Annotated in this window: 89 protein-coding genes and 1 tRNA gene (1 of these 90 only partly in view); 31 read left to right on the forward strand and 59 right to left on the reverse strand. The window is 65.9% G+C overall.

Annotated features, from left to right (window positions below; translation table 11 throughout):
* The 3 genes in view from BMW75_RS20680 to BMW75_RS20690 are tightly spaced (at most 2 nt apart) and all read left to right on the forward strand, a layout consistent with a single transcriptional unit that may run on beyond the window.
* A protein-coding gene (locus BMW75_RS20680) for a Re/Si-specific NAD(P)(+) transhydrogenase subunit alpha (RefSeq protein ID WP_092581664.1) crosses the window boundary here: on the forward strand, position 1 shows a 1-nt sliver of it. Its footprint begins 1,118 nt before the window's first position; a 1-nt sliver of its 1,119-nt coding sequence is all that appears in the window; its start codon lies beyond the left edge, outside the window; the stop codon is cut by the window's left edge — 1 of its three bases falls inside, at position 1.
* 2 nt (positions 2-3) lie between these two features.
* The gene (locus BMW75_RS20685) at positions 4-321 is read left to right on the forward strand and encodes an NAD(P) transhydrogenase subunit alpha part 2 (protein ID WP_006224972.1); all 318 of its coding nucleotides are present in this window, start codon (positions 4-6) and stop codon (positions 319-321) included.
* On the forward strand, positions 318-1,757 hold the full coding sequence (locus tag BMW75_RS20690) for an NAD(P)(+) transhydrogenase (Re/Si-specific) subunit beta (RefSeq protein ID WP_076519768.1): 1,440 nt from the start codon (positions 318-320) through the stop codon (positions 1,755-1,757). Before BMW75_RS20685 ends, BMW75_RS20690 begins: the two co-directional genes overlap by 4 nt.
* 25 nt (positions 1,758-1,782) lie before the next feature.
* On the opposite strand, the gene glcF is transcribed toward BMW75_RS20690, so the two are convergent.
* The 6 genes from glcF to tldD all read right to left on the reverse strand — a co-directional run bounded on the left by glcF (position 1,783) and on the right by tldD (position 10,137).
* On the reverse strand, positions 1,783-3,018 hold the full coding sequence (glcF, locus tag BMW75_RS20695; RefSeq protein ID WP_092581665.1) for a glycolate oxidase subunit GlcF: 1,236 nt from the start codon (positions 3,016-3,018) through the stop codon (positions 1,783-1,785).
* Between the two features lie 6 nt (positions 3,019-3,024).
* Positions 3,025-4,131, reverse strand: coding sequence for a glycolate oxidase subunit GlcE (gene glcE / locus BMW75_RS20700; protein ID WP_092581666.1), 1,107 nt, complete (start codon positions 4,129-4,131; stop codon positions 3,025-3,027).
* 12 nt (positions 4,132-4,143) lie between these two features.
* The gene (locus BMW75_RS20705) at positions 4,144-5,643 is read right to left on the reverse strand and encodes an FAD-linked oxidase C-terminal domain-containing protein (protein WP_076519765.1); all 1,500 of its coding nucleotides are present in this window, start codon (positions 5,641-5,643) and stop codon (positions 4,144-4,146) included.
* 180 nt (positions 5,644-5,823) lie between these two features.
* The gene (locus tag BMW75_RS20710; RefSeq protein ID WP_076519764.1) at positions 5,824-7,233 is read right to left on the reverse strand and encodes an FAD-binding oxidoreductase; all 1,410 of its coding nucleotides are present in this window, start codon (positions 7,231-7,233) and stop codon (positions 5,824-5,826) included.
* A 102-nt stretch (positions 7,234-7,335) separates the two neighbouring features.
* Positions 7,336-8,409, reverse strand: a complete 1,074-nt coding sequence (aroG, locus tag BMW75_RS20715; RefSeq protein ID WP_076519763.1) for a 3-deoxy-7-phosphoheptulonate synthase AroG — start codon at positions 8,407-8,409, stop codon at positions 7,336-7,338.
* 267 nt (positions 8,410-8,676) lie between these two features.
* The gene (tldD, locus tag BMW75_RS20720) at positions 8,677-10,137 is read right to left on the reverse strand and encodes a metalloprotease TldD (protein WP_076519762.1); all 1,461 of its coding nucleotides are present in this window, start codon (positions 10,135-10,137) and stop codon (positions 8,677-8,679) included.
* An 832-nt stretch (positions 10,138-10,969) separates the two neighbouring features.
* Here tldD and BMW75_RS20725 point away from each other — a divergent pair.
* A complete protein-coding gene (locus BMW75_RS20725) occupies positions 10,970-11,353 on the forward strand; it encodes an H-NS histone family protein (protein WP_076519761.1) in 384 nt (127 codons plus the stop codon).
* An 88-nt stretch (positions 11,354-11,441) separates the two neighbouring features.
* Here BMW75_RS20725 and BMW75_RS20730 read toward each other — a convergent pair whose 3' ends face one another.
* On the reverse strand, positions 11,442-12,077 hold the full coding sequence (locus BMW75_RS20730) for a DUF4136 domain-containing protein (RefSeq protein WP_092581667.1): 636 nt from the start codon (positions 12,075-12,077) through the stop codon (positions 11,442-11,444).
* 147 nt (positions 12,078-12,224) lie between these two features.
* Here BMW75_RS20730 and pepN point away from each other — a divergent pair, with 147 nt between their 5' ends.
* On the forward strand, positions 12,225-14,930 hold the full coding sequence (gene pepN, locus BMW75_RS20735) for an aminopeptidase N (protein ID WP_092581668.1): 2,706 nt from the start codon (positions 12,225-12,227) through the stop codon (positions 14,928-14,930).
* A gap of 10 nt (positions 14,931-14,940) precedes the next feature.
* Positions 14,941-15,972: a class 1 fructose-bisphosphatase gene (locus BMW75_RS20740; protein WP_076519758.1), complete on the forward strand. Its 1,032-nt coding sequence runs from the start codon at positions 14,941-14,943 to the stop codon at positions 15,970-15,972.
* 109 nt (positions 15,973-16,081) lie between these two features.
* Here the strand turns inward: BMW75_RS20740 and BMW75_RS20745 are convergent, their stop codons facing one another.
* The 4 genes from BMW75_RS20745 to alaC all read right to left on the reverse strand — a co-directional run bounded on the left by BMW75_RS20745 (position 16,082) and on the right by alaC (position 20,665).
* Positions 16,082-16,303 carry a YgdI/YgdR family lipoprotein gene (locus tag BMW75_RS20745; RefSeq protein WP_056567306.1) on the reverse strand — a complete coding sequence of 74 codons (222 nt, stop codon included), beginning with the start codon at positions 16,301-16,303 and terminating at the stop codon, positions 16,082-16,084.
* A 179-nt stretch (positions 16,304-16,482) separates the two neighbouring features.
* On the reverse strand, positions 16,483-17,892 hold the full coding sequence (gene thrC / locus BMW75_RS20750) for a threonine synthase (RefSeq protein WP_092581669.1): 1,410 nt from the start codon (positions 17,890-17,892) through the stop codon (positions 16,483-16,485).
* A gap of 111 nt (positions 17,893-18,003) precedes the next feature.
* Positions 18,004-19,308: a homoserine dehydrogenase gene (locus tag BMW75_RS20755; protein ID WP_076519756.1), complete on the reverse strand. Its 1,305-nt coding sequence runs from the start codon at positions 19,306-19,308 to the stop codon at positions 18,004-18,006.
* Positions 19,309-19,477: 169 nt separating this feature from the next.
* Positions 19,478-20,665 carry an alanine transaminase gene (alaC, locus tag BMW75_RS20760; RefSeq protein WP_175493234.1) on the reverse strand — a complete coding sequence of 396 codons (1,188 nt, stop codon included), beginning with the start codon at positions 20,663-20,665 and terminating at the stop codon, positions 19,478-19,480.
* 233 nt (positions 20,666-20,898) lie between these two features.
* Between alaC and BMW75_RS20765 the strand changes: the two genes are divergently transcribed.
* The 3 genes from BMW75_RS20765 to BMW75_RS20775 are packed head-to-tail and all read left to right on the forward strand — an operon-like array spanning position 20,899 to position 23,584.
* Positions 20,899-21,360 carry an Mth938-like domain-containing protein gene (locus BMW75_RS20765; RefSeq protein WP_076519754.1) on the forward strand — a complete coding sequence of 154 codons (462 nt, stop codon included), beginning with the start codon at positions 20,899-20,901 and terminating at the stop codon, positions 21,358-21,360.
* Positions 21,357-21,821: a peroxiredoxin gene (locus tag BMW75_RS20770; protein WP_076519753.1), complete on the forward strand. Its 465-nt coding sequence runs from the start codon at positions 21,357-21,359 to the stop codon at positions 21,819-21,821. Before BMW75_RS20765 ends, BMW75_RS20770 begins: the two co-directional genes overlap by 4 nt.
* Positions 21,822-21,877: 56 nt before the next feature.
* Entirely contained in the window at positions 21,878-23,584 is a 1,707-nt protein-coding gene (locus tag BMW75_RS20775; RefSeq protein WP_076519752.1) for a PhoH family protein, read from the forward strand.
* An 84-nt stretch (positions 23,585-23,668) separates the two neighbouring features.
* On the opposite strand, the gene BMW75_RS20780 is transcribed toward BMW75_RS20775, so the two are convergent.
* The 14 genes from BMW75_RS20780 to metE form a co-directional block, all read right to left on the reverse strand.
* A complete protein-coding gene (locus BMW75_RS20780; RefSeq protein WP_008164311.1) occupies positions 23,669-23,800 on the reverse strand; it encodes an entericidin A/B family lipoprotein in 132 nt (43 codons plus the stop codon).
* Positions 23,801-23,839: 39 nt separating this feature from the next.
* Entirely contained in the window at positions 23,840-24,535 is a 696-nt protein-coding gene (locus tag BMW75_RS20785; RefSeq protein WP_092581671.1) for a fumarylacetoacetate hydrolase family protein, read from the reverse strand.
* A gap of 284 nt (positions 24,536-24,819) precedes the next feature.
* Positions 24,820-25,350, reverse strand: a complete 531-nt coding sequence (gene ppa / locus BMW75_RS20790) for an inorganic diphosphatase (protein ID WP_076519750.1) — start codon at positions 25,348-25,350, stop codon at positions 24,820-24,822.
* 29 nt (positions 25,351-25,379) lie between these two features.
* On the reverse strand, positions 25,380-27,002 hold the full coding sequence (locus BMW75_RS20795; protein ID WP_092581672.1) for a heme biosynthesis HemY N-terminal domain-containing protein: 1,623 nt from the start codon (positions 27,000-27,002) through the stop codon (positions 25,380-25,382).
* A 5-nt stretch (positions 27,003-27,007) separates the two neighbouring features.
* The gene (locus tag BMW75_RS20800) at positions 27,008-28,198 is read right to left on the reverse strand and encodes a uroporphyrinogen-III C-methyltransferase (protein ID WP_076521984.1); all 1,191 of its coding nucleotides are present in this window, start codon (positions 28,196-28,198) and stop codon (positions 27,008-27,010) included.
* A gap of 37 nt (positions 28,199-28,235) precedes the next feature.
* Entirely contained in the window at positions 28,236-29,054 is an 819-nt protein-coding gene (locus BMW75_RS20805) for a uroporphyrinogen-III synthase (RefSeq protein ID WP_092581673.1), read from the reverse strand.
* A complete protein-coding gene (gene hemC / locus BMW75_RS20810; protein ID WP_076519747.1) occupies positions 29,054-29,998 on the reverse strand; it encodes a hydroxymethylbilane synthase in 945 nt (314 codons plus the stop codon). Before hemC ends, BMW75_RS20805 begins: the two co-directional genes overlap by 1 nt.
* Positions 29,999-30,007: 9 nt before the next feature.
* On the reverse strand, positions 30,008-30,130 hold the full coding sequence (locus tag BMW75_RS29880; RefSeq protein WP_042792647.1) for a hypothetical protein: 123 nt from the start codon (positions 30,128-30,130) through the stop codon (positions 30,008-30,010).
* Positions 30,117-30,836: a TerC family protein gene (locus BMW75_RS20815; protein WP_092581674.1), complete on the reverse strand. Its 720-nt coding sequence runs from the start codon at positions 30,834-30,836 to the stop codon at positions 30,117-30,119. Before BMW75_RS20815 ends, BMW75_RS29880 begins: the two co-directional genes overlap by 14 nt.
* Positions 30,837-30,949: 113 nt before the next feature.
* The gene (locus BMW75_RS20820) at positions 30,950-31,648 is read right to left on the reverse strand and encodes a TerC family protein (RefSeq protein ID WP_076519745.1); all 699 of its coding nucleotides are present in this window, start codon (positions 31,646-31,648) and stop codon (positions 30,950-30,952) included.
* Between the two features lie 264 nt (positions 31,649-31,912).
* Positions 31,913-32,794 (reverse strand): succinate--CoA ligase subunit alpha, encoded by an 882-nt coding sequence (gene sucD, locus BMW75_RS20825; protein ID WP_076519744.1) that lies wholly within the window; start codon positions 32,792-32,794, stop codon positions 31,913-31,915.
* Positions 32,795-32,815: 21 nt separating this feature from the next.
* On the reverse strand, positions 32,816-33,976 hold the full coding sequence (sucC, locus tag BMW75_RS20830; RefSeq protein ID WP_076519743.1) for an ADP-forming succinate--CoA ligase subunit beta: 1,161 nt from the start codon (positions 33,974-33,976) through the stop codon (positions 32,816-32,818).
* A 10-nt stretch (positions 33,977-33,986) separates the two neighbouring features.
* The gene (locus BMW75_RS20835) at positions 33,987-34,589 is read right to left on the reverse strand and encodes a DUF2889 domain-containing protein (RefSeq protein ID WP_076519742.1); all 603 of its coding nucleotides are present in this window, start codon (positions 34,587-34,589) and stop codon (positions 33,987-33,989) included.
* A gap of 254 nt (positions 34,590-34,843) precedes the next feature.
* Positions 34,844-37,141 carry a 5-methyltetrahydropteroyltriglutamate--homocysteine S-methyltransferase gene (gene metE / locus BMW75_RS20840; RefSeq protein WP_092581675.1) on the reverse strand — a complete coding sequence of 766 codons (2,298 nt, stop codon included), beginning with the start codon at positions 37,139-37,141 and terminating at the stop codon, positions 34,844-34,846.
* Between the two features lie 201 nt (positions 37,142-37,342).
* Between metE and BMW75_RS20845 the strand changes: the two genes are divergently transcribed.
* On the forward strand, positions 37,343-38,260 hold the full coding sequence (locus BMW75_RS20845; RefSeq protein ID WP_092581676.1) for a LysR family transcriptional regulator: 918 nt from the start codon (positions 37,343-37,345) through the stop codon (positions 38,258-38,260).
* A 47-nt stretch (positions 38,261-38,307) separates the two neighbouring features.
* Here the strand turns inward: BMW75_RS20845 and recX are convergent, their stop codons facing one another.
* A complete protein-coding gene (gene recX / locus BMW75_RS20850) occupies positions 38,308-39,027 on the reverse strand; it encodes a recombination regulator RecX (RefSeq protein ID WP_092581677.1) in 720 nt (239 codons plus the stop codon).
* Between the two features lie 134 nt (positions 39,028-39,161).
* Positions 39,162-40,223, reverse strand: a complete 1,062-nt coding sequence (gene recA, locus BMW75_RS20855) for a recombinase RecA (RefSeq protein ID WP_063952854.1) — start codon at positions 40,221-40,223, stop codon at positions 39,162-39,164.
* 323 nt (positions 40,224-40,546) lie between these two features.
* On the opposite strand from recA, the gene BMW75_RS20860 reads away from it, so the two are divergent.
* The 3 genes from BMW75_RS20860 (at position 40,547) to BMW75_RS20870 (ending at position 44,581) form a co-directional block, all read left to right on the forward strand.
* Positions 40,547-41,236: a response regulator transcription factor gene (locus BMW75_RS20860; protein ID WP_006225021.1), complete on the forward strand. Its 690-nt coding sequence runs from the start codon at positions 40,547-40,549 to the stop codon at positions 41,234-41,236.
* Between the two features lie 112 nt (positions 41,237-41,348).
* Complete coding sequence (locus BMW75_RS20865) at positions 41,349-42,725, forward strand: sensor histidine kinase (protein ID WP_092581714.1); 1,377 nt, start codon at positions 41,349-41,351, stop codon at positions 42,723-42,725.
* Positions 42,726-42,919: 194 nt separating this feature from the next.
* On the forward strand, positions 42,920-44,581 hold the full coding sequence (locus BMW75_RS20870) for an MFS transporter (protein WP_371467479.1): 1,662 nt from the start codon (positions 42,920-42,922) through the stop codon (positions 44,579-44,581).
* Positions 44,582-44,956: 375 nt separating this feature from the next.
* On the opposite strand, the gene BMW75_RS20875 is transcribed toward BMW75_RS20870, so the two are convergent.
* The gene (locus BMW75_RS20875; protein WP_008164281.1) at positions 44,957-45,166 is read right to left on the reverse strand and encodes a hypothetical protein; all 210 of its coding nucleotides are present in this window, start codon (positions 45,164-45,166) and stop codon (positions 44,957-44,959) included.
* Between the two features lie 150 nt (positions 45,167-45,316).
* Between BMW75_RS20875 and BMW75_RS20880 the strand changes: the two genes are divergently transcribed.
* The gene (locus BMW75_RS20880; RefSeq protein WP_076519736.1) at positions 45,317-46,216 is read left to right on the forward strand and encodes a recombination-associated protein RdgC; all 900 of its coding nucleotides are present in this window, start codon (positions 45,317-45,319) and stop codon (positions 46,214-46,216) included.
* A gap of 53 nt (positions 46,217-46,269) precedes the next feature.
* Here BMW75_RS20880 and BMW75_RS20885 read toward each other — a convergent pair whose 3' ends face one another.
* From BMW75_RS20885 to BMW75_RS20905, 5 genes are all read right to left on the reverse strand, one after another.
* Positions 46,270-47,703 (reverse strand): diguanylate cyclase, encoded by a 1,434-nt coding sequence (locus BMW75_RS20885; protein ID WP_092581679.1) that lies wholly within the window; start codon positions 47,701-47,703, stop codon positions 46,270-46,272.
* Positions 47,704-47,827: 124 nt separating this feature from the next.
* Positions 47,828-49,120: an aspartate carbamoyltransferase gene (locus BMW75_RS20890; RefSeq protein ID WP_076519734.1), complete on the reverse strand. Its 1,293-nt coding sequence runs from the start codon at positions 49,118-49,120 to the stop codon at positions 47,828-47,830.
* Between the two features lie 101 nt (positions 49,121-49,221).
* Positions 49,222-49,632: a hypothetical protein gene (locus BMW75_RS20895; RefSeq protein ID WP_092581680.1), complete on the reverse strand. Its 411-nt coding sequence runs from the start codon at positions 49,630-49,632 to the stop codon at positions 49,222-49,224.
* A 3-nt stretch (positions 49,633-49,635) separates the two neighbouring features.
* Positions 49,636-50,067, reverse strand: a complete 432-nt coding sequence (locus BMW75_RS20900) for a BPTD_2524 family lipoprotein (protein ID WP_076519732.1) — start codon at positions 50,065-50,067, stop codon at positions 49,636-49,638.
* 129 nt (positions 50,068-50,196) lie between these two features.
* Positions 50,197-50,331 carry an entericidin A/B family lipoprotein gene (locus BMW75_RS20905; protein ID WP_076521982.1) on the reverse strand — a complete coding sequence of 45 codons (135 nt, stop codon included), beginning with the start codon at positions 50,329-50,331 and terminating at the stop codon, positions 50,197-50,199.
* 277 nt (positions 50,332-50,608) lie between these two features.
* On the opposite strand from BMW75_RS20905, the gene BMW75_RS20910 reads away from it, so the two are divergent.
* On the forward strand, positions 50,609-50,881 hold the full coding sequence (locus tag BMW75_RS20910; RefSeq protein ID WP_254792087.1) for a hypothetical protein: 273 nt from the start codon (positions 50,609-50,611) through the stop codon (positions 50,879-50,881).
* A gap of 65 nt (positions 50,882-50,946) precedes the next feature.
* Positions 50,947-51,354, forward strand: coding sequence for a hypothetical protein (locus BMW75_RS20915; protein ID WP_092581681.1), 408 nt, complete (start codon positions 50,947-50,949; stop codon positions 51,352-51,354).
* A 63-nt stretch (positions 51,355-51,417) separates the two neighbouring features.
* On the opposite strand, the gene BMW75_RS20920 is transcribed toward BMW75_RS20915, so the two are convergent.
* From BMW75_RS20920 to BMW75_RS20935, 4 genes are all read right to left on the reverse strand, one after another.
* Positions 51,418-52,653: a TIGR03862 family flavoprotein gene (locus BMW75_RS20920; protein WP_092581682.1), complete on the reverse strand. Its 1,236-nt coding sequence runs from the start codon at positions 52,651-52,653 to the stop codon at positions 51,418-51,420.
* Between the two features lie 357 nt (positions 52,654-53,010).
* Positions 53,011-53,355, reverse strand: coding sequence for a hypothetical protein (locus BMW75_RS20925; RefSeq protein WP_076519728.1), 345 nt, complete (start codon positions 53,353-53,355; stop codon positions 53,011-53,013).
* A gap of 224 nt (positions 53,356-53,579) precedes the next feature.
* A tRNA-Met gene (locus tag BMW75_RS20930) sits at positions 53,580-53,656 on the reverse strand.
* A 20-nt stretch (positions 53,657-53,676) separates the two neighbouring features.
* Positions 53,677-54,063, reverse strand: coding sequence for a hypothetical protein (locus BMW75_RS20935; RefSeq protein WP_254792088.1), 387 nt, complete (start codon positions 54,061-54,063; stop codon positions 53,677-53,679).
* A gap of 163 nt (positions 54,064-54,226) precedes the next feature.
* Here BMW75_RS20935 and BMW75_RS20940 point away from each other — a divergent pair, with 163 nt between their 5' ends.
* Both BMW75_RS20940 and BMW75_RS20945 read left to right on the forward strand, forming a co-directional pair.
* Entirely contained in the window at positions 54,227-55,666 is a 1,440-nt protein-coding gene (locus BMW75_RS20940; RefSeq protein WP_092581683.1) for an aminotransferase-like domain-containing protein, read from the forward strand.
* Positions 55,663-56,226 (forward strand): DedA family protein, encoded by a 564-nt coding sequence (locus tag BMW75_RS20945; protein ID WP_092581684.1) that lies wholly within the window; start codon positions 55,663-55,665, stop codon positions 56,224-56,226. Before BMW75_RS20940 ends, BMW75_RS20945 begins: the two co-directional genes overlap by 4 nt.
* A 14-nt stretch (positions 56,227-56,240) precedes the next feature.
* Here BMW75_RS20945 and BMW75_RS20950 read toward each other — a convergent pair whose 3' ends face one another.
* Together BMW75_RS20950 and BMW75_RS20955 are read right to left on the reverse strand one after the other, a co-directional pair.
* Positions 56,241-56,474, reverse strand: coding sequence for a hypothetical protein (locus tag BMW75_RS20950; protein WP_092581685.1), 234 nt, complete (start codon positions 56,472-56,474; stop codon positions 56,241-56,243).
* Positions 56,475-56,739: 265 nt separating this feature from the next.
* Positions 56,740-56,985, reverse strand: coding sequence for a hypothetical protein (locus BMW75_RS20955; protein WP_076519722.1), 246 nt, complete (start codon positions 56,983-56,985; stop codon positions 56,740-56,742).
* Positions 56,986-57,189: 204 nt separating this feature from the next.
* Here BMW75_RS20955 and BMW75_RS20960 point away from each other — a divergent pair, with 204 nt between their 5' ends.
* The 5 genes from BMW75_RS20960 (at position 57,190) to BMW75_RS20980 (ending at position 60,888) form a co-directional block, all read left to right on the forward strand.
* Positions 57,190-57,795: a hypothetical protein gene (locus BMW75_RS20960; RefSeq protein ID WP_076519720.1), complete on the forward strand. Its 606-nt coding sequence runs from the start codon at positions 57,190-57,192 to the stop codon at positions 57,793-57,795.
* A 78-nt stretch (positions 57,796-57,873) separates the two neighbouring features.
* Positions 57,874-58,332: an Lrp/AsnC family transcriptional regulator gene (locus tag BMW75_RS20965; protein ID WP_076519719.1), complete on the forward strand. Its 459-nt coding sequence runs from the start codon at positions 57,874-57,876 to the stop codon at positions 58,330-58,332.
* Between the two features lie 84 nt (positions 58,333-58,416).
* Complete coding sequence (locus BMW75_RS20970; protein ID WP_083714273.1) at positions 58,417-58,725, forward strand: hypothetical protein; 309 nt, start codon at positions 58,417-58,419, stop codon at positions 58,723-58,725.
* A gap of 68 nt (positions 58,726-58,793) precedes the next feature.
* Positions 58,794-59,774, forward strand: a complete 981-nt coding sequence (pdxA, locus tag BMW75_RS20975) for a 4-hydroxythreonine-4-phosphate dehydrogenase PdxA (RefSeq protein ID WP_092581686.1) — start codon at positions 58,794-58,796, stop codon at positions 59,772-59,774.
* A 136-nt stretch (positions 59,775-59,910) separates the two neighbouring features.
* Positions 59,911-60,888 (forward strand): bile acid:sodium symporter family protein, encoded by a 978-nt coding sequence (locus tag BMW75_RS20980; protein WP_092581687.1) that lies wholly within the window; start codon positions 59,911-59,913, stop codon positions 60,886-60,888.
* Between the two features lie 73 nt (positions 60,889-60,961).
* Here the strand turns inward: BMW75_RS20980 and BMW75_RS20985 are convergent, their stop codons facing one another.
* The 12 genes from BMW75_RS20985 to BMW75_RS21040 form a co-directional block, all read right to left on the reverse strand.
* Entirely contained in the window at positions 60,962-62,344 is a 1,383-nt protein-coding gene (locus BMW75_RS20985; RefSeq protein WP_076519712.1) for a replicative DNA helicase, read from the reverse strand.
* Positions 62,341-63,180: an RIO1 family regulatory kinase/ATPase domain-containing protein gene (locus tag BMW75_RS20990; RefSeq protein WP_092581688.1), complete on the reverse strand. Its 840-nt coding sequence runs from the start codon at positions 63,178-63,180 to the stop codon at positions 62,341-62,343. The genes BMW75_RS20985 and BMW75_RS20990 overlap by 4 nt, the downstream gene beginning before the upstream one ends.
* Before the next feature lie 128 nt (positions 63,181-63,308).
* Positions 63,309-63,764 carry a 50S ribosomal protein L9 gene (gene rplI / locus BMW75_RS20995; protein WP_076519707.1) on the reverse strand — a complete coding sequence of 152 codons (456 nt, stop codon included), beginning with the start codon at positions 63,762-63,764 and terminating at the stop codon, positions 63,309-63,311.
* Positions 63,765-63,778: 14 nt separating this feature from the next.
* A complete protein-coding gene (gene rpsR / locus BMW75_RS21000; RefSeq protein ID WP_006218308.1) occupies positions 63,779-64,051 on the reverse strand; it encodes a 30S ribosomal protein S18 in 273 nt (90 codons plus the stop codon).
* A 120-nt stretch (positions 64,052-64,171) separates the two neighbouring features.
* Positions 64,172-64,495, reverse strand: coding sequence for a primosomal replication protein N (priB, locus tag BMW75_RS21005; protein ID WP_092581689.1), 324 nt, complete (start codon positions 64,493-64,495; stop codon positions 64,172-64,174).
* 51 nt (positions 64,496-64,546) lie between these two features.
* On the reverse strand, positions 64,547-64,921 hold the full coding sequence (gene rpsF, locus BMW75_RS21010) for a 30S ribosomal protein S6 (protein WP_076519704.1): 375 nt from the start codon (positions 64,919-64,921) through the stop codon (positions 64,547-64,549).
* A 194-nt stretch (positions 64,922-65,115) separates the two neighbouring features.
* Positions 65,116-66,039 carry a DUF817 domain-containing protein gene (locus BMW75_RS21015; RefSeq protein WP_092581690.1) on the reverse strand — a complete coding sequence of 308 codons (924 nt, stop codon included), beginning with the start codon at positions 66,037-66,039 and terminating at the stop codon, positions 65,116-65,118.
* A 6-nt stretch (positions 66,040-66,045) separates the two neighbouring features.
* Complete coding sequence (gene folE2 / locus BMW75_RS21020; protein ID WP_092581691.1) at positions 66,046-66,843, reverse strand: GTP cyclohydrolase FolE2; 798 nt, start codon at positions 66,841-66,843, stop codon at positions 66,046-66,048.
* A 196-nt stretch (positions 66,844-67,039) separates the two neighbouring features.
* Positions 67,040-68,902, reverse strand: a complete 1,863-nt coding sequence (gene dxs / locus BMW75_RS21025; RefSeq protein ID WP_092581692.1) for a 1-deoxy-D-xylulose-5-phosphate synthase — start codon at positions 68,900-68,902, stop codon at positions 67,040-67,042.
* 51 nt (positions 68,903-68,953) lie between these two features.
* Positions 68,954-69,865, reverse strand: coding sequence for a polyprenyl synthetase family protein (locus BMW75_RS21030; RefSeq protein WP_076519698.1), 912 nt, complete (start codon positions 69,863-69,865; stop codon positions 68,954-68,956).
* A gap of 7 nt (positions 69,866-69,872) precedes the next feature.
* Complete coding sequence (locus BMW75_RS21035; protein WP_076519697.1) at positions 69,873-70,139, reverse strand: exodeoxyribonuclease VII small subunit; 267 nt, start codon at positions 70,137-70,139, stop codon at positions 69,873-69,875.
* Between the two features lie 83 nt (positions 70,140-70,222).
* A complete protein-coding gene (locus BMW75_RS21040) occupies positions 70,223-71,077 on the reverse strand; it encodes an IclR family transcriptional regulator (protein WP_092581693.1) in 855 nt (284 codons plus the stop codon).
* 167 nt (positions 71,078-71,244) lie between these two features.
* Between BMW75_RS21040 and BMW75_RS21045 the strand changes: the two genes are divergently transcribed.
* The 3 genes from BMW75_RS21045 to BMW75_RS21055 all read left to right on the forward strand — a co-directional run bounded on the left by BMW75_RS21045 (position 71,245) and on the right by BMW75_RS21055 (position 74,884).
* Positions 71,245-72,213 carry a Bug family tripartite tricarboxylate transporter substrate binding protein gene (locus BMW75_RS21045; protein WP_092581694.1) on the forward strand — a complete coding sequence of 323 codons (969 nt, stop codon included), beginning with the start codon at positions 71,245-71,247 and terminating at the stop codon, positions 72,211-72,213.
* A 225-nt stretch (positions 72,214-72,438) separates the two neighbouring features.
* Positions 72,439-73,449, forward strand: coding sequence for an acyltransferase (locus BMW75_RS21050; protein ID WP_092581695.1), 1,011 nt, complete (start codon positions 72,439-72,441; stop codon positions 73,447-73,449).
* Positions 73,450-73,738: 289 nt separating this feature from the next.
* A complete protein-coding gene (locus BMW75_RS21055) occupies positions 73,739-74,884 on the forward strand; it encodes an aromatic ring-hydroxylating oxygenase subunit alpha (RefSeq protein WP_092581696.1) in 1,146 nt (381 codons plus the stop codon).
* Between the two features lie 108 nt (positions 74,885-74,992).
* Here the strand turns inward: BMW75_RS21055 and BMW75_RS21060 are convergent, their stop codons facing one another.
* The 5 genes from BMW75_RS21060 to BMW75_RS21080 all read right to left on the reverse strand — a co-directional run bounded on the left by BMW75_RS21060 (position 74,993) and on the right by BMW75_RS21080 (position 81,073).
* Positions 74,993-76,123: a TIGR03364 family FAD-dependent oxidoreductase gene (locus BMW75_RS21060; RefSeq protein ID WP_092581697.1), complete on the reverse strand. Its 1,131-nt coding sequence runs from the start codon at positions 76,121-76,123 to the stop codon at positions 74,993-74,995.
* 89 nt (positions 76,124-76,212) lie between these two features.
* A complete protein-coding gene (locus tag BMW75_RS21065; protein WP_076519687.1) occupies positions 76,213-77,235 on the reverse strand; it encodes a putative 2-aminoethylphosphonate ABC transporter substrate-binding protein in 1,023 nt (340 codons plus the stop codon).
* 117 nt (positions 77,236-77,352) lie between these two features.
* Positions 77,353-78,183, reverse strand: a complete 831-nt coding sequence (gene phnX, locus BMW75_RS21070; RefSeq protein ID WP_175493235.1) for a phosphonoacetaldehyde hydrolase — start codon at positions 78,181-78,183, stop codon at positions 77,353-77,355.
* Between the two features lie 18 nt (positions 78,184-78,201).
* The gene (locus BMW75_RS21075) at positions 78,202-80,022 is read right to left on the reverse strand and encodes a putative 2-aminoethylphosphonate ABC transporter permease subunit (RefSeq protein ID WP_175493236.1); all 1,821 of its coding nucleotides are present in this window, start codon (positions 80,020-80,022) and stop codon (positions 78,202-78,204) included.
* The gene (locus BMW75_RS21080) at positions 80,000-81,073 is read right to left on the reverse strand and encodes a putative 2-aminoethylphosphonate ABC transporter ATP-binding protein (protein WP_076519683.1); all 1,074 of its coding nucleotides are present in this window, start codon (positions 81,071-81,073) and stop codon (positions 80,000-80,002) included. Before BMW75_RS21080 ends, BMW75_RS21075 begins: the two co-directional genes overlap by 23 nt.
* Before the next feature lie 144 nt (positions 81,074-81,217).
* On the opposite strand from BMW75_RS21080, the gene BMW75_RS21085 reads away from it, so the two are divergent.
* Together BMW75_RS21085 and BMW75_RS21090 are read left to right on the forward strand one after the other, a co-directional pair.
* Positions 81,218-82,081 carry a LysR family transcriptional regulator gene (locus tag BMW75_RS21085; RefSeq protein ID WP_076519682.1) on the forward strand — a complete coding sequence of 288 codons (864 nt, stop codon included), beginning with the start codon at positions 81,218-81,220 and terminating at the stop codon, positions 82,079-82,081.
* Positions 82,082-82,134: 53 nt separating this feature from the next.
* Positions 82,135-82,704, forward strand: coding sequence for a phosphonate degradation HD-domain oxygenase (locus tag BMW75_RS21090; RefSeq protein WP_092581698.1), 570 nt, complete (start codon positions 82,135-82,137; stop codon positions 82,702-82,704).
* A 58-nt stretch (positions 82,705-82,762) separates the two neighbouring features.
* Here BMW75_RS21090 and BMW75_RS21095 read toward each other — a convergent pair whose 3' ends face one another.
* Together BMW75_RS21095 and BMW75_RS21100 are read right to left on the reverse strand one after the other, a co-directional pair.
* Positions 82,763-83,614, reverse strand: a complete 852-nt coding sequence (locus BMW75_RS21095) for a sulfurtransferase (RefSeq protein ID WP_092581699.1) — start codon at positions 83,612-83,614, stop codon at positions 82,763-82,765.
* Between the two features lie 40 nt (positions 83,615-83,654).
* On the reverse strand, positions 83,655-84,509 hold the full coding sequence (locus tag BMW75_RS21100; RefSeq protein WP_092581700.1) for a DMT family transporter: 855 nt from the start codon (positions 84,507-84,509) through the stop codon (positions 83,655-83,657).
* 154 nt (positions 84,510-84,663) lie between these two features.
* On the opposite strand from BMW75_RS21100, the gene htpX reads away from it, so the two are divergent.
* A complete protein-coding gene (gene htpX, locus BMW75_RS21105; RefSeq protein WP_092581701.1) occupies positions 84,664-85,545 on the forward strand; it encodes a protease HtpX in 882 nt (293 codons plus the stop codon).
* A gap of 73 nt (positions 85,546-85,618) precedes the next feature.
* Here htpX and BMW75_RS21110 read toward each other — a convergent pair whose 3' ends face one another.
* A complete protein-coding gene (locus BMW75_RS21110) occupies positions 85,619-87,010 on the reverse strand; it encodes an L-serine ammonia-lyase (RefSeq protein WP_092581702.1) in 1,392 nt (463 codons plus the stop codon).
* A gap of 173 nt (positions 87,011-87,183) precedes the next feature.
* Between BMW75_RS21110 and BMW75_RS21115 the strand changes: the two genes are divergently transcribed.
* Both BMW75_RS21115 and BMW75_RS29220 read left to right on the forward strand, forming a co-directional pair.
* Complete coding sequence (locus tag BMW75_RS21115) at positions 87,184-88,845, forward strand: Na/Pi cotransporter family protein (RefSeq protein ID WP_092581703.1); 1,662 nt, start codon at positions 87,184-87,186, stop codon at positions 88,843-88,845.
* Positions 88,846-88,957: 112 nt separating this feature from the next.
* Positions 88,958-89,205 (forward strand): helix-turn-helix domain-containing protein (locus BMW75_RS29220; RefSeq protein ID WP_371467475.1); only part of this gene is annotated, 248 nt, incomplete at its 3' end.

Consider the following 89,205-nt stretch of genomic DNA (forward strand, 5'->3'; position numbering starts at 1 on the left):
ACCATGGAAGCGATCAACCCCACCCTGATGAACCTCATCATCTTCGTGCTGGCCATCTATGTCGGCTATCACGTGGTCTGGAACGTCACGCCCGCGCTGCACACGCCGCTCATGGCGGTGACCAACGCCATTTCCGCGATCATCATCGTGGGCGCGATGCTGGCCGCCGCGCTGACCGAAGGCGGACTCGCGCGCGGCATGGGCGTCTTTGCCGTGGCCCTGGCCGCCGTCAACGTGTTCGGCGGCTTCCTCGTCACGCGGCGCATGCTCGAAATGTTCAAGAAAAAGGACCGCAAGCCGGGCAAGGAGGAAGCGAAATGATCTCGCTGAACCTCGTCACCCTGCTTTATCTCGTCGCTTCGGTCTGCTTCATCCAGGCGCTCAAGGGCCTGTCCCACCCCACCACCTCGCGCCTGGGCAATGCCTTCGGCATGGCTGGCATGGCGATCGCCGTGCTGACCACCGCCGCGCTCATCATCGGCCTGGCGCGCAGCGGCACGGCCACGATCGGGCTGGGCTGGGTGGTGCTGGGACTGCTGGTGGGCGGCTCGGTCGGCACGCTGATGGCCAAGCGCGTCGAAATGACCAAGATGCCGGAACTCGTCGCCTTCATGCACAGCATGATCGGCCTGGCGGCGGTCGCGATCGCGGTGGCCGTCGTGGCCGAACCCCACGCCTTCGGCATCGCGCCCGCCGGCATGGCCATCCCGACCGGCAACCGGTTCGAGCTCTTCATCGGCACCTTCGTGGGCGCCATCACGTTCTCGGGTTCGGTCATCGCCTTCGGCAAGCTGTCGGGCAAGTACAAGTTCCGGCTCTTCCAGGGCGCGCCCGTGGTGTTCACCGGCCAGCACCTGCTGAACCTGGCGCTGGCGCTGCTGATGCTGGGGTGCGGCTTCTGGTTCATGCTCACGCAGGAATGGACGCCCTTCATCATCATGACCCTCATCGCCTTCGTGCTGGGCGTGCTGATCATCATTCCGATCGGCGGCGCGGACATGCCGGTGGTGGTGTCGATGCTGAACAGCTACTCCGGCTGGGCGGCGGCGGGCATCGGCTTTTCGCTGAACAACCCCATGCTGATCATCGCCGGTTCGCTGGTGGGCTCGTCGGGCGCCATCCTGTCCTACATCATGTGCAAGGCCATGAACCGGTCATTCTTCAACGTGATCCTGGGCGGTTTCGGCGGGCAGTCGGGCGGCGGCGCCGCGGCGGGAGACGCCCAGCAGCGCAGCGTCAAGTCAGGCAGCCCCGACGATGCGGCGTTCCTCATGACCAACGCCGAAAGCGTGACCATCGTGCCGGGCTACGGCCTGGCCGTGGCCCGCGCGCAGCACGCCCTGAAGGAACTGGCCGAAAAGCTCACCGCCCGCGGCGTGACCGTCAAATACGCGATCCACCCGGTCGCCGGCCGCATGCCCGGCCACATGAACGTGCTGCTGGCCGAGGCCGAAGTGCCCTACGACCAGGTCTTCGAAATGGAAGACATCAACAGCGAGTTCGGACAGACCGACGTCGTGCTGGTGCTGGGCGCGAACGACGTGGTCAATCCCGCCGCCAAGAACGATCCCAAGTCGCCCATCGCCGGCATGCCCATCCTGGAAGCCTACAAGGCGCGCACGGTCATCGTGAACAAGCGTTCCATGGCCTCGGGCTATGCCGGGCTGGACAACGAACTGTTCTACATGGACCGCACGATGATGGTCTTCGGCGACGCCAAGAAGGTGCTGGAAGACATGGTGAAGGCCGTCGAATAGCCGGCAAGCCAGGCGCTGCGCGGCCCTAGGGCTGCGCAGCCTTGCGCAACTGTTCGTCCACCACCTCGACCCAATGGCGCACCGGCGTTTCGGTGCCGCTTTGCAGATGGCCGATGCATCCGATGTTGGCCGACAGGATCACATCCGGGCTTGCTGCCGCAATGGCGCCCAGCTTGCGGTCACGCAGTTCCATCGCGATGTCCGGGTTCAACACCGAATACGCGCCCGCCGATCCGCAGCACAAATGCTTGTCCGCGAACGGCTGCAGGTCGAATCCCAGGTCGGCCAGCAGTTGCTCCGACAGCGGCCTCAACCCCTGCCAGTGCTGCAGGGTGCAAGGCGGATGGAATGCTGCCCGGGTGCCAGCCGGCAGTCGCGCGCGCAGCAACCCGGCATGCGGCGCGACGATCTCGGCCACGTCCTTGACCAGCGCCACGATGTCGGCGGCTTTTTGCGCATAGGCCGGATCATGGCGCAGGTGGTGCGCATATTCCTTGACCATCGCGCCGCAGCCCGACGCATTCATGACGATGGCCTCGACTTTGGCGTCCTGCACCAGCGGCCACCACGCATCGACGTTGGCGCGCATCTGCGCCAGGGCCTCGTCCTGCGCATCCAGGTGGAAACTCACTGCGCCGCAGCAGCCCGCGCCCGGCGCCAGGCGCGCTCCGATACCGACGGCATCCAGCACGCGGATGGTGGCGGCGTCGATGGTGGGCATCATGGCTGGCTGCACGCATCCGGTCAGCATCAGCACCTGGCGCTCATGCCGCGCCACCTGCGGCAGCGGGCCGGCGTCGCGGCGTTCCGGCACCTTGCGCTTGAGCGCCTGCGGCAGCATGCCGCGCAGGCTCTGGCCCAGGCGCATGGCCGGCGCAAACAGGGGCGAGAGCATCGTCCGGCGCAGCAGCGTGCGTTTGGTCTTGTCCGCCCATGAACGCTCCACCCGCTCGTCCACGATCTTGCGCCCGATATCGACGAGGTGCCCGTATTCCACGCCCGAGGGGCAGGTGGTCTCGCAATTGCGGCAGGTGAGGCAGCGGTCCAGGTGCTGCTGCGTGGACTGCGTGGGCTCCTTGCCCTCCAGCACCTGCTTGATGAGATAGATGCGTCCGCGCGGACTGTCCAGCTCGTCGCCCAGGACCTGGTAGGTTGGACAGGTGGCGGTGCAGAAGCCGCAGTGCACGCAGCGGCGCAGGATGGCGTCCGCCTCTTCGCCCAGTTCGGTGCCGCTCGCCCAGGATGCCAGATTGGTTTGCATGATGCCCTATAGCTCCAGGACCAGGCGGCCAGGATTGAAAAGACCCGCGGGATCGAGCTCCTGCTTGAGCCGGCGGGTGATCGCGCCGACGCCCGGCGCGAGCGGATGAAACACGCCATCGGCGGGCGGCGTGGCGCCGGCGGGCCGGAACAGCGTCGCGTGGCCGCCGTGCCGGGCCGCGGTCGCGCGCAGCGCTGCCGCATCGTGCGGGCCGGACAGCCACCGCTGGCCGCCGCCCCACTCCAGCAGCGTCGGCCCCAACTCCAGGTCTGGGGTGGTGGGCGGCAGGGCGAGGCGCCACAAGGGGCGGTCCGGTGCGAAGAAGGCATCGGTCTGCTCGCGCAGCGACTGCCACCATGCCGCGGCGGCGTCGGGCGCCAGGACGTCGCCGCCGATCAGCGCCTGCGCGCTTGCCAGCGCCGGCGGCGCGCCCGACAGGCGCACCCTCGTCATCCCTTCACCGCCATCGCCCTCCCCGGTCCAGCTCGTGGCCGAGATGGGCAGCGGCTTGCCACGCCAGAAGGCAAAGTTGGCAAGCGCCTGCGGCTGCGTGGCGGGCAGCGCCAGCGTGATCTCTTCCATCGGCCTGGGCACGACCTTGAGCGACACCTCGAGGATGGCGCCGAAAATGCCATGCGACCCGGCCAGCAGGCGGGACACGTCGTAGCCGGCCACGTTCTTCATGACCTCGCCGCCGAACGACAGGATGCGGCCTTCCGAATCCAGCAGCTGCGCGCCCAGCACAAAGTCTTTCAAGGCGCCGGCGCTCATGCGGCGCGGCCCCGAAAGTCCGGCCGCCACACATCCGCCCACCGTCGCCGACGGCGCGAAATGCGGCGGTTCGAACGCCAGCATCTGACCGTGCTCGGCAAGCGCGGCCTCCAGTTCGGCCAGCGGCGTGCCGGCGCGCACGGTCACCACGAGTTCGGACGGGTGGTAGCTGACGATGCCGCGGTAAGGCGTCATGTCCAGCAGACAGTGGCCATCCTGCGGCCGCACCGGCCGGTAATTGCCATAGAAGCGCTTGCTGCCACCGCCCATCACGAACAGGGGTTTGTGTCCGGCACGCGCCGTCATGACCTGGTCGCACAATTCCGACAGGACAAAATCCATAAGGAAAGCGTCCTAGAAACGGGCGAGATCGGGGAAGCGCAGTTCTCCCGCATGGACGTGCATCTTGCCGTATTCGGCGCAACGGGCCAGCGTTGGGATGACTTTTTCAGGATTGAGCAGGCACGGCGGATCGAAGGCCCGCTTTACCGCCAGAAACGCGTCGAGTTCTTCGCGAGAGAATTGCACGCACATTTGATTTATCTTCTCCATTCCCACACCGTGCTCTCCAGTCACGGTTCCTCCCACCTGCACGCACAGCTCGAGAATGGCGGCGCCGAATTTCTCAGCGCGCTCCACCTCGTCCGGCTTATTCGAATCGAACAGAATCAGCGGATGCAGATTGCCGTCGCCGGCATGAAAGACGTTGGCGCATCGCAGGCCGAATTCGTCTTCCATTTGCTCGATGGCGCCCAGCACGCGCGCCAGATGGCGGCGCGGTATGGTGCCGTCCATGCAGTAGTAATCGGGCGAGACGCGCCCGGCGGCGGGAAACGCATTCTTGCGCCCCGCCCAGAATTTCAGGCGTTCGGCCTCGGAGGTGGACACCTGGCAACGCGTGGCGCCGGCGTCGCGGAATACCGCTTCCATGCGCGCGATTTCATGCGCCACCTCTTCAGGCGTGCCATCCGATTCGCACAGCAGGATGGCCTGCGCATCCATGTCGTAGCCCGCGCGCACGAAAGGTTCGACCATGTGCGTGGCGCGGCGGTCCATCATTTCCAGCCCGGCCGGGATCATGCCCGCCGCGATCACCTGCGTGACCGCGTTGCCGGCCGCCTCGACGCTGGAAAAGCTGGCCATGACGACCTGCGCGCAGGCGGGCTTGGGGATCAGCTTGACGGTGACTTCGGTCACCACGCCCAGCATGCCCTCGGATCCGACGAAGACCGACAGCAGATCCAGCCCCGGCGCATCGGGCGCCTCCGATCCCAGCTCGACCACGTCGCCGTCGATCGTGACCACGCGCACGCGCAGCACGTTGTGCACGGTAAGGCCATACTTGAGGCAATGCACACCGCCGGAGTTCTCAGCGACGTTGCCGCCGATGGAACATGCGATCTGGCTGGACGGGTCCGGCGCGTAGTACAGGCCGTAGGGCGACACGGCTTCCGAGATCGCAAGATTGCGCACGCCGGGCTGCACGATGGCGGTCGCGCTGGCCAGATCGATGTGTTTGATGCGATTGAACTTGGACAGCCCGAGCAGCACGCCCCGGGTGTGCGGCATGGCGCCGCCCGACAGACCCGTTCCGGCGCCCCGCGCAACGATGGGTGCGTTCAGCCGCTTGCAGATGCGCATGACGGCCTGCACCTGCTCTTCGGTTTCAGGCAAGGCCACGACGGCGGGAACCGCGCGGTAAAGGGATAGGCCATCGCACTCGTAAGGACGCGTGTCTTCTTCGCGATAGAGCACACAGTGCGCGGGCAACGCGGCCGACAACGCCTCGACGAGCTGCTGCAGCGAATAAGGCGCCTGCACTTGTGCCAGGCCAGTTTCGACCAGTGAATTCATGAGCGCAACAATAGCGCGTGTGCCCACGATAAACAGGCCGGGATTTACCCGCACCTTCCAGGCGCTAAAGGGCATCGCGGCCGACGCATACGTAACCAGCCGTAAACCCCGTAGCGGCCTGTCGCAGAAAAGCCGCAAGCCAGCGGCAATGCAAGCGGGACAAGCCGTCCCGCCCGCTTCCTACCAGGACACGATCTTGCCGGGATTCAGGATGTTGTTCGGGTCAAACGCGTGCTTGAGACTGCGCATCAGGTCGAGCGCATCTTCGCCGTGTTCTTCCGCCATGAACTGCATCTTGTGCAGGCCCACGCCGTGCTCGCCCGTGCAGGTGCCGTCGGCCGCGATGGCGCGGCGCACGAGGTTGTGGTTGATGGTTTCGGATTCCTGCCACTCTTGCGCGTTATCGGCATCCAGCAGCATCAGCACATGGAAATTGCCATCGCCGACGTGGCCCACGATCGTGTAGGGAAAGCTGGCGCGATCCAGTTCCTCGACCGTGTCACGCACGCAATCGGCCAGGCGCGAGATGGGCACGCAGACGTCGGTCGTGCTGGCGCGGCAGCCCGGGCGCAATTGCAGGCCCGCGAAATACGCGTTGTGGCGCGCGGTCCAGAGGCGGCTGCGGTCTTCGGGACGCTCGGCCCATTCGAAGTCCATGCCGCCATGCTCGGCCGTGATGGCCTGCACGGTTTCCGCTTGCTCTTGCACGCCTGCGGGGCTGCCGTGGAATTCAAACACCAGCAGCGGGGTTTCGCGCAGGCTCAGCTTGCTGTGCAGGTTCACCGCGCGCACGCTGGCCGCATCCATGAACTCGACGCGCGCGACGGGCACGCCCATCTGGATGATCTCGATCACGCTCTGGACCGCGGCGTCCAGCGTGGGGAAATTGCAGACCGCGGCGGACACGGCTTCAGGCTGCGGATACAAGCGCACGGTGACTTCGGTGATGATGCCGAGCGTGCCCTCGCTGCCCACGAAAATGCGCGTGAGGTCATAGCCCGCCGACGACTTGCGCGCGCGGCCCGCGGTGCGGATGATGCGGCCGTCCGCGGTGACGACGGTCAGCGACATGACGTTCTCGCGCATCGTGCCGTAGCGCACGGCGTTGGTGCCCGAGGCGCGGGTGGCGGCCATGCCGCCGAGGCTGGCGTCCGCGCCGGGATCGATCGGGAAGAAGAGGCCCGTGTTGCGGATTTCTTCGTTGAGCTGCTTGCGCAGCACGCCCGCCTGCACCGTGGCGGTGAGGTCTTCTGCGTTGATGGCCAGAACCTTGTTCATCTGCGACAGGTCCAGGCTGATGCCCCCCTGGATCGCCAGGATGTGGCCTTCCAGCGACGAGCCGGCACCGTAGGGAATCAAGGGAACGCGATGTTCATTGCACACCTTGGCGACGTACGCGACATCCTCCGTCGACTGCGCAAAGACCACGGCATCGGGCAGCATGGCGGGATAAGGCGATTCATCGCGGCCGTGGTGTTCGCGCACGGCGGCCGTTTCCGACAGGCGGTCGCCAAAGCGCGCGCGCAAGGCATCCAGACAGGCGGCGGGCACCGCGCGGCGCAACGTTTCGGCGTGCAAGGGAGCGTTCATGATCTAGGAGTTCCCGGGGTTCGATAATCCGAATATTCTACGCCGCCCCGCATGCTGCGCCGCACACCGCCCCAGGCAGGCGGTCCGCGGCGCGCATCCCCCTCATTTGCCGGAGGTCAGCGCCACCCGGCGGCGCTCACGCACGGCCTGCGCCAGGCGTTCGAGCACGGCCACCGATGCGTCCCAGTCGATGCAGCCGTCGGTGATGCTCTGGCCGTACACCAACGGCTGTCCCGGCACCATGTCCTGGCGGCCGCCCAGCAGGTGGCTTTCGACCATGACGCCGATCAGGCGGGCGTCGCCCGCTTCCATCTGCCGCGCGACGTCTTCGATGACCAGCGGCTGGTTCTCGGGCTTCTTGCTGCTGTTGGCGTGGCTGGCATCGACCATGATGCGCTGCGCGAGACCGGCCTTGGACACGTCCTGGCAAGCCGCATCGACGCTGGCTGCGTCATAGTTCGGCGTCTTGCCGCCACGCAGGATCACGTGGCAGTCCTCATTGCCGGCGGTGGACACGATGGCGGAATGCCCGCCCTTGGTCACCGACAGGAAATGATGCGGCTGCGAAGCCGCCTTGATCGCGTCGACCGCGATCTTCACATTGCCGTCCGTGCCGTTCTTGAACCCCACCGGACACGACAGGCCCGAAGCCAGCTCGCGGTGCACCTGGCTTTCCGTCGTGCGCGCCCCGATCGCCCCCCAGGAGACCAGATCCGCGATGTATTGCGGCGTAATCATGTCCAGGAACTCGCATCCCGCCGGCAAGCCCATGCTGTTGATGTCCAGCAGCAGCTCGCGGGCCACGCGCACACCCTTGTTGATGTCGAAGCTGCCGTCCAGATCGGGATCATTGATGAGGCCCTTCCAGCCGACGGTGGTGCGCGGCTTCTCGAAGTAGACGCGCATCACGATTTCCAGGTCGGCGCTCAGGCGGTCGCGCACCGGCTTGAGACGCTTGGCGTATTCGATCGCGGCGCGCGTGTCGTGGATGGAGCAAGGACCGATCACGACGATCATGCGGTCGTCCATGCCGTGCAGGATGCGGTGCATGCCCTGCCGGGCGGCGAACACGGTCTCGGACGCCTCTTTGGTGCAGGCGAACTCGCGCATGACGTGCGAGGGCGGGTTCAGTTCCTTGATTTCTCGAATGCGAAGATCGTCGGTGTTGTGTGACACGGTACTGCTCCTGGTTTGCCCGCCACGGCGGCACAAAAAAAGCCGCCAGTTTGCTGGCGGCTTTTTTGGGGGGATTCTTTCCAAACTTCAGATTGAGCGCGTCCCTTCCTCCGCCAGCGGCTTCAGAAAACCAAAAAAATAAAAATAAAAGGCGGGGGACGCGAATTTCATGGGAAAAGACTCTAGCACAATTTTTTGAGGGCGTCACGCTGGCAATTTTGCCGCGTGCCGCCCCCTATTTACCGCTTCAGGACACTTTGGACCGCGTCAGGCCGTGCCGCCGACCGTCAGTCCTTCCATGCGGACGGTGGGCATGCCCACGCCGACGGGCACGCTCTGGCCGTCCTTGCCGCAAGTGCCCACGCCGGAGTCGAGCTGCAGGTCATTGCCGATCATGGTGACGCGGTTCATGGCATCGGGGCCGTTGCCGATGAGGGTGGCGCCCTTGACCGGATAGGTCACCTTGCCATCTTCGATCATGTAAGCCTCGGAAGCCGAGAACACGAACTTGCCGTTGGTGATGTCGACCTGACCGCCGCCGAAGTTGACTGCATAAAGGCCACGCTTGACCGAGGCCACGATCTCATCGGCGGGCTTGTCGCCCGCCAGCATGTAGGTATTGGTCATGCGCGGCATGGGCAGATGCGCAAAGGATTCGCGGCGGCCGTTGCCGGTAGCGGCGGTCTTCATCAGGCGGGCGTTGAGCGTGTCCTGCATGTAGCCGCGCAGGATGCCGTCTTCGATGAGCACGTTGCGCTGGGTGGCATTTCCCTCGTCGTCGATATTGAGCGAACCGCGGCGATCAGGGATGGTGCCATCGTCGACCACCGTCACACCCTTGGATGCCACGCGTTCGCCGATGCGGCCGGAGAACACGCTGGAACCCTTGCGGTTGAAGTCGCCTTCGAGGCCATGACCGACGGCTTCGTGCAACAGGATGCCGGGCCAGCCCGAGCCCAGGACCACGGTCATTTCGCCGGCAGGCGCCGGACGCGCCTCAAGATTGACCAGCGCTTCGTGCACTGCCCGCTCGACATAACCCTGCAGCATGTCGTCGGTGAAGTACGCCAGGCCGAGCCGCCCGCCGCCGCCCGCGTGGCCCATTTCGCGACGGCCATTGCGCTCGGCGATCACGGTGAGCGACAGGCGCACCAAGGGGCGCACGTCGGCGGCCAGGCGGCCATCGCTGCCCGCGACGAGCACCACGTCATACTCCGCGCCCAACCCCGCCATCACCTGGATCACATGCGGATCGCGCGCTCGCGCCATGCGCTCGACGCGCTCCAGGAGCGCGACTTTCTCGGGCGCGCTCAGGCTGGCCACGGGATCGATGTCCGCATAAAGGCTGCGGCCGATCTCGGCCTCCACGTGGGCAGCCACCTTGACCTTGCCGGCGCCGCGACGGGCGATGCCGCGCACGGCGTGCGCCGAGGACAGCAGCGCCTCGGGCGACAGGGAATCCGAATAGGCGAACGCGGTTTTTTCTCCGCTGACGGCCCGCACGCCCACACCCTGGCTGATGGAAAAGCTGCCCGTCTTGACGATCCCTTCTTCCAGGCTCCAGCCTTCGCTGCGCGTGTATTGGAAGTACAGGTCGGCGTAATCGACCTTGTGGGTGAAGATTTCACCCAGTGCCCGCGCCATGTCCGCTTCGGTCAGGCCCCAGGGGTCGAGCAGAAGGGATTTGGCGGTGGCCAGGGATGCAATGGCGGGATCGATGATTTTCATAGGCTCAGTTCAGGAACGGCAGCGGGGCCGCGCATGCGCGCGATGGCGCTCAAGACCGTATCGTAACGCCGACCAGGCTCCGGCGTCCCGACAGGCGGCAAAAGTTACGGGCGCCCGCATCCGCCATGGCAGGACAAAATGGTCTCGCATCGGACGGGCATTGGCCGCGCATTATCTTTCCCATACACATGGGGACGGTACATTGGGTATCAAGTTAAGTATTTGAGGGGATGGCGGCAAACCGCGCCCACGTCGATTCCCGGTCGCTTTCCAGTCGTTTCCGGGTCTTTTCCAGGTCTTTTTCCAGGTCGTCACACGACCTGACAACAAAATGAAATGTCGGGGACGGAGCGCCGGCAAGTCGACCATATCATTCCCGGAGGATGAGAATGCCAAAATGCATGACGCACGTTTTTGCGTCGTGAATACAGGCATCTGCGCACCGTATAGGCCGCAATTCGGCGGCGTGGTGGTAATGGCTGGCATATAGACGGCATTGCGCCCAAATGGTTTCCCTGCGGTCGTTCGGCATGCGCGCAAGCCCCGCCAACATTGGGCGTCGGCCTCCCAGTTGTCAGACAATCGATCCCCATCCTGTCGACCTGTCAGCCCAAGCAAGCGCTTGTTTCAGTTTGTCCCAAATTTAAGATTTACCTTCCCATGTTATGAAGAGTGCGGCCACCCACCGGCCAAAAGGCTAACAACCCTTTTGATACAAAGTAATTAGTCTGAAAGTGACAAAGCCCGCGCGCAAATTCTGTATTATGCGAAGCACAACAAATAAACATAACTTCGCCGGCGATTAAAGCAGTTCCATAATCAGGAATAAACCATGGCCCGAGAAACCTACGCAGCTCTGCAAGCAAAGATCGAAAAGGAAATCAACAAGCTCCAAAAGAAGGCTGAAGTCCTCCAGACGAAGCGCCGCAAACCCGTGATCACTTCGATCATCACGTCGATGCGCGAGTACGACATCACCCCCGAAGAAATCATCGCAGCCTACGGCGCCGGCAAGCCCGCCCGCGCCGCCACGGGCGGCCGCCGCAAGGCCAGCGCCCCCGCCCGCGCAGGCGCCACCGCCAAGCGCGCCGTTGCGCCCAAGTACCGCCATCCGCAAACCGGCGAAACCTGGAGCGGCCGCGGCAAGGCGCCGCGCTGGCTCGCCGCCGAAGAGGCTGGCGGCGCCACCCGCGAGAGTTTTCTTATCAAAGAATAAAACCTATTCTGCAGTAAGAAATAAAAGCGGCGCACCATGATGGTGCGCCGCTTTTATATTAAGAATGCGCGCCGCGCGCGCCAAGGACTCAGCGCAGCGGGAATTGAATCTCGCGCTCCGCGCCATTATTGCCCGGGAAATTGTCGAATATGGCACGCACCAGATACGGCATCGTGCGGATCAAATCGTCACGCTCGCTCAATATGAAGGCGGTCGAACGGTATACCTCGGCGCCGCCCTGCTGAGTGTCGCGAATGAAAAGCGACAAGGAATTGCGCTGGACCACCATGGGCACGTCCACCCAGTCCGGCCCCCAGAATCCCGCGCCCATGCCCCAGGGCCCAGGCCCATAGAAACCGCCATAACCGCCGTAGAAGTACGGATCATAGGGACGGCGCACCATCACCTGGGTCTGCGAACTGCCATAGCGGAACGACACGTCGAAACGGCCTTTTGCGCCGGACCGGGCTTCGACCAGGCCCGTGGCGCCGATGCCGGCACGCACCATGTCCTGGAAGGACTGGTATTCCAGATTATTGATTTGCGAGGAGTCGGCCGGCACGAACTGATAGGTCTGGCCCTCGACGCCCGTTGGCCATTGCTGGAACGACGTCACCCTGGCCGATACGGTCGGCGCGGCGCAGCCCGTCAAGGTCAACGCGCCCAGCACGGCCAATATACCGGCCCACCGGCCGAGACTGCTGAACAACGACGTGCTGGACATTTGCGGCTCCTTTTGCGCGACGGCGCATGATACCGAGCTTTGACATACGCGCTTGCCAAAAGTTTAAGGCTAGCCCGTAAGCCCGGGGGTGTGGCCCGCGGCCAACCACTACAATAGGCGCATTGTTCATACAGGACTGCAAATCCCATGCGCACCGAAACACCCGTTACCGTATACCGCAAGGATTACCAGCCCTACCCCTACGAAATCCCCGAAGTCGCCCTGGCCTTCGACCTCGCGCCCGACGCGACCGAAGTGCGTTGCACGATGCACGTGCGGCGCAGGCCCGAAGCCGGACCCGACGCCGCCCTGATCCTGGACGGAGAAGAGCTGGAACTCGTGTCGGTAGGCGTGAATGGCGAGCCGCTGCCCGCCGCCCGCTACCAGTTGTCGGACCACACCCTCACGTTGCAGGGCCTGCCGGCCGATGCCACGGTCGAAATCGTCAGCCGCTGCAAGCCATCGGCCAACTCCACGCTGATGGGGCTGTACGTATCGGGCGGCAATTTCTTCACGCAATGTGAGGCCGAGGGCTTTCGGCGCATCACCTGGTTTGCCGACCGTCCCGACGTCATGTCGCGCTATCGCGTGACCTTGCGCGCCCGCCCGGAATACCCCGTGCTCCTGTCCAACGGCAATCTGATCGCCTCGCGCCAGTTGCCCGACGGCCGCAACGAGGTCGAATGGGAAGATCCCTTCCCCAAGCCTTGCTACCTGTTCGCGCTGGTGGCCGGCAACCTGACGCACCGTGAAACCAAGGTCCGCACCGCCAGCGGCCGCGAGGTGCTGCTGCAGGTCTACAGCGATCCGGGGTCCGAAACCAGGACCGAATGGGCGCTGGATTCCCTGGTGCGCGCGCTGCGCTGGGACGAAAGTCGCTTCGGGCTCGAGCTGGACCTGGACCGCTTCATGATCGTCGCCGTCCATGACTTCAATATGGGAGCCATGGAGAACAAAGGGCTGAACATCTTCAATGCCGCCTACGTGCTGGCCAACGCCGACACGGCCACCGACGCGAACTACGAAGGCATCGAATCCGTCATCGGTCATGAATACTTCCACAACTGGACGGGCAACCGGGTCACCTGCCGTGACTGGTTCCAGCTCAGCCTCAAGGAAGGCCTGACGGTCTTTCGCGACCAGGAGTTCAGCGCCGACATGATGGCGCACGGCATGGACGCGGACGCCGCGGCCAGCGCCCGGGCCGTCAAGCGCATCGACGACGTGGTGGCGTTGCGGGCGGCCCAGTTCCCCGAAGACGCCGGCCCCATGGCGCATCCGATCCGCCCGGAAAGCTACCAGGAGATCGGCAATTTCTACACGGCCACCGTGTACGAGAAAGGCGCCGAAGTCATCCGCATGCAGCACACGCTGCTGGGCGAGGAAGGCTTTCGCGCCGGCATGGACGAGTATTTCCGCCGCCATGATGGCCAGGCCGTGACGTGCGACGATTTTGTCGGCGCCATGGAATCGGTCTACCAGCGCCAGCATCCCGGCCGCGACCTGTCGGTGTTCCGCCGCTGGTATCGCCAGGCCGGCACGCCGCGCGTCTCGGTCAAGCTGGAACACGACGCCGCCGCCCGCCGCTGCACGGTGACGCTCACCCAGTCCTGCCCGCCGGTCGGCGTGGAAAAGAAGGCCGGCGCCGATTACGTAAAAGCGCCCTTCCACATTCCCTTTGCGATCGGCCTGCTCGACCACGAAGGCAATGCCCTGCCGCTGCGCCACGAAGGCGCCGTCGTCGACACCGCCCTGCTGGAACTGACGACGCAAAGCCAGCAATGGGTGTTCGACGATATCGCCGAGAGCCCCGTGCCGTCGCTGTTGCGCGATTTTTCCGCGCCCGTCATCGTGGACTACGACTGGTCGGACGAGGAATTGGCGCTGCTGTCCGCGCACGACGGCAACCCCTTCGCCCGCTGGGAAGCCGGCCAGGAACTGGCCACGCGCCAGATCCTGGCGCTGGCGCAAGCCCGCCAGGCCGGACGCACGCTGCACGCCGACGCCGCCTTCATCCAGGCGTGGCGCGCGCTGCTCACCGATCCCGCGCTCGACGCCGCCTACCGCGCACGCGCGCTGGCGCTGCCGTCGGAAAAGACCCTGGCCGAGCGCATGCAGCAGGTCGATCCGCCCGCGCTGGCCGTGGCGCGCGACTTCCTGCGCGCGGAGCTCGGCCGGCAACTGCAAGCCGAGTTGCGCCGCGCGTTCGACGACAACCAGACGCCGGGCGAATACAGCCCCGCTCCCGTGCCCGCGGGCAAGCGCGCGCTGAAGAATCTGGCGCTCAGCCACCTGATGGCGGCGGGCGAACCGCAGGCCCAGCAGCTGGCGCAACAGCAGTATGCCAACGCCGGCAACATGACGGACAGCATGGCCGCGCTGTCGGCGCTGATCAACTTTGGGCAGGGCGACTTCCCGCAGGACGCGCTGGCCGCCTTCTACGCGAAGTGGAGCGCCGATCCCCTGGTGGTGGACAAGTGGTTCGCGCTGCAGGCCGCGGCCCGCTCGACCACGGTGCAGACCGCGCGCGAGCTGATAAAGCATCCGGCGTTCACGCTGCGCAATCCCAATCGCGCCCGCGCGCTGATTTTCCAGTTCTGCCTGAACAACGCCCGCGGCATGCACCATCCGGACGGCTCGGGTTATGCCTTCTGGGCCGAACAGGTGCTGGCGCTGGATGCGTTGAATCCGGAGATCGCCGCGCGCCTGGCGCGCGCCCTGGACAACTGGTCGCGCTTCGTGCCTGCGCTGCGCGCGCCGATGCAGGCCGCGCTTGAGAAAGTGCGCCAGCACGACGGCCTGTCGCGCAACGTACAGGAAATCGTATCCAAGGCTTTAGAATTTGCTGCATAGGGAGACCCTTTTGAAACGTAAAACACTGACTCAATACCTGGTGGAGCAACAGCGCTCCGCCCAAGCCCTCGCGCCGGAAGTCCGGTTGCTCATCGAAGTCGTGGCGCGCGCCTGCAAGGCGATCAGCCATGCCGTCAGCAAGGGCGCGCTCGGCGGCGTCCTGGGCAGCCTCGACAGCGAGAACGTGCAGGGCGAAGTCCAGAAGAAGCTGGACGTGCTGTCCAACGAAATCCTGCTGGAAGCCAACGAATGGGGCGGCCACCTGGCCGCGATGGCCTCGGAAGAGATGGAGACCATCCACCTGATTCCGAACCGCTATCCCAAGGGCGAATACCTGCTGTTGTTCGATCCCCTGGACGGCTCGTCGAACATCGACGTGAACGTGTCCATCGGCACCATCTTCTCGGTGCTGCAGGCGCCGCACAATGTGTCGGGCGCGCCGGTCTGCGAAGCGGACTTCCTGCAGCCGGGCAACAAGCAGGTCGTGGCCGGCTACGCCGTCTACGGTCCGCAGACGATGCTGGTGCTGACCATCGGCAATGGCGTGGTGGGCTTCACGCTGGACCGGGAAATGGGCTCGTGGGTGCTCACGCACGAGAACATCCGCGTTCCGGAAGACACCAAGGAATTCGCCATCAACATGTCGAACCAGCGCCACTGGGCTGCCCCGGTCAAGCGCTACATCGACGACTGCCTGGCCGGCTCGACCGGCCCGCTGGGCAAGGACTACAACATGCGCTGGATCGCCTCGATGGTGGCGGACGTGCATCGCATCCTGACCCGCGGCGGCATCTTCATGTACCCGTGGGACGCCCGCGAACCGGGCAAGGCCGGCAAGCTGCGCCTGATGTACGAAGCCAACCCCATGAGCTTCCTGATCGAACAGGCGGGCGGCGCGGCCATCAATGGCGTGCAGCGCATCATGGACATCCAGCCCGAGAAGCTGCATCAGCGGGTGAGCGTCATCCTGGGCTCGAAGAACGAGGTCGAACGCGTGGGCCGCTATCACGCCGAAGACGCAGGCAGCAAGGCCGCGGGCTGATTACCAGCCTCGACGCAAAAGTAAAAAGCCCCGGCCAGTTCGAAACTGGCCGGGGCTTTTTACTGTCAGGCTGTTCAGGCTGTTCAGATTGATCAGGCTGCCGCGCGCCTTACTTGACCTCTTCGATGGACTTCACGTCGTCCTTGTTGATCTGAACCTTCTTGCCATTCTGCTCGTATTCGTACATTCCCGACTTCTTGTCGTATTCGGGCTCATCGGGCGCTACGGTCGAAGAGCCGTCGCGTTGGTTGATAACCGAGGGCGACGAGCATCCGGCCAGCACTCCAACTCCGGTCATCACCAGGGCCAACGTCATGGTCTTCAGGTTCATGGTCGTGTTCTCCGAGTGTTGAATAGGTGATTTCACTCTATCGGAATCCGGCCCCGAAATCGTGTCGGGTTGTCGGCAAAATGCTTAAGAACGTAATCGGCCCCGACCCCAATAACGAAAAACCCCTCGCAGGGCGGGCCTGGGAGGGGTTGCAACCGAATACATGCGGCAAGCGCGATTTACACCTTGGCGTTGGCCTCGATGAAACGACGCACGGACTCGATATTGCAGTCCATGATTTCGACGCGCTGCGGCAACGATTCCAGGTCGGCAAGATTGCCCGGGGGGGTGGCGGGACGGCCCAGCGCCTCTTCGATGGTCTCGGAGAACTTGGCCGGCAAGGCGGTTTCCAGCACGAGCATCGGCACGCCGGGTTCGACGAACTCGCGAGCGACCTTCACGCCGTCGGCGGTATGCGGATCGACCAGCACGCCGGTCGCGTCGTACACGGCGCGGATCGTGGCGAGGCGATCCGTGTGCGAGCTGGCGCCCGACACGAAGCCGTACCGCGATTCAAACTGGTCCTTGAGCTCGGACAGGTCGAAAGACCCGTCGCGCGCCAACGCCGTCCACAATTCCTTCACGCGTCCCGTGTCGCGGCCCACCAGGTCGAAAACGAAGCGCTCGAAATTGGAGGCGCGGGAAATGTCCATCGACGGGCTGGACGTGGCGTAGGTCTGTTCCGCCGGACGGGGGCGATACACGCCGGTGCGGAAGAATTCTTCCAGCACGTTGTTCTCGTTCGTGGCCAGCACGAGGCGGCGGATGGGCAGGCCCATGCTGCGCGCGATGTGCCCCGACAGGATGTTGCCGAAGTTGCCCGACGGCACGGCAAACGACACCTGCTGTCCGGCGCGTTCGGTGGCGCGCAGCCAGCCGTGGAAGTAGTACACGACCTGGGCGGCGATGCGCGCCCAGTTGATCGAGTTCACGGCGCCCAGGCGGTAGCGGGTCTTGAAGGCCAGGTCGCTGGCCAGCGCCTTGACGATGTCCTGCGCTTCGTCGAACACGCCGCGCACGGCGATGTTGTGGATGTTCTCGTCCTGCAGGGAGTACATCTGCGCGCGCTGGAAGGCGCTCATGCGGCCATGGGGCGACAGCATGAACACCGCCACGCCCTGCTTGCCGCGCAAGGCGTATTCCGCCGCCGAGCCGGTATCGCCGGACGTGGCGCCCACGATGTTGAGCGTGGTGCCGCGCTTGGCGAGCACGTACTCGAACACCTGGCCGAGGAACTGCATGGCCATGTCCTTGAAGGCCAGCGTCGGACCTTCCGACAGGCCCAGCAACGACAGTCCGCCATCCAGCGGACGCAGGGGGACGATGTCTTCGCTGTTGAAGATCTGCGGCGTGTAGGCGGCGCGGGTCAGGCGGCGCAGGTCTTGCGCGGGGATGTCCGTCGCGAACAGCGACAGCACCTCGAAGGCCAGGTCGGCGTACGACAGGCCGCGCCAGGATTCCAGCGTTTCAGCCGATACCTGCGGCAGCGTCTGCGGCACCGCCAGGCCGCCGTCGGGCGCCAGGCCTTCGAGCAGGATGTCGGAAAATTCCTGCGCGGCCATGCCGCCGCGCGTCGAGATGTATTTCATGTCAATTGCTCCACGATGCGCCAGCCTTGCCGGATCCGGTCCGCGCGCAGGCCCCCTTGAAGGGGGACCGCCCAGCGGAAAGCGCCAGAGGCGCTCCGGAGTCGGTCTTGCTCACGTCAGGTTCTCCACGCGCAGGCGCGTGACCTTGGACCGCACGAAGGGCAGCGATTCGATGCGCTCGATGGCCTGGTTGACGTTGCCTTCCACCGCCTCATGCGTGAGGAAGATGATGTCGGCGCCGCCGATGTGCGAGGGCTGCTGGATCATCGAACCGATGGAGATGGAACGGTCGGCCAGGAGGCGCGCAATGTCGGCCAGCACGCCAGGCTGGTCGTCCACGCGCAGGCGCAGGTAGTACGACGTGCTGACCTGTTCGATCGGCAGGATCGGCGTGTCCGACATGGCATCGGGCTGGAACGCCAGGTGCGGCACGCGGTTGCCGGGATCGGCGGTATGCAGGCGCGTCACGTCGACCAGGTCGGCCACGACCGCCGAGGCGGTGGGTTCTTCGCCCGCGCCTTGTCCGTAGTACAGCGTCGGGCCGACCGCGTCGCCCTTGACCAGCACGGCGTTCATCGCGCCTTCGACATTGGCCAGCAGGCGCTCGGCGGGCACCAGCGCCGGATGCACGCGCAATTCGATGCCGTCGGGGCGGCGCTTGGTGATGCCCAGGAGCTTGATGCGATAGCCCAGGCGTTCGGCATGCTCGATGTCCTCGGCGGCCAGTTGCGAGATGCCCTCGATGTAGGCGCGATCGAATTGCACCGGCACGCCAAAGGCCAGCGAGGCCAGCAGCGTCAGCTTGTGCGCGGCATCCACGCCTTCCACGTCGAAGGTCGGATCGGCTTCGGCGTAGCCCAGGCGCTGGGCTTCGGCCAGCACGTCGGCGAACGGCAGCCCGCGCGAACGCATCTCGGACAGGATGAAGTTCGTGGTGCCGTTGATGATGCCGGCAACCCACTGGATGCGATTGGCCGTCAGGCCTTCGCGGATCGCCTTGATGATGGGGATGCCGCCGGCGACGGCGGCTTCGAAGTTCACCATCACGCCGCGTTCGGAGGCGGCGGCGAATATCTCATTGCCGTGCTTGGCCAGGAGCGCCTTGTTGGCGGTGACCACATGCTTGCCGTTGGCGATGGCTTCGAGCACCAGATCGCGCGCCAGCGTATCGCCGCCGATGAGTTCCACGACGATGTCGATCTCGGGATCGCGCACCAGCGCATGCACGTCGGTATCGACCAGGATGGAGTCGCCCACGCGGGCACGCGCCTTCTCCACGTCGCGCACGGCGGCGCGGGTGACTTCAATGCGGCGGCCGGCGCGGCGGGCGATTTCCTCGGCGTTGCGCGACAGCACGGTCCACGTGCCGCCACCCACCACGCCAAGACCCAGCAGGCCCACTTTCATGGGGTTCATCGCGCCGCCCTCTGCGGGCGGGCGTTGAGGGGAATTCATTTCAGTTCTCCATAATGCTGTGCAAGGGACACCCTACTTGGCAGCACCCAGCGCGGCCGCGCGGAGCCGACTTCGCCGGTCCGCTGCGGCGCCCCTTGGGGGGAAGCGCGCAGCGCTGCGGGGGGTAGCCCTACTTTAGCAATCCGTCCTTGCGGAACATATCTTTGATGCCGCGCACCGCCTGGCGGGTGCGCTGCTCGTTTTCGATGAGCGCGAAGCGCACATAATCGTCGCCATACTCGCCGAAGCCGATCCCGGGGGAAACGGCCACTTTCGCATCCGACAGGACACGCTTGGCAAATTCCAAAGAGCCCATCGCCCGGTAGGGTTCGGGGATCTGCGCCCAGATGTACATGGACGCCTTGGGAATCTCCACATTCCAACCTGCTTCGTGCAGGCCGCGCGCGAGCACGTCGCGGCGGCTCTGGTACTGCGCCACGATTTCGTTCACGCAGTCCTGCGGACCGTCCAGCGCGGCGATGGAAGCCACCTGGATCGGCGTGAACGTGCCGTAGTCGTGATAACTCTTGATGCGCGCGAGCGCGTTGACGAGCTCGCGGTTGCCGACCATGTAGCCGATGCGCCAGCCCGCCATGTTGTAGCTCTTGCTCATCGTGAAGAACTCGACCGCGACATCGCGCGCGCCGGGAACCTGCATGATGGAGGGCGCCACGTAGCCGTCGAAGGTGATGTCGGCATAGGCCAGGTCATGCACGACGAGGATGTCGTGTTCCTTGGCCAGCGCCACCACGCGTTCGAAGAACGACAGGTCCACGCATTGCGCGGTGGGGTTGCTGGGAAAGCCCAGCACCATCATCTTGGGCTTCGGGATGGATTCGCGCACGGCGCGTTCCAGTTCCTCGAAGAAATCCACGCCCGGCGTCATGCGCACGGAGCGGATGTTGGCGCCCGCGATGACCGCGCCGTAGATGTGAATCGGGTAGCTGGGGTTGGGCACCAGCACGGTGTCGCCGCGGTCCAGCGTGGCCAGCATCAGGTGGGCCAGGCCCTCTTTCGAACCGATGGTGACGATGGCTTCGGAATCCGGATCGAACTCGACCGCGTAGCGGCGCTGGTACCAGTCACAGATCGCCTTGCGCAGGCGCGGAATGCCCTTGGATACGGAATAGCCATGCGTGGTGGGGCGGCAGGTCGCCTCCACCATCTTGTCCACGATGTGCTTGGGCGTTGCGCCGTCCGGATTGCCCATCGACATGTCGATGATATCTTCGCCGCGCCGACGCGCCGCCATCTTGAGCTCGCCGGTGATGTTGAAAACGTACGGGGGCAAACGCTCGATGCGAGAGAACTTCCTCATGATGGGAATCCTTAGGGGCGAAAAGGCAAAAAGACCAGGGCGCGGTCGCGCGAAGGGAAAGGGGCTCAAAGCCGCGCCGGCACACGTTTGCAGCGCAGCAAAACCCTGTAATCTAGCGCAACGACGCCCGGGCGGCAAATGAGGCAAAAAAAGCCACTTTCCCCTCGTGGATACGTTGCAACATGCGGCGTGTCCTATGCGCTATTATCAAGCACGTAAAGCCGGAGTTCTTATTGAAGCTGCATACCGATCCTGCGACGGCCGCTCTTAACACTGTCACCGCTTATGGCGATGGCTACATCGAGGTCAACCAGGTACGTTTTTCTTCGTCGGTCGCGTTTGGCCCCGAAGGCGAAGTTACCGTCTGGCCCGTTGAGTCGCCGGCCGACATCACCTCCTCCCTCTTGCTCCAGGCAGCCGGATTGTCCGAGCCCGCCCGCGACCCCATGGATTTCCTGGACGCCCCGGAATCCTCGCCCAGCCGCCCGGCCAATGCGCCCGAGGTCCTGCTGGTGGGCACCGGCGGCAAGCAACGGTTCCTGCGTCCCGAAGTATTACGTCCCCTATTGGCCGTGGGCATCGGCGTGGAAACGATGGATACCCACGCCGCCTCGCGCACCTACAACATCCTGATGGCTGAGGGCCGGCGCGTGGTCGTCGCCCTCATCCCTCCCAATGGAGCAACCAGTCAATGACGCCGAGCATAGGCAAACCCGCCCCGCTGTTCACCGCCGAAAGCACGATAGGCCCCATCAGCCTTGAGCAGTGCCAGGGGCGGGCGGTGATCCTGTATTTCTATCCCAAGGACAACACGCCCGGCTGCACCACCGAGAGCCAGGATTTCCGCGACCTGCACGCCGAGTTCCTGGCGGCCAGCGCGATCGTGATCGGCATCTCGCGCGACTCGCTGAAGTCGCACGAGAATTTCAAGGCCAAGTACGAGCTTCCCTTCCCTCTCATCTCCGACGCCGACGAAACCGTCTGCAATCTGTTCGGCGTCATCAAGCAAAAGAACATGTATGGAAAGCAGGTGCGCGGCATCGAACGCAGCACCTTCTTGATCGATGCCTATGGCGTGCTGGTGCAGGAGTGGCGCGGGGTGAAGGTCCCGGGCCACGCCAAGGAAGTCCTGCAAGCCGCCAAAAGCATCGGTTAGCCGCACAGGAATACCCGTCAGGCGCTATAGCCGGCCCAAACAGGAGAGTGACGCATATGCCGCTTCCGAAGTTGCCTACCCGCCCCGCAGCCATCCTGACCTTCCCCTCGGGCGACTCCGCCCGGGCGCAGGCCCGCACCACCAAGACTGCCGCTGCGCGGTCCAACACCCAGGCCGCCCTCGCCGAAGACGAGGACGAACTGCTGGTCCAGCCAGAACTTGATGGCATGGCCGCGCCGGCGCGCAAGGCCCACACGCCATCCCCCGCTCGCGAGGTGCCGCCGCCCGCGCCGGCGACGCCGGCCGCGCGCGCGCCCGCCCGCCAACAGGCCAAGACCGCGCCAGCGCCCGCCAAGCGCGGCAAGGCCCGCGCCGAGAACGCCCCGCGCAAGCTGTTCGTGCTGGACACGAACGTGCTGCTGCACGACCCCAGCTCGCTGTTCCGCTTCGAGGAACACGACATCTTCCTGCCGATGATGACGCTGGAAGAGCTGGACCACCAGAAAAAGGGCATGTCCGAAGTGGCGCGCAATGCGCGCCAGGTCAGCCGGTCCCTGGACTCGCTGGTGCAGGACGCCACGCACCTGGACGAAGGCCTGGAACTGGCCAAGCTGGGCAACAAGGACGCCACCGGGCGCCTGATGTTCCAGACCACGGCCATCCACAGCACCCTGCCCTCGGACCTGCCGATGGGCAAGGCCGACAACCAGATCCTTGGCGTGGTGCGCGCGCTGCAGGAAAAATACCCGCAGCGCGAAGTGGTGCTGGTGTCCAAGGACATCAACATGCGCCTGAAGGCCCGCGCGCTGGGCATGGCCGCCGAAGACTACTTCAACGACCATGTGCTGGAAGACTCGGACCTGATGTATTCGGGCGTGATGCAACTGCCCGAGGACTTCTGGAACAAGCACGGCAAGGACGTCGAATCCTGGCAACAGGGCGGCACCACCTTCTACCGCATCCACGGCCCGCTGTGTTCACAGTTCGTGGTCAACCAGTTCGTCTATTTCGAAGGCCAGATGCCGCTGTACGCGCAGGTGCGCGAAGTGAGCGGCAAGATGGCGGTGCTGGCCACGCTGCGCGATTACACCCACGGCAAGAACAATGTCTGGGGCATCACGGCGCGCAACCGCGAGCAGAACTTCGCCATGAACCTGCTGATGAACCCGGAGTGCGATTTCGTGTCGCTGCTGGGCCAGGCCGGCACGGGCAAGACGCTGCTGGCGCTGGCGGCGGGCATCACGCAGGTGCTGGAGACCAAGCGCTACACCGAGATCATCATGACGCGCGTCACGGTGCCTGTCGGTGAAGACATCGGTTTCCTGCCCGGCACCGAAGAAGAAAAGATGCTGCCCTGGATGGGCGCGCTGGAAGACAACCTGGACGTGCTGAACATGGGCGACGGCGAAGGCAACGGGGACTGGGGCCGCGCGGCCACGATGGACCTGATCCGCTCGCGCATCAAGGTGAAATCCCTGAACTTCATGCGCGGCCGCACCTTCCTGAACAAGTACCTGATCATCGACGAGGCGCAGAACCTGACGCCCAAGCAGATGAAGACGCTGGTGACCCGCGCGGGCCCCGGCACCAAGGTGATCTGCCTGGGCAACATCGCCCAGATCGATACGCCCTACCTGACGGAAGGCAGCTCGGGCCTGACGTTCGTCGTTGACCGCTTCAAGGGCTGGCCGCACTCGGGCCACGTCACGCTGCAGCGCGGCGAACGGTCTCGCCTGGCCGACTACGCGGGCGACGTGCTGTAGGTCCAGGCCCGCACCCGTCATCGCTTCGGCAACGAAAAAGCCCCTTGATCGCTCAAGGGGCTTTTTCTTACCGCGGCGAGCCGATTATTTGTCGGCCGCGTTGGTGATGGCATTGCCCGCCCGGGACATGTCCTTGCCCATGCCGGCCACGGTATTGCAACCGGCCAGCACAAAGCCGAACACGACAAAGGCAGTCAGCACGATCTTGCCGCGCATGCTGTAGCTCCTGAATGAAAAAAATGAAGACGCCCGGCCCTAGGCGATCTGCACGCGCAGTTCGCCCAGCCCCTCGACGCCGCCCGTGATCACGTCACCCTGGCGCACGGCGCCCACGCCTTCGGGCGTGCCGGTGAAGATGATGTCGCCGGGCTGCAGCTCGAACAGGCCCGACAGGTACGAAATGCTTTCCGGCACGTTCCACAGCATCTGCGAAATATCGCTGGACTGCTTGCGCTCGCCGTTGACGTCCAGCCAGATGGCGCCCTTGTCGAGCGTGCCGACGACGCTGCGCGGATGGATGGGGCCCAACGGCGCGGATTGGTCGAACGCCTTGCCGATTTCCCAGGGACGGCCCTGCTTCTTCATTTCGCCTTGCAGGTCGCGGCGGGTCATGTCCAGGCCCAGCGCGTAGCCCCACACGCATTCATTGGCCTGCTCGACGGGGATGTCGCGGCCACCCTTGCCCAGCACCACGACCAGTTCCATCTCGTAGTGCAGGTTGGAGGTCTTGGGCGGATACGGCATCTTGCCGGTCTCGCCGTCGGCCACGAACAACACGGCGTCGGCGGGCTTGCAGAAGAAGAACGGGTCTTCGCGGCCGGTGAATCCCATTTCCTTGGCATGCTCGGCGTAGTTGCGGCCCACGCAGTAGACGCGACGCACGGGGAACAGCGCAGCGCTGCCGGCAACGGGAACCGCGACGGGGGGCTGGGGAGGTAAAACGTAGTCCATGAGCTATCAACCTATGACAAATACGTGACCGGAAAACCGGCGAAACATGTTACCCCGACGCCGCGCGCTTGGCATGCCCTGTCACCCCGCGATAGGGGCGTTGTTGTTCTTGGGCGGCCGGGCGTTTGAAAAGCACTCGCGAGTGTATCCCTTTCTGCGCCGCGTGCGCGGACCGGATGAGGTCGCCCACAACACAACGGCGCGGCGGCGACCGGCGCGCAGCCGTCGCGGCCGCGCCGCTTCGCATGGCCGGCCGGCGCAATGCCGGCACGGCCCGATCCCGATCAGCCCTTCGCGTAGCGCTCGGCGCTGCGCACGATTTCCTCGTGCGCGGCATCGACGCCCTTCCAGCCCTTGACCTTGACCCACTTGCCCTTTTCCAGGTCCTTGTAGTGCTCGAAGAAGTGCTGGATGCGGGAGATGTCTTCCGCCGGCAGATCTTCATAGGACTTGATGTTGCGGTACGGGGGGTACAGCTTTTCGATCGGCACCGCCAGCAGCTTGGCGTCGCCACCCGACTCATCGTCCATTTCCAGCACGCCGATGGCGCGGCAGCGCACGACGGCGCCGATCTGGATGGGGAACGGGGTCAGGACCAGCACGTCGGCGGGGTCGCCGTCTTCGGACAGGGTCTGGGGAATGTAGCCGTAGTTGCACGGGTAGTGCATGGCCGTCAGCATGAAGCGGTCAACGAAGATCGCACCGGAATCCTTGTCGACCTCGTACTTCACCGGGTCGGCGTTCATGGGGATTTCGATGATGACGTTGAAGTCTTCCGGCAGCTTCTTGCCAGGGGAGACGCGATCAAGACTCATGGTTCAACCTTGTTTGTCTGAAAGGATATTCAAATCGAGCCGTCGTCCTTGAACGGCGGCTTGGTGGTCGGCACGGGCGCCGCGGGCGGCGTGGGCTTGGGAGCGGGCGCCGCAGGGGCCGGCGCGGGCGAGTACGTGGGCACCGGCTCATCGAAAGCAGCCGCGGGAATCGGGGCGCTGTCGAAATACTCTTCGATGTCGGACGTGCCGCGGGCCAGCGGGGCGTCCTCGGGGGCCAGGGCGCGGTCGCGCTGCGCGTTGCTGACGCGCGCATCCGGGTCCAGCACGTAGTCGGAGGCGGACGCCGCGACGGCCGGCGGCAGGGACGGGTAGTCGCCGCCGACGTCCGCATCGGTGTCCGTATCGGACAGGCCCACGGCATAGCCGCCTTCGGCATCGACGCGATAGGGATCCGAGCCCGTATCGGCGGCAGGCAGCGCCGCGTCCGAGGCCAGCACCGGCAAGGCCATGCTGGCGGCCGTTGCCAGGCGCCAGTGGCGGACCGCATCGGCCGGACGGTCGAGCCGATCATAAAGACTGCCGAGCAACGCGTGCGTCTGCGCATCGCTGCGCCGCGCGAGGCTGCGCAGCAGGTAGCGTTCGGCCTGGCCCCAGAGCTGTCCGTTCAGGCAGAGCATGCCCAGGGCGGTCAGCAGATCGGGATCGGTCGGACGCTGCTGCAGCCAGGTCTCGGCCTTGGCAAGTCGCCGCGACACCTGCTCGGCTTCGCAGCGCGCGTAGGCAGCCACCAGGGCGGGATTGAATTTGACCGCGACGGCCGATTCCAGGACGCGGGCCGCTTCGTTGGCTTCGCCCGCGGCTTCGAACGCCGCCGCGCCCGCCAGGGCGATCTCGGGCAACAGGCGTTCCTCGGCTTTCAGGTCTTTCCAGATGGCGCGCCAGGCATCGCTGCCCGCGGCGGCGCGCAGGCGCGCGGACCCGGCGGCGTCGATCAGGAGATCGGCTTCGTGGCGGCCCATCGCGTTGCGGCGCAGGAGCCCGCGCGCCAACGTGAAGACCTGTTCGGGGTGATTCAGCGCGGTATGCGCCCGCAGCAGCAGGCGCATCGTGTGCAGGTGGCGTGCGCCGCCGTCGGCCAGGGGCGCCAGCACGGTCAGCGCCCGTTCGGCGCGGCCCTGGTCGAGCAGCATGTCGGCCGACACCGTGGCCGTGGCTTCGACCAGGCCGGGATCCGTGCCGGCCTGCTCCTGGGCGGTGGCCAGCAGGCGGTCGCGCCGGTCGAATTCGCCCAGGCCGTGGGCGGCGCGGCCCGCCGACAATGCCGCCAGAACGCGGCGCGTGCGCACCTTGGTCTGGTCCAGCAGCTTGGTCAGGTCTTTTTCGGCGTGGGTGTAGCGGCCTTCGAGCAGGCCGATCCAGCCGCGTTCGAGCAATTCGTGGTCGCGCGCCTGCGCACGCTTGCCGCGCCAGGCCCGGACACGGTCCGGGATGGCGAGCAGCCAGGCCAGCAGGCGTAAGCCCACGTACAGGATGACGAAGGTCGCGACGATGAGCAGGACGGCGAGCGTCAGCGACATGTCGATGCGCCACGGCCACACCAGCAACAGCACGTTGCCCGAATGCGAACGCAGCACCACCGCCAGGGCGACGGCGACGACGGCGAGCAGAAGGGTCCAGAACCAGGTACGCATAAGCCTCAGTCCTGATCGCTGGTCTTGAAGCCGGCGGCCCGCAAGGCGGCCACGGCGTTCAGGCTGTCCGCCACGTCCGGCATGCGCACGGCGATGTCGGTCTGGGCCAGTTCGCGCGCCAGGTTCTGGGCGGCGACGGTGTCGGGCGAGCGGCCATCGAAATACTTGGAGAGCGTGGAGCCGACGTTGTCGAGTTCGCTCTTCCAGACCGAGGGCTGGCGCATCAGCATGGCCAGTTGCGCCGTCAGCAGGCGCTGGCGCAGCGTGCCGCGCACCTGGTCGGCCTGTTCGGGCGACAGCAGCAGCGCGGCCGGCTCGTCCACGCGCTGGATGGTAATGAGCCCGCCGAGTTCATGGGCCAGCGCGGACCCCGCGCGGCCGGGCCAGGAGGCCACCTCGGCGCGCCAGCGCTGCCACCAGGGCGCATCGGCAGGCAGGTCGGCCTGGGGATCGACGGCGGGGGCCGGCGCAGGCGGTTGGGCCTGGCCAACCGGCGCCACGCCCGGGGACACGGCATCGGGCACCAGCAGCGGCGCCTTGCCGACCAGGGCAACCAGCCGTTCGATGCGCGCGGATTGCGCCGGGATGTCCACGGTGGACACGGCGCGCAGGCGGTCCAGGTCGCCGTTGATGGATTGCTGCAGGCTGGAGAACCGCGGACGGTCCGCGCGCGCCAGTCGAGACTGGGCGGTTTCCAGGGCAACGATGGCGTTGGAAACGTTGCCCGCCAGGCGCAGTTGCTGGTTGGCGATGGTCAGCAGGCGCTCGACGTCGTTGGCCAGCAGCTCGTCGCTGGCGCTGTCGTTGAAGTTCTGCCAGGCCTGCTGCAGGGCGTTGTATTGGCTTTGCGTTTCGCGCAGGGTGTCTTCGAGTTCCGCCACGCGCCCCGCCTGCGCCTGCGCAAGGGCGAGGGCTTCGCGGGTGTCCTTGCGGGCTTGGGCCACGTCAGCGCTCAACGTGTCGATGCGGGTGGCCACTTCGCGGCCGGCGGATACGAACTGGGTGCGCTGCTTCCACAACGCATACCCAAGGCCCACGGCCAGCAGGATGACGATTATCAGGGCGGTGACCATCGGGCCACTGCGGCGCTTGGCCGGACGGGCCTTGACGGAGTCGGCCGGGGCCGATGCGGACGCGCTTGCGTCCGGGGCGGCCGGATGAACGGCCGGATCGGTAGCGGGAGTCTTGTCTGTCATGACGCGATTGTATTCGGTGTCAGTCCGAACCAACGAATCAAGCAGCAACAAAAGCCTGGAATATCGACTCGTCGTTGGGCAAGCAGATTTTTACCATCGCCGGACCGCCCGCGCCATCGCCCGCCTGCGGCACGCGCCGCGCCAGCGAGGGATGCGTCAGCACGAAACGGCAGCGCCCCCACCAGTCGGCAAGACCCGCGGAGTCGAGCTGGCCGCGGATGGCATCGGCGCCCTCCCCGCTGGTGACCAGCCAGGTGGCGGCGACGCCCGCATCCGCCCAGTGGCGCAGGGCGTCAAGCTGGGCGGGCGTCCATGCGGCCGGCCGCCGCTGGTACGCGGCATGGCGCGTGACGCTGACCCCATGCGCCTGGAGCGTGTCGCCCAGCCAGTCGCGGCCCTGGGTGCCGCGCACCAGCAGCACGCGGGCGGGCAGGCTCGGCTGCGCCTGCAGCACGCGCCACAGGGCTTCGGAATCGTGGCTGGGCGCGGATTCGTCGGGGTGCAGCAGTGTTGTATTCGCGCCAAAATGACCGGTCTGGCGCAGCGCCAGCGCGCTGGCGGGGCCCACGGTGGCTGCGGCCACGTTCGCGGGCCAGGCGACGGCGCCGTCCGCGAGGGCGATCTGGTCCAGATACTGGCGGGCCGCATTGCCGCTGACGAACACGACCAGATCGTAGTCGGCAGGCCGCGGCAAGTCCTCGGACGCAATGGACAGGGGATGGATTTCGAGGGCCGGCAGGATAGAGGCCTGCCAACCGGCGCCGCGCAAGCGGTCGGCAAGCGTTTCGTTGCGCCCGGCGGGCCGCGTCAGTACGGCGATGCGCGGCCCAGGGGCGGCTGCAAACGCCGGGCCCATCAGCCGGGTCCGTCGGGATGGAGCAAGTCGCGAAGAATGGCCTGCGCGCCCCCGTCCAGCAATTCGTTCGCGGCAGCTTCGCCGATGGCCTCGGCCTCGCTGACAGGACCCGTGCGGACTGCCCGGACGATACGGGCGCCATCGGGTGAAGCCACCAGGGCGCGCAGCGACAACGTGTCGCCGGAAATCTGGGCGAACGCCGCCAGGGGCACCTGGCACGAACCGCCCAGCTTGCGCGATACGGCGCGTTCGGCCAGCACACAGGAGGTCGTGTCCGCGCTGACGAGCGGCGCCAACCAGGCGCGCATGTCGTCGCGGTCGTCGCGGATTTCGATGCCCAAGGCGCCCTGCCCGGCGGCCGGCAGGCTGTCGGCGGGGTCCAGCAGGCTGCGGATGCGCTCGCCCAGGCCCAATCGGTCCAGGCCCGCCGCCGCCAGCACGATGGCGTCGTAGTCGCCCTTGTCGAGCTTGCCCAGGCGCGTATCCAGGTTGCCGCGCAGGGGCTTGACCACCAGGGCGGGGAACCGGGCGCGGATCTGGGATTCGCGGCGCAGGCTGGACGTGCCCACGACGGCGCCCGCGGGCAAGTCAGCCAGCGAGGCATAGCGGTTGGATACGAAGGCATCGCGCGGATCCGCGCGATCGAGGACGGCGCAAAGCTCGAACGGGGCATGCAGCTCAACCGGCACGTCCTTGAGGGAGTGGACGGCGAGATCGGCGCGCCCGTCGAGCAGCGCGGTTTCGAGTTCCTTGACGAACAGGCCCTTGCCGCCCACCTTGGACAGCGTGCGGTCGAGGATCTGGTCGCCTCGGGTCGTCAGGGTAAGAAGTTCAACCGCGCACGCTGGGTACAGCGTGCGCAGCCGATCGCGCACATGCTCGGCTTGCCACAGGGCAAGCCGGCTGGCGCGGGTCGCGATGACCAGGCGTTGCGGTAGAGACACGTGACGCCATCAAACGAAGTTGGAGACGATGACCGTCGCGACTACCCCGAGGATGGCCAGCACGAACAGGCCTTGAAGAAGGCTAAGGCCCGATTCGGATTGCTGGGGATCGGTCGATCTACGCAGACTCATGTGCTGATTCCTTGGAAGCGTTCTTGCGGCTTGCAAGCCACCGTCCAAGGACAACAACCAGCAAGGCGCCAATGATTTCTGCGCCGATTTTAACCGCAGTCGGCTGAACGCCGAATTGACGTTCGACAATGACGTCGGTGATCAGCATGCCGCCGGCGATCCAGCCCAGAAGCGCAGCGCCGAACGTGACGACCAGCGGATAGCGGTCGATGAGCTTGAGCACCAGCGTGCTGCCCCAGATGATGATCGGCACACTGACGATCAGGCCGAAGGCAACCAGGCCGATCTGGTGGTCGGCGTGGGCGTTCTGGGCCGCGCCGGCAATGGCGATGACGTTGTCCAGGCTCATCACGAAGTCAGCGATGATGATGGTCTTGATGGCCGCGGCGATGGATGTTCCGCCCTTCACGTTGCCATGGGCATCGTCTTCGGGAACGAGGAGCTTGACGCCGATCCAGACGAGCAACAGGCCGCCCACGACCTTCAGGAACGGGATGGACAGGAGCGTCAGGGCAAAGGCGATCAGGACGACACGCAGAAGGATCGCACCCGCGGTGCCCCACAGGATGCCTTGCATCCGCTGCTTGGGCGCCAGGTTGCGACAAGCCAGCGCGATCACGACGGCATTGTCGCCGCCGAGCAGGATGTCGATGAGGATGATCTGGAATACCGCTGCCCAACTCAGCGTCTGGAAAAACTCAAGCACTTTGAACCCCCGAAGGCATTTATAAAAAGAGTGGCCGGTCCCGGCCCGGCCGCTCCTGCCGTGCTTGCGCACGGCAGGAAATTTCAGAAAAACATATTATTGTAGTTCAGCTTTCAGTCAGCTTTCTGACGCATCAGCAAAACTTTACCAATCAACAGGACCATCACCGCACCCAATGCGCCCGACATCAGCGCGAAACTGTGCTGTGTCACACCCAACGCGGCATCGATGCGCGCCACGGGTTCCTGCAATGCGGGATCGCCCACCAGCAGTTCGCCTGCAATGAAGCCCAGCAGCGCCGCGCCGACCCAGACGATGAGCGGGAAGCGTTCAATGACTTTCAAGAGCAACGTGCTGCCAAAGATAACCAGGGGAATGCTGATTGCCAAACCAAGCACGAGCAAGGTCGTGTCACCCATTGCCGCGGCGGCCACTGCCACCACGTTGTCCAGGCTCATGACCAGGTCGGCGATCATGATGGTGCGGATGGCGGTGAGCAGGTTGCCATGCGACTTGCCGGCGCCGTCTTCTTCACCTTCGGGCAGCAGCAAGGTCACGCCAATATAGACCAGGAGCAGCGCGCCGATCAGCTTGAGCCACGGCAGCAGCAACAGCTTGGCCGCGACGAGCGTGAGCACGATACGCATGATGATCGCTGCGGCGGAACCGACCACGATCGCTTTTTTCTGTTGCGCCGGGGGCAGTGAACGCGCCGCCAGCGCAATAACCACGGCGTTGTCGCCTGATAGCAGAATGTTGACCCAAATGATCTGGAGCAACGCGATCCAGAATGCCGCTGAACTGAGTTCCATGCCTCTCTTTCCTAGGTGTGATCCCCCTAGGACAAAACCAAATTAATGGATGAAATGAAGAAAACAACGTACTGACCGTCTTGGTGCGAGCCCGACGGCATTCTTGCTGGGTACGTGCGAAATTTCTTTCATTATAGTTTCGTTCAGCTTTCCGTATGATTGGCCCGACCGCGTCCTGGACGCGGGATTACCCTAGGAAAAGCTAAAAAATCCAGACGAAAAAAAGCCCGCCGAAGCGGGCTTTTTGCAGCGCAATGCTGAAACTTACAGCACCGACTTGAGCAGCTTGCCCATTTCGGAGGGGTTGCGCGTGGTGCGGATGCCGCAGGCTTCCATGACTTCCAGCTTGGCGTCGGCCGTGTCGGCGCCGCCGGAGATCAGCGCGCCGGCGTGGCCCATGCGCTTTCCGGGAGGCGCGGTGACGCCAGCGATGAAGCCGACGACCGGCTTCTTCATGTTGTCCTTGGCCCACTCGGCGGCGTTGACTTCGTCCGGACCGCCGATTTCGCCGATCATGATGACGGCGTCGGTGTCGGGATCGTCATTGAACAGCTTGAGCACGTCGACGTGCTTCAGGCCGTTGATGGGGTCGCCGCCGATACCGACAGCGCTGGATTGGCCCAGGCCCAGTTCGGTGACTTGCGCCACGGCTTCGTACGTCAGGGTGCCCGAACGGCTGACGATGCCGATGCGGCCCTTGCGGTGGATGTGACCCGGCATGATGCCGATCTTGATTTCGTCGGGGGTGATCAGACCCGGGCAGTTCGGGCCCAGCAGCAGCGTCTTGCTGCCCTTGGCCTTCATGCGGTTCTTGACTTCCAGCATGTCGCGGACGGGAATGCCTTCGGTGATGCAGATCACCAGGTCCAGTTCGGCTTCGACAGCTTCCCAGATGGCGGCAGCAGCGCCCGCGGGCGGCACGTAGATGACGGACACGGTGGCGCCGGTGTCGGCCTTGGCTTCCTTGACCGACGCGAAGATCGGCACGCCTTCGAAGTCTTCACCCGCCTTCTTGGGGTTCACGCCGGCCACGAAGGCGGCCTTGCCATTGGCGTACTCACGGCACATGCGGGTGTGGAACTGGCCCGTCTTGCCCGTGATGCCCTGGGTGATGACCTTGGTGTCCTTGTTGATCAGAATCGACATTGTGAATCCTTGATTTTCTCTTTACTTGACGGCGGCTACAACGCGGGTGGCAGCTTCGGCCATCGTGTCGGCGCTGATGATCGGCAGGCCCGAATCGGCCAGCATCTTCTTGCCGAGTTCTTCGTTCGTGCCCTTCATGCGAACGACCAGCGGCACGTTCAGGTTCACGGCCTTGCACGCGGTGATCACGCCTTCGGCGATGACGTCGCAGCGCATGATGCCGCCGAAGATGTTGACCAGGATGGCCTTGACGCTCTTGTTGGCCAGCATGATCTTGAAGGCTTCGGTGACCTTCTCGGCCGTGGCGCCGCCGCCGACGTCCAGGAAGTTGGCCGGCTCGCCGCCGAACAGCTTGATGGTGTCCATGGTGGCCATGGCCAGGCCGGCGCCGTTCACCAGGCAGCCGATGTTGCCGTCGAGCTGGATGTAGGCCAGGTCGAACTTGCTGGCTTCGATTTCAGCGGGATCTTCTTCGTCCAGGTCGCGGTAGGCGACGATTTCCGGGTGACGGAACAGGGCGTTGGAGTCGAAGTTGAACTTGGCGTCCAGGGCGATGATGTTGCCCTTGCTGTCGCGGTTCAGGGGGTTGATTTCGACCAGGGAGGCGTCGGTGTCCATGTAGCACTTGTAGAGCTTCTGGAACACGTCCACGGCTTGGGCGGTCGAGTCGGCGGGCAGGCCGATCGCGTTGGCGATCTTGGTGGCTTGCTCGGCGGACAGGCCGGTCAGCGGGTCGATGTATTCGGTGATGATCTTTTCGGGGGTGGAGTGAGCCACTTCCTCGATGTCCATGCCGCCTTCGCTGGAGGCGATGAAGGCGACCTTCTGCGTGGCGCGGTCGGTGACCAGCGAAACGTAGTATTCCTTCTGGATGTCGGCGCCGTCTTCGATGTACAGGCGACGGACCTTCTGGCCTTCGGGGCCGGTCTGGTGCGTGATCAGCTGCATGCCCAGGATTTCGGATGCCAGCTTGCGGACGTCATCCAGCGAGCGGGCCAGCTTGACGCCGCCGCCCTTGCCGCGGCCGCCAGCGTGGATCTGTGCCTTGACGACCCAGACCGGTCCACCCAGCTTTTCAGCGGCAGCCACGGCCTCGTCGACGGAAAGAGCGGGGATCCCGCGCGGCACGGGGACGCCAAATTGCTTCAGCAGTTCCTTGCCTTGATACTCGTGGATTTTCATGTGTTACCTGTCAGGACGTATGAGAAAAAGAAGGTGAATCGGAGGACGACTCGGCCGATGCCTCAGCGCTACCCCCGGTGTACCACTCGGGATAATGCTCAGCCACCACAGGGCCGCCAGTGCTGAGCGCATGGCAGCCGTCCAGTTGGAATGGACGCCGGTTCGGGTTGATTTCCTGCCGCCGGCGGTTGGCCATGGTCTGGACCGCCGCGGTGGGAAGCACCTGCGACAGTTCGGTCATGTGCGTACAGCCTTCCACATGCCCGAACCGCTCCTTGACCTGGCGACGGAACCCCTTGAGGAGGTTCATGCCGATCAGGTCAGTGTACGCCGGCTCGATGGCCTTGCAATGCTCGCCATAAGGCGCCGCGTCATAGACGGCCTGGGCCGCCACGATCGAGAATTCCTCGTCGATGGTGATGCGCAGGAGCATGTGGTGGATGGGTTGCCCGGCCTTGAACATCTCGCCGTCGCGCTTGGGAAAATCGTACGCCTTGACGTCGATAAGCTCGGCTTCCAGATCCCAGTTGCCGTCATCGCGCGCGTACGACTGCACACGTATGGAACGCGTATGCAGCGGTTGGCGAGGACAATCCGGCGGTGGCAAGGGCATGCGTGGGGCCTGCGGGGCAAAGATGGCCTGCGCAAATGGTGCGCGGCAACAAAACCTTCAAAGTATAGCGCAGGCCGCCACGCAACAATCGTATTAATTGGCCGGCCGGTGTTTCCTGGCGGCCCGGATACGGTTCCATGGCGCGAAACCCGGCTGGCGCCTGGGGCGCGAGCCGGGTTTCTGGGTGGGCCGTCGGGGGCGGCCGCCGGGGTCGGGATGCCCGGCTCGGGTGCCGGGCCGGGGCCGGACGAGCGTCAGGCCGCTTCGCGCAGTGCGCGGGCCGCCTGCACCATGCCGATCAGCGCGGCCTGCGTTTCGGGCCAGGCGCGCGTCTTCAGGCCGCAGTCGGGGTTGACCCACAGACGCTCCTTGGGCAGCCGGGCGGCGGCCTTGTTCATCAGGTCCACCATCCAGCCCACCTCGGGTACGTTCGGCGAATGGATGTCGTACACCCCCGGACCGATGTCGTTCGGGTAGCGGAAGTCCTCGAACGCCTTGAGCAGCTCCATGTTGGAGCGGGACGTTTCGATCGTGATCACGTCCGCGTCCATCGCCGCGATGGACTCGATGATGTCGTTGAACTCCGAATAGCACATGTGGGTGTGGATCTGCGTTTCCTCGCGCACGCCGGCGGTCGACAGGCGGAAGCAGTCCACGGCCCAGTCCAGGTAGGCCTGCCAATCGGCGCGGCGCAGCGGCAGGCCTTCGCGGATGGCGGGCTCGTCGATCTGGATCACGCTGATGCCGGCGGCTTCCAGGTCAATCACCTCATCGCGCAGGGCCAGCGCCAGTTGCCGGCAGGTCTGCTCGCGCGGCTGGTCGTCGCGCACGAAGGACCACTGCAGGATGGTGACCGGGCCGGTCAGCATGCCCTTGACCGGCTTGTCGGTCAGCGATTGCGCATAGGACGACCACCCCACCGTCATGGGCGCGGGCCGGGCGACGTCGCCGAAGATGATCGGCGGCTTCACGCAGCGCGAGCCATAGCTCTGCACCCAGCCGTTTTTGGTGAAGGCGAAACCGGCCAGCAGCTCGCCGAAATACTCCACCATGTCGTTGCGCTCGGGTTCGCCGTGGACCAGCACGTCCAGGCCCACCTTCTCCTGGAAGCGGATGACTTCCTCGATCTCTTTGCGGATCGCGCTCTCGTAGGCGGAATCGGTCAGCGCGCCAGCCTTCCAGTCGCGGCGCAGCGCGCGAATCTCGGCGGTCTGCGGGAAGGAGCCGATCGTGGTGGTCGGATAGGCGGGCAGGCCCAGTTGCGCTTGCTGGCGAGCGATGCGGGCGGCAAACGGCGCGCGGTCGCGCGACACGCCCGCGGCCGCGGCCATGCGCTGCGCGACGGCCGGATTATGGATGCGGGTGGAGGCGCGGCGGGCGGCCAGGGCGGCGCGCTGCCGGACCAAGCCCTCCTGCACCGACGGATCGGTGGCGTTGCCCAGCGCACGGCCCAGCAGGCTCAATTCATCCAGCTTCTGGGTGGCAAAGGACAGCCAGCTCTTGAGCTCGGCGTCCAGCTCGGTTTCGTTGTCCAGGTCGACGGGCACATGCAGCAGCGAGCAAGAAGGCGCCAGCCACAGACGGTCGCCCAACTGGCGTGCGATCGGCGCCAGCGTGGCGATCACGGCGTCCAGGTCGGTGCGCCAGATGTTGCGTCCATTGATGATGCCCGCGGACAGGACCTGCCCGTCATTCAGACCGGCAACCACCTCAGCCAATTGTTCGGGCGCGCGCACCAGGTCCACATGCAGACCGGCCACCGGCAGGGCCTGCGCCGTCGACAGGTTGTCCTTCAGGCCGTCGAAGTAGGTGGCGACCAGCAGCTTCACGGGGCTTGCGGACAGCGTGGCATAGGACTGCAGGAACGCCTCGCGCCAGGCCTGCGGCAGGTCCAGCGCCAGGATCGGCTCGTCGATCTGCACCCACTGCACGCCCAATTTGCCCAGGCGCGCCAGCACTTCCTCATACACCGGCAGCAGCGTCTCCAGGAGTTGCAGCTTGCCGGCGTCGGCGGCGCCATCGGCAAAGGCGTCGCCCTTGCCCAGATACAGCCAGGTCAGAGGTCCGGGGATCACCGGCTTGACCTCCAGCCCCAGCGCCCGGGCTTCATTGACCTGTTCAAACAGGGATTCGCGCGCGATGCGGAAGGTCTGCCCGGGCACCAGCTCGGGGACGATGTAGTGATAGTTGGTGTCGAACCACTTCGTCATTTCGCACGCGGCGGCCGGGTTGCCGGACGGGGCGCGGCCGCGGCCCATGCGAAACAGCGTATCCAGCGAGACCGGTTCATTGTCTTTCTGGCCAAAGCGCGCGGGCACCGCGCCCAGCAGCGTCGTCCACTCCAGGATCTGGTCGTACCAGGCGAAATCGCCCGCCGGCACGAATTTCATGCCGGTGGCGGCCTGCAGCTTCCAATGCCGGGCGCGCAGCTCGCGGCCCGTTTCTTCCAGCGCTTCGGCGCTCTGCCTGCCAGCCCAGTAGGCCTCGACCGCGCGCTTGAGTTCGCGCTGGGCGCCGATGCGGGGGAACCCCAAATTATGAATCGTAGTCATGTGAACACCGCCATTCGACAAATTTTGTTCAAGTGACGATCATTCTGAGGCCAAATCAAAATGAATCAAAATCAATGTCTACATTCATAAGATGAAAAAATCTCATAAACTAGCGAGAACACCAACTTGTCCTGGCCCGGAGCCCGCAGCCTCCCTTCCCTGCCGGGATCCGGTTCGAACGCCCGAAATGATCGCACCCTCATGCTAGAAGTCCGCCATCTCGAAACGCTGACCGCCATCCGCGAAGGCGGCAGTCTCCAGGAAGCCGCCGAGCGCCTGCACCTGACGCAATCGGCCCTATCCCACCAGCTGCGCGACCTGGAAACCCGGTTGGGCACGCCCTTGCTGAATCGCCGGACCCGCCCAGCGCGGCTGACCACCGCCGGCCTGCGCGTGCTGGCTCTGGCCGACGAGGTTCTCCCCCGCATCCGCGCCACCGAACGCGACCTGCAGCGCCTGGCGGCCGGGCGCACCGGACGGCTGCACCTGGCGATCGATTGCCATTCCTGCTTCCAGTGGCTGATGCCGGCGCTGGACGCCTTTCGCGTCCAATGGCCCGATGTGGCCCTGGACCTGTCCGCGGCGTTCTCTTTTGCCCCGCTGCCCGCGCTGGTGCGCGGCGACCTGGACCTGGTCATCACGTCGGACCCGCAACCGCTGGACGCGGTGGAATACCTGCCGCTCTTCAAGTACGAGCTGGTGCTGGCGGTGTCCGAATCCAATCCGCTGGCCGCCAGCAAGTTCGTCATGCCGGAGCAACTGGCGGACCAGACGCTGATCACCTACCCGGTGGACAAGCAGCGCCTGGACGTCTTCACAGCCTTCCTGGACCCGGCGGACGTGGAGCCCGCCGCGATCCGCAAGGCGGAGCTGACGCCCATCATCGCGCAGCTCGTCGCCAGCAACCGGGGCGTGGCGGCCCTGCCCAACTGGGCGCTCACTGAATACATGAACCAGGGATGGCTGCGGCTTTGCCGCCTGGGCCCGCAGGGCGTGTGGCGCACGTTGTATGCCACCGTGCGCAGCGAGGACACGGATGCCTCGTACATCGACGAGTTCCTGACCATCACCCGCGACGTGTGCTTCAAGACCCTGTCGGGGATCAAGTCGGCGAAATAGCGGGACTTGCTTCGGCCTGCGGGCGCCAGCCCATGCGGGAACCGGCGTCAGTCTTCGTCGCCCTCGCCCAGGATGCGCCGGATCACGTCGTGCGCGAAACCGCGGCTGGCCAGAAACCGCGCCTGCTTGGCGTAGGCCGTGCGGTCATCGGGCTTGGCGCCGAAGCGCTTTTTCCAGACTTCCAGCGCCCGGTCGTATTCGGTGGCGCGAAGCTGGTCGCGCAGTTCGGCGACCTGGTTGTCGTCGACGCCGTGCTGGCGCAGTTCCTGTACGATGCGCGCCGCCCCTTGGCGCGAGGCGCGCCGATGGACCAGGCTTTGCGCGAAGCGTTCAGTGGACAGCCAGCCCTCTTTTTCGAGCGCATCGAGCACGGTGGCGACTTCATCGGGATCTTCTGCGTGGGGCGCAAGCTTGCGAGCCAGTTCTTCGCGCGCATGTTCGCGCCGCGACAGATAGCCCACCGCCCGCATCTTCAGCGACGGCCCTTTGCGGGCCGGTCTGCCGTCAGCGGGTGTCGCGTCGTCGCCGTCCGATTCGGCGCGTCGCGGACGACCTGCGCTGCGTTGTTCGGAGCTGCGTTGTTCGGAGCTGCGTTGCCAGACAGGGGCGCAATCATCGGCAGCGTCGTCCGCCACAACGGCGGGCTCGCGCGGCAGACGCGCATCGGAGGTGCGCCGCAAGCCTTGCGGTTTGGCGACCGTTTCGAATTCGTCATCCAGCTTGGCGCGTAGGCGCTCGGCTGACGCGGGAGTCGATTTCCAGCTCATGCGCGTTCCTGCTTGCTGTACACAATGCAAAACGGCAGGCCCGTCCAGGCGCCTGCCGCAGTTCGCCGATCCCGCATGAGGAACGGCAAGGGGTCTCGGCCGCAAGCGCGCTTGCGGCCGGTGAAGCGCCCCGGTTACTCGGCGGCGTCTTCCGCGGTGGGCACGAATTCGGCGGCGCGGCTAACAATGCCCTGGTTTTCGCGAACACGGTTTTCGATTTCGATGGCCATGTCCTTGTGCTCTTTCAGGTATTCACGGACGTTGTCCTTGCCCTGGCCGATGCGGTTGCCGTTGTAGCTGTACCAGGCGCCGGACTTGTCGACCACGTTGGCGGCCACGCCCAGGTCGATGATTTCGCCTTCACGCGAGATGCCGGCACCGTACATGATGTCGAACTCGGCCTGCTTGAACGGCGGCGCGACCTTGTTCTTGACCACCTTGACGCGGGTTTCGTTGCCGACGACCTCATCGCCCTTCTTGATGGAGCCGATGCGGCGGATGTCCAGGCGCACGGACGCGTAGAACTTGAGCGCGTTGCCGCCGGTGGTGGTTTCGGGGTTGCCGAACATGACGCCGATCTTCATCCGGATCTGGTTGATGAAGATGACCATGCAGTTGGTCTTTTTGATGGTGGCGGTGAGCTTGCGCAACGCCTGGCTCATCAGGCGGGCCTGCAGGCCGGGCAGCGAATCGCCCATTTCGCCTTCGATTTCAGCCTTGGGCACCAGGGCCGCGACCGAGTCGACGACGATGAGATCCACCGAACCGGAGCGCACCAGCGCATCGGTGATTTCCAGCGCCTGTTCGCCCGTGTCCGGCTGCGAGATCAGCAGGTCGGCCAGGTTGACGCCCAGCTTGGAGGCGTACTGGACGTCCAGGGCGTGTTCCGCGTCGACGAAGGCGCAGGTGCCGCCCAGCTTCTGCATTTCGGCGACCACCTGCAGCGTGAGGGTGGTCTTGCCCGACGATTCCGGACCGTAGATTTCGACCACACGGCCGCGCGGCAGGCCGCCGACGCCCAGCGCGATATCCAGACCGAGAGAGCCCGTGGAGACCACCTGGATGTCGTGCGAGACCTCGTTGTCGCCGTAGCGCATGATCGAGCCCTTGCCGAACTGCTTTTCGATCTGCGAAAGCGCCGCGGCAAGCGCCTTGGCCTTTTCCGAAGCGGCGGCCTTGGTGGTTTTGTCGTCCATGAGGAGTCCTGTCTGTAACGTATCTGGAAGTCGGGAAAATGCGGTTCTGACAGCGAAGTCAGACGGTCGAATCTGGCGGCCGGAGCGGACGGTTCCGTCGGCGCCTTGAGCTACGGATCAGATTATGGCATCGGATTGTACTGGACAAAAACCCAGTGTGCCAGTCTTTTGCACGTATACCCTGAGTGGCAAGCCCCGCGCCATATGACAGAATCCAGAGCGATCCCGGTATTTTCCCCTTTTTCCGCCGCCGGGCCGCCCCAGGCGGAAAGCGCGCCGCCCAGCGGCGGAAGGCGCGGCGGGTTTCATTCTTGCAGCAGCCCATGCGTATCCTAATCGCCGAAGACGACAGCATCCTGGCCGACGGCCTGTCCCGCTCGTTGCGCCACAACGGCTATGCCGTCGACGCCGTGCGCGACGGGCTCGCCGCGGATTCCGCGCTGGCCGCCCAGGCCTTCGACCTGCTCATCCTGGACCTCGGCCTGCCGCAACTGGCCGGGCTGGAAGTGCTGCGCCGCCTGCGCGCCCGCAATTCCGCCCTGCCCGTCCTCATTCTTACGGCCGCCGACAGCATCGAGCAGCGCGTCAAGGGCCTGGACCTGGGCGCGGACGACTACATGGCCAAACCCTTTGCGCTGTCCGAGCTCGAAGCCCGAGTCCGGGCGTTGACCCGGCGCGGCGCGGGCGGCGGCGCCACCATGATCAAGCACGGCCGGCTGCTGTTCGACCAGACCGGCCGCGTCGCCATCGTGGACGACCAGACGCTGGACCTGTCGGCGCGCGAGGTCAGCCTGCTCGAAATCCTCCTGACCCGCAGCGGTCGCATGGTCAGCAAGACCCAGCTCGTGGACCACCTCTGCGAGTGGGGAGAAGAAGTCAGCACCAACGCCATCGAGGTCTACGTGCATCGCCTGCGCAAGAAGCTCGAACCCAGCGGCGTGAAGATCGTCACCGTGCGCGGCCTGGGCTACTGTCTTGAGCGGGACCAGGGTGCGGCGTACCTCGCAAGCTGAGCCCTCGCCGGAGCCGCTCAACCAGGAAGCCCTGGATATCATGCAAGCCGGGTCCAAGGGCCCGAGCTTTGCGCCCCCGCAGCGTTCGCTGCTGGGCGAGATCCTGGACTGGATGCTGGCGCCCCTGTTTCTCCTCTGGCCGATGAGCGTCGCCATCACGTACGTGGTCGCGCAGAACATCGCCAACGTCCCGTATGACCGCGCGCTGGCCAACAACCTGCACGTCCTGACCCGGCAGGTCCACGCGCAGGAGGGGCGCGCGGTGCTGAAAATGACTGATGCCGCGCGCGACGTGTTGCGCGCCGACGAGACCGACAGCGTGTTCTGGCTGGCGCTGGGCAGCCGGGGCGAATACCTGGGCGGCGACCGCGCGCTGCCCCTGCCGACCACCGTCGGACAGCCCCGGCCGGGCGAGGTGCAGTACGAAGACGACACGCTGCGCGGCTTCGGCATCCGGCTTGCGTTCACGTGGGTGGACCTGCACCTGCCCGGCACGCAGCCCGCGCTGCTGATCGTGGCCGAGACCGTCGAAAAGCGCACGCAGTTGGCCAACGACATCATCAAGGGCGTGATCATTCCGCAGTTCGTGGTGCTGCCCATCGCCGTGCTGCTGGTCTGGTTCGGCCTGTCGCGCGGGGTCGCGCCGCTGAATGCGCTGCAGCAGCGGCTGCGGGCGCGGCGGCCAGACGACCTCTCGCCCATTGACGAGCGCGCCGCGCCGTCCGAGATCGCGCCGCTGGTCGCGGCCATGAACGACCTGCTGGACCGCCTGTCCGCCAACGTGCAGGCGCAGCGCCGCTTCGTGGCCGACGCCGCGCACCAACTGAAAACGCCGCTGGCCGGATTGCGCACGCAGGCCGAACTGGCGCTGCGCGATGCCAGCCCCGAGGAAATGCAATCCAGCCTGCGCCAACTGGTGACCGGCTCGGAACGCGCGACGCGGCTCGTCAACCAGTTGCTGCTGCTGGCGCGCGCCGAGAATCCCAGCGCCATCGGCCTGACGCGCACCGACATCAACGCCATCGCCTACGAACAGACCATGCACTGGGTCCCGCTGGCGCTGTCGCTCAGCACCGACCTGGGCTTCGAGGGCTCGGATACCCCGGTCGAAATCAATGGCAACCCCCTGCTGCTCGCCGAACTGCTCAACAACCTGGTGGACAACGCCTTGCGCTACACGCCCAGCGGCGGCCACATCACCGTGCGCGTGCTGCAGGCGGAGGGCCAGGGCGTGCTCGAAGTCGAGGACTCGGGCCCGGGCATCCCGCCCGACGAGCGCGAGCGCGTGTTCGACCGCTTCTATCGCGTGCTGGGCACGTCGTCCGATGGCAGCGGCCTGGGCCTGGCCATCGTGCGCGAGATCTCCCAGAAGCACCGGGCGACCGTTGTGATCGGCGACCATCCATCCGAATATTCCGACCTGCCCGGGACCCGGATCCGCGTCGCTTTCCCCCTCTACTCCCCCGCTTCCGAGCCGCTGGAAAGCTAAGGACTATCCCTAGCCTCCCCAGGGAAGCTTACTATTTGTTTCAATTTTAAGATTCAAGTAAGGGTCACGTCAGAACCTCGTCAGGGTCGCCCCGCAATGTGACGCATAGCTCGATGTCGGCCCCGCCGGCGGAGGGTGATGCACGGCGGAAAACCGCCGGCCAAAAACGAGGAGACATCATGAGCACAACTACCATGGCAGGCCGCGGTCCATCCGCGGAACCGCGTCCGATGACCAAGGAGGAGCGCAAGGTCATCTTCGCGTCATCGCTCGGCACGGTGTTCGAGTGGTATGACTTTTATCTGTATGGCTCGCTCGCGGCCATCATTGCCCAACACTTTTTCTCTGGCGTAAATCCCACCGCGGGGTTCATCTTCGCGCTGCTGGCCTTCGCAGCCGGTTTCGCGGTGCGTCCTTTCGGCGCGCTGGTGTTCGGCCGGCTCGGCGACCTGGTCGGACGTAAGTACACCTTCCTGGTCACGATCGTGATCATGGGCCTGTCCACGTTCCTCGTGGGCATCCTGCCCAGCTACGCCAGCATCGGCCTGGCGGCCCCCGCCATCCTGATCATCCTGCGCCTGCTGCAAGGCCTGGCACTGGGCGGCGAATACGGCGGCGCGGCCACCTACGTCGCCGAGCACGCCCCGCACGGACGCCGCGGTTTCTACACGTCGTGGATCCAGACCACCGCAACGCTGGGCCTGTTCCTGTCGCTGCTGGTCATCCTGGGCATCCGCACGTTCATGGGCGAAGATGACTTCAAGGCCTGGGGCTGGCGCATTCCGTTCCTGATCTCGGTGGTGCTCCTGGGCATCTCGGTGTGGATCCGGCTGCAACTGAACGAATCCCCCACCTTCAAGCGCATGAAGGAAGAAGGCAAGGGCTCCAAGGCGCCGATCGCCGAATCGTTCGGCCAATGGAAGAACCTGAAGGTCGTGCTGCTGGCGCTGCTTGGCCTGACCGCCGGCCAGGCCGTGGTCTGGTACACGGGCCAGTTCTATGCCCTGTTCTTCCTGACGCAGACGCTGAAGGTCGACGCCAACACCGCCAACATCATGATCGCCATTGCGCTCCTGATCGGCACGCCGTTCTTCGTGGTGTTCGGCGCGCTGTCCGACAGGATCGGCCGCAAGCCCATCATCATGGCGGGCTGCCTGATCGCCGCAGCGACCTACTTCCCGATCTTCCAGGGCCTCACGCACTTCGCCAATCCGGCGCTGGCAAAGGCGCAAGCCACCGCGCCGGTCACGGTGATCGCCGATCCCAGCACCTGCTCGTTCCAGTTCAACCCGGTGGGCACGGCGTCGTTCACCAGCTCGTGCGACGTGGTCAAGTCGTTCATGGCCCGCAACTCGGTGAACTACCGCAACGAAGCGGCCCCCGCCGGCTCGGTGGCGCGCGTGAAGATCGGCAACGATGAGTTCGCGTCGTTCGACGGCAAATCGATGGCCCCGGCCGAATTCAAGGCCAAGGCCGCTGAACTCGACAAGGCGCTGACGGCAGCCATCCGCAGCCACGGCTACCCGGCCAAGGCCGACCCCGCCCAGACCAACAGCGTCATGGTCGTGGTGCTGCTGACCATCCTGGTCCTGTTCGTGACCATGGTGTACGGCCCCATCGCCGCCATGCTGGTCGAAATGTTCCCGACGCGCATCCGCTACACCTCGATGAGCCTGCCCTACCACATCGGCAACGGCTGGTTCGGCGGCTTCCTGCCTCCCGTCGCATTCGCGGTGGTGGCGGCCACCGGCAACATCTACGATGGCCTGTGGTACCCGATCATCATCGCGGTCATGACCCTGGTCATCGGCACGCTCTTCGTGCGCGAGTCCAAGGACAACGACATCAACACCTGATAGACCATCCCCCGCCGGGCGGGACTGCTGCGCCTGCCCGGCCTTTCAAAAGCTCCTTATGGAGCTTTTTTTTTGCGCCCCACTTTCAGGACCATGTCAGACCGGCGCCGGTAGACTGAGCGCTCAGATTACGGCCTTGCGCAAGATTGCCTGACGATTGATCCCCCTGTCAGACGATTGCAGGGCTGGTGTTCTGACACCGATACCGCGTTCCCCGCGAGCCTTTTATGACGCGGTATTGCGTGCTCCCGTACCGGCCCGACTCTTCACTGAGCCGGGCCGCTTTTTTTGGCCCGCCCAAAAGAATGGCGGCCGCAAACGCAGCCGCCACCATCTAGCCTCGATCCTCGCAGCCGGCCTGGCGGCCGGCGTCGATCATCGACGCATGCCCACGCCGATCGCCACCACGCCCGCCACGATGGCGGCAATGCCTGCCCAGGTCGGGATCGGCACCGACTTCTCGGTTTCCGCGGTTGCCTTCACGGAACCGATCTGCAGGACCGTTTCCTCGGACTTGTAGCTGAAGCCCTTGTACGCCAGGGCGGCCACGCCCAGGACGATCAGGATCGCGCCAATGATTTTCATGTTTTCTCTCCAAGTGCACGCTGGTGCGCCGGACATTACCGGATAGGCCGACCCGTGTCAGTGACAGAACGTGTCGTCTGTTGCCGACGCGTCAAGCCGCTTCGGCAAAGCGGCCGCGTCGTATAGAATCAACCCTTTTGGCCGACGCTCATGTGGTTCAAGAATCTCAAGATTTATCGCCTCTCCTCGCCCTGGACTCTGACGGGCGAGCAGCTTGAAGAAACGCTGGCGCGCCATGCCTACCAAGCCGGCAACAACCTGGAAATGCAAAGCCTCGGATGGGTTCCTCCGCGCGAAAACGGCGGGCTTGCCCACGAGGTCAATGGCCAGATACTGCTTAGCCTGCGCGCGGAAAAGAAGCTTCTGCCCGGCACCGTGATCAACCAGGTCGCCAAGGCGCGCGCCCAGGAGATCGAAGAGCAGCAAGGCTACAAGCCGGGCCGAAAGCAGATGAAGGAAATCAAGGAGCGCGTCACGGACGAGCTCCTGCCGCGCGCCTTCAGCGTGTATCGCGACACGCGCGTGTGGATCGACCCGAAGAACAACTGGCTGGTCATCGACGCGGCCGCCTCGGCCAAGGCCGACGAAGTCATCGGCCTGCTGGCCAAGTGCGTCGATCCCTTCCCGCTGGAAAACCTGTACGTGGCCCAATCGCCCGCCTCGGCCATGACCGGCTGGTTGGCCGAAGACGAGGCCCCGACCAACTTCACCATCGACCAGGACACCGAACTGCGCTCGTCCGGCGAAAGCGGCGCGGCGATCCGCTACGTCAAGCACTCCATCGATGCCGATGACGTGCGCCGTCACATCCAGTCGGGCAAGCAGTGCACCCGCCTGGCCATGACCTGGGCCGACCGCGTGTCGTTCGTGCTGACCGAGGGACTGGACGTCAAGCGCGTTGCGCCGCTGGACGTGCTGAAGGAAGGCAACGAAGGCATCGCCGCGAACGACGACGAGAAGTTCGATTCCGACATGATGCTCATGACCGGCGAGCTGGCCAAGATGATGGCCGAGCTGGTCGAAGCGCTGGGCGGCGAAAAGAAGGTCTGATCCTTCCCTCGCGTGGACATGCACAGGGCCGCCCTTTTCGGGGCGGCCTTTTTTCATGCGGCGACGCTGCGGTCGCGGCCGGCCTGCTTGGCGCGGTACAGCGCCTGGTCGGCGCGATCGATCAGATAGGCGTAGTCGGGATGCCCATCGAAAGTCGCCACACCGATGCTGGCCGTCACGGGCAGCGCGCCGGACTCGGCAATCGTGAAGCGGTGCCGGCGGATCTCGGCGTTGAGCTTTTTGGCGGCGGCGAGCGCCGCCTCTCCTCCGGTGTCCACCAGCACGACGAGAAACTCTTCGCCGCCATATCGGAACACGAAGTCGCTCGAGCGACAGGTCTGGTGCACCAGCTCGGCGAACTGGCGCAGAATCTGGTCGCCGCCCGAATGGCCGTACTCGTCGTTGATGGCCTTGAAGTGATCAATGTCCAGCAACAGCACCGAAAAGTCCGAGCGCTGGCGCCGCGCAATCGAGATCTCGCGCCCGATGACCGACGGCAGGAAACGCCGGTTGAGCACGTTGGTGAGCGGATCGCTGCCGCTTTCGATCTCGGCCACCATGTCGAACAGACCGTTGAGCAGATGCTTGATGCGCGCCACCAGCTCCTGCAGTTCCCGCACCTGGTCCGGCAGCGAGCCTTGCCCCGGCGCGTCGCCGTGCATCATCCGGGGCAGCACCGTGTCATCCAGGCGCGCCACGGCGTCCATGATCTGGCGCAGGGCCGGGGCGCTCTCGAAGAGCACCGCGCCCTTGTGCTGCAGCCACAGGCCGAATTCGGATGCGGCCAGGCGCGGCAGCGCCTGCTCGGGCGTCCGGTAATGCAGGCCGATCAGCACCGCCTGGCTCCATTCGAGCAGCGCGGCCCGTTGCCGTTCCCGCTCGGTGGATATGTTCTGCCCCAACGCGAAGAGACGATAGGCCTCGTCGTTGCGGGCCCCGCGGTTGATGTCGCGCATGAAGGCGCGGCTCATCTGCTCGATCGCGAGGTCGAAGAGATTGCAGACATATTGCGTCGCCACGGATGCGGCCTTGCCGTCCAGGTCGCTGGCGCGCAGGCGTTGAGCGATCTCGTTCTTCAGGACGCGGGCGCCGGCCATCACCAGATGGATCGGAATGTGGACGCGCGCATGGACCTCGCCGACCTTCTTCTGCGTGGCCATCAGGACGTCGATATCGCCCTGGTCGCGCACACAGAGCAGGCCGTGCAGCCAGTGCTTCATGCCGCTGTGCAGGCGGGTCGAGACGATTTCATGGGAGAGCCGCGGCCCCGCCTCGGCATCGGCGAGCAAGGTGGAATAAAAGGCGTCCACCAGTTGCGTCGCGCTGTCGGCCACCACCGCCGCGACCTGCCCGCGCGTATAAGGATCGACCGACTGATAGACGGCTTCCCAGGCTTGCGCGTTGGATGCGCTCAGGTAGCAATCCTGGCCGCTGGGCGCAGCGACGCCGGCCGGAGAAGGAGGAACACCGGTACTGCTCGAAGACATAAGCTCATCCGCCCAAGAACTGCCTGCGCGCGCGGTTGGGGCACGCGCCTGAAAACCAGGGCGGATTATGCTTGAATTCTCCGTGGCAAGGCCGCTGGCGCGGCCGCGTCACGGGCGGACCGCGTCAATCCAGGCCGTGGAAGACGGAATCGTCCGGGCCGATGTGCGACGGATGTTGCCAGGTCACGTCGCGCAGCGAATGCTGCACCAGGCCCTCCACGCCCAGCAGCACCGCGAAGATCGCCATGCGGATGGGAATGCCGTTGTCGGTCTGGCGGAAGATCGCCAGGCGCGGGTCATGGTTCAGGTCCACGCTCAGGTCGTTGGCGCCCGGCCGGCTGTCGCGCGGCAGCGGGTGCATCACGATCGTCTCGGGGCTGCAATAGGCGTCGATGATGGCGCGGTTGATCTGGAAGTCCGGCGTGTAGCCTTCGTTCTCTTCGTTGGCGAAGCGCTCTTTCTGCACGCGCGTCGCGTAGATCACGTCGGCGCCCGCCAGGCCTTCGGCCAGGGAGGACTTCTGTTCGATGATGTTGCCGTTGCGGCTGGCCTGCTCGACGACGTAGGTCGGCATCTCCAGGCCCTTGGGCGACACCAGCGAGAATTTCACGTTCTTGTACAGCGCCATCAGCTTGATGAGCGAGTGCACGGTGCGGCCGTACTTCAGGTCGCCGACCATGGCAATGTGCGCGCCGTCCAGCAACTTACCCAGGCGCGAAAACTCGGTCAGGATGGTGTAGAGGTCCAGCAGGGCCTGGCTGGGGTGCTCGCCGGGGCCGTCGCCGCCGTTGACCACGGGAATGTTCGTGGCCCGAGCGAATTCGGCGACCGAACCCTGGTCGGGGTGGCGGATCACCATGGCGTCGACGTAGCCGCTCATGACGCGGCTGGTGTCGTAAATGGACTCGCCCTTGGCCATCGAGGAAAACGTGAAGCCGGTCGTGTCGCAGACCGAACCGCCCAGGCGGCAGAACGCGGATCCGAAGCTGACCCGCGTGCGGGTGCTGGCCTCGAAGAACAGGTTGCCCAGCACGGCGCCTTCCAGGACGCGCGACACCTTCTGGCGGCGCGCGATGGGCTGCATCATGTCGGCCACGCGGAACAGGTCTTCCACGGAATCGCGCGTGAACTGGTCCACCGACAGCAATTGGTGCTTGCCTTCGACGGCAATGCGGTCACGCAGGGGACCGTCTTGTACGCTTTGCGTATATTTTTCCAGCAAAACGCCGTTCTGCACGATCTCGCTGACGAATCGCTGCACCACTTCCGGCATGGCGCGGAATTCCTGCGAGCCCTCTGGCAACAGCCAGGTATCGAGGGCGCGGCGCTTGACGCCGATGCGGGTCGCGAACACGTCGCGGGTGAGGTTGAGGCGGCGCATGGCGTCGCGCAGAAAGGCTTGCTGGGAGATGCTCATGACGGGCCCCAAGAAGAGGAGTTATATACGCAGTGCGCATATTATTCCGTGCAACTACACAAGTCCAACAATTTTGCGCACTCGGGTTAACCCGAGTATTTTCAGCGTTGCGCGTACACCGCAGCCTGCGGCGCATCCGTGACCGCCTGCCCGGCCGCAAGCCAGCACGCGCCGCAGAACGCCAGCGCGCTGGCCAGGTAACACAGCACGGCCAACAGCTGCGCAGGCCAATGGCCGCGCGTCAGGTGTCCGGTGTAGCCCTGACGCAACAGGCTGACCTGCGCCAGATAGGCAAACACCACGCCCAGGCAGGCCAGCAGCAGGCCGGCCAGAAAGAGCAGCAGGGGAATCTGCAGGTCGGGCGCGGCAATGTCGGCGCCCACGATCCCCAATGAAAATCCAACCAGGATCAGGGCTGCGCCCCCGTTCAGCCACCCGAGAAAGCGGAACGCACCCGAAAACAGCGCAAAAGCCATGCCGCTGGCGCGGATCTGCTGGGTGCGAGGATCCATGGGTCAGCCGCCGCGGGCGCTACGGCAAACCGGCGTGGCGCTCTGGATCGACTTGCGCGCCGCCTCGATCTCGGCCTCGTCCCAGCGCCCTTCGCCCAGCACCGTCACCGTGACCTTGGCATTGGCGGGCCCATCGGCCTCCGCCGAAATCAGCTCCAGCACCGTGGCGGGCTGGCCGACCTTGTAGAGCTGGATTTCGTCCGGCGCGCCTTTCTCGCCCAGGGTGTGGCGCCATGCATAGGACACGCCATAGGGGTGCTGGACCTGCGTATGGCACGCGCGCACGTATTCACCGGCGCGGCGGAAGGCCGCCTGGTAATTGGTGTCGACGCTGAAGGTTTCCTTCTTTGCGGTTTCGGACTCGTAGACCCCGGTGCTGGCGCAGCCGGCCAGCATGGCCGCCAACGTTACACCCACCCACACAGACTTGCGCATGATTCTTCCCGCCATTGCTATTCGGACTTTCGCGATTATGCCAGCGGCTGCAAAAAGGCCACGCCCGAAATGCCGTTTACATTTCTCGCGTGGCCTGGGGCCGTCATGGCGGCAGCGGCGTGCGCCGCCCTACTTCTTTTCAGCAGCCTGTTCGATCTTTTCGCCGCCACGCTGTATATCTTTTCCGGCGCCGGCGACGGTGTTGCATCCCGCCGAAAGCGCAGCAATCGAAAGCAACATGACGAGAAAGACTCTGTTCTTCATGGACTTCTCCTGTCTGGGCATGGAACCGAAGCCCAGCATACCTCAAGGGCCGCGATTTGCGCAGATGCCGGGACGGGCCGAAACCTGTAACAACGCCGAAGGAAAACCGTCACCACCCTTACGCGCCGGTCACACAAAAGTGGCATTTCCGCCTGTCGCGCATTTGCCGCCAATGGATTAGGATGCGCACATGACGAAGACACACGCATCGCAAACCGCCGGCGCCGGCCCGCAACGCTGGGGCTGGGAGCAGCCGCAATGTCGCGGACAGGCCGCATTGGCGCTGTTCATCGACGACCTGCATCGCATTCTGCAGGCGCATGCCGCGGGCAAGCTGGCTGACAGCAGCACCCTCGAGGACGCGCAGGAACAGGTCAATGAATTGTTGGCGCGGTATAACGAAACCGCCGCCGCACCGGATATTTTCCTTGGGCAATCAGTCCAACTCAAAGAAGGCGTCGACCGCAGCGGCGTCGCGCATACGGTGCCGATATTTTCGCCGCGCCTGAAGCAATCGCTGGTGTCGATGCTGGGACAAGGTCCCGGTTGAACACCAGGCAATCAGCCCCCCTCACCGGCGATCGATCAGAACAGCCCCCCGAAGGAGACCACAAGATGAGCACGGATAACGTCGTAGAGTTTCTCCGCCTGCTGTCCCTGGACGTTACGCTGGGCACCGCCGCGCAGCACGCCGCCAGTCAGGCTGACGCGCCGCTGGCTCTCGCGCGCCTGGCCACGTCCCACGGACTGCCGTGTAGCGCCTCGGATTGGTCGTCCTTTGCGCGCAACTGCCTGGACAACCTCGATCTCACCGAGGGCGATACCGGCATGGCCAACGCCACGATCTGGCAATTGGTGCAGGATCCGGCGCACGGCACGGCCGTTCCGGCCAGCGCCATCACCCGCGTCATCGGCATCATCTCCCAGCCGGAGGGCACGCCCCCGGTCGTAGGCCACGTCGTCGGCGACCTCGCGCCGCGGGCGCAGATGGCCACCATGGCGCCGCATCCGTCAGGCTCGTGACGCCCCCAGCGCGGCGGCCCGCGTAGGGCGGCCCGCGCAGGGCCGCCCGCGCAGGGTCTCCGATCACCGGCGCCCGTTCAGGAAATCGATGACGCCGGCCGCGCCAAAGGCGCCGCTGGCCATGCAGGCCGTCAACAGGTAGCCGCCCGTCGGCGCCTCCCAATCCAGCATCTCCCCAACACAGAAGACGCCCGGCACGGCCGCGAGCATCAAGCCGGCGGTCAGCCCGTCGAACGACACCCCGCCGGCGGTGCTGATTGCCTCATCGATCGGCCGGGGCCGCCGCAGCGTCAGCGGCAGCGCCTTGATCCGCCGGCCCAGGCGCGCCGGGTCTTTGAAGTCGTCGGCGCTGGCGCATTCGCGCAGCAGGCCCGCCTTGACACCCGTAAGTCCCAGTCTGCTCTGCAAATGGCTGGACATGGACCGCGCGCCGCGCGGATGCGTCACCGCGGCCATCACCTTCTCGTTGGACCAATCCGGCGCAAGATCGAGCATGGCCACTGCGCTGCCATCGGCCTCGATGCGGTCCCGCAGGACCGCGGACAGCGCATAGACGAGGCTGCCCTCGATGCCGGTCTCGGAAACGACGAACTCGCCCTGCCGCGCCGGTCCGCCGCAGGCCATGGACACGGACTTGACCGGCTGCCCGGCAAAGCGGCTGCGAAAGTGATCGGACCAGTCCACGTCGAAACCGCAATTGGCCGGCCGCAGCGGCGCGACGGGCACGCCGAGCGCCTGCAATGCCGGCGCCCAGGCGCCATCCGACCCCAGCTTGGCCCAACTGCCGCCTCCCAAAGCGAGGACGACGGCGTCGGCGGCGTGGCAGGCCGGACCGGCGGGCGTGTCGAATCGCAGCGCCTGCGCGCCCGGCGCGTCATCGCGCCAGCCCAGCCACCGGTGCCGCATGTGAAAGCGCACGCCCTGCCCGCGCAGCCGGGCCAGCCAGGCCCGCAACAGCGGCGCCGCCTTCATTTCCTGTGGAAACACCCGGCCCGACGAGCCGACGAATGTCTGGATGCCCAATTCATGCGCCCAGTCCCGCAGGCCGGTGGCGTCCATCATGCGCAGCCACGGCGCCACGGCCGCGGCCCGGTCGCCGTAGCGGGCGAGGAACGGCCCCGCGGGCTCGCTATGCGTCAGGTTCAGGCCACCCCGTCCGGCCATCAGGAATTTCCTGCCGACCGAGGGCATGGCGTCGAACACGTCCACCTGCGCCCCCGCCTCGCTCAACTTTTCCGCCGCCATCAAGCCGGCGGGGCCGCCGCCGATGACGGCAACGCGTCGGTCCGCCAGGCTCATGGCACCTTCGCCTTGATGGCGGGACAAGGAACGGGTGAAGCGAAATGCATGGGGAGGAATCGGGACAAGAGGGGGTGAACAGGCGCTCGGGCCACAAGACGCTGATTGTCTCACGGCGGCCCCGGCCGGGCGGCGGCAGGGATACCGCGGGGCGTGGTCACGAGGTGGGGGTAACAGGGACGTGAACCCCCTGGTGCGGACGCCAGGATGCGGACCCAAAAAAGACCGGCGCCGGCCAATTAATGACCGCAGGCGCCAAGTCTTTGTATTTACAGGGGAAATCTAATATACGCAGCAACTATCCCAAGGCTTTTCCACAATCCCTGTGGGTAACTGCCCTTCCCCTTGCCGAGCGCCTCAGGCGCGCTCGGCGGCCTGCATCGGCCCGGACCAGGGTTCGGCGTCGAGCTGGAAGCGCAGCTCCTGGTACTCGCCATCGACCGCGACGGTGCGCAGCAGCCCGGCATTGAGCGCCTGCCCCAGCGCACGGCGGCACAGGGTTTCGGGATCGTCCGGCAGGGACTGGAACACGCCGTCCGGGATACGCAGCCGCAACAGGGCATGGGGATCACCGCGGTCAGCCGGTCGGCCGATATGGATATGGGCAGGATAGCCGTGCGGACACCAGATGCCCACATGGTACTGGCCGTCGGCGCCCGTGTCGGCAACATAGCCGGGATGATCGTATTTTGCGGTTCCCATGGACACTCCTTCGGTGCGGCAACGTAGCGCGCGTGACCCATGGTAGCGCAGCGTTGCGCACGTGTGCGTTCGCCGCACCCCGGGAAACTCCGGACGACGGGGCGGGATGACCCAGCGCAACCGACAGACGAAAAAAAGCCGCGACAGTGTCGCGGCTTTTTTGGCGGGACCTGCCCGGCTGCGCTTGAAACACATGCGCCGGCAGATCCGGTACTGCTTGAAACTGGTTGCGGGGGCAGGATTTGAACCTACGACCTTCGGGTTATGAGCCCGACGAGCTGCCAGACTGCTCCACCCCGCGTCTGATGTGTGAATCATACATCATTTTGAAATCTTGTGCAGCGCACCCACGCGGATGTTTCCGGTTTTCGACAAAATTCGATGAAAAAAGGCGCCGCCACGGCGCAGGAATGAGGTCACGGGGCCAGCCGCGTCCAGGCATATCACCTGCGCGCCGCCGATCGCCGTGAGACGCACCGCGCCGCCGTACGACACCCCGTGGGCTTCCCCCGCATTGAGACGGACCGACACCACGCGATGCAGTCCTCCTGCGGCCTCGCAGCCATTGGCAGCTTCTTCGACGCGCATGCTGCCTGACGTGCAGATCAAGGTGGCGCCGGCGCGCAGGGCGAACAGGCGGCTGGCGCCGGACGGAAGATCCAGGCGCAGTCCAGGGGTGTCGGGGGCGGTATGGGGGGTCATGGTCATCTCCAAACAGACCCTCACAGGCTACGCGCGCCCTGCTTTGCGCAACAGCCACACAAGCCGGCTTTCTGTACCGATGCAGAGACTCGATTTTGCCGCTGTTATGGTGTATTTTGCCTGCATCTGTGCCTACCCACAGCCCAACCCCGGGGAGCAAGATCGGCGCATGGAAGCACAACCCCTGTACCTACGCCTGGCCAATCACTACCGGCGGGCGATCCAGACCGGCGTCCTTGCCCCGGCCCAGCGCATGCCTTCGGTCCGCACGCTGGTGCGCACCCATCACGTCAGCCTGTCCACCGCGTTGCAGGCCTGCCGCCAACTGGAGGACGACGGCCTGATCGAGGCCCGGCCCCGCTCGGGATACTTCGTCCTCAAGCCTCGGCGCAACAGCATTCCGCCCGTCGCCGAGCCCGACATCCGCCAGACGCTCGGGGCGGCGCAGTACGTGGGCATCCACGACCGCGTCTCGGACTTCATCGCGAAGTGCGAGGCGCACCCGGTCAGCGCCAACTTCGCCCTGGCGGCGGCCGTGCCGCAGGCCTATCCGATGGACGCGCTCAAGCAGGCGATGACGCGCGCCCTGCGGCAGTCCCCCGAGGTGCTGGTGAGCCCGGTGCCGCCTCAAGGACATCCCGACCTGCGCGGCGTGCTGGCCCGCCGGGCGCTCGCCAACGGCATCAACGCGACGCCCGACGACGTGATCGTCACGCATGGCTGCATCGAGGCCCTGAATCTGGCGCTGCGCGCGGTCGCGCGGCCCGGCGACACCATCGCCGTGGAATCGCCTGCGTATTTCGGCTTGCTGCAGATCCTGGAAAGCCTGGGCATGCGCGCGCTCGAGATTCCCACCAGCCCTCAGCATGGACTGTCGATCGAAGCCCTGGACCTGGCTTTCCAGACCCACGGCAACATCCGCGCCGTGGTCGTGGTGCCGAACTTCCAGAATCCGCTGGGGTGCGTCATGCCCGACGGCCACAAGGCGCGGCTCGTGGCGCTGTGCGAACGCCAGCAGGTGCCGCTCATCGAGGACGACACCTACGGCGCCCTGACCGACGACGACGCGCCCCTGGCGGCCGCCAAGTCCTGGGACGCCACCGGCAACGTCATCTACTGCTCATCCATGCACAAGACGCTGGCGCCCGGGATGCGGCTGGGCTGGCTGCTGGGCGGCCGCTGGAAGGCCCGCATTGCCATGCTCAAGTTCGCGCAGAGCCGCCCCAATGAACCGCTGGCGCAGATCGCCGTGGCCGAATTCATGGGCTCGCGCGCCTATGACCGTCACCTGACGCGGCTGCGGCGGGAACTGAAGACGCAGCGCGACCTGACCGCGGAGGCGATCGCCGCGCATTTTCCACGGGGCACGCGCCTGAGCGTGCCGCAAGGCGGCATGCTGCTCTGGGTGGAGATGCCCGAAGGCGTGTCGGGAATGGAGGTCTTCGAAGCCGGGCTGCGGCAAGGGATACGCGTGGCGCCCGGGGCCATGTTTTCGAATGGCACGCGGTACGACCATTTCCTGCGCATCAGTTGCGGGCAACGCATCACGCCCGAGGTCTCGCGCGCGCTGGTGACGCTGGCGCGTATCGTGGAAGAACGGACAGCATGAATCCGGCCCTGCATCAGTTCATCGCCGACTACGGCTTGTGGGCCGTACTGGGCGGCACCTTCCTGGAAGGCGAGAGCGTGGTGGTGTTCGCCGGCTTCCTGGCGCACCAGGGGCTGTTTCTCCTGCCCCACGTCATGCTCTGCGCCTTCACCGGGTCGTTCCTGGCGGACCAGTTGCTGTTTTATGTGGGCCGTCGCTACCGCGATCATCGCTACGTGCGGCGCATCCGCGAAAAGCCCGCCTTCGACAAGGCGCTGGCGGCCATCGACCGCTATCCGAACGGCTTCATCCTGACTCTGCGCTTTTTGTACGGCTTGCGTACGGTCGGGCCCGTGGCCTTGGGCGTATCCAGGGTGTCGCCACTGCGCTATCTGGTACTGAATGCCGTGGCCGCGGCGATCTGGGCGGCGTGCTTCAGCCTGCTGGGCTATGTGTTCGGGCGGACGATCGAGGCGTTGCTCGGACGCATCCAAGGCGTGGAAATCAAACTGGCCATCGCGGCCGCGCTGGGCATCCTGGTCTGGCTGGCCTACTGGTTCCACGCGCGCCGGCGCCAATAACGCAGACCGCGCTTTCAGAAGACCAGCTTGCCGCTCGCCCGCAGTACGTGCCGCCGGCGCGCCTTGCGATACAGGGCGCCAATGAACGGCAGCCGCGCGAAGCGACGCAGGATCGGGTGCCGCTGGTCGAAGTCGTGCCACGCCTTGAAGCCATGCCCCATGCGCTCCCAGCTCTCGCGCGCCTCGGGCGAGAGCCTGCCGGGGTCGAACGCCGCCAGCTTTGCCGCTTCCGAAACACGCGCCTTCAAGACGAGGCTCCGGCCTTCCAATGAATACTGATTCCGCATGGGGGCGCATATTACCCGGGCTTGGCGTCCCGTGGCGCCGCGCGGCATGCGTTCGCCGCGGAGCTCAGGGAGCGGCCTTTGACCGCTCCGGCCAAGCCCTTGTAATCAAAGGGATTTGTGCATCTATGCCCGGACTATCCCAAGGCTTGTCCACAGAAGCTGTGGGTAACTGGGTCGGCCCGCGGCACGTTGGGCCGCCCGCATCACAGCCCGCCTCGCAGCCCAATCACTTCAGGGCGGCCACGATCATGTCGCGCACGCTTTCGAAGCCCGCGACATATTGCGGATTCTCGGAACGCGCCAGCAGGCTGGAATAGTTCTGCTCCAACTGCGCTTCGATGGCTTCGCGCAGGCCCGGCGAGCCCTTCACCAGATGCAGCATCGATACCAGCGTGGAATTGAGCGCATCGATGCGGCCGCCCTGGTGCGAGATGGTGTGCACGACGACGGCGATTTGTTCCTGGATATCCATGATGTAAGCCTCCTGGCATTGAATGACGGCGCAAATCCTAGCATGGCGCTCCGGCGCGGCCGGGCCGGTCCGCCCGACCGCGATCGGCCCCGGGCGGCTAGGCAAGCGCCGGGGGCGGCGCTAGCATGAAGCGTAGCCGCACGGGCACCGCGGCGCATGCCGCCGGCGCTGCTTCGGGGCGCCCGGCACAACCGGAGCGCAGTCATGAAAACGATCCAGAACTACGTCCCGCCCAACGCCCAGTCGCTGCGGCGGCTCCAGGACAGACTGGGCTTCAGTGACGCCAGGATGGCCGAGCTGGCCGGGCTGGACGCATCGACCCCTTGGCCCAGCTTCGTGGGCGGCCCGGAGCCGCGCACGCTGGGGCGGCAGCGTCTCTTCTACATGATGGCCCGCCTGACGCTGGAGGATCAGGAATGGCAACGGGTGCTGGACGCCATGCGCGAAGCCGGCGCGCACTTCGACTGCAAGGACGCGCAGGCGAACGACGCCCCGCCGCCGCCGGAGCCGATGGCGGACGAAGAGCGCAAGTTCGGCATGCTGCTGGTCAGCCGCAACGGCTCGTTCCACGAGATGGAGCAATTGCGCGAGTTCGCGCATTTCGCGCACGAGGCGGACGTGAGCCGCTTCGTGCACAGCGCGTTCTACGACAGCGACATCGACCTGTGCCGCTTCAGCTTCGCGGACCACGACGGCCTGGACGACGCCAGCCGCGACCGCATCTTCGATGCCGCGCACAAGACCATCACGCGCTTCGAGTTCGACGGCCGCATCTATCACGGCGGCATCCCGCCCGAGTCGGACGGCTAGCCGCCGCATTGACGCCGGCAGGCCGGCGCCTGTACCGTCGCCACTTCGCCCTCCGGCCCAACGCCACCGCCTGCGCGCATGAACGAACGACTCGACGACATCGACCGGCAATTGCTCAGCCTGCTGCAGGCCAATGCGCGCGAACCCGCCGCCATCCTGGCGCGCAAGCTGGGCCTGGCGCGCACGACGGTGGTCGCGCGCATCGCGCGGCTGGAGCGCGAGAGCATCGTGGCGGGCTATGGCGTGCGCCTGGGGCGGCGGCTGGAAGAGGCCGCAGTGCGCGCTTATTGCTTCATCAGCGTGCTGCCCAAGACGCCGGCGGCGGTGATCCGGGAGCTGGAAAAGATGCCCGAGGTCGAGGAAGTGTCGTCGGTCAGCGGCCCCTACGATTACCTGATCTTCCTGCGCTGCGAAACGCACGAACAACTGGATGCGCTGCTGGACCGCATCGGCCTGATCGACGGCGTCAAGCAAACGCAGACGTCCATCGTGCTCAGCCGCAAGGTCGACCGCCGCAGCGCGGTCGGCGCGCCCTGAAACGGCGGTCTACGGCCCGGCCCGCCTTTCCCGCTGGCGCGACATGGTGGTGTAATGGGGCCTGTCGCGAATCCTGGACTTTTCATGCTTGCACGCCTTGCCCCCGCCGCCGCCCTCCTCGCCCTGCTGACCGCTTGTTCCAGCATGAGCGAAGTCACGTCCGTCGACAAGGACCTCTACAGCGTCACCTACAGCTCGGGCACGCAATTGCTGAGCTGGGTCGAAATCAAGAACCAGGCTTTGCAACGCGCCGACCAATACTGCCAGTCGCTGGGCCGCAAGCTGGTCAAGCCCAAGGTGACGTCCAATCACGCGACGGGCCTGGGCTCCAAGCGCGCCACCGTCACGTTCGAATGCGCGGCCATCGATCCGCCCAAGAACGCGGCCCAGTAAGCGCGCGCGGCCCTGCCCGGGATCGGGTGTAGCATTGTCCGCATCCCTTTAGCCCTCTTGCCTGCACCGTGAACACTCCCCAACCCGTGGGCATCACCATGGGCGATGCCGCCGGCATCGGTCCCGAAATCGTCGTCAAAGCCTACGCGCATGGCTGGAATGCGCCCTGCGTGGTGTACGGCGATGCCGGCGCGTTGCGACGGGCGGCGGCCCAGCTCGACGCCCGACTGGACATCGCCGAGATCGCCAGCATCGACCAGGCGCGGCCCGATCCGGGCTGCATCCAGGTGGTGGCCTGCAGCCCTGCCCTGCCCGCCGACCTGCCCCTGGGCAAGGTCAGCGCCCTGGCGGGGCGCGCCGCCTACGACTACGTCTGCGCCGCCATCGACGACGCGCTTGCCGGGCGCATCCGCGCCATCGTGACCGCGCCCCTGAACAAGAAGTCCATGCACGAGGCCGGCATCGACTTTCCGGGCCACACCGAAATCCTGGCGGACCGCTCGGCCACGCAGGACTTCGCCATGATGCTGGCCAACGATGAGCTGCGCGTGCTGCTGGTGACCATCCACGTCGCGCTGGCCGACGTCATCGCGCGCATCACGCCCCAGGCCGAACTGACCGCGATGCGCCTTGCCGACCGCGCGTGCCGGCAGATGGGCATCGCGCACCCGCGCGTCGCCGTCGCCGGCCTGAATCCGCATGCGGGCGAAGGCGGCAAGTTCGGCCGCGAAGACGTCGACATCATCGAACCGGCCATCGCCGCCGCGCGCGCCGAAGGCATCGACGCCAGCGGCCCCTGGCCGGGCGACACCGTCTTCATGCGCGCCCGCCGCGGCGAATTCGACATCGTCGTCGCCCAGTACCATGACCAGGGCCTCATCCCCGTGAAGTACCTGGGCCTGGACCACGGCGTGAACGTGACCGTCGGGCTGCCCTTCGTGCGCACCAGCGTGGACCACGGCACCGCGTTCGACATCGCCGGCAAGGGGCTGGCGGACCACGCCTCGCTGGTCGCGGCGTTCGACCTGGCGCTGGCGATGACGCCCTGACCCGACACATCTGCTGCCTGCCTCGGCGCCTGGACGCTTGAGGGCCGCCGCAGCGCGGGCCGCGCCGCCCCGGGTCTACAATACGCCCCGTTTCCGGCGCCCCGCGCCGCCGCTTTCTGTCTTCCCTTCCATCCTCATGTCCCGCCTCGTTCGACTCCTGCCCGACCGCTTCACCCTCTATCTGATCTGCACCGTCATCATCGCCAGCATCGTGCCCGCGCACGGGCAAGGCGTGGTCGTCTTCGGCTGGATCACCAACGTCGCCGTCGGCCTCCTGTTCTTCCTGCACGGCGCGCGCCTGTCCCGCGAGGCCATCATTGCGGGTCTGACGCACTGGAAGCTGCACCTGACCATTTTCTCGGCCACGTTCCTGATGTTCCCGCTGCTGGGCCTGGCGCTCAAGCCGGTGCTGGAACCGCTGGTCACGCCCGAACTCTATCTGGGCATCCTGTTCCTGTGCTGCCTGCCGGCCACCGTGCAGTCGGCCATCGCGTTCACTTCCATGGCGCGCGGCAATGTCCCCGCCGCGGTGTGCAGCGCCTCGGCCTCCAGCCTGCTGGGCATCTTCATCACGCCGCTTCTGGTCGGCACCGTCGTGGCCAATGCCGGCAGTGCGCCGATCTCGTTCGACGCGGTCGGCAAGATCATGCTGCAGTTGCTCCTGCCCTTCGTGCTGGGCCAGTTCGCGCGCCGCTGGATTGGCGCCTGGGTGCACAAGCGCAAGGCGATACTGAAATTCGTGGACCAGGGTTCCATCCTGCTGGTGGTCTACACGGCCTTCTCCGAAGCCATCAACGAGGGCTTGTGGAGCAGCACGCCCATCCCCGCGCTGGTCGGCCTGGTCGTGAGCTGCTGCGTCATCCTGGCGCTGGCGCTGGGCCTGTCGGCCCTGGCGGGCAGGGTCTTCGGGTTCAAGATCGAGGACCGCATCACGCTGCTGTTCTGCGGCTCGAAAAAGAGCCTGGCCAGCGGCATTCCCATGGCCCAGGTGCTGTTCGCCGGCCACGCCGTGGGCGCGGTGGTGCTGCCGCTGATGCTGTTCCACCAGATCCAGCTCATGGTCTGCGGCGTCCTCGCCGCGCGCTATGGCAAGCGGCCGGAAACCACCCACTGACCGGGTCCGCAATAAAAAAACCGCGCTTCACACATGAAGCGCGGTTTTTTATTTGGGCGCCGCCGAGGCGGGATCAGTACATGTCCCGCGGCTGCGCGCCGGAGAAGTTCAAAAAGCGCGTGCTGGACCCCTGGAACGTCAGGCGCACGGTTCCGATGGGGCCGTTACGCTGCTTGCCGATGATGATCTCGGCCGTGCCCTTGTCCGGCGAATCGGGGTTGTAGACCTCGTCGCGGTAGATGAACAGGATCACGTCCGCGTCCTGTTCGATGGCGCCGGATTCGCGCAGGTCGCTCATCACGGGACGCTTGTTGGGACGTTGTTCCAGGCTTCGGTTGAGCTGGGACAGCGCGATCAGCGGGCAGTTCAGCTCCTTGGCCAGACCCTTGAGCGAACGGCTGATTTCAGACACTTCGGTGGCCCGGTTTTCGCCGGAACCGTTGCCTGACATGAGCTGCAGGTAGTCGATGATGATGAGCCCGAGCTGGCCGCACTGGCGCGCCAGACGGCGCGCGCGGGCGCGCACTTCCATGGGACTGAGCGCCGGCGATTCGTCGATGTAGACCTGGGCGTCCTGCATGAGCTGCACGGCGTGCGTGACGCGCGGCCAGTCTTCGGCGATGAGCTTGCCGGTACGCATCCGGTGCTGGTCCAGCAGGCCCACCGAACCCAGCATACGCATGGCAAGCTGCACGGCGCCCATTTCCATGGAGAACACCGCCACGGGCAAGCCTTCTTCGATGGCGACGTGCTCGCCGATGTTCATGGAGAACGAGGTCTTGCCCATGGACGGGCGGCCGGCCACGATGATCAGGTCGCCGCCCTGCATGCCGGACGTCATCTTGTCCAGGTCCGTGAAGCCCGTGGGCACGCCCGTCACATCGGAGGTGCCCTCGCGGTGATAGAGCTCGTCGATACGCTCGACCACCTGGGTCAGGAGCGGCTGGATCTCCTGGAAGCCCGCGGCGCCGCGCGCGCCTTCCTGCGCGATCTGGAAGACCTTGGATTCGGCCTCGTCCAGCAGTTGCCGCGCCTCCTTGCCCTGCGGGTTCATGGCCGCCGAGGAGATTTCGTCGGCGATGGACACCAGCTTGCGCAGCATGGCGCGCTCTCGCACGATCTCGCCGTAGCGCCGGATGTTGGCCGCCGACGGCGTGTTGTGCGCCAGCGCATTCAGATAGGCCAGCCCGCCGGCGTCGTCGGCCTTGCCCGCGCTGACCAGCGACTCGTGCACGGTAATCACGTCGGCCGGCCGCGCCAGGCCGATCAAGCGAGCGATGTGGTGCCAGATCAGCCGATGGTCGTGGCGGTAGAAATCCTCTTCGATCAGCACGTCCGCGATGCGGTCCCATGCGGCATTGTCCAGCAGCAGTCCGCCGAGGACCGACTGTTCCGCCTCGATGGAATGGGGAGGGACGCGCAGGTATTCGAGCTGGGAATCGGCGGGTGTGGTCATGGCTTCAATAGTAACGGCTGCAGGATATCCGCGACGCGGAAAAACCCTTGGATATCGCGCGAGGGGAAGCGGCTCAGGATGGGGCGCAACGGCATCGCAAAGGCGCAGAGCACGCGCGCCAGGCGCCTGAGGCACGCCCTGACCTCGGGATCGGGGTTGCTGTCCAGGTAGACGTCCAGCGCCAGCTTGCCCAGCGTCCTGGCGTCGCGGTCGCCCAGCTTGCGCAGGGACACCAGCGAGGCGAGCATCTGGAACATGTCATAGGCCTGCGCCAGCGGGCGCGACAGCGTCGCGCCGATGTTTTCCTCGAAGTCGATACGCCAGATCTCGCCATCGCGCAGCGTCAGGTTTCGGATCTGCGCACCGCCGTGCCACATGCCGCGCGCATGAAAGGCCGCCAGGTCGGCCGCGGCCGCGCGTGTCAGCCACAGGCGCGAGGTGGAGTCTTCTTTGCGGATCAGGTCCGCCAGGTCTTCGCCCACGAACTCCAGCACGAGCAGGTTCTGCTCCTGCCACCAGACCTCGGGGACACGGCAGCCGGCCTCCAGCAATTGCGACAGGCGCCGTGCTTCATGGGCCAGGCCATTGCGCAGCAGTACGCCGGGCCGCGGAAACTCGCCCAGGAAAATCTTGCATCCCACGGCGAGGAACAAGGCGCGCACGTAGCGCAGCACGTAGCTCACGCCTCGCAGGATGCCGGGCCGGCGCCGCTTGATAATGCAGCGCACGCCGTCTATCTTCACATCCCGCACCGAAGGTTCACGCGACGCATCCACGCTGTCGAGCCAGGCTCGCAGGCCGGGCGGCGCGTTGTGATGGACAGGCGGATGAGTCAAGAGGTCCTCTGGATGACGGCGTGAAACGGGCGGCGGGCGTCGCCGGGTCGGGGCGGACCGGGCGCGGCGCCCCAAAAAAGAAAAAAAGCCGGCGCGCGGGCCGGCTTCTTTTTACCGCGACTGCCGGATCAGGACAGTTCGCCTTCGACCACGACCGTGACGTCGACGACGACATCGGCGTGCAGGGCGACCTGGACCGGGTACTCGCCGATGGCCTTCAGTTGGCCATTGGGCAGACGCACCTGGGCCTTTTCGACGGCTTCGAACGAAGCCTTCTTCAGACCTTCGGCGATGTCGGCGTTGGTGACCGAACCGAACAGGCGACCGTCGACGCCAGCCTTCTGGCTGATCTTCAACTGGTAGCCGTTCATGCGCTCGCCCAGGGCTTGGGCGGCGGCCAGCTTTTCAGCCTGGGCCTTTTCCAGCTCGGCGCGGCGGGCTTCGAATTCCTTCAGGGCGGCGTCGGTTGCGCGACGGGCCTTCTTCTGGGGAATCAGGAAGTTGCGGGCGTAGCCATCGCGCACGCGCACGACTTCACCCAGGTTGCCCAGATTCAGGACTTTTTCGAGCAGAATAACTTGCATTTCAGTGCCCCGGATTAGTTGTGGTTGTCGGTGTAAGGCAACAGGGCCAGGAAGCGCGCGCGCTTGATGGCGGTGTCCAGCTGGCGCTGGTAGATTGCCTTGGTGCCGGTCAGGCGAGCCGGGATGATCTTGCCGTTTTCTTGCACGAAGTCGCGCAGGGTGTCCAGATCCTTGTAGTCGATCTCTTCGACGCCGGCTGCGGTGAAGCGGCAGAACTTGCGACGCTTGAAGAGCGGGTTCTGCTGCGTGAATTTGCGTTTTTCTTTGCGTTTTCCGAAGAAAGCCATGATATGTGCCTTTATGTTTGAGGGGACTGGGTCATAACCGGGTTCTTCAATGACCGGGCCCAACTCCCCGTAACCTATCCGTATTCAGAAGGCGCTCTCGCACCCTTGGACTCATTCCCTTCAAGCTACCTGCGGATCGCTTCCAGCGCTTCCGCCAATCTTGCGCGCCTGCTGCAAATGCAGCTTGATCTTCACCGAGTCCTTGCGGGTGGGAGCCAGAAACCCCTGCACCAGCAATTCGGACCCTAAAGCGGTGTTCCTCAAGAGCAGCGCCAGATCTCCCAGTGCCACGGCGGCGATCGTCAATTCGACACGGCGCGGGTGGCCGGCTTCGATGACCTCCGACTCGTGCGCCAGCAGCATTTCCAGCGCTGGCAAACCGGCGGGCGTGTGGCGCAAAGGCTCGCATTCGAGAACGCGGGCGCTGAGTTCCAGCTTGTTCATCCTGCCAGGCACCGAGGGGACTTGAGACAATGAGCTCTGCGTGAGCCCTGCTTACTCGGCCTGAGCCGGGGCAGCTTCCGCCGAAGCCTTGCGGGCTTCTTCGCGTTCGACCGACTTCATCATGATCGACGGAGCGGTCTGGGCCTTCTTGGTCTTGATGACCAGGTGACGCAGAACGGCGTCGTTGTAGCGGAACGAGTGTTCCAGCTCATCCAGCGTGGCTTGGCCGCACTCGATGTTCAGGCACACGTAGTGAGCCTTGACGAGCTTCTGGATCGGGTAGGCCAGTTGACGGCGACCCCAGTCTTCCAGGCGGTGGACCGAGCCGCCTTGGCCCGTGACCAGCGCTTGGTAACGCTCGACCATGGCGGGCACTTGCTCGCTCTGGTCGGGGTGAACGATAAACACTACTTCGTAGTGACGCATGGATAAAACTCCTTGAGGATGTCTTGCCGGCCGGCCGTCTTGCACCCGCGCTTTCCATCATGGGTGGATTTTCATCTTGGAGACGATCGCCGCAAGGGGCAGCCCGCTACCCAAAAAACCATGGGTGGTCGAGCAAGAAAGCTCTCGATTATCGCCGATTGGGCAAACGCTTGCAAGCAGCAAAAAATGGCGCGTCAGGAAATGAGGGACGCGTTATTTGCGGGCACGGCGACAGGCGCGGCCGGCAGATCGGCCGCCTCGATGGCGCGCGGCCGGTTGACGGCGCTCACCATGACATAGCTGATGATCATCAGCAGGAACCAGGAACCCAGCTTGGCGATGGACACGAGCTGCCAGACCTGCGACTGGTTGGGATAGCGCCAGGCATTGGCGAAGGTGCCGATGTTCTCGGCGAACCAGATGAAGAGCGCCACCAGCACGAAGCCCAGCAACAGCGGCATGCGGCGGTAGACCTGCCAGATGCGGAAGTACACCCAGGTGCGCGCGAACAGCAGCGCCGTCATCGCAAACAACACCCAGCGCAAATCGATGACGTAATGGTGCGCGAAGAAGTTCAGGTAGATCAGCACCGAAAGCGTCGTCGTGGCGGCAAGCGGCGGATGCGCCCGGAAGCGGAAATCGAAGAGGCGCCACACGCGGGCGAGATAGCTGCCCACCGCGGCATACATGAAGCCGGTGAATAACGGCACCCCGCCGATGCGCAGCACGCTCGGCTCGGGGTAGATCCACGAACCGGCGGCGGTCTTGAAGATTTCCATGCAGGTGCCGACGACATGGAACATCAGGATCACGCGGGCCTCGCCCCAGGTTTCCATGCGCAGCGCGAGCAGCGCGGCCTGGATGCCCAGCGCGGCCAGCGTCAGGAAGTCGTAGCGCGCCAGGAACGCGTCCTTGGGATACCACCAGTGCGTGCCCAGCAGCAGCGCGCACATCAGCCCGCCAAAAAGGCATGCCCAGGCCTGCTTTACGCCAAAGCGGAAAAACTCGTAGAGCGCGACGCCGAAACGCCCGCGGCTGGCCAGGTTGCCGGCCAGCCGCGTTTCCCACTGCTGCAGGCCGGCGATGAGCGGCCAGTCGCTGGCCGCCGGATGGCGCATGGGCGCTCAGCCTTCGACGACGGCGTAGGCCGAGTGGTTGTGGATGGATTCGAAGTTCTCGGCTTCGACGCGATAGCGCGCGATGCCGGGATGCGCGTTCAGGCGGGCGGCCACGTCGCGCACCAGGTCCTCGACGAACTTGGGATTGTCGTAGGCGCGTTCGGTCACGAACTTTTCGTCGGGCCGCTTGAGCAGCCCCCACAATTCGCAGGAGCCCTCGTCCTCGACCAGGCGGATCACGCCGTCCATCGAGATATCTTCATCGAGGATGGCCGAGACGGTGACGTGCGAGCGCTGGTTGTGCGCGCCGTATTCGGAAATGGCCTTGGAACACGGGCACAGGCTGGTGACGGGCACCTGCACGACGAGTTCGAACTCGACGTGGCCGGCCTGCGCGCGGGCGATCCACTGGACCTCGTAGTCCAGCAGGCTCTGAACGCCGGAGATTGGCGCGGACTTGTTGATGAAGTACGGGAACGTCGCGGTGATGTCGCCGCGCTCGGCATGCAGCAGCGGCAGCATGTCGCCCGCCATGGCGCGAAACGCCGCCGGCGTCATGGGCGTGCTGCGATACCGCTCGAGCAGGGCCACGAAGCGGGACATGTGCGTGCCCTTTTCCTCGGGCGGCAGGGCCACGGTCAACGTCCAGTTGGCCACGGTGCCCTGGACCGAGCCATCGCCGCTCTGGACCAGCATGGGATGACGCACGCCGCGGATGCCGACGCGCTGGATCGGGATGTGCCGCGTATCCGTGGCGCTCTGCACGTCGGGCATCACGATGGCGGGGTCGATCGGAGAATTCATTTCGGCTTACCTGTCCGGGCCAGTCTGCCGCGCGAAAACGGGCAGGCCCAGTTGTCTAGAAAGGCGCTCATTATCGCCCACGCTTGCGCGATCGGACGAGGTAACCCTTCGGATCACATGCCGGCGCGGCCGGAACAGTGTGTTTCATCCTTGCGGCCGAAAGCGTGCGCCCTCGGCCTCAAGGATGAACCCGAAGTCACTTCAGCAGCGCGGCATAGCGCGTGCGGATCGACTGCTCGATGCCGGCCGCATCCAGCCCCAGTCCGGCCAGCAGGGCCGATTGCTCGCCATGGTCGATGAACTCGTCCGGCAGGCCCAGTTGCAGCACGGGGATCAGCACACCGGCGGCGCTCAGGACTTCCAGCACGGCGCTGCCCGCGCCGCCCATAATGCAGGCGTCTTCCAGCGTGACGAGCGCATCGTGGCGGCTCGCCAGGTCGAGGATCAGGTCGCGGTCGATCGGCTTGACGAAGCGCATGTCCGCCACGGTGGCGTCCAACTTGTTGGCGGCGCCAAGCGCCGCCTGGACCAGCGTACCGAAGCCCACGATGGCGATCTTCTTGCCTTCGCGCCGGATCACGCCCTTGCCCAGTGCGACCGTGTCCAGGCCCTCGCCTTCCGCCGCGCCGCAGCCCGCGCCGCGCGGATAGCGCACCGATGCGGGGCCGGGATGCTGATAACAGGTCGACAGCAGCAGACGGGTTTCGTTTTCGTCGGACGGCGTGGCGACCACCATGTTCGGCACGCAGCGCAGGAAGGCGATGTCGTAGTTGCCCGCGTGCGTGGCGCCGTCCGCGCCCACGATGCCGGCGCGGTCCAGCGCGAACGTGACGTCCAGGTTCTGCAAGGCGACGTCATGGATGAACTGGTCGTAACCGCGCTGCAGGAACGTGGAGTAGATGGCGACAACCGGCTTCTGGCCTTCGCACGCCACGCCCGCGGCGAACGTGACGGCATGCTGTTCGGCGATGCCCACGTCGAAATACCGCTGCGCAAAGCGCTGTTCAAACTCCACCAGCCCGCTGCCCTCGCGCATGGCCGGCGTGACGGCGACCAGGCGCGTGTCCTGCTGGGCCGTGTCGCAAAGCCACTTGCCGAACACCTGGGTGAACGTGCGCTTGCCCGGCGCCTTGGACTGCTGGATGCCGACCGCCGGATCGAACTTGCCGGGGCCGTGATAGAGCACCGGATCGGCCTCGGCGAGCTTGTAGCCCTGCCCTTTGCGCGTGACCACATGCAGGAACTGCAGCCCTTCGAGGGCCTTCAGGTTCTGCAGCGTGGGCACCAGCGCATCCAGGTCGTGGCCGTCGATGGGACCGACGTAATTGAAGCCGAATTCCTCGAACAGCGTGGCCGGCGTGACCATGCCCTTGGCATGCTCCTCGAAGCGGCGGGCCAGTTCGAGCACAGGCGGCACATGCTGCAGGACGGCGCGGCCCACGTTCTTGGCCGCGGCGTAGAAGCGTCCCGACATCAGGCGCGCCAGGTAGCGGTTCAGCGCCCCGACCGGCGGCGAGATCGACATGTCGTTGTCGTTCAGGATCACCAGCAGGTTGATGTTGGGCGTGACGCCCGCGTTGTTCATGGCCTCGAAGGCCATGCCGGCCGACATGGCGCCGTCGCCGATCACGGCGATGTGCTGGCGCTGCACGCCCGCATTGCGCGACGCGACCGCCATGCCCAGAGCCGCGGAAATCGACGTGGACGAATGCGCGGTGCCGAACGCGTCGTACTCGGATTCGCTGCGCTTGGGGAACCCGGAAATTCCGCCCTGCTGGCGCAGCTTGGCCATGCCGGCACGGCGCCCCGTCAGGATCTTGTGCGGATAGGACTGGTGCCCCACGTCCCAGACGATGCGATCGTGCGGCGTGTCGAACACCTGGTGCAGCGCCAGCGTGAGCTCGACGGTGCCCAGGTTGGACGACAGGTGTCCGCCCGTTTTGGATACCGACTCCAGCACGAAGCCGCGCAGTTCGTCGGCGAGCTTTTTAAGCTCGCGACGATCCAGGCGCTTGAGGTCAGCCGGCGATTGAATGCGGTCCAGTAAATCTGTCGTCATGCTTTTATGTGGTTCGTTGGCCCGGCCTGCGCGGGCCGGGCTGATCACGGATCAGCGGTCTCGAAGAACGATGAAGTCGGCAAGCTGGGCCAGGCGCGCGCCCGCGTCGCCCAGCGGCGCCAGCGCAGCCAGGGCCGCCACGCGCAGTTCCTCCGCGAAGGCCCGGGCGTCGGCCAGCCCCAGCAAAGACACGTAGGTGGGCTTGTTTTCGGCGGCATCCTTGCCTGGCGTCTTGCCCAGGCTGGCGCTGTCGGCGGTGACATCAAGTATGTCGTCGACCACCTGGAACGCCAACCCCATGGCCTGCGCGTAGGCATCGAGCGCCTGGCGCGACGCAGAGCTTGCGCCAGCCACGATGCCGCCCAGGGCCACGCTGCAAGCCAGCATGGCGCCGGTCTTCATGCCATGCATCATCTGCAGCTCGTCGCGCGACAACGCGCGGCCGACGCTGAAGAGGTCGATAGCCTGGCCGCCCGCCATGCCCTGGCTGCCGGCGGCGCGCGCCAGCGACTGGGTGGCCTGCACGATCAGCGCCGGCGCGATCGGCATCGACGCCACCAGTTCGAAGGCTAGCGGCTGCAGGGCGTCGCCCGCCAGCATGGCCGTGGCCTCGTCGAACTGCACATGCGTGGTGGGCCGGCCCCGGCGCAGGGTGTCGTCGTCCATGCAGGGCAGGTCGTCGTGCACCAGCGAATAGGCATGGATCAGTTCGACGGCCGCGGCGGCGCGGTCGAGCGAGGCTTCGATGGCCAGCACGCTGCCGCTCACGGGGCAGGCCTGTCCTGCGGCATAGACCAGGGCGGCGCGCACGCGCTTGCCGCCGCCGAGCACGGCGTATCGCATGGCCTCATGCAATCGGGCTGGCGCCTGGTCCGCCGGCGGCAGGAGGTCGTCGAGCACGTCTTCGACGTGCCGCGCACGGCCTTGCAGCCACTCGGGAAAAGCGAGTTGAATTTGCTTCATCGGATTTTTATTCGTCGTCCAGCGCCGCGGGATCCAGGGGCCGGAGCAGGTCGCCCTCGAGCACCTTCACCTGCTGTTCGGCCTGCGCCAAGCGCTCCTGGCAGACCCGCGTGAGCGCCACGCCACGCTTGTAGGCGGCCAACGATTGCTCAAGCGGCAGCGAGCCGTCTTCCATGGCCGCCACGAGCGATTCCAGTTCGGCCAGCGCCGTTTCGAAATCCTGGGGCAAGGGACGATCGTCGTTCTGCGGATCAGCGGGAATGGGATTGGCCAAACGGGGCCTCCGGGGGCACTAGGGGTGGATTAATCCGTGAATTGTACGAGATAGCCATGCGCGGCCCGGATGCGCCCCGCGCCTCAGGCTGGCGCCCCCGCCAGGCCTGCCACCGCGGCCAGCAGCGCCGGCGCCACGCGGGCCCGCAGATGCGACGCTTCGAGCAGGCTGGCCGGTCCGCCGCAGCTCATGACGAAGACGCCCTCGCCCGTGATGGACGTGAAAGGCACCGCCACGGCATTGATGCCGGACTGCCATTCCCCGATGGCGAAGCAGCAGCCTTCCTGGGCCAGTTCCGCACGGGCCCGCGCAATGGCCTCGGGCGCCGGCGCCCCCTCTCCCAGGCGCGCCAGCACGGCCTCGCATTCCTGCTCGGGCAGGCTGGCCAGGTAGGCCCGGCCCATGGCGCTGTCCAGCGTGGCGCGGTAGCCGACCGGCAACCGCAGATACAGCGCGGACGAGCCGTGAATGGCCTCGACATAGGTCATGGCATCGCCGTCGAACGCCCCCAGCGCGACGGCGCCCCCGGTCTCGCGGGCCAGGTCGGTCATCGAAGCCTTGGCCAGCTCGCGGACTTCCAACCCGGCCAGCAGCCCGAACCCCAGGGCCAGGACGCCGTATCCGGGCGAGTACTTGCCGGTGTCCGGGTGATAACGCAGGTAGCCCAGTTCGGTCAGCGTGTAGGTGATGCGGCTGATGGTGGGCTTGGGCAGGCCGGTCAGGCGCGCCAGGTCCAGGTTGCCCAGGGCGGTCACGCCGTGCCGAAAGCACCGCAGCACATCCAGCCCGCGCGCCAGGGCGGTGATGAAATCCGGCGACTGGGCGCCGTCCCCCGCGCCAGCCCCCCGTTTGCGGCGGGCGGGCAGGCTCAGTTCGAGCTTCTCGTCGGGCTTGGAGGGAGGATGTGCGGTGCGCCTGGGGTCAGAAAATGATTGCATTTCTATTCGCTTCGTTTTTATAGTTTATTTCGAATGACAAAATTAAATTCCATATAACGGAATTTAAACTATCCAAGGAGACCTGGCAAGCGACGCGACGCGCGGCATCGCACCCGCCAAGCCAGGCCCGGCGATCCACTCCGACCATGCGATTTCAAGGGGAAAACATGATTCGCAACAGCTTCAAACTGCTCGCCACCCTGATGCTCAGCGCCGCCGCGCTGGGAGCCCAGGCCGATACCTATCCCTCACGGCCGATCAAGGTGATTTCGCCCTTCCCGGCCGGCGGCGCCACCGACGTGTTGACGCGCGTGCTGGCCGAGCGGATGGCCAAGAACCTGGGCCAGTCCATGATCGTCGAAAACAAGGCCGGCGCGGGCACCTCCATCGGCGCGGCCTACGTTTCGCGTGAAAACCCGGACGGCTACACCATCTTGATGGCCACCAACTCGACGCTGGTGACCAACCGTTATCTCTATAAGGAACTGCCCTACGACCCGGACAGCTTCGTCAGGATCGGCATGGTGGGCATTGGTCCGCTCGTCCTGTTGTCCTCGCCCAAGCGGCCCTTCAACAGCACCCAGGACGTCGTGGCCTACGCCAAACAAAATCCGGGCAAGCTGACCTTTGCCACCTTCGGCCCCGGCACGTCTTCGCACCTGGCCGGCGAACTGTTCAAGTCGCGCGCGGGCATCGACATCCTGCACGTGCCGTTCAAGGGAGCCACCCAGGCCCTGCCGGCCCTGATCAGCGGCGACGTGGACCTGTTCTTCGACATGGTCGCCACCGGCATGCCGCAGGCCGACGCCGGCAAGGTGAAGGTGTTCGCGATCACCAGCCCCACGCGCCTGGCGACGCAGCCCAACGTGAGCACGCTGGCAGAACAAGGCTATCCCTCGTTCGACATGACCGCCTGGTTCAGTTTTGTGGCGCCCAAGGGCACCCCCGCTCCGGTCGTGGAGCGCCTGCAGGCCGCGCTGACCGAGACCCTGCAGGATGAAGCCGTGAAGAAGCGCCTGCTGGACATGGGCATCGATCCGCGTTCCGGCACGGCGGCGGAACTGGACAAGCAGATCAAGACCGAACAGCCTATCGTGTCGCAGCTCATCAAGCAGGCCAACATCGTCCTGCAATGAGCGTGCACGACCGCCCGGTTTCGTGACAAAACGTTCGCGGACCGCCGGCCCGCGATCGGCCTGTCCGCAGCCCCGGCGCGAACAGGCCTTTTCCCCGACAGCGCCGCCTAGGCCCTGTCGGTTTTTTACGCGCGGCCTAACCCCTGGATACAGAAATCGTCTCGCCCCCGCTGATAAGGTAAGGCCGGAAAAGCCGACCAATCCGCCAACATCCCCGGGAGCCCGATGCCTCAACCCGAAGACCGATATGCCCGCCTGGACTCAGCCCGATGGCTGGCTGCGCTGGCCGTCGTTCTGCTGCACAGCGCCGCCCTCGTCGTAAGCGATCCCGGGGCGCACGGCCGCGGCGCATGGCTGGCCGCCAATCTCTACGATTCCGCCGCGCGCTGGTGCGTGCCCGTCTTCGTGATGGTGAGCGGCGCGCTGCTCCTCGATCCCGGCAAGCCGCAGGACGCCAGGCGCTTCTACAGCCGCCGGATGGCGCGGATCTGCGCGCCGCTGCTCTTCTGGACGATCTTCTACCTGACGTGGCGCACCGGCCTGGACTGGTGGGACGACGGCCGCATCGATTTCTCGTTCTGGCCGCGCAAGGTCGTCCAGGGAGAGCCCTACTATCACCTGTGGTACCTGTACATGATCGTGGGCCTGTACCTGTTCGCGCCGCTGGTCCGCGTGCTCTATTCGCGCAGCACGCCGCGAGCGCGCGCGCTGTGGGTGGTCGGCATCCTGGGCGTGGCGATCCTGGACGCCCTGTACCGCCGCGCGCTGGGCGCGCCGCATGGTTTCTTTTTGACCTGGTTCCTGCCCTACCTGGGCTACTTCGTGGCGGGACGGCTCATTTTCGACGGCGAGATGCGGATTCCGCGCCCCGGCCTGATGCTGGCCGCGACCGTGGCCGCGACCGCGCTGGGCGTCACGGTCATGTCCAAAGGCCACGTGCTGGACACCTACTTCTACGATTACTTCAGCCTGACGGTGCCATTCATGTCGCTGGCCGCATTCCAGTGGATCGTGTCCTCGCCCCGATTGCCCAGGCTGGCGGCGCTGGCGCCACTGACGTTTGGCGTATACCTCATTCATCCGGTGTTCCTGGACATCGCGCGCCGCGCCGGCGCCTTTTCCGGCGACGACCGCGACGCGTGGACCTTGCCCTTGCTCACGATGGCGGTGTTCGCGCTGTCGGCCGCCAGCAGCTGGTTGCTCAGGCGCCATCCGGCCACGCGCCGCCTCGTCTGAAGGGCCTACGGCGCCAAGGTTGATCGCGGTTTACGCCAGCGCAAGACCGCCGGGGGATTTTCCAAAGCAGGCGCGCCGATCCGGGCGGGCGGCGCACAAGCCCTTGGGGTACAATTCACGGCTTATTTGATCGGCCAGACACCGATTTTTCTTCGCGCCAGAACGGATTTAGCCAGGCTCGAATTCATGAACAGGCCTTCGCACGCCAGCGGGGGAATACCTGGACTTGAACAAAAGCGCCTGGCAAGGCTCAAACCGTCCTGGCTTTTTCATCCGAGCGGAGGGAATCATGACCGACATCGGTCGGATGGCACATGTCGTGCCAGCTCGCACCCAGCTACCCGTCAGCGCATATTTTGACGAAGCCCTCTTTGCCCGCGAGCAAGAACTCATTTTCAAGCAATCCTCGCTCTACGTCGGCCACCAGAAATTGGTGCCCGAAATCGGGGATTGGCGTACGTTGGTCCAGGAAAACGGAGGGCGCACGCTGGTTCGCAACCAGCACGGCGTCGATCTCATCTCAAATGTCTGCCGCCACCGTCAGGCATTGATGCTTGGCGGCGAAGCCGGCAACGTGGCCGGCAACTGCAACACGCATGGCAACCTGAAGGCCACGGGCGGCAACATCGTCTGCCCGCTGCACCGCTGGACGTACAACAACCGGGGTGAGTTGCTGGGCGCGCCGCAGTTCGAGACCACGCCCTGCATGAACCTGCAGAAGTACCGCCTGCGCGATTGCCACGGGCTGCTCTTCGAAGGCCCGCGCGATCCGGCCACCGACATGGCGCCGCTGTTCGCGCGGCCCGAGTTCGACTTCGGCGATTACGTGCTGGACCATGTCGAGGTCCATCAGTGCAACTACAACTGGAAGACCTTCATCGAGGTCTACCTCGAGGACTACCACGTCGGCCCGTTCCATCCGGGACTGGGGCGCTTCGTCACTTGCGACGACCTGACCTGGGAGTTCAATGACTGGTACAGCCTGCAGAAGGTGGGCGTGCACAATGCGCTGGCGCAGCCGGGTTCCGACGTGTACAAGCAGTGGCACGACCGCCTGCTGTCGTTCCGCGAAGGCGACGCGCCGGACTTTGGCGCCGTGTGGGTCACGTATTTCCCGACGCACATGATCGAGCTCTACCCGCACGTGCTGGTGCTGTCCACGCTGTACCCCAAGGGTCCGCAGGAAACGATCAACGTCGTCGAGTTCTACTACCCCGAGGAAATCGCCGCCTTCGAGCGCGAGTTCGTCGAGGCGCAGCGCGCGGCCTACATGGAAACGGCCATCGAGGACGACGAGATCGCCGAACGCATGGATGCGGGCCGCAAGGCCCTGATGCTGCGCGGCGTGAACGAGACCGGTCCCTACCAGTCGCCCATGGAAGACGGCATGCAGCATTTCCATGAGTGGTACCGCCGCATCATGCAAGAGGTGTAGGTCCCCTGCTCCCGCCTGCATGACATCCATGACATGCATGACAAAGGGCCTCGCGAAATCCGTTCGGATTCGCGAGGCCCTTTTTTCGTCTGCAAGCCGCGGGGTGCTTCAGCGCCCGATCACGCCGGCGACGGTCCGTTCGCCGATCGCCAGGCCCACCGTCATGCCGACGCCGGAATGCATGACCGCCACGGTCGTCGCCGCATCGACCGGCATGACCGAGAACGGCGCCGGGCCATGCGCGCCGTAGACGCCCTGCCACCGCTCGAGCACCCGCAGCCGCGCGCCCAGCGCGTGGGACGCGAGATCCAGCATGGCGTTGTCGACGGCCTCGTCGTTGAACGGCAACGCGTCCTGGCCATAGCGGTGCGAGTCGCCGATGATCAGTTCGCCGTAGGGCGTGGGGCTGATCAGCAGGTGGATGCCGTTTTCCAGCAGCATGGGCGTGCGCGCCTGGATCACGTCGCGCAGCGCCTGCGCGGACGGCAGGTCCGAAAACGCGCCGTAGTGCACGCAGGACAGGCCGGTCAGCAGCGGACGGTCCAGCGCGATGGGATGGGTGTCGAAGGCCGCGCGCAGCATCTGCAGGCGGGTGACCTCCAGGTTCAGCGGCGCGAAACGTTCGGGCAGCAAGGTCAGATAGTCGTGGCCGGGGCAGACGAACACATGCGATGCCTTGAAGTCGCCCGCCGTGGTGCTGACTTCGCCGTTCTCCACCGCGCGCGCCAGCGTTCCCGTGATGAAGGCCACGCCCAGCGTGGATTGCAGGTAATGCGTGATGGCCGGCAGTGCCTCGCGCGAATAGATCTGCAGGTCGTCGAGGCCGCGCAGCGCCATGCAGTGGTGCGCGAGCTGGCCGCCGTACAGGCCCGCCACCTCCCGCCCGGACATCAGCTCGGCGCGATACCCTTCCTGCCGCAGCCGCGTGTCCGCGAATTCCTGCAGCACGTCGGCCTCGTCGGCGTTGCGGGCCAGCACCAGCGCACCGTTGGCGCGCACATGAAAGCCCGCCTTGCCGGCCAGGTCGAGCCATAGCTCGCGCGACTGCTGCGCGTGCGACAGCATGGTGCCGGGCGCCTGGCCCGTCACGATGACCTGGCCGAAATTGCGGATCGTGGCGCCATGCGCCTGGCGGCTGCGCTCGATGACGGCCACGGACTGGCCGCGCTTGGCGGCGGCCCAGGCATGCGCGATGCCGAGCATGCCCGCGCCCACCACGATTACGTCGAATGTTCTCATCTTCGGAATACTGCAAGAGGGATAACGGGGAAGCCCGTCGCGGGCCTCCCGGTGCGCGGCGGCCCGTCGCCGCCGCGTGGGTCACGGACTTACTTCTTCTTGGGCTCGGACTTGCCGTCGTAGCGCTTGGTCCACTCGGCGATGATGCGGTCGCGGTTCGTGGCGGCCCAGGTGAAGTCGTTCTTGATCATGCGCGAGGTCAGGTCGGCCGGCAGGTTGGGGTTGGCCGTCGCGATCGACGGGATCGCCAGCACCGCGAAGTTCGCCTTGTACAGCTCGTTGGCCTCACGGCTGGCCGAAAAGTCGGCCAGCTTGCGGGCGGCGTCCAGGTTCTTGGTGCCCTTCATGATGGCGGTGGCTTCCACTTCCCAGCCCAGGCCCTCGGACGGGAACACGGCCTCGACGGGCGCGCCGTCGGCCTTCAGCTTGGCCGCGCGGTAGTCGAACGAGATGCCGATGGGGAATTCACCCGCGGCGGCCATGTTGCAGGGCTTGGAGCCCGAGTGCGTGTACGAGCCCACGTTCTTGTGCAGGGCGTCCATGTAGGCCCAGCCCTTCTCTTCGCCGAACATCTGCAGCCAGGCGCTCACGTCCAGGAAACCCGTGCCCGAGGACGCCGGGTTCGGCATGACGATCTTGCCGGCGTACACCGGCTTGGTCAGGTCCTGCCACGACGTGGGCTTGGGCAGCTTCTGCTTGTCGGCTTCGATCGTGTTGAAGCAGATGGCGGCGGCGTAGCCGTCCATGCCGACCCACGCGGGTACGGCCTTGGCGTCCCGCATGTTGGCGGCGATCTGGTCCAGTCCCTTCGGGGCGTAGGGCTGCAGCATGCCTTCCTTGTCCATCAGGCCCAGCGCGGTGCCGGCCAGGCCCCAGATCACGTCGGCCTTGGGATTGTTTTTCTCGGCCAGCAGCTTGGCGGCGATGATGCCGGTGGAGTCGCGCACCCACTGGATCTTGATGTCGGGATTGGCCTTTTCAAACGCGGCCTGGTAGGCCTTGATCTGGTCGGCTTCCAGCGCGGTGTAGACGGTCAGCGTGGTCTCGGCCGAGGCGGCGCCCATCACGCCCGTCAGGGCGGCGGCCAGTGCAAGCAGCTTGTAGCGATTCATGAACAACTCCGTGGGTGAGCGGAAAACAGGGTGAACGAGGTCCCCACGGCCGGCGGGTGCCGGCTGCGGAGCAGGGAATCAGGGGTGGCCCGGTGCGCCGGGCGGCGGGCGTCTAGATCAAGGGCGTTCGCCTCGCGCCAGACGGGCTTCGATAGCGTCGACCACGGCCGGCAGGTCGGCCACCGTGTCGATCAGGTAATGCGGAGAAACGGGCGCCAGCGTTTCGCGAGCGGCGGCGCGCGCCGCGGCGCGGGCCGGCTCGTCCAGGGCAAGGTACTCGTCCAGCGTCTGGCCGGCGGCGTTGCCCGACAGGAGCAGGCCCACGGTCCACATGCCGGCGCGGCGGCCCTCTTCGATGCCCGGCGCGGTGTCGTCGACCTTGATGCAGCCGGCCACGTCGGACAGGCCCAGCTCCACCACGTTCTTCAGGGCCATGGCGGGCGCGGGACGCGCGCGCGGCACCTCGTCGCTGGCGACGATGCAATCCGGGGTCAACCCCTCGGCGGCGGCGCGCTCGACGACGCGCTGCATGACGCTGCCCGGATAGCCGGAGCACGAGCCGATCTTCAGGCCGCGCTGGCGCAAGGCGTGCAACACGTCGGCGGCGCCCGGAATGGCCGCGGAGTACTGCGCGACCTTTTCCAGCTGCATCGGCAGGAAGCGTTCATAGATGGCGGTCACGTCGTCATCGCTCGGCAGGCGGCCGAAGCGGGCCTGGTACTGGGCGGCGATGGCCGGCTGGTCGCACAGGGTCCGGATGTGGTCCCACTTGCCCATGCCCATCGGGCCGCGGGCTTCCTGCAGGGACACGTCCATGCCGAACTGCGCGAACGCATCCACGAACACCTTGGTGGGCGCGAAGGAGCCAAAATCGACCAGCGTGCCGGCCCAGTCGAATATCACCGCCTCGAGGCGGACGGGCAAGGGTTGAACAGTCATGGAAATCATCCTGGAAAAAAGGGTCTATCAACGGGCCGCAGGCTGTCGCCAGGCCTGGCTGCGCGCCACCAGGGCGCGGCTTGCCAGGTACAGCAGCAGCGCGGCGGCGGCCGAACTGGCCATGATGACCGTGCACATGGCGGCGGCCGGTCCGATGAAACCGGCGTCGTCCATGTTGAGCACGGCGACGGCGGCCAGCACCGTGGACGGGCTGTACAGGAACACCACGGCGGACACGGTGGTCATCGCGGAAACGAAGAGGTAGCGGGCCACGTCCAGCGCCGCGGGCAGGCACATGGGCAGGGTCACGCGCAGGAAGGTCGTCAGGCGCGGCACCTTCAGGGACGCGGAGGCGGCCTCGAATTCCGGGTCCAGCGCATTGAGCGCGGTGGCGGCGGTCAGGTGGGCGCTGGTGTAGAAGTGCACGACCGTGCACAGCACCAGCAGCGGCATCGTTCCGTACAGCACGTTCAGCGGATTCGCGGGGCTGTTGAAGAAGAAGATGTAGCCCAGGCCCAGCACCAGTCCCGGCACGGCCATCGGCATCAGCGCCAGCATGCCAGCCATGCCGCGCAGGCCGCGGGCCGTCGCGCCGCGGGCGGGCACTTTCTCCATCATCCACGCGCCGGCAAAGACCACGACGGTGCCCACGAGCGCCGTGCAGAACGCAAGCTGCAGGCTGTTGCGCCACGCGAGCCAGCCGCCGCCGTCCATGTTGTCGAAATCGTACGAGCGCAGCGACATCGACAGGTTGTACGGCCACATTTTCACGAACGAGGCCCAGACCGCCACGCCGATGATGACCAGCAGGAAGGCGGCCATCACGCCGGCCAGCACCAGGAACGCCGCATCACGCCGGCCGTTCGGAGCCGCCGCGTAAGCCTGCGCGCGCCCGCTCATCTGCGCGCCCTGCCGGGCACGCAGGCGCCGGTCGAGCACGAAGGTCAGGAGCGCCGGCAGGAGCAACAGGATGCCGATCGCCGCCCCCTTGGGAAAGTTCTGCTGGCCGACCACCGCCTTGTAGGCTTCCATGGCCAGCACGTTGTAGTCGCCGCCCACCACCTTGGGCACGCCGAAATCGGTGACGGTCAGGGTGAACACCACGCAGCAGGCCGAAAACACCGCATAGCGCGTGCCTGGCAGCGTGACGGTCAGGAAAGTGCGCCACGGTCCCGCGCCCATGGCGCGCGCCGCGTCGTAGAGGCGGCCGTCCGCCAGCGCCAGGCCGGTCAGCAGGATCATGAGCGCGTGGGGAAAGGTGTAGAACACTTCGCCCACGACGATGCCCCAGAAGCCATAGATGGTGGCGCCGCCGGTCAGCCCCTTGAGCAGGCCCTGGTTGCCCAGCAGATAGACCAGCGCGATGCCGGGCAACAGCGAAGGCGCCAGCAACGGCAGCAGCGCGATCGTGCGCAGAATGCCCTTGCCCGGCAGCCGGGTGCGGGTCAGCGCATAGGCAAACGCATAGGCGCAGGGCACGACCAGCAAGGTCGTCACCACGCCCACGGCAAGGCTGCGTCCCACCATGGCCAGGAAGCCGTCGGCGCCGATGATGCCCGCGATGACCGACAGGCCGGCCCAGTCGCCTTCGGCATCGGTGACGGATTTGACCAGGATCGCCGCCAGCGGCAGCGCCAGGAATATGAGCAGGCCGAGCGCCAGGCCGCCCTGCCCCAGCGTCAGGCCCAGCGCGCCGATCCAGGCGGGCAGCGGGCGCCGTCCCAGCGCGGGCAGCGGCGCGGACGCGGCCAGGGTGGCGGGCCGGGCGGCGGAGGCGGAAATCGGGGCTGGCTGGGCCATGGCGCGGGAATCGTTCATGGCCGGATCAAGCGTAGGCGCGTATCGCATGGCGCGGCAGCTCCACCCAGCAGCGGCTGGCGGCGTGAGGGCCCAGCAGGGCGTCTCCGGTTTCAGGGGGCACGATGGAGTGGATGGTGGCGCCGGGCACGCCCTCCAGGCGCAAGGCCAGGCGATAGCTGCGGCCCAGGAACACGCCGTCCAGCACGTCGGCCAGCATGGCGTTGGACGCTTCGGGCCTGGCCATGCTGACGCGCACGGCCTCGGGGCGCACGAAAAGCTTGCCGGCGCCTGCCTCCAGCGCGGCGTCCACCGCCAGTTCCTGGCGGCCCACGCGCGCCCGGTGCGCGTCGATGCGTTCGAACGGCAGCCAGTTGGCCTCGCCCACGAAATCGGCGATGAAAGCCGAGCCCGGCTGGCGATACAGCTCGCGCGGCGTGCCGTACTGTTCGATGACGCCGCCATTCATGACCGCGATGCGGTCGGCCATCACCATGGCTTCTTCCTGGTCATGCGTCACCATCAGCGTGGTGATGGACAGGCGCTTCTGCAGCGCGCGCAGCTCGATCCGCAGGTGTTCGCGCACCCGCGCATCCAGCGCCGACATGGGCTCGTCCAGCAACAGCAGGGACGGCGACGGCGCCAGGGCGCGCGCCAACGCCACACGCTGCTGCTGGCCGCCAGAGATCTGCCCGGGGTATTTCTGCGCCGCGCCGGCCAGGCCGACCAGCGTCAGCATTTCCTCGACGCGGCTGGCGACGTGGCTGCGATGCGCGCGCTTGCCGCTCAACCCGTAGGCCACGTTCTGGGCCACCGTCAGGTTCGGGAACAGCGCGTAGGACTGGAACAGGATGCCGTAGTCGCGCGCCTGCGGCTCGGCATGGGAGATGTCGCGGCCCGACAGCACGATGGTTCCGCTGTCCTGCCGCTCCAGCCCCGCGATCGCCCGCAGCAGCGTCGTCTTGCCGCAGCCCGAGGGCCCCAGCAGGCACACCAGCTCTCCGGCACGGATATCCAGGGAAACGTCGGCCAGCGCCGTGTGGCTGCCGAATCGCTTCACGAGATTCTGCACGGATAGAAAGGCGGTATCGCGTTGGGCCATGGGGCCTCCGGTCTGGGAACGAAGGCAGTATGGAAGCCGCGTATTGAGCGTTTATGACACTTCGCGCAAATGCAGTAATAAAAACATCAAATTATTTTGGTGTACTGGCGGTCTTGCGCATTGCGTCCAACCATCGCTCCGACCGTGCTTGTCGCCGAACTCAAATCCTTCTACGCCGTGGCCCGCTGCGGCACCGTCACCAAGGCCGCCGCCCAGTTGGGCGTCAGCCAGCCCACCGTGACGGGGCAACTGCGCCAGCTCGAATCGCGCTACGGCATCGAACTGTTCCACCGGCAGGGGCGGGGCATGCGGTTGTCGGACGCGGGGCAAAACCTGATGCCCATGGTGGAAAAGCTGGTGCAGCAGGAGACCGAAATCGATTTCCGGCTGCGCGACGCCAGCGATCTGCGCGAAGGCAACCTGCGCATCGGGGCGACGGGTCCCTACTACATCATGGATACCGTGCGCCGCTACAACCAGCGCTATCCGGGCATCGACCTGACCGTCACGATCGGCAACTCGCAATCGATGCTCCAGGCGCTGCAGGATTACCGCATCGAGATTGCCACGTCTTCCTTTCTGATGGATGACAAGCACGTGTACCGGCGCAAGATCGCGGCGGACCCGATCCGCGTCGTGGCGCATCGCGCCCATCCGCTGGCCCGGCGGGGACAGGTCCGGCTGGCCGATCTGGCCGAGCACGCCCTGCTGCTGCGCGAGCCCGGCTCGATGACGCGCCAGCTCACCGAAGAGGCGCTGGCCGCGGCCGGCGTCACCGTGCGCCGCACGCTGGAAATCGGCAGCCGCGAATCGATCCGGCAGGCCATCCTGTGCGAGCTCGGGATCAGCCTGATCCCCTCCCGCGAGATCCCGTCCCATCCCGACCTGGCCGCCCTGGACATCCAGGACGCCGACATCGTGATGAATGAATACCTGTACTGCCTGCGCGAGCGCCAACCGGTGCAGCTCATCGCGCGCTTTCTGGAGATGGCGCCGGCAGCCGGCTGACCTTTCGCGGCCACTGCCCGCCTCTTCCCCTTGCGGCCACTCAGGAGACAACCATGGCCTTGACCCTGCAGGATATCGAACAAATCTTCCTGGAACGCGGACACCGTTCCTATGACGGCGAATCCGTCAGCCATCTGCGCCACGCGCTGCAGACGGCGACCCTGGCCGAGCGGCACGGCGCCAATGCCCATCTCATCACGGCCTGCCTGCTGCACGACCTGGGCCACCTGATCGCCGACCGGCCCGGCACGCCCACGCTGCGCGGCCTCGACGACAAGCACCAGTATTTCGTGCTGCCCTTCCTGCGCGGCCTGTTCAGCGCCGCCGTGCTGGATCCGATCCGGCTGCACGTGGAAGCCAAGCGCTACCTCTGCTACGTCGAGCCGCATTACGAGGCCACGCTGTCGGAGGACTCGCGGCGCAGCCTGGCGCTGCAGGGCGGCAGTTTCGATGCCGGCCAGGCGGTCGATTTCGCCAGCATGCCCGGGGCGCCCGATGCGATCCGACTGCGGCGCTGGGACGACATGGCCAAGGTGCCGGGCCTGGCCACGCCGCCGCTGGACCACTTTCTGGAGATCGCCGAAAGCGTGTCCGGGCGGGTCAAACTGGCCGCCGTCTGGTAGCGCGCCCCGGGCGTCCATGAAAAAAGCCAGGACGCCATGTCCTGGCCTGTGCTGTCGTTCACTCGCCCTTGGCCACCGGCCGGGCGGGATCGCTGCACCATTCGCTCCAGGAGCCCGGATAGAGGCGCGAACCCGGCAGGCCCGCAATTTCCATGGCCAGCAGGTTATGGCAGGCCGTAATGCCCGAGCCGCACTGGTGGACGATGGAAGCCGGCTCGCGCCCCGCCAGCACGCGGGAAAATTCCTCGCGCAGTTGCTCGGCCGTCTTGAATCGGCCGTCCTGCTGGAGGTTTTCGCCGTTCGGCCGGTTCAGCGCGCCGGGGATATGGCCCGCCACCGGGTCCATGGGTTCGACTTCGCCGCGATAGCGGTTGGCCGCGCGCGCATCGATCACGGTAAAGGACGGCTGTGAGAGGTTGGCCAGCACCGCCTGGGCATCCACGGCGCCGGCCAGCGCGGCGCCCGGCTCGACCGGCTGGCCCGGCTGCACGGCCGGCGCGGGTTCGTGGCTGACCGGCAGGCCGGCGGCCGTCCAGGCCTGCCAGCCGCCGTCCAGCACGGCGACCCGGTCGTGGCCCAGCCAGCGCAGCATCCACCACAGGTGCGCGGCGTACATGCCGCCGCTTGCGTCGTAGGCCACCACCAGCGTTTGCGGCGTGACACCGTGCGCGGCCATCAGGGCGCCGAATTGCGCCCGGTCCGGCAGCGGATGCCGGCCGTTCTTGCCGGTGCGGGCGGCGGCCAGCTCGGTTTCGTGGTCCAGGTAGCGGGCGCCGGGAATGTGGCCCGCGTCGTAGGCCTGCCGGCCCGCCGAATGATTGGTCAGGTCATGGCGCACGTCGAACACGCGCACGTCGGACGTGTCGAGGCGCGCGGCCAGATCGGCGGCGGAAATCAGTGTCGTCGTCATTCAGGGGGCTCCAGGTCGGGATGGCGGCGGGCGCCGGCTTTCAGGCCGGCTTGGGGTCGCGCATGGTGCGCCACACCGACAGCAGGCCCGCGAAGATGATGAGGCCCATGCCGGCCCAGGCCAGGGCGTCCAGATGGTCGCCCCAGAAGCCCATGCCCAGCAGCGCCGCGAAGATGATGGTGCTGTATTGCAAGGCGGCGGTCAGCAGCGCCGACCCCATGCCGAACGCCCGGGTCATGGCGAGCTGGCCGAACAGCCCGGCCAGCCCAACGCCCAGCAGCGACAAGTACCCGGTCCAGTCGGCCGTGCCCCAGCCTTCGATAGCCAGGCCCGCGCCGCTGGACGCGCACACGGCCACCGAAAAGAACAGCACGGTGCGCCATTCGGGTTCGCCGATGCGACCGAGCTCGCGAATCTGCATCATGGCGATCGCGGACATGGCGCCGGCGCCCATGCCCAGCAGGGCCGCGAGCCACTGGTCTTCGGTGATGCTGGGCCGCAGGACGGCGATCACGCCCAGGAATCCCAGCGCCACCGCCAGGATCCGCACGGGATCGCGCTGCGCCCCGCCCCACCCCAGCATCCAACAGGCAATGAAGAGCGGCGCGGTGTAGTTCAGGCTGGTGGCGGTGGCCAGCGGCAGATGGGAAATGGCGAAAAAACCCAGCCACATCGACGTCACGCCGGACAGGTTGCGCCAGACGTGCAGCTTCCAGCTCGTGGGAATGATGGACTGGCGGCCGGCGCGCGCCCAGATCAGCAGCAGGATCACCGAGGGCAGGCCGCGAAAGAGCACGACCTGGGGCAGCGAGGCGCCGTGCTCGGTGCCGAGCTTCACGAACGACCCCATGATGGCGAACATGGCGGACGCCAGCAACATCCAAAGAGCCTGCATGCGGGTCTACGCTAAGGGAAAAGTGGGGGGAGGAATAAGGGAAAGCGATACTATACTCTCCGTCACCGGTAGCGGAGCCGGCGAGTCGGGGAACTGGCGAGGCCCCGCCATGTCGAATTCCGCGTATTTGCCGCTCGCAGAGGAATAAAAAAACATGAAACGCATTGTTCTGTTCGTCATTACCAACCTGGCCGTCATGCTCGTGCTGTCGGCCACGCTGCGCATCCTGGGCGTGGACCGCATCATCACGGCCAACGGGATCAACTTCAACGCCCTCCTGATCTTCTCGGTCGTGGTGGGCTTTACCGGCGCCATCATCTCGCTCCTCATGAGCAAGCCGATGGCCAAATGGAGCACCGGCGCCCAGGTGCTGGACCCCAACGCGCCCCGCAGCCAGCGCGAGGCCTGGCTGGTGGACACGGTCCACCAACTGGCCGATCGCGCCGGCATCGGCCGCCCCGAAGTCGCCATCTACGAAGGCGCGCCCAACGCGTTCGCCACGGGCGCCTTCAAGAACGACTCGCTGGTCGCCGTCTCCACGGGCCTGCTCGAAAGCATGACCGAGGAAGAAGTCGCCGCCGTGCTGGCGCACGAGGTCGCGCACATCGCCAACGGCGACATGGTTACCCTGACCCTGATCCAGGGCGTGGTGAACACGTTCGTCATCTTCCTGGCGCGCGTGGTCGGCTACTTCATCGACCGCGTGGTGTTCAAGAACGAGCGCGGCATCGGCCCGGGCTACTTCGTCACCGTGCTGGTCTGTGAAATCATCTTCGGCGTCCTGGCCTCCATCATCGTGGCCTGGTTCTCGCGCCAGCGCGAATACCGCGCCGACGCGGGCTCGGCGCACCTGATGGGCGCGCGCGAACCGATGATCCGCGCCCTGGCCCGCCTGGGCGGCCTGGAGCCGGGCGAACTGCCCAAGTCGTTCGAAGCGTCCGGCATCACCGGCAAGGGCGGCCTGGCGGCCATGTTCGCCTCGCACCCGCCGATCCCGGCCCGCATCGCCGCCCTGCAGAACGCCCGCGTGATCTGATCGGACGTCGGCCCCGGCAGCAAAAGCCCCTCGCAAGAGGGGCTTTTTCATTGGGGACGGGCGATCCTGCCGCTCAGCACTCGACGATGTTCACCGCCAGGCCGCCGCGGGCCGTTTCCTTGTACTTGGTCTTCATGTCGGCGCCGGTTTCGCGCATGGTCTTGATGACCGAATCCAGCGACACATAGTGCTGCCCGTCGCCGCGCAGCGCCATGCGGGCGGCATTGACCGCCTTGACGGACGCCATCGCATTGCGCTCGATACAGGGGATCTGCACCAGGCCGCCCACGGGGTCGCAGGTCAGTCCCAGGTTGTGTTCCATGCCGATCTCGGCCGCGTTTTCCACCTGCTCGACCGAGCCGCCCAGGGCGGCGGCCAGTCCGCCGGCGGCCATGGAACAGGCCACGCCCACCTCGCCCTGGCAGCCCACCTCGGCGCCGGACAACGAGGCGTTGTACTTGTACAGCAGGCCGATGGCCCCGGCGGTGAGCAGGAATTCGCGCACGCCCTCGCGGTTGGCGCCGGGCACGAAGCGGTCGTAGTAGTGCAGCACGGCCGGGATGATGCCCGCCGCGCCGTTGGTCGGCGCCGTGACCACGCGGCCGCCGGCGGCGTTCTCTTCGTTCACGGCCATCGCGTACAGGTTGACCCAGTCCATGACCGACAGCGGGTCGGACAGGGTGCGTTCCGCGCGCTGCGTCAGGTTGCGGTACAGCTCGGGCGCGCGACGGCGCACCCGCAGCGGACCGGGCAGTTCGCCATCGGCCTCGGGGTAGTTGATGCCGCAACCGCGCGCCACACAGTCCTGCATGACCTGCCAGATGCGGTCCAGGCCCGCATTCACTTCGGACGCCTCGCGCCAGGTCAGCTCGTTCTGCATCATGATGCCGGCGACGGTCATGCCGTTTTCCTGGCACATGGCCAGCAATTCGCGGCCCATGCGGAACGGATACGGCAACTGGTCGTGCGCCGCGATGACCTGGCTGTTGGACGCGCCCGCGGTGACCACGAAGCCGCCGCCCACCGACAGGTAACGCGATTCGCGCAGCGTCTGGCCGTCGGCGTCAAACGCGTGGAATTTCATGCCGTTGGGGTGTTCAGCCATCGCTTCGCGGCGGTAGAACATCAGGTGCTCCTTCTCCACGAAGGGCAGCGGGTACTTGCCCAGCAGGGGCAATTGGCGGCTGGCGCGCACGGACGCGACCATGCCGGCGATGGCGGCGGGATCGACGGTGTCTGGCGCCTCGCCCATCAGGCCCAGCAGCACGCCCTTGTCGGTGCCGTGCCCCTTGCCGGTGGCGCCCAGCGACCCGTAGAGTTCGGCCCGCACGCTGGCGACGCGCGGAATCAGGCCGTCACGCTCCAGCCCCTGGGCGAACAGCAGCGCCGCGCGCATCGGGCCCACCGTGTGGGAACTGGATGGGCCTATGCCTACCTTGAACAGATCGAAAACGGAAACGGCCACGCAAAACTCCAGTACATCCACGGTGATGAAGCAATGATACGCGCAGCCCAGGGCGCACGCAGCAAAGCCCCCCGGGCGTATCCTGTCTCTTCCCGCCGGGTGTCAAAGGCCGCCGGGGCGTGCGATCATTACAGAATTATTACTTGTCATAAAAAGAACGGAACTACGCCTGGATGTCTGGACTCATTATTCTGCTTGACTTCGCCGGCTACGTGGCGCTGCTCCTCTGGGGCGTGCATATGGTCCAAACGGGCGTGCAGCGCGCTTTCGGGGCGGCGCTCGGCGCCGCGCTCGGACGCGCCCTGGGCACGCGGTTGCGCGCGTTCGGGGCGGGCCTGGGAATCACCGCCGCCCTGCAGAGCAGCACCGCCACCGGGCTCATGATCACCGGCTTCGCCGCTGGCGGGGTCGTTGGCCTGGCGCCGGCCCTGGCGGCCATGCTGGGCGCCAACGTGGGCACCACGCTGATCGTGCAGCTCCTGTCCTTCGACCTGACCGAACTGGCGCCCATCCTGATTCTCGCCGGCGTCTGGATGTTCCGGCGCTATCCGCCAGGCCGCACGCGCGACCTGGGCCGGGTATTCATCGGGCTGGGCCTGTTGCTGCTGTCGCTGCACCAGTTGGTGGAGCTGTTCGCCCCGTTCCAGACCGCCCCGATGCTGGGGGTGATGCTGGATGCCCTGGCCACCCAGCCCGTGGCGGCGGTGCTGCTGTCCGCGGCGTTCACGTGGGCGGCCCATTCCAGCGTGGCCGTGGTGGTGCTGGTGATGTCCCTGGCCAGCCACAACATGGTGGCGCCGCACGTGGCGTTCGCGCTGGTGCTGGGCGCCAACCTGGGCACCGCGATCAACCCGATGATCGAAGGCGTGACGGGCGACGACCCGGCGGCCCGCCGTCTGCCGCTGGGCAACCTGCTGACGCGGGTGCTGGGCGTGCTGGCCGGGCTGATGCTGCTGCCTTTCCTGCAACCGTGGATGACCGGGATGGCGAACGATCCCGCGCGCGCGGTCGCCAACTTCCACACCTTGTTCAACGCGGTCATCGCCCTGGTCTTTTTGCCGATCCTGACGCCCTACGCCGCCCTGCTCACCCGCTGGCTGCCCAAGCGCGCCGATCCGAACGACCCGTCCCGCCCCCAATACCTGGACGAATGGGCCCACGATGTGCCCGCCGTGGCCTTGGGCAACGCCGCGCGCGAAGCCTTGCGCATGGCCGACATGCTGCAGACGCTGCTGCTCTACGCGCGGGCCGGCTTCAAGCGCGACAACCGCCATCGCATGGTGCAGGCGCGCCAGCTCGACGGCGCGCTGGACAAGCTGGAGAACGCCATCACGACCTACCTGGCCACGCTGGACCAGGAAAACATGACGCGCGAAGACATTCAACGGCTGGACGACATCCTGGCGTTCACCAGCAACATCGGGCATGCGGGCGACATCGCCCACCACGGGCTCCTCAGCCACGTCGCCAAGCTGCGCAAGCAGGGCTGGGTCTTCTCGCCCGAGCAGCGCGCCAGCCTGGACGACACGCTGGGCCAGCTCATCGCGAACCAGCGCACGGCCGCCGCGCTCTTCGTCAACGACGACCTGCGCCAGGCCCGCGCGCTGGCCGGCGAGAAGGCGCGGTTCCGCAGCATCGAGACGCAGGCTGCCGATACGCACCTGCAGAAGATCAAGTCCGGCGAAGTCGATGCCGCCGAAGTCGGCGCGCTGTACCTGGACATCCTGCGGGACATGAAGGGCATCAATTCCCACCTGGTGGGCGCCGCCGCCTATCCCTTGCTGGCGCGTCACGGCGAGCTGCTGCCGAGCCGGCTGCGCGAAGCCGGCAATTGACAGCCTTAGCCTTCACGCGAAAAAAAGCCGATCCCAGGATCGGCTTTTTGTTTCCGGGCTGACCCGTCCTGGAATTGGTTGACACCTTTTTGAGAGAAAAAGGGAGAGTCAATTGGAATCAAGGATCAAGCGCACCCAGCGGGACTACAGCCTGGCTTTTAAACTGTCCGTTGTCGAGCAGGTGGAAAAAGGCGAGCTGACGTACAAAGAGGCTCAGCGCCGCTATGGAATCCAAGGTCGGTCGACGGTGCTGGTGTGGCTGCGCAAGCATGGTCGGCCGGGACTAAGCGGCTGGAGCCTGCCGACGGTCAGAGGAGTGGACATGGATCGTCAAGGCAAAGTGCTTACCCCCGAGCAGCG

Origin of the sequence: Achromobacter sp. NFACC18-2 (assembly GCF_900108985.1) — a bacterium.
GTDB lineage: Bacteria > Pseudomonadota > Gammaproteobacteria > Burkholderiales > Burkholderiaceae_B > Achromobacter.

Bases quoted from the DNA above. Each gene is read 5' to 3' on its own strand.
- BMW75_RS20685 (WP_006224972.1), top strand. From the start codon at position 4: ATGGAAGCGATCAACCCCACCCTGATGAACCTCATCATCTTCGTGCTG.
- BMW75_RS20690 (WP_076519768.1), top strand. From the start codon at position 318: ATGATCTCGCTGAACCTCGTCACCCTGCTTTATCTCGTCGCTTCGGTC.
- glcF (WP_092581665.1), bottom strand. From the start codon at position 3,018: ATGCAAACCAATCTGGCATCCTGGGCGAGCGGCACCGAACTGGGCGAA.
- glcE (WP_092581666.1), bottom strand. From the start codon at position 4,131: ATGGATTTTGTCCTGTCGGAATTGTGCGACCAGGTCATGACGGCGCGT.
- BMW75_RS20705 (WP_076519765.1), bottom strand. From the start codon at position 5,643: ATGAATTCACTGGTCGAAACTGGCCTGGCACAAGTGCAGGCGCCTTAT.
- BMW75_RS20710 (WP_076519764.1), bottom strand. From the start codon at position 7,233: ATGAACGCTCCCTTGCACGCCGAAACGTTGCGCCGCGCGGTGCCCGCC.
- tldD (WP_076519762.1), bottom strand. From the start codon at position 10,137: ATGAAAATCATCGATCCCGCCATTGCATCCCTGGCCACCGCCAAATCC.
- BMW75_RS20725 (WP_076519761.1), top strand. From the start codon at position 10,970: ATGGCCCGAGAAACCTACGCAGCTCTGCAAGCAAAGATCGAAAAGGAA.
- BMW75_RS20730 (WP_092581667.1), bottom strand. From the start codon at position 12,077: ATGTCCAGCACGTCGTTGTTCAGCAGTCTCGGCCGGTGGGCCGGTATA.
- pepN (WP_092581668.1), top strand. From the start codon at position 12,225: ATGCGCACCGAAACACCCGTTACCGTATACCGCAAGGATTACCAGCCC.
- BMW75_RS20745 (WP_056567306.1), bottom strand. From the start codon at position 16,303: ATGAACCTGAAGACCATGACGTTGGCCCTGGTGATGACCGGAGTTGGA.
- thrC (WP_092581669.1), bottom strand. From the start codon at position 17,892: ATGAAATACATCTCGACGCGCGGCGGCATGGCCGCGCAGGAATTTTCC.
- BMW75_RS20755 (WP_076519756.1), bottom strand. From the start codon at position 19,308: ATGAACCCCATGAAAGTGGGCCTGCTGGGTCTTGGCGTGGTGGGTGGC.
- alaC (WP_175493234.1), bottom strand. From the start codon at position 20,665: ATGAGGAAGTTCTCTCGCATCGAGCGTTTGCCCCCGTACGTTTTCAAC.
- BMW75_RS20770 (WP_076519753.1), top strand. From the start codon at position 21,357: ATGACGCCGAGCATAGGCAAACCCGCCCCGCTGTTCACCGCCGAAAGC.
- BMW75_RS20775 (WP_076519752.1), top strand. From the start codon at position 21,878: ATGCCGCTTCCGAAGTTGCCTACCCGCCCCGCAGCCATCCTGACCTTC.
- BMW75_RS20780 (WP_008164311.1), bottom strand. From the start codon at position 23,800: ATGCGCGGCAAGATCGTGCTGACTGCCTTTGTCGTGTTCGGCTTTGTG.
- BMW75_RS20785 (WP_092581671.1), bottom strand. From the start codon at position 24,535: ATGGACTACGTTTTACCTCCCCAGCCCCCCGTCGCGGTTCCCGTTGCC.
- ppa (WP_076519750.1), bottom strand. From the start codon at position 25,350: ATGAGTCTTGATCGCGTCTCCCCTGGCAAGAAGCTGCCGGAAGACTTC.
- BMW75_RS20795 (WP_092581672.1), bottom strand. From the start codon at position 27,002: ATGCGTACCTGGTTCTGGACCCTTCTGCTCGCCGTCGTCGCCGTCGCC.
- BMW75_RS20800 (WP_076521984.1), bottom strand. From the start codon at position 28,198: ATGACAGACAAGACTCCCGCTACCGATCCGGCCGTTCATCCGGCCGCC.
- BMW75_RS20805 (WP_092581673.1), bottom strand. From the start codon at position 29,054: ATGGGCCCGGCGTTTGCAGCCGCCCCTGGGCCGCGCATCGCCGTACTG.
- BMW75_RS29880 (WP_042792647.1), bottom strand. From the start codon at position 30,130: ATGAGTCTGCGTAGATCGACCGATCCCCAGCAATCCGAATCGGGCCTT.
- BMW75_RS20820 (WP_076519745.1), bottom strand. From the start codon at position 31,648: ATGGAACTCAGTTCAGCGGCATTCTGGATCGCGTTGCTCCAGATCATT.
- sucD (WP_076519744.1), bottom strand. From the start codon at position 32,794: ATGTCGATTCTGATCAACAAGGACACCAAGGTCATCACCCAGGGCATC.
- sucC (WP_076519743.1), bottom strand. From the start codon at position 33,976: ATGAAAATCCACGAGTATCAAGGCAAGGAACTGCTGAAGCAATTTGGC.
- BMW75_RS20835 (WP_076519742.1), bottom strand. From the start codon at position 34,589: ATGCCCTTGCCACCGCCGGATTGTCCTCGCCAACCGCTGCATACGCGT.
- metE (WP_092581675.1), bottom strand. From the start codon at position 37,141: ATGACTACGATTCATAATTTGGGGTTCCCCCGCATCGGCGCCCAGCGC.
- BMW75_RS20845 (WP_092581676.1), top strand. From the start codon at position 37,343: ATGCTAGAAGTCCGCCATCTCGAAACGCTGACCGCCATCCGCGAAGGC.
- recX (WP_092581677.1), bottom strand. From the start codon at position 39,027: ATGAGCTGGAAATCGACTCCCGCGTCAGCCGAGCGCCTACGCGCCAAG.
- recA (WP_063952854.1), bottom strand. From the start codon at position 40,223: ATGGACGACAAAACCACCAAGGCCGCCGCTTCGGAAAAGGCCAAGGCG.
- BMW75_RS20860 (WP_006225021.1), top strand. From the start codon at position 40,547: ATGCGTATCCTAATCGCCGAAGACGACAGCATCCTGGCCGACGGCCTG.
- BMW75_RS20865 (WP_092581714.1), top strand. From the start codon at position 41,349: ATGCTGGCGCCCCTGTTTCTCCTCTGGCCGATGAGCGTCGCCATCACG.
- BMW75_RS20870 (WP_371467479.1), top strand. From the start codon at position 42,920: ATGGCAGGCCGCGGTCCATCCGCGGAACCGCGTCCGATGACCAAGGAG.
- BMW75_RS20875 (WP_008164281.1), bottom strand. From the start codon at position 45,166: ATGAAAATCATTGGCGCGATCCTGATCGTCCTGGGCGTGGCCGCCCTG.
- BMW75_RS20880 (WP_076519736.1), top strand. From the start codon at position 45,317: ATGTGGTTCAAGAATCTCAAGATTTATCGCCTCTCCTCGCCCTGGACT.
- BMW75_RS20885 (WP_092581679.1), bottom strand. From the start codon at position 47,703: ATGTCTTCGAGCAGTACCGGTGTTCCTCCTTCTCCGGCCGGCGTCGCT.
- BMW75_RS20890 (WP_076519734.1), bottom strand. From the start codon at position 49,120: ATGAGCATCTCCCAGCAAGCCTTTCTGCGCGACGCCATGCGCCGCCTC.
- BMW75_RS20895 (WP_092581680.1), bottom strand. From the start codon at position 49,632: ATGGATCCTCGCACCCAGCAGATCCGCGCCAGCGGCATGGCTTTTGCG.
- BMW75_RS20900 (WP_076519732.1), bottom strand. From the start codon at position 50,067: ATGCGCAAGTCTGTGTGGGTGGGTGTAACGTTGGCGGCCATGCTGGCC.
- BMW75_RS20905 (WP_076521982.1), bottom strand. From the start codon at position 50,331: ATGAAGAACAGAGTCTTTCTCGTCATGTTGCTTTCGATTGCTGCGCTT.
- BMW75_RS20915 (WP_092581681.1), top strand. From the start codon at position 50,947: ATGAGCACGGATAACGTCGTAGAGTTTCTCCGCCTGCTGTCCCTGGAC.
- BMW75_RS20920 (WP_092581682.1), bottom strand. From the start codon at position 52,653: ATGAGCCTGGCGGACCGACGCGTTGCCGTCATCGGCGGCGGCCCCGCC.
- BMW75_RS20925 (WP_076519728.1), bottom strand. From the start codon at position 53,355: ATGGGAACCGCAAAATACGATCATCCCGGCTATGTTGCCGACACGGGC.
- BMW75_RS20935 (WP_254792088.1), bottom strand. From the start codon at position 54,063: ATGACCATGACCCCCCATACCGCCCCCGACACCCCTGGACTGCGCCTG.
- BMW75_RS20940 (WP_092581683.1), top strand. From the start codon at position 54,227: ATGGAAGCACAACCCCTGTACCTACGCCTGGCCAATCACTACCGGCGG.
- BMW75_RS20945 (WP_092581684.1), top strand. From the start codon at position 55,663: ATGAATCCGGCCCTGCATCAGTTCATCGCCGACTACGGCTTGTGGGCC.
- BMW75_RS20955 (WP_076519722.1), bottom strand. From the start codon at position 56,985: ATGGATATCCAGGAACAAATCGCCGTCGTCGTGCACACCATCTCGCAC.
- BMW75_RS20960 (WP_076519720.1), top strand. From the start codon at position 57,190: ATGAAAACGATCCAGAACTACGTCCCGCCCAACGCCCAGTCGCTGCGG.
- BMW75_RS20965 (WP_076519719.1), top strand. From the start codon at position 57,874: ATGAACGAACGACTCGACGACATCGACCGGCAATTGCTCAGCCTGCTG.
- BMW75_RS20970 (WP_083714273.1), top strand. From the start codon at position 58,417: ATGCTTGCACGCCTTGCCCCCGCCGCCGCCCTCCTCGCCCTGCTGACC.
- BMW75_RS20980 (WP_092581687.1), top strand. From the start codon at position 59,911: ATGTCCCGCCTCGTTCGACTCCTGCCCGACCGCTTCACCCTCTATCTG.
- BMW75_RS20985 (WP_076519712.1), bottom strand. From the start codon at position 62,344: ATGACCACACCCGCCGATTCCCAGCTCGAATACCTGCGCGTCCCTCCC.
- rplI (WP_076519707.1), bottom strand. From the start codon at position 63,764: ATGCAAGTTATTCTGCTCGAAAAAGTCCTGAATCTGGGCAACCTGGGT.
- rpsR (WP_006218308.1), bottom strand. From the start codon at position 64,051: ATGGCTTTCTTCGGAAAACGCAAAGAAAAACGCAAATTCACGCAGCAG.
- priB (WP_092581689.1), bottom strand. From the start codon at position 64,495: ATGAACAAGCTGGAACTCAGCGCCCGCGTTCTCGAATGCGAGCCTTTG.
- rpsF (WP_076519704.1), bottom strand. From the start codon at position 64,921: ATGCGTCACTACGAAGTAGTGTTTATCGTTCACCCCGACCAGAGCGAG.
- BMW75_RS21015 (WP_092581690.1), bottom strand. From the start codon at position 66,039: ATGCGCCATCCGGCGGCCAGCGACTGGCCGCTCATCGCCGGCCTGCAG.
- folE2 (WP_092581691.1), bottom strand. From the start codon at position 66,843: ATGAATTCTCCGATCGACCCCGCCATCGTGATGCCCGACGTGCAGAGC.
- dxs (WP_092581692.1), bottom strand. From the start codon at position 68,902: ATGACGACAGATTTACTGGACCGCATTCAATCGCCGGCTGACCTCAAG.
- BMW75_RS21030 (WP_076519698.1), bottom strand. From the start codon at position 69,865: ATGAAGCAAATTCAACTCGCTTTTCCCGAGTGGCTGCAAGGCCGTGCG.
- BMW75_RS21040 (WP_092581693.1), bottom strand. From the start codon at position 71,077: ATGCAATCATTTTCTGACCCCAGGCGCACCGCACATCCTCCCTCCAAG.
- BMW75_RS21045 (WP_092581694.1), top strand. From the start codon at position 71,245: ATGATTCGCAACAGCTTCAAACTGCTCGCCACCCTGATGCTCAGCGCC.
- BMW75_RS21050 (WP_092581695.1), top strand. From the start codon at position 72,439: ATGCCTCAACCCGAAGACCGATATGCCCGCCTGGACTCAGCCCGATGG.
- BMW75_RS21055 (WP_092581696.1), top strand. From the start codon at position 73,739: ATGACCGACATCGGTCGGATGGCACATGTCGTGCCAGCTCGCACCCAG.
- BMW75_RS21060 (WP_092581697.1), bottom strand. From the start codon at position 76,123: ATGAGAACATTCGACGTAATCGTGGTGGGCGCGGGCATGCTCGGCATC.
- BMW75_RS21065 (WP_076519687.1), bottom strand. From the start codon at position 77,235: ATGAATCGCTACAAGCTGCTTGCACTGGCCGCCGCCCTGACGGGCGTG.
- phnX (WP_175493235.1), bottom strand. From the start codon at position 78,183: ATGATTTCCATGACTGTTCAACCCTTGCCCGTCCGCCTCGAGGCGGTG.
- BMW75_RS21075 (WP_175493236.1), bottom strand. From the start codon at position 80,022: ATGCGATACGCGCCTACGCTTGATCCGGCCATGAACGATTCCCGCGCC.
- BMW75_RS21080 (WP_076519683.1), bottom strand. From the start codon at position 81,073: ATGGCCCAACGCGATACCGCCTTTCTATCCGTGCAGAATCTCGTGAAG.
- BMW75_RS21090 (WP_092581698.1), top strand. From the start codon at position 82,135: ATGGCCTTGACCCTGCAGGATATCGAACAAATCTTCCTGGAACGCGGA.
- BMW75_RS21095 (WP_092581699.1), bottom strand. From the start codon at position 83,614: ATGACGACGACACTGATTTCCGCCGCCGATCTGGCCGCGCGCCTCGAC.
- BMW75_RS21100 (WP_092581700.1), bottom strand. From the start codon at position 84,509: ATGCAGGCTCTTTGGATGTTGCTGGCGTCCGCCATGTTCGCCATCATG.
- htpX (WP_092581701.1), top strand. From the start codon at position 84,664: ATGAAACGCATTGTTCTGTTCGTCATTACCAACCTGGCCGTCATGCTC.
- BMW75_RS21115 (WP_092581703.1), top strand. From the start codon at position 87,184: ATGTCTGGACTCATTATTCTGCTTGACTTCGCCGGCTACGTGGCGCTG.